Consider the following 88725-nt stretch of genomic DNA (forward strand, 5'->3'; position numbering starts at 1 on the left):
GTGACGGTGAACCTAATGACGAACCGGAACCGGTGGAGTAAAATTCCCCATTAATTTAGTGAAGGACGGACGATGGCCAGACCAAGCAACATAGATAAGTTACCTGAAGATATTCGTGCTGAGTTGCATAGTGAGCTTTTACGAACAAATTTCACCGGTTATGAATGGCTATCATTATGGTTAGCGGATAAGGGGTTCAGCGCATCAAAATCGGCGATTCAACGCTATGCTGTCATGCGCAAAGATGAGATTTTGGGACTGCATCAGGAAAGCAAGTTCCACCAGGCACAATTAATACTAAATGCTCTAAGCGTCGCAACAATGCTCTCTCCTGGTAAAGACCTCGGAAGCTTAAAAGATGATGCAGACGCACTGCTAAAATGGGCGTTGTTTGGTTACTAAATTACTGGGGGCCTGCGTACCCCTTCTTTTTTCATATACTGTAAAAGAATTACATAACATATCTTACGTAATGTCCCATGAAGTACCATAAAGTCCCATTTATCTTGCAGTACCTTATCCATTTATCTCTATTCTGATCAGCTAGGCGTAATTTTTAACACGATTGCTACAACGGCACTGATTGGATGCATTGCCTCTCTGATCGGCTCTTTCATCGCCAATGTCGATCACAAACGTAAGCATATTGCCGTATTGCGCCTACTTGATTTCACTGGGCCAGCCGTCGGGTTGTATGTGATTTTACAGGGCTGCCTGTTGAGTCTCACCGCTTATGTCGGTGGCTATAGTATCTATCTCATCGCCAGCCAGGTACTTAACCGTGCACTGGCCAGTAACCTGACTACGGGCCAAATGCTATGCAAGATTACGTTAGAACACAGTCTGATAGCCATGGCGCTGACGACGGTAGTGGCGATCTTGGTTGCCAGCATCGGAGCTTATCGCGCCATCAATATTGAACCGGCGCAGAGCCTGCGTGAGCTGTGATGTATTCCACTTCATCGACCAAATTACTTGATCATTAGCGGAGACAGTTTGTGACCTATACTCCTTTTTCACTCGTGCCCTTGCTGATGCTTGGCCTGTCCGTGAATATATCCCCGGCATTAGCCACCGCTTGGGATAAAGATGCTTTCAATCCCAAACCTGATGATGAAGATATTATCCTGCCCATGCCTTGCGATGGCTTTTCGTCGAATTGATATTCCCGTTGCTAGCCCCCTCGATGATTTACCGATAACTCTCGGGCAAGATGGCGGAGAATGGGGCGTTATCGAACACAGCTACCCCGCCTTTATCGCTGGAAGCTTTGCTGATTCAAGTAAAGGCAAAGGACGCTATTACCTGATGGCCAAATATGAGCTCACAGCTTTGCAATATCAGACATTGATGGAAGGTAATTGTCCTACACCTTCTCGCAAACTTAGCATACCAGCAACAAGGATGAGTTGGTTTGAGGCGGTGACAGCCGCTGACAAATACAATCAATGGTTGCGCAGCAACGCCCGCGACAAATTACCCAAAGAAGAAGATGAGCCGGGTTTTTTGCGACTGCCGACGGAAGTTGAATGGGAATTTGCTGCCCGTGGCGGACTAAAAGTGAACAGCGCCGAGTTTCGCGATATGCGCTATCCGATGGATGATATCAAGAACTATGAATGGTATGCCGGCGCTCAATCGTCCAACGGAAAAATACAATTGGTGTGGCGTCTTGCTCACAACCCGCTCGGCCTGTATGACATGCTAGGCAATGTGTCCGAAATGATGTTTACTCCGTTTTCTCTTAACAAACTGCACCGCATGCATGGTCAAACCGGGGGGCTTTGTGGTGTGCGGTGGCAATTACCTGTCTAATGAGTCAGATATTCGAAGCGCAATGCGTAAAGAAGTTAATTACTACGACAATGCAGCACCCGCCACCAGTAAAACAACGGGCCTGCGCCTGGTCGTCGTCTCCCGGACAATAACCTCACAGGGCAGGGTTAAACAGCTAGAAAAAAGTTGGGAAACACTCGGCACCAGTAACCCAAATGCTGACCAGAAAAAAGACGAATCGCAAGATACCGCCAAAGCACTGGGGAGCCTTGCTTCTGGCGTTGAGGATACAGCCCTGAAACAAAAGCTCAAAGAGTTGGAGAATCAACTGCGCGCCAGCAATCAACAGCAGCAAGAAGAGCGTGCGCAATCGATCCGTGCCAGCCTTAACTTAGGCTCCTTTTTGTGTACAAAACTGCAAGATGATTGGCGTTTCCTTGACTTCTTGAATCAAAACTATGATGCACTCTGTAAAGACAAAGACGCAAGCGATACAAATTGCGCCAACCGGAAAGCTAAACTCAGTGAGCAAAACTGAACGACTACAGCAACTTACGGGTTATTACGCCAGTAGTCTGGTCGATTCGGCAACCTTATATGGGCAAGATGGACTGAAACATGAGGTTACCGTGTTTGATCAAATGCTCACCCTCAACAAAAGGCTCTCTGGACTCAAGCCCTTACTTGCTGCGCACTGGCGAAATCAACAGAGGTATTTGGCAAACGGCAAGATTGATACCACTGGCTGGCTGGAAAGCTGTAAGCAGGTAACTGGCAGTAATTAAGGACTAAGTCTCTGGCTTGTTTCAAAAAAATACTGCTGACACAGCGCTATGGTGCTGTGTCAGCGTAAACGCATCACCGGATGATTCGCTTCGTTAGGCGCTATAATCTGGGCGTTCACTTAAGGTTGAGCGCAGATGCTTACGGCAACCTGGCAGTTACCTTGATTTCAAAGTGAAAGCCAGACAGCCGAGAGACGCCGACGCCGGTCAGCGCAGGATATGGCGCTTTGCCCCAGAATTCCGGGACCACGCTCCAGATGGTTTCCAAGTTTAATTCAGGATCGACCACAAAAACGGTCACATCCACAACATCCTCAAACGTGCAGCCTGCGGCAAACAACACCGCGTTCAAATTCTCAAATGCCCGCCTTACCTGTGTTTTTAAATCTGGTTCAGGTGAACCATCTTCCCGACTGCCCACCTGCCCTGACACGAATAAAAAGCCATTGGCTCTCACTGCCGGGGAATATCGATTGCGGTTATAGAGATCTTGCCGCCCTTCAGGAAAAACCACATCGCGTATTGTCATAACATACCCCTGAATAACTCGTTTCAAGATGGATAACTTGTGTGTAACCGAAGTCTAGAGGCATAGTGGCGGTGAGATAAACGCGCAAAACGCCGCTTCATTATTTTTAAAATACAAACAATCATAAAGGCATGAGGCAACGAGATGGATCGCTTTGACGCAATGCAGGCTTTTATTCGCGTGGTCGAGTCGGGCAGCTTTACCAAGGCCGCTGCGACGTTACAGATGAATAAGACCACCATTACACAGTTAATCCAGCAACTCGAGACCCGGTTGCGCGTCAAATTACTGAACAGAACCACCAGGAAGGTGCATGTTACCGCCGATGGCGCGGTGTATTACGAGCATGCCGTCCGTTTGCTTGCCGCGATGGATGATGCGGAAACCAGCCTCTCCAATGCCGTTACAACGCCCAGAGGTAAGCTGCGCATTGACGTTCCCAGCCCATTGGCTCGTCTGATTTTGGTACCCGCCTTACCTGAATTTTATGCGCAATATCCCGATATCCAGATTGATCTCGGGGCCAGCGATCGAAAGGTAGACATGGTCAGGGAGAATATAGACTGCGTGATACGCGGAGGCAGTATCTCGGAACGGTCACTTATTGCCCGTCATGTGGGAGATTTGACGATCGGAGCCTATGCCGCGCCGAATTACCTGGCTCGCGCGGGGACACCAATCCACCCCAATCAACTGGAACAATCAGAGCATTATCTGGTCGGCTATCTGAATTCGCAAACCGGGAAGGTTGCGGCACTGGAAGCGACCCGTGACGGCAACACGGTCAGGATTAGCGGACGTTATCAGCTTGCCGTTGATGATGGTAATGCCTATCTTGCCGCTGGCCTGGCAGGACTTGGTATTATTTTGTTGCCCACCTACATGGCAAAGGCGCATGAGCCGCGTGGCGAATTGCACCGACTGTTCGAACAGTGGGCATTTAGTCCAATGCCACTTTATCTGGCGTTTCCCCCAAACCGGTATTTAAGCGTCAAGCTTCGGGTGTTTATCGACTGGGTGATTGAACTTATGGCTCATCATGCGCCAAAGAGTGCCCAGTGATCGGCAAGACGTTAAACATTACTTACTCATTACCCACCCACCTCACCTATACTTTAATCCCCTACGCCACGGTTTCGATGAGGCTTGATTGTGCTGGCAAACATTCTAATTGCCCTTGTTGCAGCGATACATGTTTACATCCTCATTCTGGAAATGTTCTTGTGGAACACCCACGTTGGCCGTAAAGTCTTTAATCTCAAAGCTGATTTTGCTCGCGATACCAAGACAATGGCCGCGAATCAGGGTTTGTACAATGGTTTTTTAGCCGCTGGATTACTCTGGGGATTATGTCTGGGTGAAGCAGGTTTTCAATTTAAGGTCTTTTTCCTTGCCTGCGTTCTGGTTGCCTGGCTATACGGTGTCCTCACCGTGAGCCGGAAAATCCTCTATGTTCAAGCAATTCCCGCATTGATTGCGCTCATCGCGCTGATGAGTGATTGACGCATTTTTAAAAGGATGATGGCATGGATGCATTAACCTATCCCTACACCTTACAGGATTTATTGTCTCTGTATGAGTTTGAACCCCTGCTTGAGTCTCTACACAGGGAGAAGCACTATAACGCGCTGATTGATTGGGCAGAAAAGGAAGTGCTGTTTGGTAATGACTCTGAAACGCTGCTTATTATTGCGTCGTTTTGCCTGGACGTGAAGCTGGATTATGACGAGATAAACGGTTATCTCGATCGCTATCTGTATGAGAATAAGATAAAAAGGCCCAGCGCAAATGCCAGCGCACTGGTCTGGCTGAAGATACAGTTGTGGTATTTGCTGAACACCCAGAACACCAAGGACATAGAAGAGAACTTATATTTGTTTTCTGAGCAATTTTTCGACTTTGGCCCACATTTTTTTCAAAAAACTACACGCTATCTGAACAGCCTCTATTACCAACTGTATGACAGTGGTTGGTGGGATTATCCGCCCAAAGCCGAATCAATGGACGAGCAGGCGCTTTTGCAGTTCGTTAAGGTACGCATACGCCCGTTTTACCGCAAGCTAACCCATAATGAGTGGCTTACGCTTCTCGCACGTTAACCATTGGCCGGTGAGTGTCTGGCGTAAAAAAAACCGCCTTCTCAGTGGGTTCAGTCATCTTGTGATTGATGCGGTTATCAAAATTTTCGTTAAACTGCTTTTTCTGCGCCTCGGTCAGGTTGAGATCTTTAAGCATCCACTCTTCATGCATGCCGGCGCGAGGGCCACCGCGTTCACCTTTCATCATACGAGCTTCATGACCGTGGCCTTTTTGAGCATCGTTCGCATGCGCAATACCCGCCGCGCCAAACGCCAATGTAGATGCCACCAGAATCGCTGTCAGTTTACGCATAGTGCTATCTCTCTCTTTCCAGGTTACTCGTTAACGACGATTGTCGTCTTGACGGTGTTGAGTATAGATAGACAGTGCAACTTCGAGTTAATTAGCGTAAGGGTAAATCTCTGCAAGTTCCGTCTCCACAATTACGTCAAATGTGGAGAATGCGGAGAAACTATGTAAACCCTGCAAGGAAAACGTTAGGGCCCTCTTAGTCTAGGTAACAATGAAAATATAAAATTAATAAAATCAATCAATTATCAAAAAACAAAGTTTTTCGCACTTAAATCGCTTACTATTTAATCTTTGTCTATATGGATTGTATTTCATGAACAAGAAAACGCAGACAGTACCGACATCATTGCCCGCGCAAGCCTATCAGCTTGACGGACAACCCTGTTCCGCACTCTATTCAGCCAATCTGGCAATGAATAAAGTCTATCGAAAACAGCTGGCAGCGCTGTCACTCACCTACCCCCAGTATCTTGTCATGCTGGTGTTGTGGGAGCGCGATGGGATTACGGTATCGGAACTGTGTGAGCAGCTTTATTTGGATTCCGCCACGCTGACGCCGTTGCCCAAACGATTACAGCAATCTGGCCTGGTCAGCAGAACGCGCAGTGCGGAATATGAACGTCAGGTGCTGATTCGGTTGACGGAAGAAGACCGCACATTGCAACAAAAAGCGAGTGCTATACCGGAAAATATGCGGTGTGCAACGCAATGCGATGACAGCACGCTGCAAGCGATGAAGCAGCAGTTAGAATACCTGCGTGCCAGACTGATCGAGAATCTTTGATGGCCGCTAATCTCGACGTTTTATTTCGACCATTTAAATAGCTCACGATTTAATATCTTGATAAAAAATAGCCTATAAGGAGTTACACCATGTCCATTGAAAAAGTACTGTATGTCGCTCACGCAAAAGCCACTGGCGGACGTGATGGCCGCGCCGAATCCTCCGATCAGCAACTGAGCGTTAAATTGACGACACCGCGCGAACTGGGCGGAGCTGGTGGTGAAGGAACTAACCCGGAACAGCTGTTTGCCGCAGGTTACTCTGCCTGTTTCCTTGGCGCGCTGAAGTTTGTCGCCAGCAAAGAAAAAATTGCACTGCCAGCGGCGACCGCCATTGAGGGGGGTGTCGGCATCGGTGCCGCACCAACCGGATTTGCTATTGAAGTGGAATTGAAAATTGATCTGCCGGGGTTGGCGCGTAAAACCGCGCAAGCACTGGTGGAAAAAGCCCATATCGTGTGCCCGTACTCTAATGCCACACGCGGCAATATCGACTTAACCATGACGCTACTGTAAGCCACACAGCGTCATGCAAACGGCAGTCTTCTGCCGTTTGCTCAGCGAGCACCAACACCAGTGGAAAAAACAGGACAAATCAAATCGATCAGGGAAGTGAACGACTAAAGGCGGAGGCATCCTTCGCCAAGGCGTCAATATAGGCGCCAATCATTTTAATGCGCTACACCAGGGGATTTCGTTCCGGCGACGCATCCATAGAGTTTAACTGAATCACTAACTTTTCGATCTGCGCGCACAGCTCCGCTTCCCGCTGTTGGGCCTGCGTGAGCTGCTGCTGCCAGCTTTCACGATCCTGACGCCAGCCTTGCTGCTGCAACCTAACACAACGTTCCAAATCGGTAAGCGCACTTTCCAGCGCCGGTTCCAACTCATCCACCCACATAGCGATTCCTTAGCACTCTGATCCCGCGAATTATAATGATTGTTGGCACGGACAACAAACCTTCTGGCATACTGTCCCGATTATCGAGTCTCGCCACAGGGAATGACACAAATCACATTAAATAAACATTTATTTCACATATCATCCAACACTCGCTACAGTAAACTCATCAGACCAGTCTCTTACGCGGTTTCTGTGGAGAGCACCATGCACGCCTACCCCAAGTTTTTTCGCCCCTCAATTTGGGCTTCACCACGTTAAAAAACCGCGTCATCATGGGTTCTATGCACACCGGTTTGGAAGAGCATCCACAGGGCACTGAACGGTTGGCGGCATTTTACCGAGAACGCGTGCAGGGCGGTGTTGCACCGATTGTTACTGGCGGTATTGCGCCCAACGCCAAAGGTGCCGTGGTCGCTGGCGGAGCGGCGCTTGAATATGAAGGACAGCTACCTCACCATCTCCCAATAACTGCTGCGGTGCATGAAGCGGGAGGGAAAATTGCGCTGCAAATTCTGCATGCCGGGCGCTACAGCTATCAACCCGATCCCGTTGCACCTTCCGCCCTTCAGGCACCGATCAGCCCCTTCCTTCCCAACGCCATGACACATGAGGAGATTTTACACACCATCACTGATTTTGCGCGCTGTGCTGCGCTGGCCCAGCAGGCAGGCTATGACGGTGTGGAAATCATGGGCTCTGAAGGGTATCTGATTAATCAGTTTCTGGTTGAACGCACCAACCAGCGGCATGATGACTGGGGTGGTAACGAACAGAACCGCCGCCGCTTAGCGTTGGAGATTGTGCGTGCAGTGCGCCGTGCGGCCGGGCCACACTTTATTATCATCTATCGCTTGTCCATGCTCGATCTGGTGGAGTCCGGCTCCTCATGGCAAGAGATAGAAACGCTGGCTCAAGAGATGGAAGCCGCTGGTGTCACGTTGCTTAACACCGGTATTGGCTGGCACGAAGCACGCATCCCGACCATCGCAACGCTGGTGCCGCGCGCGGCCTTTGGCTGGGTGACCCAGCGTTTGATGGGCAAGGTAAACATACCGCTTATCACTACCAACCGCATCAACGATCCGGCTCAGGCAGAACAGATGCTGGCACAGGGCTGCACCGATATGGTTTCCATGGCGCGTCCCTTTCTGGCGGATTCACACTTGCTTGAGAAAGCAGAAACGGGCTGCAGCGATGAGATCAATACCTGTATCGGCTGCAATCAGGCCTGTCTCGATCGCATATTTGTCGGCAAGGTAACGTCATGTTTAGTCAACCAGCGCGCCTGCCACGAAACAACGCTCCCGGTAATCGCAACAGACACACCGCAACGAATTGCCGTCGTTGGCGCTGGTCCGGCAGGGCTCGCTTTTGCCATTAACGCGCACAGCGCGGCCATGCAGTTACGCTGTTCGAAGCGGACAGTAACATCGGTGGTCAGTTTAATCTGGCCCGGCAAATTCCCGGCAAACAAGAATTTACAGAGACACTGCGCCATTACCGCCGTATGTTGGTGCTCACTCACGTATTAGTCCGCCTCAACACCAAAGCCACGATCGACGATCTTAAAACCTTTGATACCGTTATCCTGGCGTGTGGCATAACGCCACGCACCCCGGAGATTCCCGGCATTGATCACCGAAGTGTAGTGAGCTACTTACAGGTGCTGCGCGATAAGGTTGCCGTTGGCAAACGGGTGGCGATTATCGGTGCAGAAGGTATCGGTGTTGATGTTGCCCATTATCTTAGCTCCCCCCCCGCAAGCCGATTTCTATACCGAATGGGGTATCGATCGTACTCTCGATACACGGGGCGGCGTATTACCGCTCGCCGCCGGAGCACCCACAGGCGCAGCGCATCAGCATGAAATTGTGCTGCTGCAACGCAAGGCAGGAAAACTGGGTGAGCATCTTGGCAAAACCACCGGATGGATACACCGGGCGCAGCTACTGCGTCACGGCGTAAGTTTTATTGACGATGCTGGGCTGCATATTATTCATGAGGGCCAGGAGAGATGCATCGCCGCCGATACCATCATCGTCTGTGCAGAACAGGATTCACGGCGCGAGTTCTATGCGCCATTGCAGGCCAACTGGTGCGCCGTGCATCTGATTGGCGGTGCGGATGTCGCCGCCGAACTGGATGCCCGGCGGGCCATCGACCAGGCCACCCGGCTGGCGCTAACGCTGTAGCCGATGACTCAAGCCCCGTTCAGCGAGACGATGCCAGCTTCATCGCGCGCAGCACCACAAACTTGTTGTTGCCCGCCAGCTGTTCGCAGTTGCCGAACAGGTGTTTCAGCTTCGGATAGTAGTTGAGGTGGCGATTGCCTACTATACGCAGCTCACCGCCGTGCGCTAAACAGCGACGCGCATCGCTGAACATGTTCCAGGCCAGATGGTCGGTGATGGTCTGCTGCTGGTGGAACGGTGGGTTACACAGCACCGCTTGCAGCGAATCAGGGGCAATGTTGGCCAGCGAATTATTCACTACAAAACTGGCACGCGGCAGGTCTTGCGGACAGTTGATTTCAACATTCATGCGGCTGGAAGCCAGCGCCATATGAGATTCATCAATAAAGCTAACCAGCGCTGAAGGGTTTTGCGCCCGCGCCACCAGCCCGACAATCCCGTTACCGCAGCCTAAATCCACCATCTTGCCTTCAATATCACTCGGCAGGTGCTGCATAAAAAAGCGCGTACCGATGTCCAGGCTACCGCGTGAGAACACGTTGGCATGGTTGTGGATGCGGTAACCACACCCTTCCAGTTCCCACTCAACGGTTGGTGAATACTCACCTACATTGATTTGTGCCACGTCGCAGTGAATCAGGCGTGCCTTTTTCCACGCCAGTGAAGTCCGCGTCGGGCCAATAATTTTTTCAAACAGCTGCAACGTGGAAGTATGAATATCGCGCGCCTTCGCGCCGGCAATAATTCGCGTATTCGGGGCGACGACCGAGCGTAGCATACGAAGCTGATGCTCCAGCATCGCTAAGGTTTTTGGCACATTGATAACCACCAGCGATGGCGCATCAGGTAACGCCATCAGGCTGTCTTGCAACACGACGGACTCCGGCGTAAAGCCGTTGAGCGACAGATTATGCCGCGTCGCCAGTTGGCTCAAATAGCTGTCGCTGTCGCAGAGCGGCTCATACGCCTGTAATCCACAGGCCAGTGCACCGAATGTGTCGTTCAGAATCACAACGGGCCCTGGCGCAAGCTCCATGGTAGCAATCTCGTTCAGCAAAAACGCGTCTGCCGCTTCCCAGGCTTGTAAGGTGGAATTCTCAGACGTTTTCGGATAACGAACCAACGTGAGCGTTCGCGTTTCCAGTTCCAATTGGCTCATCGGCCTCTCCCGCGTCATAAAGGTTGCGCAGTGTACCCCGTAACGTCGCGGAGCAGTAAATGCTTTTCGTCAGTCAGGGCGAATCCAGGCGCGTGACGCCCTGTTGCCGCGGTTTTCCCCCTACGCAGAACCGCGACGCGACGATTGCCTTGCGCCCACATCATGTTGCTCTGTTTTCCTTACGCTCTCGCCAGGAACATCGATCCGTCATGATTCGTTTCTCTATTGTAGGAACCAGTCAAATCACGCGCCAGTTTGTTGATGCTGCACATGAAACCGGTAAGATGAAATTGATCGCCATCTACTCCCGTTCGCAGGAAAAAGCGCAGCAATTTCAAACGGACTATCTGGTTGAACACCGCTTCACCTCTCTGGAGGCGCTCGCCCAGTCCGACCTGATTGATGCGGTTTACATCGCGAGTCCAAATAGCCTGCATGCGGAACAATCCATCCTGTTTCTTGAACATGGCAAACATGTGGTCTGCGAAAAACCGTTGGCATCGAACCATGCCCAGGCGCAGAGAATGATCGCGTGCGCGCAAGCCAATCAGGTCGTGTTGTTTGAAGCTTTCAAAACCGCGAGCTTGCCCAATTACGCCGTGGTGACGCAGGGCCTGGCGCGCATTGGTCGGTTGCGTAAAGTGTTCCTGAATTACTGCCAATATTCTTCCCGTTACCAGCCCTATCTGGCGGGAGAGAATCCCAACACCTTCAATCCGGCGTTTTCTAACGGCTCCATCATGGATATTGGCTACTACTGCCTTGCATTCGCTGTCAGCCTGTGGGGAGTTCCTCACAACGTTCAGGCCAGTGCGGCCATGTTGGAAAGCGGCGTGGACGGGCACGGCAGCGTCTTACTGAATTACGGGGATTTTGACGTGATTATCGCGCATTACAAGGTGAGCAACAGCGCCATCCCCAGTGAAATCCAGGGGGAGGAAGGTTCGCTAGTCATCGACAGGCTGTCGGAATGCCAGCAAGTGAGCCTGGTGCCGCGCAACGGTCAACGAATCGATTTGTCCCAACCGCAGCACATCAACAGCATGCTGTATGAAGTGGAAACCTTTGCCTCACTGGTCGCCCAGAATGATGTCAATCACGCCTTTCTGGCACGCTCACTCACCGTCGCGCGCTTACAAACAGAAATTCGCCGCCAGACTGGCGTGGTGTTCCCCGCCGACAGCAACGTACTTTCTGAGGATCAATAACGGAGCAGGTGGAAAGCGCTCACAAAATTTGACCTGGATCGACTTTTCACCTATCTTTGCTGATGCAAAGGGGAGTAACTTTTCCGCCGATTAATCGTCATTACGAAGTCATGTGTCAAGCTTGCTATAAAGTGAGTAGATATATGCTTCCGGTTATCGGGCAATACCAATGAGCATTCCGCATTGGCGTTGTAAGTGAGACCTTGCCGGAAGGCGAGGGACATTTGCAACGCGAGTGACCAAACGACCTGTGTCTTCCGATACATGTCGTTTTTTTACCTGGCCTGCTACCGCGCCAGATAAAAATGAGGCCTGGCGGTGTTAATTTTTGTTGCAAGGAACCAGTTATGAACTCCATCGGTACGCCGTGGTTGTGGGGCAGCTTCGCTGTCATCGTTATCGCCATGCTGGCGGTAGACCTACTCTATCAAGGGCGCAAGGGTGCCACTACCATGACATTTCGCCAGGCTGCAGCCTGGTCATTGATTTGGGTTACGCTGTCGCTCGCCTTCAACACCGGATTCTGGTGGTATCTGAAAGGCACACTCGGCGTAGAAGTCGCCAACACGCAAGCCCTCGCCTTCCTCACTGGCTATCTGATCGAAAAAGCACTTGCCGTCGATAACGTCTTCGTCTGGCTGATGCTGTTCAGCTATTTCGGCGTGCCCGCGCAATATCAGCGGCGTGTGCTGGTTTATGGCGTGCTGGGTGCCATCATCCTGCGAACGCTGATGGTGTTTGGTGGAAGTTGGCTGGTTACTCAGTTCCAGTGGTTGCTCTACGTATTTGGCGCGTTCTTACTGTTCACGGGCCTGAAAATGGCGTTTTCCAAAGACGATGGTGGCGATCTTGGCGACAAGCCATTAGTGCGTTGGTTACGCGGGCACCTGCGGATGACGGATACCATTGAAAACGAACGCTTCTTCTTGCGACGCAACGGGATTCTGTATGCCACCCCGCTGTTTTTAGTCTTGATTCTGGTTGAGATCAGCGATGTTATCTTTGCTGTTGACAGCATCCCGGCTATTTTTGCGGTTACTACCGACCCGTTCATTGTGCTGACGTCCAACCTGTTCGCCATTCTGGGTCTGCGCGCCATGTATTTCCTGCTGGCTGGCGTGGCGGAGAAGTTCTCGCTGCTCAAGTATGGTCTGGCCATCACTCTGCTGATTAACCTGTGGGTGAATCAGCGCGCCGCTCGCTAAACCGCTTATCGCCTCCGTAAAAGGAGGCGATTTGTGAATGACCCGCCGCACAAATTCGTGTGCCATTGCTTTTTTTTAATGCCTCTTTTCCCTATACTGCTCTGCGCAAACACTTTGTTACAGGTTATGAAAAAAACCCCATTGCATTCTCCAGAGGTTTTCATTCTGCAACGTGCTACCACACAACCCTTGTTAAGTTACGGAACGGGAACACCGTCTATTTTATGAAAAATACATACTCTGCGATTCTCCGCTATATAGTGCGAGGCAGTCTGGTACAGCAAATCGTTGTCGGGTTAGCGTTAGGTATTCTCCTCGCTCTGCTATCCCCCTCTGCGGCCTTGGCCGTCGGCCTGTTCGGTACGCTGTTCGTGGGCGGATTAAAAGCCGTTGCGCCTGTATTGGTGCTGGTTCTGGTGATGGCTTCCATCACCAATCATCAGCAAGGACAGAAAACCAATATCCGCCCCATTCTGGTCCTGTACGGCATCGGCACCTTTTCGGCCGCGCTGGTCGCGGTGGTTCTGGGTTTTTTGTTCCCCACCACCCTCGCCTTGAGCGCGCAGTCTGCCGATATCGTACCGCCCGCCGGCATCGTTGAAGTGCTGAAAGGGTTACTGATGAGCGTGGTCGCCAACCCGATTCATGCGCTGATCAACGCCAACTACATCGGTATTCTGGTGTGGGCAATTGGTTTTGGCATCGCGTTTCGCCACGCCACGCCTTCCACCAAAGCCTTTATCAACGACGCTTCAGATGCGGTTACGCTGCTGGTGCGCACGGTCATTCGCTTTGCACCGCTGGGGATTTTTGGCCTGGTATCCTCAACGTTAGCAGAAACCGGCTTTGACGCGCTGTGGGGCTATGCCCATCTGTTGACCGTTCTGGTCGGCGGCATGCTGTTCGTGATGTTTGCCATCAATCCGCTGATCGTGTTCTGGAAAATTCGCCGCAACCCGTATCCGTTGGTGCTGACTTGCCTGCGCGAAAGCGGTATTACCGCCTTTTTCACGCGCAGTTCGGCAGCCAACATCCAGGTGAACATGGAGCTGTGCCATAAGCTGAATCTGGACGAAGACACCTACTCCGTCGCCATCCCGCTGGGAGCCACCATTAACATGGCGGGCGCGGCAGTAACCATCACCATCCTGACGCTGGCTGCCGCCCATACGCTGGGCATTCATGTCGATATGCTTACCGCACTGCTGCTCAGCGTAGTCGCCGCCATTTGTGCCTGTGGCGCATCGGGGGTTGCCGGAGGATCATTGCTGTTAATCCCGCTGGCGTGCAGCATGTTTGGTATTGCGAATGACGTGGCCATGCAAGTGGTCGCCGTCGGCTTTATCATCGGTGTGATTCAAGACTCGGTGGAAACCGCAGTGAACTCCTCCACGGACGTTATCTTTACGGCGGCGGTGTGTGATGCGGAAGATGCCAAGTTGGCAGAGAAAGAGCGGCTGAACCTGCTGTAACACCTTCTCGTTTCCCTCATCTTCTGTATCAAGGTGAGGGAAAACGGAGCAATAGCGACATTAATGAGATTGCGTTTCTGCCCGGAACGGGTCCAGCCCACGCTTCTGCATGCGCCAAAAACGAATGATGTTGTAGCCATTGAGGATCAAAAATGTGCCTTCAATCAGAGCTATACGTTATGTATTACCCAGCACAGTGTGGCGCACCAAATGACGCAGCGTGTCGTCAACCCACTGGTGTGGAACAATGCCCAGGTGCTGATCGGCGTACCAATGATCGGCAGCAGCTCAACCGCATGCTTAAGACCCTAAAGCCCGAACACCAGCGTCAGGATAATAAAGGCAAACATCACAAAAAGATTGTGGGTGCGCGTAGCAATCACCGTGCGCCCGGCATTCAGCAGTGCACTGGCGCCAGCGGCATTTGCCACCATCAAAAAGAAATGGATACCGATGATGGCGCTGTAGAGGGAAAGTTGTAGTTTGAATTTGCGATCGTCACGGTGAAAAAATACGGTAATCCCCACCAGGAAGGCAATCGCCCCCACTGCCTGAGCAAACCAATAACTCGTCATGATCTGTGCCTTGGGAAAAGGAGTGGTGAAAATAAATAAAACGGCGCCAATAAATGGAACGCCGCTTCATTTTAATTAAAGGCGGGAGATTTTACAACGTTACGCCACTTTTAAATATCGCCAGTTCGCGGAAATCATTGATCTCGTTTTTCGCCAGCTTTTTGCCATCAGCAATTTGCACGATCATGTTCACAAACTGGGTCAGCAGATCGTCCATTTACACCCCATGAATCAGGCGGTCAGCATCAAAGTCGATCCAGTGCGGTTTTTTCTGCGCCAACTCGCTGTTGGTTGCCAGTTTCACCGTAGGTACAAAACCGCCGTAAGGCGTCCCGCGACCGGTACTGAACAATACCATATGGCAGCCCGCGCCCGCCAGCGCGCTGGTAGCCACCGCATCATTACCCGGTGCGCTGAGCAAGTTCAACCCCGGCGTATGCAGGCGCTCGCCATACTTGAGCACGTCCACCACTTTGCTCTGCCCCGCTTTCTGGGTACAGCCCAGTGATTTCTCTTCCAGCGTAGTGATACCACCGGCCTTGTTACCCGGCGAGGGGTTCTCATAAATCGGCTGGTTGTGCTCGATAAAGTACTGTTTGAAGTCATTGACCATGTGGACCGTTTTTTCAAACGTCGCTTCATCGCGGCAGCGGCTCATCAGAATACGCTCTGCGCCAAACATTTCGGGCACTTCCGTCAACACAGTGGTGCCGCCGTTGGCAATCATGTAATCCGAGAAACGCCCCAGTAACGGGTTCGCGGTAATACCAGACAACCCATCCGAGCCGCCGCACTCCAGACCAAACTTGAGCTCGCTCAGTTTGCCCGGAACGCGTTGGTCGTTACGCATCGCTTCATACAACGCATGCAGACGCTCCAGCTCCGCTTCAACTTCATCATCCTGCTGTTGGCAGATCATGAAGGTCACACGTTCTGCGTCATAGTCACCCAACGTAGTGCGGAACGCATCTACCTGGTTGTTTTCACAGCCCAGGCCAATCACCAGCACCGCACCCGCATTGGGGTGGCGCACCATGTTTTGCAGCATGGTACGGGTATTTTCATGGTCTTGCCCCAACTGCGAACAGCCAAACGGATGAGTAAACAGATACACCCCGTCGATGCCTTCCGCATTGTTGGTTTCTTTCAGGAAGCGAGTCTGGATCTGACGCGCGATGCCGTTAACACAGCCTACGGTCGGCAGGATCCACAGTTCATTACGCACCCCGACATAACCGTTTTTCCGACGGTAGATCTGTACTTCACGATCGGCCATCTGCTCTGGCAGTGTCATGAATTCCAGCTGGTATTGATACTCATCCAGATCGCTCAGATTGGTCTTAGCATTCTGGGAGTGAATATGCTGTCCCGGTGCAATCGCCACTAACGCATGGCCGATCGGCAAGCCGTACTTCACGATCATCTCGCCCGGCGCGATGTCATAAAGCGCAAATTTGTGCCCGCGCGCCACCGGCTGCGGCAGCGTCACCGTGACGCCACCCGCGGTTACCGCCTCACCTTGCGCAACATCACGCAACGCAACGACCACATTGTCCAGCGCATGGATTTTGATGATGCTCTGCATCGATAAATCTTCAGCCATTAACAATACCCTTCTACTGCCGCTTCATGCCGCGATCGACGATCGCTTGCAGTTGCTGCGTAACCTGTTCTACCAATCCCGGCACCTGCGTCAGATCCTGTTCCCAGTGATCCGCATCGCTCAGCACAGTGGTAACCAGCGCTTGCAGCGAAGTGGTGCGATCGTTGACGCCGTGCCACATGGTGCTATAGCGCTCCAGCCAGTGCGCATCATCTTGCAGCGGGTAGGCTTCACCGTTGCGATCGCCACGGTAGAACGCGATCAGCGCCGCCAGTGCAAAGGTAAGACGCGCCGGCAATGCCCCTTTCTGCTCACGGTAGGCCAGCAGTTGCGGCAGAATACGGGTGCGGAATTTCGTCATGCCTTCAGGGCAATGGATAACAGCTGGTGCTGAATAAACGGGTTACGGAAACGGCTCAGCACCGCTTGGGCAAAGGATGTCAGCTCATCGTGCGGCAAATCCAGCACCGGAACGATCTCTTCGGCAATGGTTTTTTCCACAAAGCTGCTGATTTGCGCGTCATTCATGGATTCGCCTACGGTATCCAGGCCGGCCAGGAAGGCAACCGGCACTAGCGCGGTGTGCGCACCGTTCAGAATCGCCACTTTGCGCTCTTTGTACGGCTTGATGTCGTCAACGATGCGGATATTCAGGTCCAGCTTGTCGAGGCGCAGCTCTTTAGCCAGCCATTGCGGCCCCTGAATCACAAACAGGTAGAAGTATTCAGCGGTATCCCAGAAGGTATCCTGATAGCCCATTTCCTGTTGCAGCGCTTCCACTTCGGCACGCGGATAGCCCGTCACAATACGGTCAACCAGCGTGGAGCAGAACGTGTTGTTTTCGTTGATCCAGGTGACAAAGGCCTGCGGCAGCTCCCACTGCGCGGCATAGAGCAGCACCAGTTCTTTCAGTGCAACGCCGTTATAATCGATAAGTTCACACGGCAACAGCACCCAGCCTTTGTCGGCAGCGCCGTTGAAGTGGTTAAAGCGCTCGAACAGCAGGCGCGTCAGCTTAGCCGGATAGCTGACCGGCGGCGTATCCATCAAACGATCGTCGGCGTGATAGCTGATGCCCGCTTCGGTGGTGTTGGAGAACACGAAACGGATGTTGGCATCGTGTGCCAGTGCCAGATACTCGTCAAACTGACGGTAAATGTTGATTTCACGGTTAACAGAACGGATCAGGCGCGGCTCACGCACCGCTTCGCCCTGCTCATTCAAACCGCGAATGATCGTGGTGTACAGCTCATCCTGAGTGTCTAATGAAGGCGGAAAATCGGTATCAATCGGACAAACGATCACCACACCCGCATCCAGATCGGTATGTTCGTTTAGCAAATCTAACTGCCAGCCAACGAACGCGCGCAGAAAGTTACCCTCACCGAATTGGATGATACGATCAGGATGTTGACGACCAGGGAAGTCACGACGATTCAATGTTTGCATTAAGAAGCTACCTCAGGACAGGAAGTGCGATCGGGGTCAGGTTGTTACCACCCTGTCACCTTGCCCACGGTCTTATAATTCTATGGCGAAATAGTTTTTAGCGTTATCGAAACAAATGTTTTTCACCATGTCACCCGGCAAATTGATGTCTGCTGGGGCTTCGCCGTCTTCTACCCAGCGGCCGATCATTTGGCACAGGATGCGACGGAAATACTCATAGCGAGTGTAAGACAGGAAGCTGCGGCTATCCGTCAACATGCCCACAAAGCGGCTCAGCAGGCCCAGTTGCGTCATTTGACGCTGCATGCCGTCTTTCTGATCGTTGAACCACCAGCCAGAACCAAACTGCATTTTGCCCGGCATGCCTTCACCCTGGAAGTTACCGACCATGGTGCCCAGCACTTCGTTATCGCGCGGGTTCAGGCAGTACAGAATGGTTTTCGGCAGCAGGTTTTCTTCATTCTGCTTGCTCAGCAGGCGAGACAGTTATTGTGCCAGCGGGCGGTCATTGATGGAGTCGAAACCAACGTCTGGCCCCAGCTGTTTAAACTGACGCAGGTTGTTGTTACGCAGCGCACCAATGTGGTACTGCTGCACCCAAACGCGACGCGCATATTCCGCACCCAGCCATACCAATACGGCAGTTTTGAACCGCGCCACTTCCACATCGCTCAGTGCAGCACCGCCCAAACGACGGGACAGAATGCCATCCAGCGTCGCTTCATCCGCTTCGGCAAACAGCACTACGTCCAGCGCGTGGTCAGAAACTTTACAGCCGTGTGCGGCAAAGTGATCCAGACGTTTGGTCAGTGCGGCCTGCAAATCGCTGAAACGACGAATGTCGGTATCAGACACTTCACCCAGTTTTGCCATGTAATCGTTAAAGGTGGCCAACTCGATGTTGAAAGCCTTGTCAGGACGCCAGCTCGGCAGCACTTTGACGTTGAAGCTGCCATCAGCGGCGATGGCTTTGTGATGACGCAGATCGTCAATCGGGTCGTCGGTGGTACCGACCATTTTCACGTTCATCTGCTGCATGATGCCGCGCGCGGTAAATTCATCACGTTACAGCAGGGCATTGCAGCGATCCCAAATCTCTTTCGCAGTACCCGGCGCTAACAGCGTACCTGTTACACCAAACGGGCGGCGCAGTTCGAGATGCGTCCAGTGGTACAACGGGTTACCAATGGTATGCGGCACGGTTTCTGCCCAGGCGGAGAATTTCTCCCAGTCGCTGGCATCACCAGTACAAAGACGCTACGGCACGCCGTTAGTACGCATAGCACGCCATTTGTAGTGATCACCTTTTAACCAGATGTCATACAAGTTTTTAAAGCGGTAGTTTTCTGCAATCTGTTCAGGCGGCAAGTGGCAATGGTAATCAAAAATAGGCTGGTCAGCCACATAGTCATGATACAAACGACGAGCAAATTCGCTGTCTAACAGAAAATCTTCGCTAAGAAACTGGGCATACTCTTCTTCCTCACCGTGCGCTCAGGCACAACATTGGCCTTTGTTGAAAGATATCACACCAATTATGCTGGATATCTCATATCATTAGTGAGGTCATGATCGCAAAAATTCACATGCCTGGCAAATTGGTCATGACACCGCGCAGCAAGCTCTCAACACAGGCCGATATCGAACAAATTTTAGCTATTACGCATAAATATAATGGTTTTGTGATGCCACTCAACTTTTAAAGTTGTATGACAAATTATTGTGGCGCCGTCTTGAACCGGGATTCAATCTCTATTCCATTCCCAAGAGAAAAAATCCTGGTCCAAATCAAAAGCAGGTTTCAAGAGAGCAAAAGGCGAGCAAGGCGTCCTTATCTATGCGCCTTGCCGCCTTCCTAAAAGTAAGCGCAATGACGCCACAAACATGCTCCGTTACTGAAACCCTGCGATTGCGCCCTTCTGGGAGGTGCGCTGGCCAACCTTGTTGGCTAAACACAACACCGGTTGTTAGCTCAGCTAGCGGCACGGTGTTATTTTTTGACTCGGAGAGAAAACACAAATGCGTAAAATCAAAGGGCTACGTTGGTACATGATTGGGCTGGTGACCATTGGCACCGTGCTCGGTTACCTGACACGTAATGCTATCGCCGTTGCCGCCCCGACGTTGCAAGATCAGTTACATATCACGACACAGCAATACTCCTACATCATTGCTGCCTATTCTGCCTGTTATACCGTTATGCAACCCATCGCCGGTTACGTACTGGACCTGTTGGGTACCAAAGTCGGCTATGCCATGTTCGCCATCCTGTGGGCCATTTTCTGCGCCTGTACCGCAATGGCAAACAGCTGGCAAGGTCTGGCCATTTCACGTGGTCTGGTCGGCATGGCCGAAGCGGCCATGATTCCTGCGGGCTTGAAGGCGAGCAGTGAATGGTTCCCGGCCAAGGAGCGTTCCGTTGCCGTAGGTTACTTCAACGTCGGTTCCTCGATCGGTGCCATGATCGCGCCGCCGTTGGTGGTTTGGGCCATCGTGATGCACAGTTGGGAAATGGCCTTTATCATCACCGGTGCCTTGAGCATGGTGTGGGCTCTGTGCTGGCTGGCATTTTATAAGTATCTGAAAGACCAGAAAAAACTGACTGATGAAGAGCGCGATTACATTCTGAGCGGTCAGGAATCTCAGCATCAGGCTGATAACGGTAAGAAAATGTCCGCCTGGCAGATCGTGCGCAACCGTCAGTTCTGGGGCATCGCGTTACCGCGTTTCCTGGCTGAACCGGCATGGGGCACCATCAACGCCTGGATCCCGCTGTTCATGTTCAAGGTCTATGGCTTTAACCTGAAAGAAATTGCCATGTTCGCCTGGCTGCCGATGCTGTTTGCTGACCTGGGCTGCGTATTGGGTGGTTACATGCCCATGCTGTTCCAGAAATATTTCAAAGTGAACCCGATCGTTTCTCGCAAAATGTTGGTGACGCTGGGTGCGGTGTTGATGATTGGCCCTGGGGTTATCGGCCTGTTCACTAGCCCTTATATTGCCATCGCGCTGCTGTGCGTAGGTGGATTTGCGCACCAGTCACTGTCCGGCGCGCTGATCACGCTCTCTTCTGATGTGTTTGGTCGTAACGAAGTGGCTACCGTCAACGGATTGACCGGCGGCGCAGGCTGGCTGGCGAGCACCCTGTTCGCTCTGGTCGTTGGCGCATTGGCTGACACCATTGGCTTCGGCCCGCTGTTCGCGGTGCTGGCAGCCTTTGATGTGCTGGGTGCCATCCTGATCTGGGTTATTCTGCAAAACCGCCCAGCGGTAGAGATAGAACAAGCCGCAGTGCTTGAGACGGCACAGCAGCATTAATCACTGCCTGTCTCACGGCTAGACCTGCTTTGACGCCCGATAACCCCGGTTATCGGGCGTTTTTATTGCGGGCTGATAATGCATAACTGTGACCTTGATGTTGGTCGGCTTCACGAATAAGTGGTATAACAAATCTTGACGCGATGGTTTTCTCAGCCTTTTTTCGCCCCTGTGGTGAGGTTGCGGTGCAGGAAAGTCGCAGGGAAAGGTTCCCCATTTACGGACCGTCATATATTAAAGAGCAAAGATATGGCACTCACTGAGCCCCGTCGACTATACCAACGGTTAGCCGCAGAACTTAAGCAGCGCATCGAAAGTGGCGCTTATCTTGTTGGTGAGAAGTTACCCGCCGAACGCTACATTTCAGAAGAGATGAACGTCAGCCGCACCGTCGTGCGCGAGGCGATCATCATGCTGGAAGTGGGAGGCTACGTCGAGGTGCGGAAAGGTTCAGGCATTCATGTCATTTCCAATCAGCAAAGCCATCGCGTGCCCAGCGGCGGGGATATCGAGTTTGTCACCGCCGGGCCGTTTGAACTGTTGCAGGCACGCCAGTTAATTGAAAGTAATATTGCCGAATTTGCGGCGACACAGGTGACGCGTCAAGACATTGTCCAGTTGATGGAGATCCAGGAATATGCGCGTCAGGAAGATCGTTTCCGTGATTCCGAGTGGGATCTGAAGTTTCACATTCAGGTGGCACTGACGACACAGAACTCGGCCATGGCCACTATCGTGGAAAAAATGTGGAGCCAGCGTATCCACAACCCCTACTGGCTCAAGCTGCACGAACACATTGACGATCGCTCGATCGAAAGCTGGTGCGAAGAGCACGATCAAATCCTTAAGGCACTGATTCGCAAAGATCCCTACGCCGCCAAGCTAGCGATGTGGCAGCATCTGGAAAACACCAAGCAAATGCTGTTTCGCGCCACCACCGATGACTTTGAATTCAACGTTGACCGCTATATGTTTGCCGAAAATCCCGTCGTGCATCTTGAGCCAATCACTGTGCACAAATCCTGACCACCAGAACAAAAAACCTGCCGCCTCTGTCACTTAATAGAGGCCAAAACGTCTGAAAACACCTGTTTGTGTCAAAAAATGTAAAATCGGCCGCAAAAAACCTTTTCTGTCAAACAGCAGCGATAAATCTCACATTTTCCTGCGATAATTCCCTATCTTAACCTTTAGGCTTTTGTTACAGTTAGAAGCTCTTTTTAACGCTTAATCCGGTATTTTCCGCGTTACTGCCGCCAAAACGCAACAATGCAGGCTCGTCGGGCAAAATGGATTAAGTGGATGAGATATGTGAACATCGGTATGTTCTACTCTAACAGCGCTCACCATGGCGAGCCGGTGTACATAATGACCCTTGCAGTCGGTGTATTTCATCGCCGATGGGCCACGTAGCATGCTGTTGTGTTAGGAATACCGAATGGAATTAATTAAAGAACTTGTTAATGCGCTTTGGCATCAAAATTTCGATATTATCGCTGACCACAAACTGGTTTGGACGCTCTATTTTATTCTGTTCATGATCCTGTTTTTGGAAAATGGTCTGTTACCCGCGGCCTTTCTGCCCGGAGACAGTCTGCTGGTGTTGGTCGGCGTGCTGGTTGCCAAAGGCACGATGAATTATGCATTCACTATCGCATTGCTGACCACCGCCGCCAGCCTTGGCTGCTGGGTGAGCTATATTCAAGGGAAGTGGCTGGGGAATACCCGGGTAGTACAAGGCTGGCTCTCTCATCTCCCCGCACACTATCACCAGCGTGCGCACCTGTTGTTCCATCGTCATGGATTGTCTGCGCTGCTGATTTGCCGATTTCTCGCCTTTGTCCGCACGTTGCTGCCTACCATTGCCGGACTTTCGGGGCTGGACAATACCCGCTTTCAGTTTTTCAACTGGATGAGCGGGCTGCTGTGGGTGTTGATTCTGGTTTCGCTTGGGTTCGCGATAGGCAAGACGCCGGTTTTCATGAAGTATGAAGACGAATTGATGTTTTGCCTGATGATGTTGCCACTGGTGTTATTGTTCGTCGGTCTGTTCGGTTCACTGTTAGTGTTGTGGCGTAAGAAACGCGCCTACAATGTAGAAAAAGGGAACTAACGGGTTATTCGGTTGGCGTTATCTGAAAGCTATCTGGCGCATGATGATTCTGGTGATGCTGCCAATTATCCTGCTGACCCAGTCACCGAGCCGTCAACAGGATGAAACGCTGCTGCACATTTTTCCTCACCATCAGGGCGCACCGCTCCCTGATGGTTTTTACGTTTACCAGCGTCTTAATGAGCGTGGTATTGTCATCAAAAGCATTACCCCCTGCGCCAGACAGCCTGATCGTCAGACTGGCGTCATCGGAGCAGACCTTTGCCGCGCGTGAAGCACTTCTGCCCTCGTTTCCGCAGGCAAAAATCATCACTCAGCAACCGCCTAAACCCGTTTCTTTCTGGCGACAAAAGCTGACGCAAAAGACCGCAACACTTGGATGATGATATGAAAAAAGTAACCGTTTTACGTGGAGTTATTACTGCAAGTCTGGCGTTCGCCGCCATCAGTGCCTATGCCGCTGACGCAAAAGTGCCGCCAGCAGGCACCTGTGCAGCCAAAGCCTATGATATCGAACAGCAGTTGGCACAGGCCCGTAAGCACCGTAACGCAGGCCAGATTCAAGGCCTGGAAACGGCGCTGCGCAATGTGTAAACGTACTGTCGGAATGATGACCTGCGCGTCAAACGCCAGCAAAATCTGGCGGAGAAACAAGCCAAAGTCGCGGAGCGAAAAGCGGAATTACGTGAAAGTCAGCAATACGGCGCCGATGCGGACAAGATTCAAAAACGTCAGGACAAACTCGCCGAAGACCAGAAAGAGTTGCATGCAGCCCGGCAGGAGATCGCCGCTGCCGGTGGGCAATAACCCATCAGATTTCGCTTGTCTTGATCGCACCCAGCCCATGTTCACCGACCAGGGTTGGGCGTGTTCTATGGGATTACTCAGCGCTTACAGCAGCTTATCAGAATTACCTCGTCCCATTCCGCCATTCCAATCGTAAAAGTTGAGCTATAGTTAATACTCCTTATTTATCGAAAAGGAGTTAATCATGTCTAAAGATCAACAATCTGAACTGTTGCGCAACGAGTTGAAATCACTTGCGGATACCTTGGAAGAAGTCTTGAACTCCTCAAGCGATAAATCCAAAGCGGAAAGTGCACTGAAGGACACTCGTTCACGATTGAGTGAAACCGGCGAACGTATCGTTAACCAGACCAAAGAAGCAGCGGATTACGCGGATGACTATGTTCTGCAGAACCCGTGGACCGGCGTGGGTATCGGTGCTGTGGTAGGGGTTGTGCTGGGCGTTCTGCTCGCACGCGGCTGATTCGCTGGGCCAGACGTGGCATTGGCTTGCTGGGAACGCTCAAGTTGCTGCGCAAAACGCTGTCGCCCCGCTAAACATATCGGACCGCACACACATATTCATATTTTCTGAAAAAAAACAGACAATTTAACTCGCTGGAATCCAAACCGTTTCCCCCATAGTATTTGCTCCATACCGGATGTGCAGATGATATCCCCAGAGATATCCTGCTGTAGCGCGGCATACAGACTTGTTGCCAGCCTCCTTTTCCTTGGAGACAAATGATGAAAAATTTAGAAAATACAGCGCTGCTTATCGCTCGCATCTTTATGCCAATCCTGTTCATCGTGGCAGGTTACGGCAAACTGGGCGATGCCTATGCGGGAACCGCGCAATACATGCAGACCATGGGCGTTCCGACATTTCTGCTGCCACTGACCATTCTACTGGAACTGGGCGGCGGACTGGCGGTGCTGTTCGGTCTTCTGACTCGCACCGTAGCCCTTTTCACAGCGGGATTCACACTGCTGACTGCCCTGCTGTTTCACACTAACTTTGCCGAAGGTGTAAACCAGTTGATGTTCCTGAAAAACCTGACCATCGCAGGCGGCTATCTGCTGGCTGTAACGGGCCCGGGCGCTTTCAGCATCGACCGTATTTTGAATAAAAAGTGGTAACACCGTAGTTTGATGCCAACACCAGGCATAACCTCTCGCACCAGCGGCGCAGTACTCTGCACCCTGGTTTTTACATTGATGATGGAGGACCCATGGGACAACTAATCGATGGCGTATGGCACGATACCTGGTATGACACCAGTAAGACAGGCGGTCACTTCAAACGTACCACTGCACAGTTTCGCCACTGGATAACCCCGGATGGCACACCGGGCGTCACGGGCGAAGGAGGCTTCGAGGCCCAAGCCAATCGCTACCACCTCTATGTTTCGCTCGCCTGCCCCTGGGCGCACCGCACCTTGATCATGCGCCAGCTAAAAGGGTTGCAGGAACACATCGGTGTGTCCGTAGTGCATCCCTTGATGCTGGATCATGGCTGGACTTTTGGCATCGATTTTCCTGACACCACCGGTGACTCGCTCTATCAGCACGAATTTCTCTATCAACTCTACCTGCATGCCAACGCCGATTACAGCGGACGCGTTACCGTTCCGGTATTGTGGGACAAAACACGCCATACCATCGTCAGTAATGAATCCGCCGATATTATCCGCATGTTCAATTCGGCGTTTGATGACATTGGTGCAACGCCCGGCGATTACTACCAGGAGCGCTGCGCACACAGATTGATGCGTTAAACGAGTGGATTTACCCCACCATCAATAACGGCGTGTACAAGGCGGGGTTTGCTACCTCGCAGGACGCCTATGATGAAGCGGTCAATGGCGTATTCGAGGCATTGGATTCGCTGGAAGTCCGTCTGGCGCAGCAGCGTTATCTGACAGGCAACGCATTGACTGAAGCGGATATTCGTCTGTGGACCACGTTACTGCGTTTTCGATCCATTTTATTATACCCATTTCAAGTGTGACAAGCGTCGGCTGGCAGACTACCCGAATCTGTTCGGTTTCCTGCGTGATATTTACCAAATCCCTGGCATTGCAGATACCGTCAACATCCCGCATATCCGTCATCATTACTAACGCAGCCACGGTACGATCAATCCGCACGGCATTATCTCCATCGGGCCAGAAAACGACCTGAGCGCACCGCACGGGCGCGACAGGTTTAATCAGCGGACGGATTAATCAGCAAACGACAGGTGCAAGCATCACATCACGCCTGGTTCAGCACTTTGGGCAATTCGCGCAAGAACCAGGATTTTGCTTCGCCCATGCTGTCACGACGCCATGCCATGATGATCTGGCTCTCCATCGAATATTCTGGGCTGACAACCCGCAAGCGCCCTTCAGCAATATCCTGGGCGACCATGGGGTAAGGCATAGTGGCAACGCCCAATCCTGCCAACAGCGCGCGACGTTTATCATCAATAGAACTCACCGTTAAACGCTGCTTCTTATCCAACAGTTGCACGGTCAATACCGGGCGTTCGCGCGCGGTATCCGCCACGGCAATCCCGCGATATTTAATGCGTGTCACATCCGACAGCGGCTCAGGCTCCTGATGAATAGGGTGATCCGGGCTGGCGACGTAAACGTTGTTCATGGTGTACAGCTTGCGCGTATTCACTTCGGAAGAGGCGCGAAAGTGCATATCAGGGGTAATCACGATATCGGCCCGCCCCTGCTCTAAACGCTCCCAGGCATCGGCCAGCACCTCGGTCAGCAATGACACCTGGGTATTGGCTTTCAGAGCCAGCTTATCCAGCAGAGGAAACAGTTTCTCAGTAGGGATCAGCGCTTCAACAACGATAGTGATATGGGTTTCCCAGCCGCGCGCCAGCGCTTCCGCATCGGTGGTCAGTTTATCGGCGGCTTCGAGCAGAATTCTTCCCCGCTCGAGTAACATACGCCCCACATTGGTAAATTTAGTGCGGTGACCTGAGCGATCAAAAAGCACGACGTCGAGCTCTTCTTCCAGCTTCTGCATAGTGTAGCTCAGCGCCGACGACACGCGCCCCAGCTCATCAGCCGCCGCCGCAAAGCTGCCACGGCGATCGATGGCATCCATCACTCGCAGCGCTTCCAGCGTTAATGCCCGTTCTTTTGCCATTTATTCACTCATTCAGGAATTTTGAATATACCCACCAGATTAACTAGCTAACAATCCAACGTCCACACAATTACTATTTGTTTAGTGTAATTTTTGAGGTGCAGAACCATGATCATATGCAGAACAGCGGAACAGTGCGGTCAAGCTGACTACGGCTGGCCGCAAGCGCGCTACACCTTCTCCTTCGGCCATTATTTCGATCCCGAGCTGCTACTTTGCCTCACTGCGCGTGTTGAACCAGGAAGTGCTCAAGCCAGGCTCTGCGTTTCAGCCACGTACCTACCCGCAGGTCGATATTTTAAATATTCTGCCTGCAAGGTGAAGCTGAATATCGCGACAGCAACGGGGGTCATATCCGCGCAAAAGCGGGCGACGTTCTGTTATTGGCCGCGCAGCCTGCGGTAAGCTACAGCGAGCACAGCATCAGCGATACAACGCCGCTGACACGTTTGCAACTGTGGTTCAATGCCTGCCCGTCACGGGAAAACAGCGCACTGCAACGGCTTGCGCTGTGCGATGCTAAAGTCAAACTGCTCGCCTAACCGGAAGGTGAAAATGGCAGCCTGCAACTTCGCCAGCAGGTTTGGGTACACCATTTGCAATTGGACGAAGGCGAACAACACACGTTTACGCTCAACGGCAACCGCGCCTATTTTCAGGTGGTTCACGGTGCGATGGAAGCCATGACGCCGCAAGAGAACGCAACGATGTTACAGTGTGGAGACGGTGCTTTCATTCAGCAGGAAAAACAGCTGACTATCCGCGCCAAAGCCACGCTGCGCGCGCTGCTTATCGATCTGGTTGCCTGAGGCACATTCGACCTACTGATGGATTATCACAGCGCGATCCGCGCCTTACATGGTAAGATGGACAACATGTTCATCATCATGCGGTAGGATCAGGCCAATGGATTCAAGCGACCAAGACAAACTCCTTGCCCAGGCGGAAAGTATTTGCCAACAGCGCAACGTGCGCCTTACGCCACAGCGACTCGAAGTGCTTCGGCTGATGGCCCAGCAACACGGCGCTATCAGTGCTTACGATCTGTTGGATCTGCTGCGCGTCTCAGAACCGCAAGCCAAACCCCCTACCGTATACCGCGCCCTGGATTTTCTGCTAGAGCAAGGGTTTATCCATCGAGTGGAATCGACCAACAGCTATGTCATGTGTCACCACATTGAAGAGCATAGCCATACTTCAGCGCTGTTTATTTGCGATCGCTGCGGGCAAGTTACGGAACGTCAGACGGAAGGCATTGAAGCCATTCTTCAGCAGTTGGCACAAAGCGCCAATTTCACGCTGCGTCACAGCGTGGTCGAGGCACATGGCCTGTGCGAAGCCTGTCAAGAAGTGGCTGATTGCCGTGAACATGGGCACTGTCATCACGACCATACGGTGCCCATCAAAAATTCGAAACCAGGTCGTTGAGCTGAGAGGGCATCACGTCACCGACAAGGCTTTCCCTGAAAGAAACGCCCTGTCGGCTAACGCGGTTTAGCTCCACTCACCGTTGCGGATAACACCGACGGCCAGCCCTTCAATAGTGAAACTCTGCTCACGCAAATCAACCACGATGGGAGAAAATGCCTCATTTTCCGCCAGAAGTTGTACGGTATTACCTTGACGCTTCAATCGCTTAACCGTCACTTCATCTTCAATGCGTGTCACAACGACCTGGCCGTTACGCACCTCTTGCGTTTTATGCACGGCAAGCAAATCACCGTCCAGTATCCCGATATCTTTCATCGACATACCGCTGACGCGCAGCAGAAAGTCTGCGTGCGGTTTGAACATGGACGGATCGACCTGATAGTGGCACTCGATGTGCTCTTGCGCCAGCAGCGGTTCACCCGCAGCAACACGACCAATCAGCGGCAGGCCCACATTTTCATCTTCCATCAGCAGACGAATACCGCGCGATGCACCGGAGACAGTTTCAATCACGCCTTTACGCGCCAGCGCCTTCAAATGCTCTTCCGCCGCGTTGGGTGAGCGGAAACCAAGTTGCTGGGCGATCTCGGCACGCGTTGGCGGCATGCCGGACTGCGCAATATGATCGCGAATCAGATCATAGACCTGCTGCTGTCTGGTTGTTAATGCTTTCATCCCGCTCCCTGGTTGTTTATACAGTTTATCTGTGAGTATATACAGGTCATCGCGGCTTGGGAATGACAGAGAGGCAAATACCCGTGTTTTTATGCGCTTTGCCTCAAAATCATGCTGAAATCACCCCAGCACGAGCGGCCAGAGAATACTCACCCAGACAACGGCGGCAAAGACCAAGGCCACAAACACGGCCGCCGAACCGATATCCTTGGCGCGCCCGGAGAGTTCATGGTGCTTCATCCCCACGCGATCGACAACGACCTCAATCGCGCTGTTGACTAACTCCATCAGCACCACCACGCCAATCAGAAATAGCCGCTCCAGCAGTGACACGGAGAGCCAACACGCAACCAGCACCGCCACGACCAGCAGCATCAGTTCTTGCCGAAATGCGGCTTCGTGCTGCCATGCCTGTTTCAGCCCTTTGAGAGAGTACCCGGTTGCTTTGATAATCCGAGTTACCCCGGTAGCCTTATTCATGTTTTTTCACCCGTTTATCAGAGATTTTTTGCAATTTTCCCGTAACACCGTTGTCTCACACCACAGATCTCCCGTGTACTTTCTGGTATCCTTGCGGCGCATTGCTACTCAAGAGGCTTCTGGTTGTTATGTCCGGCTGGCGTAAAATTTACTATAAATTACTGAATTTACCACTTAAATTGTTAGTGAAAAGCAAGATAATTCCTAACGATCCCGTGGCGGAGTTAGGGCTAGATCCGTCTCGCCCCATCCTTTATGCGCTGCCTTATAACTCACAGGCGGATTTACTGACGCTGCGCGCAAAATGCCAAGCGTTAGAACTGCCCGATCCGCTGGAACCCACTGAAATTGACGGTGTATCACTGCCCAGCCACGTGTTTATTAACGATGGCCCGCGCGTGTTCCGCTATTACACGCCCAAGCAGGAATCCGTCAAACTGTTCCATGATTATCTGGAGCTGCACCGCAACAATCCCTATCTCGATGTACAGATGGTGCCCGTGTCTGTCATGTTTGGCCGCTCTCCGGGCCGAGAAGGACAGCACGGCGCGACGCCGCATCTGCGTCTGTTGAACGGCATTGAGAAATTCTTTGCGATGCTCTGGCTGGGACGCGACAGCTTTGTGCGCTTCTCCAGCATCGTGTCGCTGCGCCATATGGCAACCGAACACGGTACTGACAAAACCATAGCGCACAAACTGGCGCGTGTCGCCCGCATGCATTTTGCCCGTCAGCGTCTGGCCGCCGTTGGCCCACGTTTGCCGGTACGTCAGGAGTTATTCCATAAGCTGCTGGACTCTAAGGCCATCAAGAAAGCCGTTGAAGATGAGGCGCGCAGCAAGAAAATCTCCCATGAAAAAGCTCAGCAAAATGCCATCGCCCTGATGGAAGAGATTGCAGCAGACTTCTCTTATGAGGCCGTGCGGCTTTCCGATCGCATTCTGAGCTGGACCTGGAACCGCCTGTATCAAGGCATCAACGTACATAATGCCGAGCGCGTACGCCAGTTGGCGCAGGATGGCCATGAACTGGTTTATGTGCCTTGCCACCGTAGTCACATGGACTACCTGCTGCTTTCCTATGTGCTGTATCATCAAGGTCTGGTTCCTCCCCATATCGCAGCCGGTATCAACCTGAATTTCTGGCCAGCAGGCCCGATTTTCCGCCGTCTGGGTGCTTTCTTTATTCGCCGTACCTTCAAGGGCAACAAGCTCTACTCCACCATCTTCCGTGAATATCTCGGCGAGCTGTTCTCTCGCGGCTACTCCGTCGAGTACTTTATGGAAGGGGGGCGTTCGCGCACGGGTCGTTTGCTAGAGCCCAAGACCGGCACGCTGGCCATGACCATTCAGGCGATGCTGCGCGGCGGTACCCGCCCCATTACGCTGGTGCCGATTTATGTGGGTTATGAGCATGTGATAGAAGTGGGCACCTATGCGAAAGAACTGCGCGGTGCCACCAAAGAGAAAGAAGGTTTCATGCAGATGGTGCGCGGGTTGCGCAAACTGCGCAATCTGGGGCAAGGCTATGTGAATTTTGGCGAGCCGCTGTCGCTGACGCCTTACCTCAACTACCATGTACCGCAGTGGCGCGAAGCTATCGATCCGATTGAAGCGCAGCGTCCTACTTGGCTCACACCTACCGTGCAGGATATTGCCGATATCATCATGGTGCACATTAACAATGCCGCCGCCGCCAACGCCATGAACCTGTGCTCCACGGCTCTGCTGGCGTCACGTCAGCGCGCACTGACCCGTGAGCAAATGCATGAGCAACTGGACTGCTATTTGCAGTTGCTGCGCAACGTGCCTTACAGCAAAGATGTCACTGCGCCGAAAAAGACTGCGCCAGAACTGCTGGAGCACGCGCTGGCAATGAACAAATTCGAGGTCGAGCAAGACAATATTGGCGAGATCATCATCCTGCCGCGTGAACAGGCTGTGTTGATGACCTATTACCGCAATAACATCCAGCATTTGCTGGTACTGCCATCGATGATCGCCAGCATTGTCATGCACCGAGGAAGGATCACGCCGGATGAGTTAACACGGCAGATGTCATTGATTTACCCGTTAATTCAAGCCGAACTGTTCTTGCATTACAGTAAAGAGGCACTGCCTGCCGTCATTGAAACGTTGACCGCAGAACTGGTGCGTCAGGAACTTATTGTCATCAAGCAAGATGCGCTGGTGTTGAACCCGCTGCGAATTCGCACACTCCAACTGTTGGCTGCCGGCGTGCGGGAGACCCTGCAACGCTACGCGATTACGCTGTCATTACTCGGTGCTAACCCGGAAATGAACCGCGGTACGCTAGAAAAAGAGAGCCGTAATATGGCGCAGCGCCTGTCCGTGCTGCATGGCATCAATGCGCCTGAGTTCTTTGATAAGGCCGTGTTCTCAACGCTGGTTGCCACACTGCGCCAAGAGGGTTACATCAGCGACAGCAGCAGCGTGGATAAGCGCAATACTTTGGAACTCTACCGCATTCTTAGCGATTTGATCACACAGGAAGTTCGGTTGACGATTGAAAGTGCCAGCACACCTGCCAGCGCAGAATCGGAAGATGAAAAGCAGAAAGTAGCGCAAGCGTAGTGTTGCGCTACTGCGCGGTTTATTGCCGCTTTACTCCGGCATCACACGCCATGTGTGATGCCGGGGACCATCACAGCCCCAGCACAATCCCCGCAAACAACACCATTCCCACAAAGTTATTGTTGTGGAACGCACGGAAACAGGCATCACGCTCACACCCGGCGGTCAGCCATTGCTGATAGCCGAACAGAGCAGCCGCCATCAGTACCGTGAGGTAAAATGCCGCCCCCAGTTTCATTTGCAAGCCTAGTACCACCATCAGTGCCAGCATGCTCGCCTGCAACAAGCCGATGATCAAGGTATCAAAACGCCCGAACAGAATAGCGGTGGATTTGATGCCAATCTTGAGGTCATCATCGCGATCGACCATGGCATATTGCGTGTCGTAGGCGACGGTCCAGCAGATGTAAGCTAAAAACATGATCCAGGCGCTTGTGGGCAGGGATTCGCTGACAGCTGCATACGCCATGGGGATTGACCAGCCGAACGCTGCGCCCAACACAAACTGTGGCAGGTGGCTGACGCGTTTCATGAAGGGGTATATCCATGCCAATGCCAACGCTGCCACGGAGAGCCAAATGGTCATACGATTTAATGTCAGCACCATAGCAAACGCCATCAGCACCAGAACAACAAACAGCACTTTTACCGATTGCTCACTCACTAAGCCGCTGGGTAAGGGACGAGATGCGGTGCGTTTTACATGCCCATCAAAATGGCGGTCAGCGTAATCATTGATAACACAGCCTGCCGCGCGCATCAGAAATACGCCCGCAACGAAGACCAACAGCGTCCACGGGCTCGGCACGCCATCGCCCGCCAGCCATAATGCCCATAGGGTTGGCCAGAGCAACAGCAGGGAACCAATCGGCTTATCAATTCGCATTAACCGACAATAAGCACCCCATTTTCCCGCTGTCATACTTCTTTCCAACGTCATTTCTCCTTAACGGTTACCTCGTTCAACGCCTTGAAAATGATATGCGGGCGACGAGGGTAAAAACAATTCTGTCAGCAGTATTGGCTGATTAAACAAACGCAAACGGGATCGCCGAGCCCACAGTTTTTCACAGCGCCCTAGCGGTGTATCACCAAGCGTTGTAAACGCCGACACAGAGGTGTCAAGGGCTGAAGGCGGAATCAAGGTTTCTGCGGCCACCCAGGGCTGTCCATCACCGTAGATTATCACCTCTCGCAACCAATAACGCGCGCTATTCATCACCCAGCATCTCAGTCGCAATGTAACCATTATAGTACGGTACCACCGTCAACTGTGTGCAATGTCGTTCCAGCCGCTGCGTCATCGAACTGGTTTCTTTTAGCCAGGTATCGACAGGGGATGGCAACTCCATCGGCGTTTCTTTTAACCAATCAGTCGCGTGCAACCATGCTATGTTGCGCAGCAGTGTTAGCGCTGCATCGGGCATATCCCTACTCCAATGGTGGCTGGCGGAGCATGATGATGGCAGAGATACCGTTTCGGTATATTGCGCTCTCATCACTCACGTCCGTGGTATCACTCTTGCAATTTGATCGCCGCTTGCACAGAAAAAAGACAAAAACGGGACATAAAAAAACACTATCTGGTGATATACCAGATAGTGTTCATGTAAGCGTAAAAGCATGTTGATGTTACTCATCCGGGCCTCAGCGCGGCGCGCGAGTGCCCGATGTTGATTACATCATACCACCCATACCACCCATACCACCCATACCACCCATACCACCCATACCACCCATACCACCAGCAGCACCTAAGTCGCCTTTATCTTCTTTCCGCAACTCGGTCGCCATACATTCGGTGGTGATCATCAGGCCAGCAATGGATGCGGCATATTGCAGTGCAGAACGAGTCACTTTGGTCGGATCCAGAATACCCATGTCGATCATGTTGCCGTAAACTTCTGTTGCGGCGTTGTAACCGTAATTACCTTCACCTGCTTTCACGTTGTTAGCCACAACGGAAGGTTCTTCACCGGCATTTTCCACGATTTGACGCAGCGGAGCTTCCATCGCACACAGCGCAACACGAATACCCACGTTCTGGTCTTCGTTTTCAGCTTGCAGACTGCGAATGGCATTGGCTACGCGAATCAGCGCTACGCCACCACCAGCAACCACGCCTTCTTCAACGGCAGCACGGGTCGCGTGCAGCGCATCTTCAACACGTGTTTTCTTCTCTTTCATTTCCACTTCGGTGGCTGCGCCGACCTTGATAACTGCAACGCCGCCTGCCAGTTTGGCAACGCGCTCTTGCAGTTTTTCGCGATCGTAATCGGAGGTTGCGTCTTCGATCTGCTGACGAATCTGACCTACACGACCTTTAATAACTTCTTCATCACCCACACCGTCGATGATGATGGTGGTGTCTTTGTTGATCACAACGCGTTTTGCCTGACCCAGATCTTCCAGAGTGGCTTTTTCCAGTTCCAGACCGATCTCTTCAGAGATAACGGTACCCGCAGTCAGGGTAGCGATATCTTGCAGCATGGCTTGACGACGATCGCCAAAGCCCGGTGCTTTCACAGCGGCAACTTTAACGATACCGCGCATGGTGTTCACTACCAGCGTCGCCAGCGCTTCGCCTTCAACATCTTCTGCGATGATCAGCAGCGGTTTGCGTGCTTTGGCAACGGCTTCCAGTACCGGCAGCATTTCACGGATGTTGGAGATCTTTTTGTCAGCCAGCAGGATGAACGGGCTTTCCAGCTCAACAGAACCGGTTTCCGGTTTGTTGATGAAATACGGGGATAGATAACCGCGATCGAACTGCATCCCTTCCACAACGGCCAGTTCATCTTGTAAGCCAGAGCCTTCTTCTACGGTGATAACACCTTCTTTGCCCACTTTCTCCATGGCTTCAGCGATCAGTTTACCCACTGTGTCATCAGAGTTAGCAGAGATGGTACCGACCTGAGCGATGGCTTTGGTGTCAGCGCAAGGGACGGACAGTTTTTTCAGTTCTTCAACCGCAGCGATAACCGCTTTGTCGATACCGCGCTTCAGATCCATCGGGTTCATGCCTGCGGCAACGGCCTTCAGACCTTCGTTTACGATAGCCTGTGCCAGTACGGTTGCCGTGGTGGTGCCGTCGCCCGCTGCGTCGTTCGCTTTGGAGGCCACTTCTTTCACCATCTGAGCGCCCATGTTTTCGAACTTGTCTTCCAGCTCGATTTCACGCGCTACTGACACGCCGTCTTTGGTAATGATCGGAGAACCAAAAGATTTATCCAGAACGACGTTGCGGCCTTTAGGGCCCAAAGTCACTTTTACTGCGTTAGCAAGAACGTTCACACCGCGCAGCATTTTTATGCGCGCGTCATTGCCGAATTTTACGTCTTTAGCTGCCATGGTTTATTTCCCTTAAATTTGTTCGATTCAGATGATTACGCTTCAACAATCGCCAGGATGTCGCTTTCAGACATGATCAGGACTTCTTCGTTGTCGATCTTCTCGGCTTTCACGCCATAGCCATCATTGAAAATGACGATATCGCCAACTTTCACATCCAGCGGTTTTACGTCGCCGTTTTCCAGAATGCGACCATGGCCCACTGCCAGTACTTCACCACGGGTAGATTTAGCCGCAGCAGAACCGGTCAGAACAATACCGCCAGCAGATTTGGACTCGACTTCTTTACGCTTGACGATCACGCGGTCATGCAATGGACGAATTTTCATTGATAGCTCTCCTTTGAGAAAGTCCATATCAGTTTGGGATTAACGCCGGGTACATTCTCATACCCGCCTTGTGAATTTCTAAGTGGGGGCGATTCGCTTCCCTTCAAGGGAGAAAAAGGATTTTTTTTGCGATAGTGATGAAATCCTTATGAGATGAAATAAAAAAAGATATAAAAAATACAGTTAATATCTTTTTTCTCAATCAGTATCATTTGTCTTGATCGTCTTTATGCTCGAGATTTTTGCGATCGTCATCTTTGCGGTAAAACTCACCGTTAAAGGTATTGCCGTTACTGCCGGACGATGTGGTGCCAGCGCTGCGCCAAATGTGCAGATGAGGCATCAGTTTGACCGTCAACCGTTTTTGCACCGAGGGCAACAACAGCAGCAATCCAAGGAAGTCAGTGAAAAAACCGGGAAGCAGAAGCAAAAAGCCCGCCAATACTAGCGATACGCTTTTGACCATTTCCGCCGCAGGGCTCTCTCCCGCCGCGATTTTCTGCTGCATCTGAATAAACGTTTTCACACCCTGATTGCGCACCAGAGAAACGCCAATACAGGAGGTGAAAACCACCAGCAGCAACGTCACCGCAACGCCCAGGACTTCCGCAACGCGGATGAACAGCGAAATCTCAATGTAGGCAAAAAGAAAGAGTAGGAATAGCGGTAACCAGCGCACTGGATTCTCCTGATTTATTTAACTGATTGTTATAAAAAGGACTAATGCGATCGATGCCAGCATGACCCACAGCCTGCCGTCATCTATTGTGCATCCGGCCATCATGAAGACATATCACCTGAGATCCAATATCAACTCTTATAATATAATGAAGTGGTAGCGCAAGCGAGCATTTTCAACCTGTAGGCAGAAAATTTCATTTCGCAATAATCACGAGTGACGACTATCACAATTTATTTACTTTATTAATTACACATCTTCATTGAGTGATCGAAACTACGCTTTTGGGATTCGATACAATATATCATCACCCCAGCGGAGGCAGTTATGGTCAATCGTTCTGCGACTGTTGCCTGTGGTGATACATTTTGTGGTAACACCATCGTGATAATAACTCGTATTTATTGGCACGATTATTTGTTAACACGCTTTTTTGTTAACACCAAGGTGGTTAGCAAAACGCGTTCTCATCAAGTTGCAGGATTCAAGAGAAGGCTCTCATGTCAGAAACATCCGTATTATTGAAGAAGACCTGTTAGGTACCCGTGAAGTTCCCGCCGATGCCTACTATGGCATTCATACCCTGCGGGCAATTGAAAATTTTTACATCAGCAACCAAAAAATCAGCGATATCCCCAAATTCGTGCGTGGCATGGTGATGGTCAAAAAAGCCGCTGCCCTGGCAAACCGCGAGCTGAAAACCATTCCCCGCCCAATTGCCGATACTATTATCCGTGCCTGCGATGAAGTGTTGAACAACTGCAAATGCATGGATCAGTTCCCGGTTGATGTCTATCAGGGCGGCGCTGGCACCTCGGTGAACATGAATACCAACGAAGTGCTGGCTAATATTGGCCTGGAACTGATGGGCCATAACAAAGGTGAATACCAGTACCTCAACCCTAACGATCATCTGAACAAGTGCCAGTCCACCAACGATGCCTATCCCACCGGCTTTCGTATTGCGATGTACAGTTACATCCTGAAACTGGTCGAAGCCATCACTCAGTTGGCGGATGGCTTCGAGCACAAGGCCAAAGAATTTGAAACCATCCTGAAGATGGGACGCACCCAGCTACAGGACGCGGTGCCTATGACGCTGGGCCAGGAATTCCACGCTTTCTCTGTGCTGCTTAACGAAGAGAACAAAAACCTGCTGCGCACCGGCGAGTTGCTGCTGGAAGTGAATCTGGGCGCGACGGCCATCGGCACGCGGTTAAACACACCGGACGGTTACCAGCAGTTGGCGGTACAACGTCTGGCTGAAGTGAGTGGACTGCCGTGCGTGCCGGCCGAGGATTTGATCTAAGCCACCTCCGACTGCGGTGCTTACGTGATGGTACACGGTGCGCTGAAACGTCTGGCGGTGAAGATGTCGAAAATCTGTAACGACCTGCGTCTGCTCTCTTCTGGCCCGCGCGCTGGCCTCAATGAAATCAACTTGCCGGAATTGCAGGCTGGCTCTTCCATCATGCCGGCCAAGGTCAATCCGGTGGTACCGGAAGTGGTCAATCAGGTGTGCTTCAAGGTGATCGGCAACGACACTTGCGTCACTATGGCGTCTGAAGCGGGTCAGTTGCAGCTCAATGTGATGGAACCGGTCATCGGTCAGGCGATGTTCGAGTCTATCCAGATCCTCACCAACGCCTGCTACAACTTGCTGGAAAAATGCGTCAATGGCATCACCGCCAACAAAACCGTTTGTGAAGCTTATGTCTTAAACTCCATCGGTATTGTCACCTACCTCAACCCGTTTATTGGCCACCACAATGGCGACATTGTTGGCAAGATTTGCGCCGAAACCGGTAAGAGCGTGCGTGAAGTGGTGCTGGAGCGTGGCTTGCTGACCGAAAGTGAACTGGATGACATTTTCTCAGTACAAAACCTGATGCACCCAGCCTACAAAGCGAAGCGTTATACCGACGAAAACGCCTAACTCTCCGATTTATTAACCGCAGGCACAGGTTAGCCCTGTGCCTGATGTCCACTTATAAAAAAAGATAATAACAACAATACCATCGCACGACTTTTAACCATCGTTAAGGAGCATTGTATGCTTGTCATGGAACTCTTTGTCGTTCTGCTTGCCATTTATCTAGGATCGCGTCTTGGTAGCATCGGTATCGGATTTGCCGGTGGGTTAAGGGTGCTGGTGCTGACGCTTGGTCTCCATATCAAACCGGGAGCGATCCCGTTTGATGTGATCGAAATCATTATGGCGGTCATTGCTGCCATCGCCGCCATGCAGGTAGCGGGCGGCATGGATTACCTGGTCAGTCTGGCGGAAAAACTGTTACGCCGCCAGCCTAAATATGTCACCTTTCCCGCGCCGTTGGTCACCTACTTTATGACGCTACTGGCGGGCACCGGGCATACCGCATTTTCAACGTTGCCAGTGATTGCGGAAGTGGCGAAAGAGCAGGGGATTCGTCCGTCGCGTCCGCTCCCCATCGCTGTCGTCGCCCCTCATGTTGCGATCACCGCTTCGCCGATTTCTGCGGCAGTAGTTTTTGCCGCCGGTATTCTGGAACCGCATGGTGTCAGCTATCTGTTGCTGTTGGGAATATGCATCCCCACCACGCTCGCTGCCGTGTTGTTAACGGCGGTCGTCACTAACTTTCTGGGTAAAGAGCTGAAAGATGATGAAGTCTATCAGCAGCGGCTTAAGAATGGTGAAGTGTCGGTGCGCGCCGCCAGTGCGTTGGAGATCAAGCCGGGGGGCAAAACTGTCGGTGCTGCTGTTCCTGTTTGGGATTGTTGCCGTTGTGGGCTACGCCACGGCAATCAGCGACACAGTGAAGCTGATTGCTAACCCTGTGCTGCCGCGTAACGAAGCTATTGTGGCGTTCATGCTGACCATCGCTACGCTCATTGAATCGATACCAGCAAAGTACTTTCTGCCAGCACGTTTAAATCCGGTATGAGTGCTTGCGTGTGCGTTGGGGGATACCTTTGTCAAAGCGCACATCAATGATATCCAGAGCACCGCTGGCGCGTTGCTGCAAAACTATCCCTGTATGCTGGCCGTTGTGCTGTTCTTTGTGTCGATGCTGCTCTATTCCCAGGCTGCGACGGCGAAAGCATTACTGCCTGCCGCCCTGGTGCTTGGTGTTTCACCGGTAACGGTGGTGGCCTCTTTTGCTGCGGTATCGGCGCTGTTTGTTCTGCCAACTTACCCCACCTTGCTGGCGGCGGTGGAAATGGATGACACCGGTTCAACCCGCATCGGCAAGTATGTTTTTAACCATGCGTTTCTGGTGCCGGGGGTGTTAACGATTGCATTGTCCGTGGCATTCGGTTTTGTGGTCGGTAATATCGTGCAGTAACGGAAAATGCTTAGCAACCGTTGATGTTGTCACCCTAAAGAGGAGGTATACTGCCCGGCAGCGTATCTCCTTTTTTATTGAACCTGTTTTCCTGAACCCGTTTCCATAAAACAAAGTGACCGCGTGATGAATCTGATAAACCGCACCCTGTACTGCACCGTTTTTTCCAGCCTGCTAATGACCGGAAATCTTCAGGCAGGATACGCTGTCCAGTGCTGCCAGCCAGCTTGGGCAAAATGGTGACTCAATCACAAATTTAACCGGCTTGCTCGGGGGCGGCACGCAGGCATTGAGCGCGGGCAGCATGGGCAATGCCGCGGGTATTTTGCAGTACTGCATCAAGCAGAAGCTGGTATCTGCCACCAATACTGAAAATATCAAAGATAAATTGCTTGATAAGTTGGGGCTGAACAGCGCCGAAAAACAGAAACAAACGGATTACACCCAGGGAATGGCTGGCCTGTTGCAGACCAAGGATGGGCTGGCGCTAAACCTCAACAATATCGGCAGCACACCGTTGGCTGAAAAAGTTAAAACCAAAGCCTGCGATTTGGTGCTTAAGCAAGGAGTCGCCTTCCTTTCCTGATGGTGTGGCCAATTAAGGCCACACTGTTGGGTAGCATCTCGTGATAAAAATCACGCCTTGCGGCAGACGAACGTCTGCCGTTATTGGTAACCAATCACCACTACTTTGACCGTTTCGCTTAAGGACATGGGGGCAATGAAGCCCACGCCATGTGGTAATGCGTGCTGTTGCGTTAGCTTGGCGAGGATGAGCGTTTGCTGCTGTCCTTTCCGAAAACACTGCGTCTTCACCTGCTATGAATGCGTTGAAATATCACAAGGTGGTTCAACAATGGTGCCAACAATATGAATAACGCCGGTGTTGATGGTGTAAGAGGCAATCGCGGTGGGAAGTGAAAAACCTGCCCATGACAGAAGTGCGCCATACAGAAGCCATGCTCTCATGATTATATCTCCAAACAGCCCTACGTATATTTAATAACGGACTCTTTAGAAATAACTTTAAGACATTTATTAAAATATTAAAGATTTGCTAATGAAATATTTTCATTTTGTTTTTTTCATGCAGTATGTTTTGTGGCCTTAGTCGCCGATGAGACGTTTTGCTGTCATTGCCCGGTTCAGGAGCGCTAACGCGCACTGTTCAGAGATAACTGAGTTTGAAGTGTGCCGTTGCCGTGTAGTCGCCGGATTGCAGCGTATCTTCTGCCGTTTTTTCAATCCGTGCTGAAAAAGGGAGGAGATTATATCCAACCTGCAAGGGGATCCACGCTGAGTTGTTGTTGATGGTAATGAGACTATTGTCGTAATAAATCCCAATCGCCACGCCTTTGGCTCCCGAACTGCTATCCAGTGCCAGGCGACCGGGAAGGTGCGTGTCTTCGGTGCCTAAAAACTGAATGGCGACATTTTGAAAGGTGTCGGTATTGCATTCAGTAAAACCTAGGGTGAAGGTGTGCCAGTCCCCATATTGCTGAGTTTGCAGTGTACGTGTGGAGGTTTCACCCATTTCAACAATAATCTCAGTATTATCTTGAAAGTGACAGGGGGAACTAACCACCTGTACATGGAAGGTCACGGTAGCATCAGTCAGGTTGGACGGTACAGCCCCCCATGCCATGACTGACGTCAACGCGGATAGGCATAATGTGGACAGAGGTGCTAGCCGAATAGCGTAGATGTTCATTTTTTCCTCTTGATAAAACGTTGCCGTAAACGTGCAGCATCGGTCAATAATAGTTAAAACGCAGAATGATATTTTTCTCTGTATCACCGATAACCGCGGGGCCAGAGGCATACAAACGCGCGGTGTAAGCGCGTTCTACTACGCCATTTGCTGAGGTGAGCTGGCTGATAAACGGGATAAATTGGTTGAACGTCACATCGCTCGCCGTATATTGTTCTTCAATTTTCAGCGTCGAGCCATTCCCCATATCCATCCCATCAAGCCCGACCAGCGCATTTCCCTGTGCCCCCGTATCGAAATTAACGTTCAAATTAAAGCCTTTTCCGCAATATTCCCCACCATCCGTTGAGGCGTTAATGCGAAATACGGACTGGGCCATGACCCCTGCATTGGCATCATTCCATGACCTTATGGTACCAAAGTCGACGTAACTGTCGGGGGAGACAGTAATGTTCGCGGAGCATTGCATCACTTCAATACCGTGCAAGCCTGAGAGCGTGAGACCGTAGTTACTGTCCGGTTTATTATTGATTCCCCCCACGCCATCAATCTGAAAGACCTTTAGCCCGTCAATCCCGGCGCTGGCGTTAGTGATATTCCCGGTTTTTTCCAGATAGAGTTGTACCGTGACGTTCAGCATGGTGGGATTGGCGGGCGGACTGGTTCCGGACGGCCCCGGATTGACCCAGCTTCCCGTGGAGATGCAGGAAGCGCTAGAACCGCCATTGGTGATAATACCGAGGTCATGGCCGTTATAGATAATCCCGATACCGTCACCAATGACTTTCCCTTCAGGGTTAGGATAAAAGTAAGACATTTCACCGTTAGCCTGTACGATTTTATAGACCCAGCAGGCAAGGTTTCGGGTATAACTTTGCGACGTCCACAGGCGGCTACCTATTGGTAAGGTCGCTGGAATTTTTAATGTCCCGACATCTTCGTAGTCGTTTATCGGACCGGTAGTGGTGCCTAAACGGCACTCGAGTGCATTAGCGTTGAATGAGAATGCACTGAGCAGCAGCAAACCGCCGCTTGAAATAAGTGCACGGAGACGATTGGTCGTTAGAAAAGGCATAGGCCAGTCCTCTATGTGTAGCATTCGAATTAAACGAGGTATCATCAATCACCACGTGACGGGCTGACAACGGTTTTGTGTGCAGGTAAAAGGCAATTCCAGATGACCACCGTAATCATTAACGTAATACAGGAAAAATTGATTCGCCCTGTTGTCCGTTACGTCTACATCAATACTGTCTCTCGGGGAAACCATAAAGGCATTACCCGCCAACAAGCGCGTCGGGTTCTTATGGGTATTTTGGACTGCTGTAAAATATTGCTGACCGTGATGTAATAGGGCGTAGGGTTCTCAATTCTGAGTTGCTTGCCGGACTTGGTAATTCTCAGCTTGTTTTGCCAGATTTCGCCTTTTGCCGGGGTTATCTGTTGCGGGCGGAAAAAACTTTTATTTCCGACTGAATCGCAATTTGCAATACGTTAGCTTTCTCTGGTTTTGGGGGAATTTCTCGCACATTTAAATAAAACAGCGACTCCCTGTCCTTCGGTAACTGTGCCAATTGGCCCGTTTTCACCAGACTGATCAAACTATGCCCTTTGGGCTCGATACGTTGTAATGCCGGAAGCACCAATAATGGCGTAGAAATCTTGTTGCGGTTCTCATCCGTTAACCAGGATTGTGCCAGAAAATGATTCTCTACATTTTGGTTTGAGAGCATTACTGTAGTGGATTGCTCATTCTCGTTAAAAATGACACGCGTGCGATCAAGGTTGATAGCACTGTTAGCGACGGGCGCTGTCAGAACTGTGCTGATAAACAACCCTATGATTCGAAGGGGAAAATAGCTTCATGTTTGTTCTCCAAAAAACGCAAATTAATAGCTGTGCTTGTTTTATTTGCAAGGCAGTAATAGTTGATCTAAATAACTGAGTGTTGCCGGTAGCGTTACCTGGCATTGGGCTTTACCCTCCCAAAAGACGGAGAGTATTTCATTCTCAGAGACGCCAGTGATATAGGCCTGACCTTGATACGATACCATGGCGACATCGCGGCCTTTGCTGTTTTTGATGCGAGAAGCAAAGGGAGGCGATTTGCCATTTTCCAACATAATGCTGGCGAGAATTTTTGCGCCGCTGACTACTATGAATTTTCTGTAGCCAATGGCACCTTCGGTGAGCGTGCCCTGAACCACGTTGGTGGTCGCTTCGATATTTTTAGGCAATTTTTGCACATCGATTCGCGTGGAAACGTCATAATAGCTACTGGTGTTGGCAATGACGGCTAGTCCAGCTCGGTTAGTGGTGACTCGACTTTGGGCAAAAGGCACATCGGGCTGACCATCCGTATCCACCATGATACGGGTTCCGCCATTGTTCCCTTTTGGATGCGCAGCAACACCGTGTTGGGTTGCCGTGACCAATCCGCGCAATGAACCGCTCAGAAAGGTGTACCGATTTTGCTGCCAGGCAGCGCTGACGCTGGCGTCGGTTGTTGAGGCCAGATAGTTGTAATTTCCGCTAAGGTAGGTGTTTTCCTGGTCGTTATAGCGCGTGCTCAGATTCCAGTTACTGTCAGACGCACGGTTATTAGTGTACGTCAGAGTTTGATTGACATAGCTCACGCGTTCTTTGTCCCGTAAGGGAATTGAGAGACTCAGATAAATGCTGTCATCTGTATGCTGGTTATATGTGGTTTTATAGGCAGACAAGTTGGCGGAAATCCCTTTTATGTCTCCGAAATCAAAATATTTATTTAACGAAACGCCATAGCGATCTTGCTCAGAAGCATTCCAAAATGTGCTGTGGGTATACGTCAGGTAGGTGGACATACAGCTCAGCAGTAATTTGTTATTCTCTGCAGAAAAGTTTTTCGATACCGTTATGCTATAGCGCTCTTTTTCACTGTACGGCGTGTTGTCATAATTCAGTGCTGACAATAACTGCGGCATGCTCATAAACGTTCTTTCAGAAAAACGGTATCCGGCAAAGCTCACCTGGCTCTCGATGCTGTCAAATAATTTTGACCAGTTCAGAAAAAAGAGTGTCCCATCAGCCTCGAGGGTGCTTGATCCAGCGTGGCGCGTGACTGTGTGACATCCCCGCCGTGAGTGCACCCAGCAAATAGAGGTTTTCCCCACACCCGCTGCCCAGGATTGATAGCTGTCAGAGAGCAGTGTGTCCCCGTACACTGACCAAGAACTGCTGAGACCCCACGAGGCCTCTGCGGAAGAGAACGCCGGGCCCTCAAAATGGTGATCGTTATTCGACGGTCGCCCGTCTGACAGTTTGTATTGCACATGACCAGGTCGTGTCAGGTAGGGCAGGTTGGCGGCTTCTGTCTGAAAACGTGAAACCGAGCCATCTTCCTCCGTGACTTCAACATTCAGCGTGCCGCTGATACCGCTTCTGAGACTCTGGATCGCGAATGGACCGGCAGGAACGGTAGTTTCATGAATCACGCGTCCATTCTGGGTGACAGTGACTCGGGCGTTGGAACGATCAACACCGCAAATTTCAGGCGCATAGCCACGCATTGCCGGTGGCAACATGTTTTCATTATTTTCTAAGGCAATCCCGGTGAAGCGGTAGCTGTCGAACAGATTACTGCCTGAAAACATTTCGCCCAGCCGCAGGTCCGCGGACATCATCGGCAGTGGACGATATGCGTAGAATTGATCCCAAGAGAACTGATCTCGCTCTGTAGTACGAGATTGCTGCCGGAAATAGCGATAATCAGCGCGATAACGCCAGGCTCCCAGATTGAAACCTGCTGCACCATAGCTGCTCAGATAACGATCTGAGCCCATATTATTGGTATTACGCCGCGCTGTACCGACCAAATTATAGTCCAGCAACACACCATTTATGCCCTCATCCCATTGTTCAGGCGGTGTCCAATTGGTGTCACTGTACCGTAGCCAGGCTTGCGGAATGGTGATATCCAAATCGCCCATTCCGATACGATTAGATATTTTTACGCCGGAAATCGGCGTAAGATCGGCACATTCATCGTTATTCCATAAAACGATCATGCGACTGGCTTCTTTTGTTAAGGCCAGTTTATTAACAATTTCAGGAGTGATGCAGGCTGTCGGTTTGTTATTATTTGGCCCAGATGGTAGAAATTGTACCTTAGTTTGCTGAATTTCGCGGCCATTGATTCTGATGGACAGCAGATATTCTCCCGGAGTGACATAGTCCGGATCGGAAAAGTGGCTCAGGTCAATTTTTTGACGTTCACCCACGTCCAACACGTTAATATTAAATTCTGTTGCATGCAATGCTGAAACGCTCAATGAAAAAATAGAAATGCCAAAACGTAATAGAACACGCTTCTTATCTATGCTAGACAGTGTTTTTAACATAATTGTTAGGCCGGTAGTTTGATAAGACATGCGAAATATCAGTGATAAGAAATTGTGAAGTTGATAATGGAGTAAAACTCACCGACGGTTATCTGGTTCATATTGGCAATAAGTTTTACAGCAAAGCGAAGCGTATTATCACCTTCAATTAATTGAAAGTCGCTGCCTTCACTACCGTAAGGAATGGGCGTGTTTGTTTCTGTCAAAAGTTGTAATGCAATACCAGACGCTTCACCAGAAACAGCCCATAATTGTGGGTTTTGTTGACCGAGAAAAGTAATTTTTGCACTGCTTCCCGATTTATTAATGTCTTTTTCTGCCGCGAGAGAACAGCCTAACAGTTTTATTTCTATCATTCTCTTTGCTGAGAATGATGGGATCAGCGAACTGGTACTGATCTGTCCAAAATCAATGCGTTGATAGATCGATTCATTAGAGAGAAAACAAGGGGGGTGCTGTAATACTTCCCCCAAAAGTTACATCACCTCTTTGCTCATTCCATTCGGCATGGGAATAAACAGGGACGCAAAATAGAATGAAATAAATCACACGGTATAAAAAAACCTGTTCACCCTATTTCTCCACAATGACATTGTTTAAAGCGGCGTCCGTGCCATTGTTTCCCTAATTACGTACCGTTACTGATAAGACACAACAAAGTTTGCTGTACTGGTAAATTCACCGGTAGTGATATCAACTTCTGTGCCTGACTGCGGCGTAGGAAGCTTCCCTACATAGGTAGAGAAAGAGAACGTATTATCACCGTTTGACAGCGGGGAAGCATTGACTGCCGGGGTAGTGCCATCAAACTTGATTTTGCTTCCAGAATATTTAACGGCAATACCTGCGCCAGATGCCGCACCATTCAATGCCAGTAATTCACTGTTGGTGCCCGCTGCGGTACCACCATTCTCCAGAACGGCTTTGCTGATTTCACCAAACTCTACGGTCTGCTGTAAGTCATCCTGATCGACAGGGCACGGCGTATCAATGACTTTCCCCTTGAATGTCACTGTGCCATTATGTGTGTCGGCAGCATTGGCGCTAAGAATAAAAGTCATGGCGATGGCTGATGCCAGTGCGGCTTTAGTTAATTTCATAAATTATTTCCATACCTTGTTAATATGTTTTGGTTTAACAAACACAATAATAAATTACGTTGTGAGAAAAACCGTTTGTGCAGCAAAGCAAAAATGACGGTACAAATAATAGGGTGAGTTCTTTGATAAGTACAACATAATAACTATTTTAGTTAAATATAGATAATATTCTGATTATATAAATTTATTTAGGTTTTTATTCTAATTTATGGGATTTTGGCGCGATTAGGTGTGATTTTGTGTCGTCAGGCTTCTTGAGAGAAAGGGCGCTAAACGTTTTTTATGGAGAGAGTTATGTAAAAATAATTAAAGAACCCTTATCTTATTCATTGTGATTAGATAATTTTACATAGCTAGGGTATGATCTCAGCCAGTAGGATAAATAATCTTTGACAACAATGATGTGGCTCCATATCCTGTAAAAATAGAATTTCCTCTGTTGCTTGTGCCGAATTTAAATCTCCGTTTGATGGAAAAATAGAAGTAATAAATTTTATCTTGAAAAACTAGGCAAGATACTTGTCTGCTATTGCATTATATAATACTAAAAAAATGTCGTTATACAGCCTGATTATCTGCTGATGGCAATGACATTTCATTAAGAGGATTGTCATGATCTATTTTATTAATCAATTAATTATATTCGATTCATACGAACGAATATTGTCATGACAGGCTCGAGAAGATGAGGCGGTATCGCTGAGTATTCCGGTCTCGCGGTTGTTTGAGACATTGATAGCGAATCCAGGCACGTTGCTCAGTCGTGAGTTGTTGATGCGTGAGGCGTTAGAGAAACATGCGCTATCGCCTTCCATTAATAATCTGAACAATTATGTCTCTTTGCTGAGAAAAGTGCTTCGTGAGTTCGATCTTGATGATGCGATTGTTACGGTACCAAAGTCAGGTATTATTTTTAATATTAGTGATGTCAATGTCATTAAAAGCAATATAAAAGATAACGTATTGCCGGAAGCGATTGAAACCGATGAGCCAGCTGGTTCACCCGTCGTACCTAAGCTCACTTTTGTCCAGCGTAAAAAAGGCAAGGGCATTTTTTCGGTGGGGATTAAGTATGCTCACGATTGCTGTGCTATTCCTGGCGTGTTTTAACATGATCGCAGCAAAAGAGACCTATTTCCCTGCCCGAAGTACGTTAAAGCTGGATGGGAAAGAGTGTGTGACTTATGTTAATTATTAAAATTAGAAAAAAATAGCGCTCATGTTCGGCATTCTGGCCTTTTTCTCTTTAGCGTATGCAGCCTTCTTTTTTTGGGGAAACAGAATCCCTAATCCACTGGTATGTCAGGGAAAAGTAAAATCATCGGGCGTTGAAAGGGGTGAGATGGTTCGAAAAGAGTATGATGTGTATATGTATTTGAATGACAAAGAGCGTGCGTTAGTGTTCATCAGTGGTGTTTATGTAGGGAGCGATAATGTGGTTAAAACACTTCATCGAACCCTTAGTTTTGACCCGCAGTGGAATGGTAACCATCTAAAAATACGTAATTTCTCTGTAGATAAACACATTAATGACAACGCACCCGATGATACCATTCCTCTGGTAGGGGGAAAATGATGTTGTTAAATTTGAAATGTTGATGAAAGACGTCTACTTAATCAGTTCGGTGCATTCCAAGTTGGCCTGCCAGCAACGCTAATCTGTTTTTTCCGTTAAACGCGGTGGGCGACAATATTGGCGGTGAACACGCGGATAATGCGGAGTATGAATCGGTTGCTGCAACGTATAGAAAAGTAAAAATGATAAACTTTGTCTGTAACCTTCCGATATTACGTTTGACAGTCTGCTTTCCTCGATGAGGCAAAAAGCTGTTGTTATCGCCGAGAGTAATTACTTCATTTTTCAGGAGAATGTTATGGATGTTTCGCATATTGCAGCGCTGGCTACCAGCCTCAATGACATGCAAACACGTAATGAAGCCAGTACCCTCGTGTTCAAGAAAGCGTTGGATAACCAAGCTTCTGCGGCGCTCGGTTTGATTGATTCGATTCCGCAGTTGCCTGCTAACCCGGCGATAGGTCGTAACATCAATACGACAGCATGAGGCTGTGATACGGCGAAAGTGATTGAAGTCTCACTTCGGTAACTTTAAAAAAGCAGATGTCGATCTCGGCGCCTGCTTTTTTATTCTCTGCGACTCGCTTGTGGAAAACCCGGCGTTCCTCTCCCCTAAGTATTTTCCTCATCGGTAAAAGTTCGGCTATCAGAAGTGTGAACCCAATCATATTTTATTACGGACAAAAAATGAGCCTTGAATGAGTCAGTATTTGACCTTGATGGTGTGTGTGCTAGCGTAGTTTGATGGTTATGCAAAATACACCAGAGACCATATTATGAACTCCAATTTTAAAAACGAAATACAAACGTTTGGGCGCTCCCTATTGCCTATCGCTGTTTTAGCTCCGGTGGGGATGTTGATGGGGATATGCAGCGCGCTGGGGCAAGCATATATGATCGATAAGCTTCCTTATTTTATGAAATGCTTATTGCAAGATGATTCTATCTTCGGTTGGCCTCATCAGCAGCATCGTGTTCCGGAACACCCCACTGTTGTTCGCCATGGGGGTTGCTTATGGCATGTCGAAGAAAGAAAAAGGGATTGCGGTATTCTCTTCCGTGATTGCTTATTTGACATTGCTGATCTCAATGCACGTGCACCTCAAATTAATGGGGCAATTGGTCACAGAGAATATGGCTTTTGTCGGGCAGGGGATGGTGCTTGGTATACACACTCTGAAAATTGAAGCGTTAGGCGGCATTATTGCTGGTCTGTTGGCGGCGAAAGTCACAGACCGATTTTATCGCTTGCAACTTCCCTTGGCATTTGCTTTTTTAGCGGCAAGAAGTCGGTCGCAATCCTCTCGATAGCCTTTACTATCCCGGTGGGGGCTGATTATTCCCTTTATCTGGGATGTCTTCACCTATGGAATGAGAAGCATCTCTACGGTGATGATGGCACCTTATATCGGTGCTGGGATCTATATGACATTAAACCGTTTATTGATCCCGTTTGGTCTGCACCATGTGTTGAGTTCGACCGTGCGTTTTACCGAAGCAGGGGGCACCTATCTGATTGATGGTCAAACCTATGTTGGTATCTTGTCCGCCATGAACAAAATCTTGTTTGAGTTAGGGCCGAACCACCCGGCATGGAATGAATTCATGCCAACCTTGTGCAGCTATATAGCATCGTCGCAGATATTGACCACGTTGTTCCGCGTTCCGGCGATCGGCCTAGCGATGTATCATATGGCTTATTTCAAGAACAAGAAATTTGCCAAGGGGATGATCCTGACCGTTGTGCTCACGGCGTTTCTGGGTAATATCACCGAGCCGCTCGAGTTTTCCTTCCTGTTTATCGCTCCAAAACTTTTTATTATCTATGCCATTATGTGCGGCTTGCTGACCCATACCGCTGCAAATGCTGGAAGTGTCGATTGGGTATATTCGCGGCACCATCTTTGATTTCGGTATCTTTGGGTTGATGTATGAAAACACCCAGTGGGTAAACCTTATTTTGTTGGGGGCCGTTAACTTCATTGTGTTTTATGGCGTCTTCCGCTATGCGATTGGCAAATTTGATATCAAGACGCCAGGCCGTGAGAATGAAACGGCGGACAGTGCGTTGCTGAATAACAAAGAGTACGACAAGGTTGCAGAATTAGTGATCCAGGGATTGGGCGGTAAGCAAAATATCAAACGCGTTGAAAATTGTGTGTCGCGACTGCGTATCGATCTTGGCGATCAGAAATTGATGAACCTGGAATTACTGAAAGAGGCGGGCTCTTTGGGCACCTTTATTCCTTCCAGCAATCACATTCACGTTGTGTTCGGACCGCATGTCGAATTTGTCCGCAATGCGGTAGACGATCACCTCGCCGGCATCACACAACGTTAAGGAGAAGACGTATGCGCGCTTTATGATTCTAAAAGTAAAACCATTGACCATCAGGGAATGAAAGACCTGTTAACGCATGAAGCCAGAGTCCAGTCGTGGCTGGATGTAGAGGCGGCTTTGGCGTTGGTCCAGGCGAAAGTGGGGATGATCCCCGCTGCGGCGGCAGAGAACATTGCCGCTAACTGCCAGTTGGAACGCATCGATCTCGCCGAGATTGATCGCCTGATGCGCCAGATTGGTCATGGGTTTGTACCCGTGATCAAGGTACTGGTTAAGGCGTGTGATGCTGAGAGTGGTAAGTACGTGCACTATGGTGTGACAACCAAGAATATTCAGCAGACGGCGCACTTGTTTATCGTAAAAAAATTCCACCAGAAGCTGATGACGTTTGTGGATTCTACGTTGGTGAATTTGGCTAACCTGGCAAAGGCACATAAAAACACCCTGATGGCGGGGCGTACCCATGGCAAGCACGCTTTGCCGATCACTTATGGTTATAAGGTGTCGGTATGGATTTACGAACTGCTGGCTGCGGTGGATCGCATGCAAGAGGCGGAGAAAAGGGTGTTTACCGTGGTGATGGGCGGTGCGGTAGGCGCTTTCCATGCCACTGGCGAACCGGGCAAAACCGGGCAGGACTTGGTCGCCGAACAGCTTGGCATGCATTCAATGCTGGTGCCTTCCCGTAATGCCAGGGTGTTCCGCGCTGAGTACATCAGCAACCTGTACCTGTTGGCAACGACGCTGCATAAAATTGCCGAAGAGGTTTACCAAACCTCGAGTGAAGAATTTGGTGAAGTGTCTGAAGCGTTTACCAAAGGCTCGGTAGGCAGCAGAACCATGCCGCAGAAGGTGAATCCCAAGTTGGCGAAAGGGATTATTGCCAATGCGCAGAAATTATACTCGGTACTGACGGCAACCCTGTATGTTTGCCCACGTCCTTTCGAAGCAGACAGCTCGGCCTATTTTATTTTTGATGCCAGCCTGCAAGAAAGTATTGAGTTAATGGCGGAAATTATCCTGCGTGGGGAAGAACTGACGCGAACGCTGGTCATTAATAGTGAACGCATGCATGACAACGTCATGCTGACACACGGATTAATCAACAGCGAAAAAATCATGATGAAACTGGTGGATAAACTGGGCAAAGATCCGGCGCACGAACTGGTTTATAACATGGCGATGCGCAGCACCCATGAACATCTCGAATACAGTCAGGTGTTAAGCAATGACCCGGTAATAGCGAACCATTTTACGGCGCAAGAAATTGCAGATTTGCTCGATCCGGCCGCATATACCGGGCTGTGCGCCGTACTGGCCGATGAGCTTGCTGAGCGGGTACTGAAGAGGAATCATGAATGATGTCGGCTCTGGTGTGATTAAATCCAACCGGATTGTTTTTCCCGACGGCATTAAAGCGGGTTACCTCCTGATACAGGAGGGAAAAATTTGTGGCTTTGAACCTCACTACACCTCTCACTATATCGATTACAGCGAGCAGATCATCATGCCCGGTTTCGTCGATATCCACGTGCACGGCTGGGGGAGGGGGTCTTTTGCTTACAAGGGAAATCAATCCTCCCTCAAATGGATGAGCCACGATCTGGTTAAAGCGGGCGTGACCGCTTATTTGCCCACGTCCGGTACGATGCCAAATGATTTCCTTGAAGCCTCATTAGTGGCTGCCGCCGATTTTATCGCTACGGCAACTGCTGCTGACGGGGCTGAAGCCATAGGTATTCATATGGAAGGGCCTTATATCAGCGAGAAGCATCTGGGAATGCAACGGGCTGATTGTTTGCAGCGCCCCAGCATCGCCAGTTTCGAGCGTTTCAATCAGCTTGCCGGCCATCATACTCGCCTGATGACATTAGCGCCCGAACTGGAAGTGGCGCTGGAGGTTATCCGACATTTGCGCACGCAGGGCATTACGGTATCCGCAGGGCACACGGATGCCACTTTTGCCGAAATCACGGCGGCAATAGAGGCAGGATTAAACCATTTTACCCATGCTTACAGCGGGATGCGTGGCTTCCACCACCGCGAGTTGGGTGTGGTTGGTGCACTAATGTATTACCAGGATACCTACGCGGAAGTGGAGAAACAAAGCGGGATCACGATTAAGCCAGAAGCTTTCGATTTACTTTACCGATTAAAACGCGATCGGCGCATGGTATTGATGAGCTACTGTATGGGCTACGTGGACTTTCCAGAAGGCTATAAGTTTTATCACTATCTGCGCAAAGAGACATTTCATATCAAGCAAGGACAATTGGAAATCGCTGCCGACGGGGGGGATACGCGTAAAGTTTGTCCGTGCGATTATGAAGCGGTAAAACACCTGGAAATGAACTTCCTGGACTCTGTGAAAAATATTGTTGGTCGCCTCGATCACGGATTGGTCTCGGTGGCGAAAATTGCTTGTGAAAACCCCGCATTTCTTGCTGGCGCCGCAGATCGTAAAGGGGCGCTGTCCCCCGGCAAGGATGCCGATATCCTGGTGCTTGATGATGATCTGAACCTGTTGGAGGTCTACTGTCTGGGGCTGCGTCAGAAACAGCTGTTTGAAGAGTAATCCTGCTCACCAGAGGGGTATCCTCGCGCCGGTTGAATTCGGGCGACGTTACTTGCCACCTTGGCCCGGACAGTGTGTGTATGCTCCATTTTTTGCGCGCTGTCCGTGCTATGTCAAATAAAGAAGTCAGGGTATTTTTGCTCCAGCAACGCACGGAGTTGCGGGCGATCCAACCAGTCAATGTCTTGAATAAAAGCCTCAGTAGGAATTTTCTTCTTTGCTAGCGATAGCCCGCATTCGCTCAACAGTGAGATATCATCGCGGCTCAGGTAAAAATTCACCTTGATGTAAGGCAGTTGATAATACTTCAGGTAGCTGGATATTTTGTTGGTGAAGGTGATGAGTAAATCGAAGGGCAGTTGTTTGAGCGTGTGTAGTTCATTGATATTGACGCATCCAATAATGTCTATATGAAAGTGTGATTTCAGCACTTCCTTAAAATAACCGACCTTACTTTCCGATGAGTTAGTAACAATGATCACGCGTTTTCTGTCCTCACTGTGGATGCGATTTTGCAATTCGTATTTTTTGAGTATCAGCACCAACGTGGATAAATGCACCGGTGAAAATCGGTTGTGATAATGATCGGCAATCGAACCCGTTGCTTGTACAACACCTTGATAGAGTGAGGCATAACGGGTCTGAACCTCATGCAATTTTTTTGTCATCAAAAAAAGATTAAATTTGTTTTGTATGATGGTTGAGTAGATGAACTGATACACTTCAGCAAAAAAAGGGAAGATATTGTATATGTTTGCCCTCAGCAGTGGCTTCAGAGATTTACATAATTGCCTGACCTGTGAAATCAACGTGGCATCATAAATAGCAAAAGGCCGCCAAGTGTAGGTCAATGAAGAGATCAGCAGGTCCAGAAATCGATCCTCGTGTTCACGGTTGAGCAATGTAAAATTGAATGACTGAATAAAACTGAGGTCATCACTGTGGGTAATGACATGCCCACACCGCATACGGTGTAAGGCAATGCTCATGTACACCAGGAAGTATTTTTTACTGTTATAGCCTAGCGTAACATGCGGGGTCAGTTGCCTTTGGTAGAGATCGGCCGCGGAGGCAATCTCATCCTTACACTCTGTAAGAAATTGCACAACAATGGATTTATTGATGGGTTTATTGGCCTTGTGCGGTATCAACACGTTGTCATCGCCAATTTCAACAGTTTTAAGGATTGTCAGGCAGATGGTAATGTGTAGCAGAATTTCATCGCCTTCCAGATGCGAGCCCTGACGGGGAATAGCGGTAATAGAGGGATGATTTGCCTGTAAAAATGCGCATAATGCCTGATTATCATTTTTTAAGGTGGTTGAACTTATATTGAGTTTTCGGTAATACTCGCTTTTATTCACCACGTCGTGCAGGCACAGTGCCACACTCAGATTTTTGATACGCTCTTCGGCGGTGGTGATATAACGGTTAAACGGAATACTGGTCAGAAAATCGATATATTGGCGATAAGTGATCGCTGTGACTATCAATTTCCCATCTATATGCAGATGATATTCAGGCTCAAGGCACTCGTTGATGCTTTTAAGAGAACGTTTCAACGTTGATGTTGTTTTGCCAAATTTTGACATAACATCGTCAATAGATACTGGGCTGTGTTCCTGAACATATTTTAGCAACGACAGGTCAAAACTGTTCACTGGGCGTTCTCAATTTCAAGTCAGTATCAGGAATTTGAGCGTACAATAAATAGCTAGGCGTGTCTGTGAGCTGTGTGAGTTAATTTCGCGTTGGCGATGATGTGGCAACCATAATGAATGGTTACCACATTTTTTGGCATGTGCCGTATGCCTATGACTGAATGGCAACCACCATGTCAAGTTCAACCGGGGCTCCGCGAGGGAGTTCTGCCACCCCCACTGAGGTTCGCGTGTGTTGTCCCCTCGCCCCAAGGCGTTCAACCAGGCGATCGGAGACGCCATTCATTATCTGAGACTGCTGGGTAAAGCCGGGGGCGGAAGCAATATATCCTACAACTTTCAATACCTGCACAATCTTGTCATCGCCACCGAGCGTGTGCGATATCGCCTCCAGACACAGGTCTGCGCAGAAAGCCGCTGCCTCTTGTGCCATAGAGAGATCCACCTCAGCACCCACTTTCCCCGTGCAGAGCAGTTCATCACCCCGACGAGGCAATTGACCGCTAACGTAAGCAATACCGTTGTGAATCATCACCGGTAGGTAGTTTCCACCCGGTTTATTTAAGCTATGTGGCGTTTTTGCTGACATTATTTTCTGCCTTGTGCCTGTGGTTGAAAAGAACGCTACGGGTGGAATGGAGATTGTCCATCGAAAGCTTCATCCTGAATTTATCCAAAGGGTACTATGGTTATTCTGAGATGGGAATAAAGGTCATCCTCGGAGACACAAAAACAGGTGAAAGTCATAAAATTAATACAAAAAGTAACTATTATATTTTGCTGGGATTAATCTGTACCAATAATCGTGGTTTTAAAAAAGTAAAAATAATCATTATTGGTTTGTTATGTTGTTTACTTGGTTTTTATCGATGTATTGTTTGTTATTGTATTTATATTTGGTGTTTTTTTTCTGATTTTGATGTGGATTAGGTATGTGGGCTTATGACTAAACTGTACTATTTATTCGTCGTTTTTTGCGCGCTATAATCCCTTTCCGAACCATTACCTATTAATTGTTATCTCAGCTATGCGAAACATTCCGGCTGCCACGCTGTCCGCCGGAACGGCATTTTATTGTTTTAATTTATCGCTTATTTATTCCGGCTCGAAAGCGGAATAACCGCATGGTGTGATTTTTCATACCACGCAAGGAGTCTACCATGTTTGATGTTGTCGAACTGTCTCGGTTGCAATTCGCCTTGACGGCTATGTATCACTTTTTATTCGTCCCGCTAACATTAGGGCTGTCCTTTTTGTTGGCCATTATGAACACCACTTATGTGTTAACCGGTAAGCAAATCTATAAGGACATGACTAAATTTTGGGGCAAGTTGTTTGCCATCAATTTTGCCTTGTGGGTTGCTACCGGACTGACACTGGAGTTCCAGTTTGGTACTAACTGGCCCTATTACTCCCACTACGTAGGCGATATTTTTGGTGCGCCTTTGGCGATGGAAGGGCTGATGGCCTTCTTCCTCGAGTCCACCCTCATCGGTCTGTTCTTTTTTTGGTTGGGATCGGTTGAGTAAAGTTCAGCATGTGCTGGTGACCTGGTTTGTCGCACTGGGTTCCAATTTTTCAGCGTTGTGGATCCTGGTCGCCAACGGATGAATGCAAAATCCGGTGGCGGCAGCGTTTAATTATGAAACCATACGCATGGAAATGCTGAGTTTTTCCGAGCTGGTGTTGAACCCTGTCGCTCAGGTGAAATTTGTGCACACCGTGGCGGCTGGCTACACCGCAGGCGCGATGTTTGTGTTGGGGATCAGTTCCTATTATCTGCTCAAAGGCCGTGATATTCTCTTTGCCAAGCGCTCGTTTGCCATTGCGGCCAGCTTTGGACTGGCTTCTGTGCTGTCGGTCATTGTTCTCGGGGATGAGTCCGGTTATGTGATGGGCGATGTGCAGAAAACCAAGCTGGCTGCCATCGAAGCAGAATGGGAAACCCAGCCTGCGCCCGCGTCTTTCACGCTGTTTGCCATTCCTAATCGGGAGACAATGCAGAACGATTTCGCTATCCATCTTCCTTATATTCTGGGGTTGATCGCGACCCGTTCACTCGATAAACCAGTTGTCGGTATCAAAGATCTGATGGCAGAACATGAAATCCGCATCCGTAATGGCATGATGGCCTACGGGTTGCTGGAGGCGCTGCGTGCAGGTAACACCGACCCTGCTGTTCGAGCCCGCTTTGATACGGCCAAACACGACCTTGGCTATGGCATGTTGCTCAAACGCTATACCGATGACGTCGCCAATGCCAGCGAAAGCCAGATTCAGCAAGCTGTCAACGATTCCATCCCCCGCGTCGCACCGCTGTATATCGCTTTTAGAGTGATGGTGGGCTGTGGTGTGCTGATGCTTGCCATTTTCGGATTGTCATTCTGGCGTGTGATCCGTGGTCGCATCGGGCAGGGGCGAGGCTTGCACCGCATGGCCCTCTACGCCATACCATTGCCGTGGATCGCGATTGAATCCGGCTGGTTCGTTGCTGAGTACGGCCGCCAGCCGTGGGCGGTTGGTGAAGTGTTACCTACCGCAGTGGCCAATTCATCTCTTGAAGCCCACGACATTCTGCTGTCGATGGGGCTGATTTGTGGGTTGTATACGCCGTTTCTAGTGGCAGAAACCTACCTGATGTTCAAGTTTGCCCGATTGGGACCCAGTAGCTTAAAAACGGGCCGCTACCATTTTGAACAACCGCTGCCGCCATCACCTGCCACACAAACTAAAGGTTAACAGGAGCTTCAATCATGCTGGATTACGAAACATTGCGCCTGATTTGGCGGGGATTGATCGGTCTTTTGTTTATCGGCTTCGCCATTACCGACGGTTTCGACATGGGGTGGGTATTTTGCTGCGCATCCTGGGCAAAAACGATATTGAGCGGCGAGTAATGATTAACGTCATTGCCCCACACTGGGATGGTAACCAGGTCTGGTTGATTACCGGTGCTGGGGCACTGTTTGCCGCCTGGCCGATGGTGTATGCCGCCGCTTTTTCCGGGTTCTATTTTGCGATGATTCTGGTGCTGGCAGCGCTGTTCTTTCGCCAGATTGGTTTTGATTATCGTTCCAAGCTTGAAAACGCCCGTTGGCGTGGGCTGTGGGACTGGGGAATTTTTATTGGCAGCTTCGTCCCTGCGCTGGTGTTCGGTATCGCCTTTGGCAATCTATTATAAGGGGTACCGTTGAACGTGGATAAGTATTTACGGCTAACTTATCACGGTGGCTTTTTCGATCTCCTTAACCCTTTTGGCGTGTTGGTAGGGTTGGTGAGCGTAGCGATGCTTATCACGCACGGTGCAATTTATCTGCAACTGCGTACCACGCAGACACTTCAGGTTCGCGCGCAAAAAACCACGCAGGTTGCCAGCGTGCTGACCAGTATCGCATTCTTACTGGCTGGTGTTTGGGTCATCATGGGCATTGATGGTTACGTTATTACCTCTGCGTTAGATGAAGCCGCCCCTTCTGATCCGTTGCGTAAAGTGGTGGTTCAGCAAGCAGGGGCCTGGTTAATCAACTTTAATACGCACCCCGTGCTGTGGTTAATCCCGGTACTGGGCGTGATTCTGCCTTGGTTGACCATGCTGCTGTCACGCGTAAACCGCTGTGGTTGGGGTTTCCTCACCTCATCATTGACGATTGCCAGTGTGATCCTGACGGCAGGAATCACACTGTTTCCCTTCGTGATACCTTCAAGTATTGCGCCTAATGTCAGCCTGACGATTTGGGATGCCACTTCGAGTCAACTGACGCTTCAGGTTATGACGATTTTGGCCTGCATTTTTGTTCCTGCCATTCTGCTCTACACCAGTTGGTGTTATTACAAGATGTTCGGGCGGATTGATGCGCGTTATATCGAAGAAAATAAGCATTCTGCTTACTGATATTTTAAGGAGAGTAAGTATGTGGTATTTCGCCTGGATACTTGGCACGATGCTGGCCTGTTCATTTTCGCTAATTACTGCGCTGGCGGTAGAACATCAGGACGGAGTAAACGGCACCCTATGAACATATGATGCAGAGACAGATTTGTGGCTGCTGAAATAATTCCATCGTTATGTTTATTGGCGAGGTAAACGATAAATCTACTCAAACACAATTTAGTCGCGACGCTGTGCGAGCAGATTTATAGGATTACTCATTACAGTTTATATTTTCACACTGTGCCTGGCTTTGATTTGCTGCTGAATGAGTGATGCTAATGTTTTTACGCTTTGTTCGCAGCGCTCATCCCATTCATAGGAAACATTCAATCGGAAATGGCGATCGTATTTGTCACCGGTCGTGAACATTTTTCCGGGCGCGATACTGATCCCTTTCTCTAACGCTTGCCAGTAAAGCGCAGTGCTGCTGAGACCGGGAGGTAATTCTAGCCAAAGGAAATAGCCACCGCGGGAAGGGAAAATAGTAACGTCATAAGGGAGATGTTGCTGGAGCGATTGGATCGCCGCATTTTTACGTTGTTCTAATGTCTTGCGAAGACGGCGCAGGTGACTGTCATAGCTGCTTGTCGCAAGGTATTCTGCGATAGCTAACTGCATGGGGGCACTGGCAGACAGCGTGCCCATCAGTTGTAAGCGCTGGATACTTTTGGCATGGTGACCGGCCGCTACCCAACCGATTCGGAACCATGCCATCAGGTTCTTGGAAAATGAAGAACAGTGCAGGATCAAACCTTTGTTGTCTAATGCCTTCGCGGGTAACGGCCGCTGTAAGCCAGAGTACAGTTCACCATAAACATCATCTTCAACCAATCCCACGCCATATTTTTCCAGCATTGCCACTAGCCGCTGTTTATTTTCCCATGACAGTGTGCAGCCGAGTGGGTTATGAAAGTTGGTCATCAGCCAACAGGCTTTGATGGGATAGTCATTCAACGCCTGGTGCAGCGCATCAAGATCTATGCCGTGTTGTGGATCGGTAGCTATTGCAATCGCCTTAAGCTTAAAACGTTCAATGGCCTGTAACGCACCGTAAAAGGTAGGCGATTCGATAGCGACATAATCTTCCGGCTCCGTCAGCGCCTGAAGGCTCAAATTGAGTGACTCCATCGCGCCGGCGGTAATAACGATTTCATCGGGTGAAACGGCAATATACCTTGCAATGCGTAGCGCTGAGCAATGTGTTTTCTTAGCTGCTCGTTGCCTGGGGGGAGATTATCCAGGGCATTTCGTGGCTGCATGCGGCGCGTTACTGAGACCAAAGAGCGGGTTAATTGTCGTTGAGGGAAAAGATGCGGATCAGGGAATGCTGAGCCAAAAGGAACGACTGAGGGAGCCTTGCTGGCTTGAAGCACATCAAAAATAAACGCATTCACGTCAACATCCTCCGTCAATTCCACACGTGCCTGCGTATTTGAATAGGGGGTGCTATCAAGCGGTGCTGCGGCTAACTGCGGCGCGGCGTAGTACCCGGACTGTGGACGCGATATAAGCAGCCCTTGGCTTTCTAATAATTGATAGACTCGTAACACCGTCATCAGACTCATGCCAGAGTGAATTGACTTTTCTCGCAGCGACGGGAGTTTGTCACCCGGTTGCCAGATCCCTTCTTGAAGTTGCTTTCGCATCTGGCGAGCCAATTGCTCGAACTTGGCCATAGCACACCTGTTTTTTGCCGTGATGGATAATTGGATGAGAGCGTATCACCACATGGGGGTTAACGGTTAGTGCGGGGAGCCGTGGAATAGCCACCCAGTAGATGGAATGAATGGCATGCACTTTCTACTGGGTGGCAGATATTTTGGTGATTCATACGCTACGCGTTATATTGCGGCGTTTCTAAGATAAGCGAGAGAAAAAACATCTTAAAAACCCACCTCACCCTTTGTGCATTGGATTTTTGTGATTCCGTTTTTTACTTCCTGTGCAACATGTTCATTGCTTAACAGTTTATTCACTGTGTCATGTGAAATTTGACGGTTGGTAAACCATTCGCCGTTATAGCAAACACGTAAGTCCAGCACGTCTATATCTTCGAAGCGATATTTGGGATTGATATCTATCGATAGCGCTACTGACATGACGAGCATAAACCCCGTGAAGCCAATCAGGTAGGGCAGGCCAAAATAAGTCGCATACAATAAAATCAAGGCGACAGGCACGTAGCTGATCAGCATCGCGGAGAACAGATAAGGGTGAGAGCGCATAAACTTTAGGCTAAAACGTATTTTATTATCACGCCCCTCTTCCTGGTTAATGCGTTCAATCTCTTCAGTCAGAAGACGTTTTACTTCATCCATCATCAACACCGTTACGCTTAGGGATATTTTTCTGATTCAACAAGAATCTGACAATCTTTTTTCAATTACAACACAGTTGTACCACAGAGAATAGATACAGTTTTCTCCGTATTGGCTATAACAGTTTGTTCAGTCGGGAGCCTATCTTTCGTCAGGAGAGGGGCCACGTTCAAGAAAGGTAGAAAGTGCAATATAGCTGCGCAATGAACGAACGCCTTCCAGACTCTGAATTTCCATCAGGAAATTTTCCAGAGATTCGGTGTCGGCCGCGCGCACCTTTATTAAAACGCATCCATCCCCCGCGACAGTATGCAGTTCTTCAACTTCACGTCGGCTGGTGAACTGAAGAAGGGCGCGGGTCGCTTTATAGCTGCTGGTATCAATAACAAGGAACGTTAACAGCGTTCGGCCCAGCTTGCAGCTATCCAGTACCGCAACGGTTGCCTTGATAACTCCGTTACGTTTCAAACGCTTTACGCGATCGTGTACCGCCGGTGCCGAAAGATTCACGATTTCGCTCAGTTCGCTGTAACTGCGCCCTGAATCTTCAGCCAGCGCGCCTAATATTTTTCGGTCAATTGCATCGAGTTCTGCCGGTTTATGTCGTGTCTGCCGAATACCATCTTTTTCTTTATCAAATGCATCCATAAGGGTTTACTTCCTGAATAAAGTATCGAATATACTCGATTTTACCTAATGATATTCAATCAACAAGTACATGCTGGAGTTTCAATGCCTATAGCTATTTTAGCCCTCGCCGTCGGCGCATTCGGGATCGGTCTTACTGAATTTGTTATTGCGGGTATCCTCCCTCAAATTGCCGCTGATTTTGGCGTCAATATCCCTACTGCTGGGCTAATGGCCACATCCTACGCATTGGGTGTTTTCGTCGGTGCACCACTTTTGACGGTTTTGGGGGGCAAGGGTGCCGCGTAAAACGATGCTGATAGCACTGGGATTTATATTCACCATCGGTAACATTATTACCGCCATCGCACCGACACTGGCGCTGGCGATTGCTGGCCGTATCATCACGTCCTTCAATCATGGTGCTTTTTTGGTATCGGATCGATTATTGCGGCCTCGCTGGTTGCACCGGGGCGTCAGGCAAGCGCTATTGCTTTTATGTTTTCGGGATTGACGTTGGCCAACCTGCTGGGCGTACCTCTCGGTACCTGGCTCGCGCAACTTTTTGGATGGCGGCTAGTTTTCTGGGTGATTGCCGCGATTGGTCTGTTTACGATAGCCAGAGTTGCTTTGCTGGTTCCGCACATTGAGAAAGGGAAAGCTGTGGCTCTACGCGCAGAACTACGCGCTTTTATCGATCCTCAGGTATTACTTGTCATGGGCATCACAGTTTTTGGTCCGGCCGCGTTTTTCATCTCTATCACCTACATCGCCCCGATGATGATCGAAAAAGCCGGTTTTTCAGCCAGCGGGGTTGCTTGGCTGATGGTGCTTTTTGGCTTCGGACTTGCCGTGGGGAACTGGATGGGAGGACGTTTCGCCGATCGCTCACTTTTTGGCACACTTTTCGTCACCCTTGCAGCACAAGGCGCGGTGCTTTTCGTCTTTTGGGCCGGTGTTGAGAATCATGTGGTTGCCGGTATCTCAATCTTCCTTATAGCCGCTTTTGGTTTCGCAACGGTTTCGCCCATTCAGAAACTGGTTATGGATCGCGCCAGCCATGCCGGTGCCCCAACAATGACGGCATCGGTAAACATCGGCATGTTCAATCTGGGAAATGCGCTGGGCGCCTGGGTGGGGGGGGGGGGGGAGCCACTATAGCTGCCGGTTTTGGCCTGGCGTCACCGAACTGGGCTGGTGCCATTCTCTCCTTTATCGCGCTGGGGCTCGCTTTTCTGGCATGGCAAAGTGCCCGCAAAGAGTATGCACTGCAAGTGCATGCCGAATAGGTGATCCTTACCATTGATACGATATTTGAGATACCCGTTGCGTGAACCGTTGGGATTGACGAGTAAATAGAGACCGTGTGAATTGGAGGCTTTTAAAAGTTCAGTGGGATGCTTTTACGTGGTGTATTTTTAGATCGTTAAGAGCGATTTGGGGCACACTCCATTATCGAACCAACCTGACCCGAAATCTGACCACCGAATTCACCCGGTATAAAGGAAAAGTAAGCACGCATCGGGAAAGGATTCTTGCATTATTTTATTGAATCAAAAAGCAGATGCCGAGGGCATCTGCTTTTTGAATTTGGCTCCTGTGACTGGGATTGTTAGCAGCACGCACGCTGATACTTTCTTGGTGATTCATCTGCGGTTGAACTGCATCCTGCGACCACAGACCGGACGTCATCAAGGCACTAGAGGCCATTGCCAAGAATCTGTGGTCGCAGCTTCCATCTTTCGTGTCAAAACCTATCAGGCGCAACGTCTAATGTTGTTCAGTCGCCGGTTGATGCTATGTACGGTGCATGCTTATGGCGAATGTGATTAACGGACTGGTCAGAAACGATAAACGTAACCGAGAGCGAACGTGTTCTGGTTAGGCTTGTCTACCAGTGGGCTATCTTTGACGGCACTGCCGAAGCGTGTAGCACCGACATCCAAAAACACCGCGTGATGGCTAGAAGGTATGTAGTCGATGCGAAGCCCAATCTGCATATTCGTAGTCGCTTTTCCCTCGAAGAAGATGCGGTTGGTTTGGACCTCGGGCGTCTTCACACCGTAGTAGTCGACGTATTTATCATCGACCCATTCTGCAGCAATACGTGGTGTGAAGCCGAATTTGCCAGCGGTGAAGCGTCGATCAATTTGTAACTGGGCGCGTGTTCCTTTGCTATTGCCCATAGCATCAGTGAGGACTTCCCACGTGACATTGGCTAATTCCGTTTTCCAAATTACTGCACCACCAGCCAAGATACTGGCCTTACGTTCATCCATGCCGTTCAGGTACGGGGAGTCCTTTGCTTTGTAACCATCACCCGTCCAGCGTGCACGCAGGCGGAACGAAAGTGAATCGGTTGAGAGCAGCTTGACGTCGAAGGTGGGGATGGATGCGCTTATCCACTTGTTTTCGTACGATACAATCGGTAGAGGATACACTTCGCGATCAAAATTACGGTATGGTTTGTCGACAACGGCGGCTCCGATTCCCAGTGACCATTTACCCCCGGTTTCCTCGGCCTGATTGCTTTGTGCGAATGCTATTGATGACCATGTGATGGAGATTGCCATTGCAGCGATCATTCTCATACCGGAAGATCCCAATGGGCGGCGGCGAGAGAGATTTTGTTGATTCATAGGTTAGCCCTTTCTATGGTTGATTGGTGGAAACGCGTTGCTATTTGCCGTTTAAACTCGATGACAGAAGGGATGAGTCGGGCTGTCAGCGGCGTGAAGTGCTGCTTGAAGTGGCGTTCGGAAGACCGACGATCTGCCATGCAAACCAGGCTGAATAGGGAATTGGTGACTATCACGGTGGTGGTCAAAATGGAGGCGCGATGTACTCATTTCTGGGCCTTGGAGATTCGGCCAAGATTTGATACTCTATTGCCAGCGTAATGTGCGCGGCGGCCGGATGAACGAAGGCTGTGTATCTGGGGGGAGGGCGTGATGCAGAATCGAATTTTCCAGTCTCGTGGCGCCTCGAAATGATGCGCCTATGAGGCTGGATACTACGCAGGAGTATTTAGCAGATTTTTAGAGTTTTTAAGAATTCGTTATGAGACAGGGTGCAGAGGAAAAATATTGTTGTGGCCTCTCTTACTGCTATTAATGTGCCCATCAAACCTGCTTTAGAGAGCCTATAGCTGTCGTACCAGGAAATACGATGCGTACTTTAAACCTCGATCTTCCAAGCCGGTTCCTGTCTGGAGCGTAGCATGGTGAGATTCGGTAATACGTGCGACAAGTGAAAGACCGATGCCGCTCTGCCGCGCACAGATGTGTCCGTGACACGGTGAAAACATTCGAAGATGGCTTTGTGCTCATTATTCGGAACACCTGGACCATCGTCAGACACCTCTAGAAACACTACGGGTGGTTGTCCAGATGGAGAAGATGCCTCGTAACCACAGCGCACGAGCACGTTGCCTCCTTCAGTGGTGTAGCGCATGGAATTGTGCAATAGGTTGCGCAACAGTATACCAATCTCATCGATGTCACACTGTATCGTGCAGGTGGGTACATCCAGGAACAGAGAATGCTTGTTCTGGGGGGCGTAGACCTCAAACTCTTGTGCAACATGTTGAACGAGTTGGCTCAGGTCAGCCAGTACGTGTTTAGGGGACTTAGCCGTTGCATTGATACGTGCTAAATCGAGCATCTGTTCGGATAATCGAGTACTGCGCTGTGCGACCATAAGCAACTTCTTAAGAGCGACATCTTTGTCATGGGGATCTGTTGCACGTAAGGCAATTTCGGCTTGAGTCTGTAGGGCTGACAGCGGGGTGCGCAGTTCGTGAGCGGCATCTTCGATAAAGCGGCGTTCTCCTTCAATAGCTTCGTCGAGTTGCTTGAGCACATGGTTGAAAGAGTCTACCAAGGTATGCAATTCACGTGGTAGGCGATCAAGTGGCAAAGGCGTGAGATCGAAGCCGCGGCGATGGCGTATGGCCTGTCCAAGTGCGCGCACTGGCCTTAGCGCTATGAGTGTCACAATCCACATAATGAGTCCGGCTATCACGAGTAGTACTGTGGCGAGGATCAACGCATGGACCACTTCATCACGCATGTCCGAATCCACCACGCTTTGCAAGGTGCCAACCTGTACGGTCACACGACCTGTGCTATCCGAGGCAGAGTACACTCTCCACATCTCTCCTTCCACGAGGGTTGAGGTCGCACCATCGATAAAGTTGGGTTGGAGCGGAGACCTGGGAGCACCTGGAGTACTCGCGATCATGCGACTGCGATCGACCCATATCTGGAAAACAAGCGGTACCCTCTCAATGCCTTGTCCGCCTTGTAGTTTAAGGCCCGGCCTTCCAGTACCGTCGTAATCACTATCAGCATGGATCGTCACTAGCAATTGGGTCGTAATGGCTGCTAGTTTCTCATCCCACGTGCTGGCGCGGTTTAATGAAAGTTGTGTGAGTACAACGACGACTACGATTGCCCAGTACACGGCGGTAACCGAGATGATCACTAAGAGCAACTGAGCATTGTAGGATCGTGATTTCATACTGTGGGCTGTCCGATGACATAGCCAAGCCAGTGGACAGTCCGGATCAGGTCGTCACCTAACTTGCGGCGTAGCTGGTGGATGAATACGGCGATGGTATTGCTCCCTACGTTGCTGGTAGTACCATAGACGATGTTGTGCAGATAGTCGCGTGTGATCACATGTCCAGGGCGTTCTATCAGCCCAAGTAGAGTGCGGTACTCGTTTGCGCTAAGGACAATTTCACTCCCAGCTTTTGTGACGACTCGCCGGCTGCGGTCGATGCATACGTCGCCACAAGTAAATACTGGCACAACACGGCCTTGGCTACGACGAATGACTGAACGTACACGAGCCCAGAGTTCATCGAACTGGAATGGTTTAACGAGGTAGTCGTCGGCGCCCGCGTCCAGACCTGCAATACGATCACTCAGCTTACCGCGCGCAGTGAGTATTAAAACGGGGGTGGGATCGTAGCGCCCACGCATTGTGCGCAGCACGGATAGTCCTGAATCGCCAGGAAGACCTATATCGAGTAAGACCGCTGCGTAGGCATGATCCACGATTGCACCACGTGCAGCTTTAGCATCAAAAACATGGTCAATGTGCCATCCGCTCAAACGTGCGCCATCACAAATAGACTCACCCAGCATCTGGTCATCTTCAACGAGAAGAAGGTTCATATCATGTCAGTCCATATCCGCGTATCGCTTTTTGATCAATCATAACGTAATGACTTTAATAATTTTTTAAGAGTCTGATAAACCACTCACCTGACGGGACAACACGTCTACACGTCGACCCCTTCAATGATTTCTTTCGATATCTCACTAAGAATATTTTAAAACCATCAAGAAATCACTTTGACACTTATTGTGAAAAATGTCACTTTGTTCGTGTGTTGTAATCACTACTCCTGATGGTTTTCCGTGAAACAATCGACCCTGTCTCGGAAAACGTTTATTGCACTATGACGATGGTGCAAACAAAGAGAGTGCCATTGTGCCCTGACAGGCCTGTTTAGACATTTTCAAAACAACTGGAAAAGATATGTCTCTGAAACTGACCCCAGACGACGTTGAAGCACGTCAAATCTAGATAATACTTGCGGCGAGATGGTGTTTTCTCAACTTTGGTTTTGCCAAAATATCTCTTGATGACATAGCAAAGCGCGCGGGTATTTCGCGAACACTGGTTTATAAGACATTTAAAAACAAGGAAGAAATATTTAAGGCTGTTTTCCGGCACTGGCTGATGGCGCACTTACCGGAGGCTGAGGCAGCGGCTTCCCGTGCAGGGGATACTTATGAACGGCTTTGCTACGTCTGTCGTGTTGTCGCTGTTGACCCGTGGAGTGAGATGTATGGTGCTCCTATGTCAGGTGAATTTTTTGATGCCTGCGACCGCATCGATCCTGAGATAACAGTACAGCATCGTCGCACAGCGATTCAGTGTGTATCCACCATTCTCAATGACCCGGCTGCAGCAGATGTTTTCATTTTGGCGCTTGATGGGTTGCTGGCTGACAACCCAACACCTGAGTTGTTGATTCAACGAATGAAGTTGCTCTCACGGCGCTTTGCATAACATCTGAATGTAAATAACACGGTGGATAATTGATATGAACTTTGCAGAAAAAAAGGTCATTCTCATCACGGGTGCTTCCGATGGTATCGGTAAATAAACCGCAACGACTCTGGCTAAACAAGGCCATAAAATTATTATTCACGGCCGTAATAAGCAAAAAACTGAAGCTGCGCTAGATGAGATAAAACGTAATTCTGGTAATTCAGATGTGGTTATGTTCTTGGGGGATTTCTTATCCCTGGCCGGAGTAAAGATGTTTGCCGAAGAGATTAAAAGCAAATTTACCCATCTTGATGTACTCATTAATAATGCGGGGGCTCAATTTACAGAGCAGCGTGAGGAGACCAAGGAAGGCCATGAAAAAACGATGACCTGCCCCTATGCTGTTAACGACACTCCTCATCGATTTGCTTAAAAATAGCAAATCAGCGCGTGTTATTACTGTTTCATCGGACAGCCACAGGATGTCAGGTGAGCCTGATTTACATGATATAGAGCTGGTGCAGCGCTACAGCATGGCCAAAGCGTATGCCTTATCCAAATTATATGTTATCTGGATAATGAATCATTTTATAAAAGAAACGCGAAACGCGGGCATTAATAACATCACATTCAATTGTGTTCATCCGGGCTCGACACAATCCAGTCTGGGCCGTGAAGCTGTCACATCCTGGAAATGGAAAATTATCTATTTTGTATGGCAAATCATGATGATCCCCATTGATAAAGCCGCGAGAAGTAGCATTTATGCAGCGACTGCGCCTGAATTAGTAGGGGTAAGTGGCAAATACTTTGGTCCTAAAGGTGAAGAGCAACCCAGCGCAAAATATTACTCAACTGAAAATGAAATACAGGTATGGGAATATGCCAAGGAAGTCATAAAAGAATATTGTTAATGATCCCTCCGTCATGAAAACCCTGCAGCCTGCAGATAGAAAGGCCATAACACCATTATTAACGCATTGATGCCTGTTTATCTCTGCGCCCTTAGAGACGTGCTCTTAATGGAGAAAGTGTGAAAACGTTACTTGGTATTGGTATTCCTGCCGTACTCCTGATTCTGGCAGCACTGTCCATCTGGTATGTTGAAACCATGCTTATGGCACTGTTTGGCATCAGGAGAACGCTTATATTCAGATTGATGTTTGCCGGAATGTATGTGGTGGCGCTTGCCGCACTGATTGTCGGTGACAAATCGGCTAATGAAATAATGGGCCGGTTTTACTGGACTGGCGGGGTGCTATGGATTTTCTTGGTGTACCTGACCCTGGGGTTTATTGCGTCGGATCTGATCATGACCATGGTGAAAATTCCATTGGTATGGGGATACGGTGTGTCTCTGGGAGCTGTCGTGATTGTCACGCTCTGGGGCGTGCTTGCTGCACGTGATTTTGTGGTGAGCGAGACAGAAATTGGTCTTAATCAACTTAAGGCCCCCGTCACCATCATGCATATTTCAGACGTACATCTTGGTCACCATCGTGGTCGGGATTATCTGCAAAGGATCGTGCAAGCAACCAATGTGCGTCATCCAGACCTGGTCATTATTAATGGTGACCTACTTGATGCAAAGATAGCACTGAATGAAAAGGTGCTGGATCCCTTAACGGGGTTTAATGCCCCTGTCTATTTTACCGGCAGAAATCATGAAAAATATGTGAACCAAAACCGTTCAGAAGTGCTGGTATCGGCAATGGGCGTGCATGTTCTCCGTAATGAAAGTGTCAAAATCCACGGCATTGAACTCGTCGGCCTGCGGTACATGAAAGCGGATGATAAGACTGTAGATTTGCATCCATCCGATGATAAAGAGACGATCAAATCGGCGTTGGAGGAGATGACCTTGGATCCCACTCTACCCAGTGTGTTTGTTCACCACAGCCCAGCGGGCGTTAACTATATGTCAGAGAAGGGAGCCAGCCTAGCCAGCCTGGTTTTGTCGGGGCATACGCACGCTGGTCAGGTATTTCCTGGGACGATACTTTCTCGTTTGTTCTTTGACTTCAATAGTGGTCTTAAAAAGTTCGATGATACGCAAGTTCTGGTCTCTCAGGGAGCCGGTACTTTTCTGACGCCAATGCGTAGTGGTAGTCGTAACGAAATAAACTTGCTCCGGCTTGTTCCGCTTAACTAGAGGCGTTTTGTGTTAGTAGTCCGCTGAACGGGTGTAAGCATGCTATCTAACAGGATTTAAGCCGTTTGGAGCATTACACGGAATCAGGGACTATTTCTGTTTCGCTGTCGTGTTATAAAAAAGCAGCACCCGCGCTAACAGGTGCTGCTTATGCTTTATATGTCAGTTTCTCTCATGACTGAGTTAGACGGGGTGACTGCGGGTTTTTTGCTCTGGATATAAGGTGGCACATAGGATCCCTTACATGCCTCCAAATAATCCGACCACCGTTGCATCATCGCTTTACGGGCATCCAGATATTGCGCATTGTGGATGTAAGCCTCCCGTACGCTATTGCGTTCTTGGTGGCTCATCTGTCGTTCAAACGCATCCTGCGCTCACAGTCCAGATTCCATCAGCGCACTACAGGCCATTGCACGGAATCCGTGCCCGCAGATTTTATCTTTTGTGTCGTAACCCATCAGGCGTAAAGTCTTGTTGACCGTGTTTTCGCACATTGGCTTATACGGATTATGATCACCGGGAAATATTAGTTCCTGATGCCCGGAGATTTCCCGTATCTGTTGCAGAATAGCGATGGACTGACGAGAAAGGGGAACGATATGCGGTGTGCGCATTCATTTACGGATGCCACCACGCTGTTGACGAGCAGCGACCAGATACGTGAACCGCCTGGATTAACCAGCAGGTACAAACCGTGAGAATCGGAAACATTGAAGGGTTTTGCGGATGGTTTTCATTTGCGGATTTTTGAGTCGTTAAGAGCCATTTGGGGGCCACTACATTATTGAACCAACCTGACCCCAAATCTTACCACCAAATTCGCCCGATGCGGAGGGAAAAGTAAGAACGCATCGGGAACGGTTTTCACGCTAACCTGTTGACCCTAAAACATATAGGGATTTGTAAGGATGCATAAGAACAAGAATTTGGCTCCTCTGACTGGACTCGAACCAGTGACATACGGATTAACAGTCCGCCGTTCTACCGACTGAACTACAGAGGAATCGATGAGTGCGGTGGATAATAGCGATAGAGTATGGGCTTGTCAAAGGGTGTGATGCACAATCTTTACCGATTGCCGATCTAATAGTCAATTCTTCGAATTATCAGGGTGTTGATAAGTGATTTTATCATGATGTGTACGGCTTATCCTCAGGCCGTCAATCAGGGGTTGCACCCTGATATGGCAGAGTTTGCCTTATGCTGGTGCATTGGCTTGCCGCTTTCCTGGCTACACTTTGCTGCACCTTGCAATGGCGATAAAGCAAAAAAGTAGGCCAACCATTTCTTTTCCTTATTTTACGGGCAACAGTGCTCACAAAATGAGTATGAGAATCGCAATGTTGAACAAAGTGGCGCGCTTCTTGCTACCTCAAAAGGGTAACTACTCAGGAGGCGAAAATGAATCTAAGGCGGCTCAAATATTTTGTTAAAATCGTTGATATTGGTAGCCTGACACAGGCTGCCGAGTTGTTACACATTGCACAGCCAGCATTAAGCCAGCAGGTGGCGACGCTGGAAAGTGAATTGGAAAAGCAACTGTTTGTTCGTAGTCGACGTGGTGTTACGCCGACTGAAGCAGGGAAAATTCTTTACTCACACGCACAAACTATCCTGCACCAATGTGAGCAGGCGAAAACCGCCGTCAATAGTGTGCGGCAGGCAGTTAATATCTGAACGTGCAACACCAGCCATCGTTATGATGGCTGGTCATCTCTCTTTATCACTGACAATCATTGGATTCCATTGTAAGTAATCCACGCTCCTTTCGTATTATTTGCCAGCTCGCGCGCTAACTGAATAATGTTTTTATTCTGGTGCTGGTAGAAGATGCAATTCTAGTGTTACATTAATCTCAGTTCCTGTTTTCTCCACAGGCGCATATCACTTTATACTCGGTTGCTCACAGGTGTATTATTTTTGATGAAGGAGTTCAAATGAATACTCTTCTTTCTCAATTACTCATCAAACTGGCGCAAAAGGAGGCAGATGAGAAGCGGCTTCAGACTCGCGTTGCATCTCTTGAAATGCTGGTATCTGCGGTTATTTCCACACTGGATGATCATAAATTGATCAAATTGAAGGGTGAGATTGATCTCCTTGTAAGGAGAGAAACGATGCCTGTCGGTGAAAGAGACGATGTGTATCTGCTTCTGAAAAATATCAGTGGAATGGCATCTATCCATTCGCCCGAGTGATTGAACGGCTCTATAGCGTCATTTATTCGCTAAATGAAAGACTGTTTCACATTTTATCTTTAATTATGTCTAGAATTATTAACTCTGTCTTGATTGATGTGTAACCCGTGTAAGGAACGCATTAAAAACTAAAGACGCCAATAATAAGCGTCTTTAGTATGACTGCCTGCAATGATTTATAGGGGATTAAGCGCTCTGTTTTCTCTTCAGCAAGAACTGATAAGCAATTGCAAGAAGAACAAACCAAAGCGGTGTCACCATTAGTGCCTGTAATGTGTCTGGCTGCAATGTTAACAGAACAATCACACCCGCAAAAAAGGCCAGACAAACCCAGCACATGACAATACCTAACGGCATTTTGTAGGTTGAATTAGCATGCAACTGGGGCCGCGTTTTCCGGTATTTAAGATAAGAGCACAGGATGATGCTCCAGATAAACATAAATAGAATGGCGGAAACCGTTGTTACCAGCGTAAACACTGTCATCACATTTGGAATCAGGTAAATCAACACAACACCACTCAGCAGACAGATGCAAGAGAACAGCAATCCTGTCGCAGGGACTGCACGTTTTGACAGATGAGCAAATGCCTCTGGCGCATCGCCCTGTTTTGCCAACCCGAACAGCATCCGACTGGTAGAAAATACGCCGCTATTGGCGGAAGAAGCTACTGAAGTGAGTACGACAAAATTGATCACACTGGCGGCGACTGGGAATCCGACCAGCGCAAACATCTCTACGAAGGGGCTGCGATCGGCGGCAATTGCGTTCCACGGCGTAACGGACATGATCATGATCAGCGAAAAGACGTAAAACATGATAATGCGGATAGGTATGGCATTAATGGCTCGGGGCAGCACTACCTGAGGATTTTTGGTTTCTGCGGCGGTGGTACCGACCAGTTCGATCCCTACGAATGCAAAGACCGCTATCTGGAACCCGGCAAAAAATCCGCTTATCCCTTTCGGGAACATACCACCGTGATCCCACAGGTTAGTGAAAGAAGCGACTGAACCTGATGGGGAAGGGAAGTGTATGAAGACCAACACCGCACCGAGGATAATCAGCGCGACAATTGCCACGATCTTGACCATGGCAAACCAGGACTCCATTTCTCCGAACAGTTTGACCGTCGCGAGATTGAGTGTGAGCAACAGCAGCACGCACAATAAAGAAGACACCCACTGCGAAAGTTCGGGAAACCAGAACTGAGTGTAGGCGCTGATGGCGACCACATCGGCGATGCCTGTCACTACCCAGCAGAACCAGTAGGTCCATCCGGTAAAAAAGCCAGCCCAAGGCCCCAGTAGGTCAGCGGCAAAATTGCTGAAGGATTTGTATTCCAGATTGGAGAGCAGTAATTCGCCCATCGCACGCATAACGAAGAACAGCATAAACCCGATGATCATATAGACAAAGATGATCGAAGGGCCTGCCAGGCTGATGGTTTTACCCGACCCCATAAATAAACCGGTGCCGATAGCGCCACCGATAGCAATAAGCTGTATATGCCGATTGGTCAGGTTGCGCCTTAGGCCTTCATCATGGCCTGAGGTAAGGTCATCGACCTCTTTGACGTTATCTACCATGTGTTAAATTTCCTGTTTTTGTCGGTGATGTTGTGTTGAGCTCTTGAATGGCTCTCTGATAATAGCGATAGGTATAAATAGATCCTGTTAAACCAACCTGGCAATGTCGCGCATGATACCGAGGACGTGGCATATAGAAGGTGAACATTCGCACGTTTTACGTCTGTGTATTTTCTGTTCGAACAAGGCTGGCATACTAGAAATTGAGATGACGGATATAAACGCGGGCAAGACTAACAAAATCGGCTTTTGCCGACAATCGGATTTTCATAGTTGGAAGCGAAAAGAAAAAAATCGAATTAACCGTTTGACAGCGGCAGGCAACGGGAGAATAATCCACGGCGTTGGGTCGTTAGCTCAGTTGGTAGAGCAGTTGACTCTTAATCAATTGGTCGCAGGTTCGAACCCTGCACGACCCACCAACATTTCATACTGTTTTATTCCTCGTTATTTTATTTGCCATTTATAATAAGTGATTTTCATCGGGACGTTATTTATTGGATTATTCATATCCATGGATTGACATGCCTACCTCTTATTTACGTGCCGTGTATTTTTTTGCCTGATTAAATAATCTTCCAGCTGTTGAGTTATAATTTCTATACTGTGATAGCAATAATGATTGCGTGAAATGCGTTGTTTCTGTCGCGACGTGGATCACTGACGAGTACCTCGCGCATCCTGTTCGATGTATACCTGCTATACTTTTCGCACTACGGTTTGCACGTTGTTAAGCGCGTTTGGCCTTGATGCGTAGCGTAGCGCTCCAGATATGTCATGCAACAACTTCATTCAATCAGGAGGGGTTCATGGGGATAGAAAAACTCTTGGCAGTGGTTGAAACAAGCTATCAGGATCCGAATGCCGTAATCCCTCTTTCGGCACTCAGTCAGGTAATCCATGAGATTATCTGTAGCGAGCAGTCGTCGTAGTACAAAATTAATGGGTGTTACAGTGAGTTAAAGTCGCTGGTAGATGAAATCAAGCAACTTTCCCGAAAACGCCTGTTCGATAAGGTTTATGTTCTGGATTTGACGCACTATAAATCGATGGAACACGCGCTGTTGCTCAAGTTGCAAACGCTGATGAGTGAACGTCAGACGTGACACTGAGACGGTGTGCCGAGAGATAAACGGCCAGAAGGATCTGGCCTCCAGACTTAACCGCCTGTTGTTATTGGCGATAAACGTGTTTAATCTGTTTCAGCGTGGTGGAAAAGACTTCTGCTTGCGAGGGATCGTCGATTTGAGCGATCTGTTTTTCCATATTGATGATCACTTTTCCGGCATAAGCCTGACCGATGGCTTTTAGCAGGAGCGTAATCATTGTTTTTAAACAGGTTACTTCATCTGCCAGTGTTTCAACGGATTTGCCAGTAGAAAAATCTACGTTGCTCATGCGCTCTCCTTAACAAGCATAATATTATGGAACGCCTTATTCTGCGCTGAGCATGATGGCTCATTTTCTCGCAGTGGGGCATTAGAATGCGCGTGAGTATAACAACAGTGCGTTACGCGGTGGTGTCGGATTGATTAAGCCAGGGAGGTAATGATGTTTTTCTGTTCGTAACGCAACTTTTTTATCTTTTTAACTAGCAAGGCTCGCATTATGTATTGTGAATGTTGCGAGTGATACCTTTCATTTCAATTGTATCTGTCATCTTATCGACATCTAGTTGAGAATAAGGAATGACAGCGCGATAAAAAAATGTAAAGGCTGTTTAAATTAACACATGTGCAATTTTTTATTGCCATGTATATAAAGAGTCCAATACCAAGCCAATGAACACGGCGTGCTCAATCCACTGAATAACGAATAAAACCACTCTCTTACCGCGGTAACATCAAATTTATGTGGCATGGCTGTGACTGATGTGTATCATGATGTTTTAGGTATTTTGTTGCTCTGATTCAGCGACACTGGGTTATTGTTGCTATATACGTCGATATACCGTCATACTTCACGTTGCACGCGCGGTCGCTACGTTTGTTGCTCCCAATCACTGACTTTAGAAAGTGTCAGGATTAATGAACTTTGTTTCTGACGTTCACCTTTCGGCCAAGTGCAGAGGTGCTCGAATGTGTAACAAACGTTTTTTCTCGTTTGTTGCTGCCCTGCAGCGTGAATTATTTAGCATGTAAGTGTGAAATGTCGCTGTTTTATAATTTTCTCAAAAAATTGTCGCTTCCATCTGCGGTTGCGTGGTGTTCAGCGCTACACCCTTTTCGGAGAATAATTTTTGATTAGCGTTTTTCTTGTAGGTGACCATGAACTGGTGCGAACAGGGATAAGGCACATTCTCGACGACACCAAAGGGTTAAAGGTGGTTGGCGAGGCGCACTGTGGTGAAGATGCGGTTAAGTGGTGCCGTCAGCATCCCTTTGATGTCGTCTTGATGGATATGAACATGCCTGGGATCGGTGGGCTGGAAGCCACGCGCAAGATAGCGCGTTTTGCGCCTGTAATTAAAATTATCATGCTAACCATTTACACCGAGAATCCATTACCTGCTAAAGTCATGCAAGCTGGTGCTGCGGGTTACCTCAGCAAGGGGGCTGCGCCGCAGGAAGTGATTTGTGCCATTCGCGCGGTGCATGCGGGCAGTCATTATATTGCTTCCGATATTACACAACGTATGGCATTGAGTCAATTGGCTCCGCACACCGAAACCCCGCTGGCGTGTTTGTCTGAACGTGAATTACAAATTATGATGATGATCACTCAGGGGCAAAAGGTCACAGAAATTTCCGAACGGTTAAACCTGAGTCCGAAAACCGTAAACAGTTACCGTTACCGCATGTTTAGCAAACTGAATGTGAGTGGTGATGTTGAGTTGACACATTTGGCTATCCGCCACGGATTGTTTAACGCGGAGCCGTCCATGAGCAGTGAATAACAGGCAGTGAGCGAAGGTTAAGCAGTGAGTGAACATTTCGATTCCCCCGCGTTTTTAAAAACTGTCACCAGCCAGCCTGGTGTATACCGTATGTACGATGAGAGCAACACGGTCATCTATGTCGGGAAAGCAAAAGATCTAAAAAAGCGCCTCGCAAGCTATTTTCGCAGCAACGTTGCCAGCCGTAAGACGGAAGCGCTGGTGAAGGCTATTCATCAGATTGATGTCACCATCACCCATACAGAAACCGAAGCGCTGCTGCTTGAACACAACTACATCAAGCTCTATCAGCCGCGCTATAACGTATTGCTGCGTGATGATAAATCGTATCCGATGATCTTTCTCAGTGGCGATACTCACCCGCGATTAGCCGTCCATCGCGGTGCCAAGCACGCCAAAGGGGAATATTTTGGCCCCTTTCCAAACGGCAATGCCGTGCGTGAAACGCTGGTATTGCTGCAAAAGCTTTTTCCTATTCGCCAGTGCGAAAACAGTGTGTATCGAAACCGCTCGCGGCCATGTCTTCAGTATCAGATTGGGCGCTGCCTTGGCCCCTGTGTCGCGGGGTTGGTCAGTGAAGAAGGCTACCGTCAGCAGGTAGAATATGTGCGGCTTTTTCTTTCAGGAAAAGATCAGCAGGTGCTCAATCAACTGGTCGCGCGTATGGAATCGGCCAGCCGTCAGTTGGATTTCGAAGAAGCGGCACGTATACGCTATCAGATTCAGGCGGTGCGTCGCGTCACCGAAAAACAATTTGTTTCGGGTGATGGCGAAGATCTGGACGTGATTGGCGTTTCCTTCGATGCCGGTATGGCCTGTGTGCATGTGCTCTTTATTCGTCAAGGCAAAGTGCTGGGGAGCCGCAGCTATTTCCCCAAAGTACCGGCCGGAACCGAGCTGGCGGAAGTGGTACAGACGTTTGTCGGACAGTTCTATCTGCAAGGCAGTTTGTCGCGCACGCTGCCGAGCGAAATATTGTTGGATTTTGCGTTGCCAGAGAAAGAGGTATTGGCGGAATCACTGTCTGATGTCGCGGGGCGACGTATTCATATCCAAACCAAACCGCGCGGCGATCGTGCTCGTTATTTGAAACTGGCGCGCACCAATGCCGCCACTGCATTGGTAACCAAGCTCTCGCAGCAATCCACTATCCACCAGCGTTTAAAGGCGTTGGCTGAGGTGCTTCATCTGGAAAACATCGCGCGTATGGAGTGTTTTGATATCAGTCATACCATGGGGGAGCAGACAGTGGCGTCCTGCGTGGTGTTTGATGCCAATGGTCCGCTGCGTTCGGAGTATCGTCGTTACAACATCAGTGGCATCACGCCAGGGGATGACTACGCGGCCATGAATCAGGTTCTGAAACGTCGCTATGGTAAAGCCTTGGAAGAGAGCAAAATTCCCGACGTGATTGTTATTGATGGCGGAAAGGGCCAATTGGGGCAGGCGCTCGCGGTGTTCGATGAGCTGGAAGTGCCGTGGGATAAACGCAAACCGCTGCTGCTCGGCGTCGCCAAGGGGACAGAGCGCAAGGCGGGGTTAGAAACGCTGTTTTTCGAAGCGACCGGGGAAGGGATCGCCTTACCGGCGGATTCGCCAGCGCTGCACGTTATTCAGCATATTCGCGATGATTCACACGACCACGCTATCGCCGGGCACCGAAAGAAGCGGGCAAAAGTAAAAAACACCAGTTCGCTGGAACTGATTGAAGGGGTTGGGCCAAAACGTCGGCAAATGTTGCTGAAATACTTGGGTGGAATGCAGCCACTTTTAAATGCCAGCATTGATGATATTGCGAATGTGCCAGGAATTTCGCATGCATTGGCAGAAAAAATCTTTCATGCATTGAAACACTAGGGACAATGTAGCAACATATCCACCAACCGATACCAGCCAAAGTAGCCAATCCCTATGCAATTGAACATACCAACATTGCTAACTCTGTTTCGCGTTGTCCTTATTCCATTCTTTGTACTGGCATTTTATCTCCCTTTTAATTGGGCACCGCTGCTGTGCGCCTTTATTTTTGTGGTCGCGGCGGTTACCGACTGGTTTGATGGTTTTTTGGCGCGCCGTTTGAAGCAAACCACGCGCTTTGGTGCCTTTCTCGATCCGGTGGCTGACAAGGTGATGGTTGCGGTAGCATTAGTACTGGTGGCAGAGCATTACCATGCGTGGTGGATAACTTTGCCAGCCGCCACGATGATTGCGCGCGAAATCATTATTTCCGCTCTGCGCGAATGGATGGCTGAGATTGGCAAACGCAGTCACGTTGCGGTGTCTTGGGTCGGAAAGGTGAAAACAACGGCGCAAATGCTGGCGCTAGTCGGTCTACTCTGGCGCCCTGAGCGTATGGTCGAAGGCGCTGGCATTATCGCGCTCTACATTGCCGCCGTGTTAACCTTTTGGTCCATGTTCCAGTATTTGAGTGCCGCGTGGCGTGATTTGCTGGATTCCTGACCTCTGCGTCGTAAAAAACAGCAATTGATGAGCGGTAAGGAATAATTTTATTGACTGGTCAGAGTGGGTCAGTAAAATGCTCGCCATGGACAGGTTGGTGACCAACGCTAACCGGGTAGCAGTATATATTGATCTTATATAGTGTTACGATGGCCAGTGTTTATAGCATGATGCGGGAATAGCTCAGTTGGTAGAGCACGACCTTGCCAAGGTCGGGGTCGCGAGTTCGAGTCTCGTTTCCCGCTCCAACATTTAAAGAACCGAAAGGTTCTTTTTTTGTTCTTGCCTTATCACAGCACCGTTTATCCCATTATTCTTGCATACCCCTTTTGGGGAATCTTCCTAAGTGCTCGCTTTTTGCATCCGAATAAATCCTGATCGTTGTCATCCTTGTTAGCTATCCCACCCTTATTCTAGCCATCGTGGTTTCGTGGGTCTTTCTTTATAAAACGGCAAAAGGAATTGACACGATGGATAAGAACTGGCGGTTCCCCTGCGGCACATCTGCCGGCAAACAAACTAATGGTGAGGATGCCGTGGCTCGAGAGTGGCGTGACTTTATTAAAGCTGGATTGGTAGCCACCGCCGCTGTGGTGTTACCCAGTTTTGCCACTGGCGCTATTGGCGCAACTCAGCCTCGGATAAAAAACGTGCTTATCATCAATGCACATCAGACTTATTCTGGCCTCAGCGAAGGAGCGCTGAACCGAGAATACGTCGCGTTGATTAAGAATGAAATGGTTAAAAAGGGATACCACATTCAGCAGACTTATATTGAAAATGGCTACAACATTAATGAAGAGGTCCAAAAACACCTTTGGGCAGATATTATTATCACTCAGTCACCAGTGTTCTGGTTTGGTACGCCCTGGCTCTACAAGAAATATGTTGATGAGGTCTTCACGGCAGGCATGAGCCAGCAAAGTTTTTTGATTGATGATGGGCGTATACCGAATGACCCGAGTAAACAATATGGATCGGGCGGCAAGTTGCACGGTAAAAAATTCCTGCTTTCGCTGACCATGAATACGCCTAAAGAGGCGTTTGATGATCCGGTTCAACGACTCTATGCCGGACGTTCCTTGGAAGACCTGTTCTCCTCAACGACCTCTGTCTATAAATTCTGTGGTTTTGCTATATTGCCGGTGTTCGGTTCATTCGATGTGATTAAAGCGCCTCAGATAGCAGAAGATAAAGCTCGGCTTACACGCTATCTGGCGGAGTTGTAGCTAACGTGCAGGAGGGATGCGCGTGAGGCTCTCTTACGAGAGCCTTTACTTTTTTGATCAGGCGGAGAATAGAGAAGGGTGGACGTGTTGGTGTTTATCCAGCCCGAGACGTTGCAGAATGTCTTGTCGCAGCAGGTATTTTTTGATTTTTCCTGATGCGGTGCGTGGCAAGCTCTCGACGATCACCAGATGCTCGGGGTACTTGTACTTTGCCACACGTTTACGGCTGAAAAAGGCAATCACGTCTTCAAGTGTCAGCGTATGGTAGGGGACTTTAAGCACCACATAAGCGCATGAACGTTCACCTAAACGTTCATCGGGCATGGCGACCCCCCCGCATCGCGGATGCGCGGGTGCTGCATCAGAATATCCTCGACCTCACGGCTGCTGATATTCTCGCCTCCGCGCACGATGATATCTTTCTTGCGCCCGGTGATTTTGATGTAGCCGTCGGCATCCATGTGGCACAGGTCACCACTGTAATACCAGCCATTTTCATCCAACACGCGCGCTGTCAGTTCCGGTTCATCCAGATAACCCATAAACACATTCGGACCACGCGAGGCTTCTTCACCTTCTTCACCATACTCAACGGTGTTGCGTGCTTTGTCGATCACTTTGATTTCAACGCCTGGTGCAGCCTGCCCGTCAGTATTGACGATCCTGGATGTGGGATCGTCCAACTTCACTACGGCGTGCGGTGAGCTTTCCGTTGAACCGTACACGCTGAGCAGTTTGATGCCCATCTGCATACAATCACGAGTGATCTTTTTGGGGATCGTGGTGCCGCCGCACAGGAAAAAGCGTAGCGATGATAAATCGTAAGGTTTTTGCTGTACGCAGCACAGCAGATCGTAGACAAACGGCGTTGCACCCAGCACGCAGGTACAGTGCCCCTGCTGTAGCAGCTCCAGACAGTCCGTTGGGTTGAAGATGTCCAGTAATACGCTACGTGCACCGATGATAAAGGTGGCGGTGACACCGTGTAAAAAGCCGGTGGCATGACCCAACGGCGCGGGCATCAAAATGGTGTCTAGCCAGGTCAGGTTCAGTCGTGCACAGTAGGCGCGTTCGCTGGCTAGAATATTGTTGTGTGTCAGCATTACCCCTTTAGGCACCCCCTCCGTACCGGAGGTAAAAAGTACGGCGGCCAAGGCATCGCCGTGCACGCGGATAGGCGTCTCTAGTGGGGCGAATTCTTGCAACAGTTGACTGAGTGCCAGCGTAGTGGGATTGGCGGGAGTCAGCTTATCCACGGCTACCATTTGTTGCAGGTGAGGCAACTGCTCAGACAACGAGATAGCTCTGTCGATAGGTTGGGTATTCTTGAACAACGTGGGGGCGAACAGCACTTTTGCCTGGCATTTATTGAGGATCCATATCAACTCGGTTTCACGGTAGGCCGGGAGTAGCGGTACGGACACCGCGCCCACATTCAGACAGGCTAGATAGATAACCGTAAACTCGCACCATCCCGGGAGCTGAAAAGCGACGCGATCGTCGGGTTCGATTCCGCAGGTAAGTAAAAAACGAGCAAGACAGCTTGCTGTGCGGTCTAGTGCCGCATAAGTGTAAGAGGTCCCCTGATTATCAATCACGGCAACCTTGTCCGGCATGGCGCTTTGTGTTTGGTGCCAATAGTCAGCGAGTGAAGCGTCTCCCCAAAATCCTTGCTGACGGTATAACGCCCGGTGTTCAGCGTTAAATGCTATTGAAACGGTCATTTTTTTGTCTCAGTGTTTAACGGCTACTCGCGCGGCCGTCTATCACTTATACGGAGGGATCAACCAAAGCGGAATTCAATACCGAACGTACCCTGCGGGTATTCCCATTGTTCCAGAATGGGTTCTCCACAAAATACCCGGCAGGTACCGCATTCCAGACAACCAGCAGAGTCGAAGTGAATATTCCCTGCCTCATCTTGCTTGTAGAGTCCTGCCGGACAGGCTTTGAGTAATTTACGAAACTCGGCCATATCAGGGTTGTCGGTCAGAATGATATGTGTATGGCCTTCATCCACCTGGAACTTGTTGACGCCCAGTTTGACGTCTACGTTGACGCTGCTGTCGTTACTCATAGCGCTTTTGCTCCTTTGATGCCATCTTTCAACAGGTTTATCAGACCGACCTGTTTGGCGCGCTTCATGATTTTTGCTCGCACCGGCACGTTCGGGCCGCCATCAATAATGAACAGATCGCTCATGATATCGGCCACCATGCGTGGGTTTTCCATCATGGCGGGCACTTTGCGATAATGGTGCATATCGCGCAGCACAAAGCTTTGTTCCAACGTACGTTTGTATTCCATCAGGCTGCTGGATGAGAAGTCCTGGCGCTGCTTTGCGGCAATCGCGGCGTTGGTTGCTGCCTGTGCAGAGGCGATGGCCAGGCCCATGCCGCGCACGGTGTAGCCCAGATTGAGGCACAGACCAGCTGCATCGCCGACAATCATCACGCCGTCATCCACCAGACTGGGCACCATTTCAAGCCCGCCTTCCGGCACCATGTGTGCCGAGTATTCCAGTAACTCTCCTCCCTGAATCAATGGGCGGATTGTCGGGTTTTGTTTAAAATCTTCCAGCATTTGCGGCACACTTTTGCTGGCGTGAGCGATATCGCCTAAACCGCAGACTAACCCAAGTGAGATTGAGTCTTTGTTGGTGTAGAGAAAACCTCCGCCCATCAATCCGTTGGAGGGCGAACCGGCAAACAACCAGGCAGCACCTTCTCCCGGTGCCAGGTTAAACCGATCTTCGATTTGCGATGCAGGCAGGGCAATCAACTCTTTCACGCCGACCGCATAGTGATGAGGCGACGTGGGCGGGACCATACCGACGGAGCGGCCCAGCAGCGAGTTCACGCCGTCAGCAAGGATCACCACGTTCGCCCCCAGCGCATCTTCTCCTGCTTGCACGCCGGTGACTCTGTTACCTTCGCGCAACAAGGCATCGACGCGTACGCCGGTCATATTTTTACTGTCTGCGCTGTTGCCGCGTTCGATGACTAATACATCAAGCCCGGCTTGTGCCATGACATAACCGGCGACGCAGCCCGCAACCACGGCACCGACGACGATGGCATCAAATTTTTCTTCCGACATGGTTACTGCTCCCTATCCCGCCACAGTGGCGTGGAGGGATACGTGCTGTTAACTAAAAGACCAACAAATGAAGGATTACCGGGTCAACTGCTCAACCCGCGCCGGGACCACTTTGTAGATATCGCCGACCAAACCGTAGTCGGCGTATTTGAAGATCGGCGCATTCTTGTCTTTGTTAATGGCGACGATGGTTTTTGCCCCGTTGCCGCCTACCATGTGCTGGATTTGGCCGGAGATCCCTAATGTCAGGTAGAGATCGGATTTCAGCAGCACGCCAGAGACACCGATATAGCGTTCGCGCTCCATCCAGTGTTCCCCTTCAGCAATCGGGCGTGAGCAGCCGACTTCCGCACCCAATACCGTTGCCAGGTGTTGAACCATGCGTAAATCTTCCTGCGACACCAATCCACGGCCCACGCCAACAACGCGTTTGGCCTTGCTCAAGTCGACGCTACTCAACGATTTAGTGCGGCGTTCAACACACAGGATTTCCTGACGCGGTGCAACATAGTTAGCCTGATAAACCGGGCAATCAGACGGTGTCGTGAAGGTCTCGGGTTCGACGGCGTTCGGTGCCAGCGTAACAATGGCAATCGGGGTATTAATTTTCTCTTTGCCAAACGCCAGGCCACCGTACATGCGATGTTCGGCATACAACGCATGCTCTTCTATGGTCAGGGTGGTGACGTCATTGACGACAGCGGCATCAAGCAGCACGCTTAAGCGGGCTGCCAGCGCCTTACCACGTTTAGTCGCTGCCAACAGAATCAGCGTGGTGGGATAATCCGTCGTTGCCGGTTTTTCGATCAGAGATGCCAGCGTTTCGGCGTAGTTTTCGATACGCTGCTGCGCCGTTTTGCCCAGCATGTAGAGTCCCTGAGCGCCGAGTGGTTTAACGGCAGCAGCCTGCGTGTCATCTTGCACAACTGTGTAAACCAGCTGTCCCCACTGGCGTGCGCCCGTCATTAATTCGCTGTAGCGCTCAACGTTATCGCTGAACACCAACACATTGGTTAATTGACTCATGATGATATTCTCCGGGTTAGTTCAGCGCTTTTTTCAGGTGTTCGGCCTGTTCGGCGATCGCTTCCGGCGAATCGCTTTCCAGAACGATGTGCTTACGCTCCGCCTGCGGTGGTACGTGGATCTGTGTCAGTTCGGTGTGGGGCTCGGTGCGTTGCCAACTGATATCGTCGGCTTTCCATTGCGTTACCGGTTTTTTCCCCACCCCCAGAATGGCCTTCATTGATGGGATCTTTGGTGCATTAATATCCGATGTCACGCAAAGCACGGCAGGCAGTGGCAACTCAAGGATTTCCACTTCCTCTTCCAGCGTGCGCTCCACGCGCACCCGGTTATTCAGCAGTTCGATCTGACTTACGGCATTGACGGTAGGCAGTTACAACATTTCTCCGACTAGCAGCCCAACCTGTTGCGCATAGAGATCGCAAGAACCTTCGCCGAACAGCAGCAGATCGAAGCCAATCTTGCGGGCCGCAGCCGCTAACACCTGTGCGGTGTCTTTGGGGAGCGCATTGTCTAACTGTGCGTCCTGTACCAGGAACAGTTCATTCGGTCCGCGCGACAGTACATCTTTGCGCACTTTGGTGTTGTCCAGCAGGCTGCCGCCAACGCTCAGCGCTGCGACGTGCCCATCAGCGCCAGCCAACTGGGTTGCGGCCTCAATGGCGTTTAAATAAAACTGGCTGATTTTTGCATCAGCGTGGTCGAAATTGAGCGTGCGTTGGGCGGTAACCACAATGTCTTGCTCTTCGGGCACCAACTTGAAGCAGGTTATTATTTTCATGGCGTCTCCTATTGGTCGCTCGCAGGCGGTGCATCGAAAAATAATATCGATGTGCCTCAGAGAGATATAAAAATTTGATGAAAATAGTGTGCGGGGGATAGGAGTAAAAAACGACATGATAATATGTTTTAGTTACCAACAATCTTGCAAAAAAATTGTGCGCAACGGCAGATAAATGTATTTCATGATCTATTGCTTATGTGACGCCGCCTTTAAACATTACGCTGAAATCGGCTACCACGTATTCATGCTGAAAACGCTGGGTGAAAATAAGTTGTGACGCGCATCATAAATGTGAGGCTTTTTTTTAATTGGAATTATTAACACGCTCATTGAATAAAGAAAATATCAGTGGATTGTGAACGTGATGTTTTGTGTATGTAGGCAATGCGTATTTTAAATGAGAAAAAACACACAGTGTAATGCGTTAAAAAAGTGCGCTTTTCAGGCTAAACAATCTGGTGGTGTAATCTTGCATGATATGCAAACAATCTTGTTTTGCGCAGTTAAAAACGTGATGTACAGTACAGGTCGTTGCGCTACTTTACCCCTAAATAATTGGCTCACACCTTACTGTTCTCCGTGGAGGTTGTCATGTATCAGCGCTGGTTTGACAATAATACCGATACCTTGTTTGAAAAGGGAATGACGCCCAAATTGTCCCGTTTTGTGATCAGCGATGACCCAAACTGGGAGTCTGGTCACCATGTGCATGACGCAGAAACGGAGCTGATCTACGTGAAAAGTGGCGTAGCCCGGCTTATCATCGATTCGTCCAATTATGTTGCACAGACCGGGGATATTGTAGTGGTCGAGCGTGGCCTATTGCATGCTGTCGCCTCTGATAATGCGTCCCCGGCAACCACCTACACATGTGCCGTTTACGGATTTAAATTCCGCGACAGGGATGAGAATCAGATCATGCAGGCCAATTCCTGCCCGGTGGTTTCAGTGGTGAAAGGGAAAGAGGTAATAAAAAGTATATTTCACGAACTGGGGGTGGTTTTACCACAGCAAAAAACCTTTTATCCTCACCGGTCTACGATGCTTTCGGTTATGCCTTGACGGCGTTGTTTTATGAAAATTTTAAAAACGCCTACCGTTCTGAATCCGGTTATATTCGCAAGGAGGTGTTGGTGAAAGATATTTTTGTTTATCTCAATAACAATTATCGGGAAAAGATAACCTTGGATCAGCTCGCTAAAAAGTTCCGTGCCAGAGTCAGCTACATTTGCCATGAATTTATTAAGGAATACCATATCTCTCCTATCAACTATGTGATTAAACGCCGGATCACCGAAGCAAAACTTTCGCTGACCAACACCGAGTTCAGTTTAAACGAGATTGCCATCCGCGTGGGGTATGACAATGTTGATCATTTTGCCAAATTATTCATGCGCCGTGTTGGCTGCTCACCGAGCGAATACCGTAAGCAGTTTAAAAATAGTCTGAATGGATTGGAGTATATAACGGAGTTTGGTGAGAGCTCATAATTGCTGCTGTGATGCGAATATCCGGTTGAGGCTCCCGTGTGAACGGGAGTCTCAACCTGTCAGTTATTTACTTTGGTAATCTTTCAGAATCTGCCGTCCGGCAATATAAATCATGATTTCATCAGTACCGCCGCCAATCCTTTCGCAGCGCACGTCACGCCAGAAACGGGATACGCGTGCGTCATCCGTGTAGCCCAACCCGCCCATGATTTGAATGGCGTCATCGATCACTTCCAGTGCGGTGCGTGCGCAATAAAGTTTGCACAATGCAGCACTGGTGCGTAATGACAGTTCCTGATCCGCCTGCCAGGCACATTTCAGCACCATATTACGCATGTTCTCGATTTTTATGGCCATCAGCGCCAGCTTCTCCTTGATCATCTGGTTATGACCAATCGGTTTGCCAAAAGCGATACGCTGGTTGGCATAACGTGCGGCATCTTCGAAGGCACACTCAGCAAAACCGGTACTGCGCGCGGCATTGATCAGGCGTTCCATTTCGAAATTGTACACCACGTTCAGGAATCCCATGCCTTCTTCACCCACCATGTCGCTCTCTTAGACTTCGACGTTATCGAGATAGACTTCGCAGGTGGTCAGCATATGCCAGCCGATTTTGTGTAACTGGTTGATTTTAATGCCAGGCTTATTGGATTCCACCCACCACAGGGTAAAGGTTTTTTTCGGGTCTTGCGGTTCGGGATCGCGTGCCAGCACCAGCATATAAGGGTATTCTTTAGCACCGGTGATAAAGGTTTTTTGCCTGTTGAGATACACCTTACCGTTTTTACGCGTGTAGCTGGTGGTCGCGCTGCTGTTGTCCAAGCCTGCACCCGGTTCAGTCAGGGCCAGTGAATAGGCAGGATCGCCGGTCGCCAGTGTACTCTCAGCGGTTTTGCGTAGTTGCTCGGCAGAACCAAAAAGACGCATGCTGTGGATGCACTGGCCGTTAGTGATCAGGAAGGCCGGTGCGCCATTTTTAGACACTTCCATCAGTGCCAGCATTTGGGTGACATAGTCCGCCGGAATACCGCCAAATTCTTCCGGTACGCCCAGCAGGGAAATGCCATTATCTGCCAACGCCCGCATAAACTCTTTCGGATAGGTACCGGTCTGATCGCAGGTTTTGAAGTACTCTTCCGGGAAATCACTGGTGATCAATTCCCGAATACTGGCAAGCAGCAGTTCTTGCTCTTCGGTTAAGGCAAAGTCCATCGTTTTTACCCCTGTTATTGTTCAGCGTC

At 49.7% G+C, this 88725-nt stretch carries 73 protein-coding genes, 3 tRNA genes and 25 pseudogenes; 55 read left to right on the forward strand and 46 right to left on the reverse strand.

Annotation, left to right across the window (positions count from 1 at the left end; translation table 11 throughout):
* The first annotated feature begins 72 nt into the window (after positions 1 to 72).
* From JZM30_RS22695 to JZM30_RS22720, 6 genes are all read left to right on the forward strand, one after another.
* A complete protein-coding gene (locus JZM30_RS22695) occupies positions 73 to 402 on the forward strand; it encodes a phage protein Gp27 family protein (RefSeq protein ID WP_252321423.1) in 330 nt (109 codons plus the stop codon).
* Between the two features lie 162 nt (positions 403 to 564).
* Positions 565 to 948: an FtsX-like permease family protein gene (locus tag JZM30_RS22700; protein WP_308167213.1), complete on the forward strand. Its 384-nt coding sequence runs from the start codon at positions 565 to 567 to the stop codon at positions 946 to 948.
* 50 nt (positions 949 to 998) lie between these two features.
* On the forward strand, positions 999 to 1163 hold the full coding sequence (locus JZM30_RS22705; RefSeq protein WP_252321425.1) for a hypothetical protein: 165 nt from the start codon (positions 999 to 1001) through the stop codon (positions 1161 to 1163).
* A complete protein-coding gene (locus tag JZM30_RS22710; protein WP_252321426.1) occupies positions 1144 to 1815 on the forward strand; it encodes an SUMF1/EgtB/PvdO family nonheme iron enzyme in 672 nt (223 codons plus the stop codon). The genes JZM30_RS22705 and JZM30_RS22710 overlap by 20 nt, the downstream gene beginning before the upstream one ends.
* Positions 1816 to 1837: 22 nt before the next feature.
* Positions 1838 to 2314: a hypothetical protein gene (locus JZM30_RS22715; protein ID WP_252321427.1), complete on the forward strand. Its 477-nt coding sequence runs from the start codon at positions 1838 to 1840 to the stop codon at positions 2312 to 2314.
* Positions 2301 to 2561 (forward strand): hypothetical protein, encoded by a 261-nt coding sequence (locus JZM30_RS22720; protein WP_252321428.1) that lies wholly within the window; start codon positions 2301 to 2303, stop codon positions 2559 to 2561. The genes JZM30_RS22715 and JZM30_RS22720 overlap by 14 nt, the downstream gene beginning before the upstream one ends.
* Positions 2562 to 2700: 139 nt before the next feature.
* Here the strand turns inward: JZM30_RS22720 and JZM30_RS22725 are convergent, their stop codons facing one another.
* Positions 2701 to 3090: a Rid family hydrolase gene (locus JZM30_RS22725; protein WP_252321429.1), complete on the reverse strand. Its 390-nt coding sequence runs from the start codon at positions 3088 to 3090 to the stop codon at positions 2701 to 2703.
* A 144-nt stretch (positions 3091 to 3234) separates the two neighbouring features.
* Here JZM30_RS22725 and JZM30_RS22730 point away from each other — a divergent pair, with 144 nt between their 5' ends.
* The 3 genes from JZM30_RS22730 (at position 3235) to JZM30_RS22740 (ending at position 5189) form a co-directional block, all read left to right on the forward strand.
* Positions 3235 to 4152, forward strand: coding sequence for a LysR family transcriptional regulator (locus JZM30_RS22730; RefSeq protein WP_252321430.1), 918 nt, complete (start codon positions 3235 to 3237; stop codon positions 4150 to 4152).
* A gap of 90 nt (positions 4153 to 4242) precedes the next feature.
* Complete coding sequence (locus tag JZM30_RS22735; RefSeq protein ID WP_252321431.1) at positions 4243 to 4593, forward strand: DUF1304 domain-containing protein; 351 nt, start codon at positions 4243 to 4245, stop codon at positions 4591 to 4593.
* Between the two features lie 23 nt (positions 4594 to 4616).
* Positions 4617 to 5189: a hypothetical protein gene (locus JZM30_RS22740; RefSeq protein ID WP_252321432.1), complete on the forward strand. Its 573-nt coding sequence runs from the start codon at positions 4617 to 4619 to the stop codon at positions 5187 to 5189.
* Here the strand turns inward: JZM30_RS22740 and JZM30_RS22745 are convergent.
* Positions 5170 to 5481, reverse strand: a complete 312-nt coding sequence (locus JZM30_RS22745; RefSeq protein ID WP_252321433.1) for a hypothetical protein — start codon at positions 5479 to 5481, stop codon at positions 5170 to 5172. The genes JZM30_RS22740 and JZM30_RS22745 overlap by 20 nt on opposite strands.
* A 313-nt stretch (positions 5482 to 5794) precedes the next feature.
* Here JZM30_RS22745 and JZM30_RS22750 point away from each other — a divergent pair, with 313 nt between their 5' ends.
* A complete protein-coding gene (locus JZM30_RS22750) occupies positions 5795 to 6265 on the forward strand; it encodes a MarR family winged helix-turn-helix transcriptional regulator (protein ID WP_252321434.1) in 471 nt (156 codons plus the stop codon).
* Positions 6266 to 6354: 89 nt separating this feature from the next.
* Complete coding sequence (locus tag JZM30_RS22755; RefSeq protein ID WP_252321435.1) at positions 6355 to 6780, forward strand: organic hydroperoxide resistance protein; 426 nt, start codon at positions 6355 to 6357, stop codon at positions 6778 to 6780.
* 163 nt (positions 6781 to 6943) lie between these two features.
* Here JZM30_RS22755 and JZM30_RS22760 read toward each other — a convergent pair whose 3' ends face one another.
* Positions 6944 to 7165, reverse strand: a complete 222-nt coding sequence (locus JZM30_RS22760) for a hypothetical protein (protein WP_308167209.1) — start codon at positions 7163 to 7165, stop codon at positions 6944 to 6946.
* A gap of 242 nt (positions 7166 to 7407) precedes the next feature.
* Here JZM30_RS22760 and JZM30_RS22765 point away from each other — a divergent pair.
* Positions 7408 to 9360: pseudogene (locus tag JZM30_RS22765) on the forward strand (2,4-dienoyl-CoA reductase FMN-binding domain-containing protein).
* 19 nt (positions 9361 to 9379) lie between these two features.
* On the opposite strand, the gene rlmG reads toward JZM30_RS22765, so the two are convergent.
* Positions 9380 to 10519, reverse strand: coding sequence for a 23S rRNA (guanine(1835)-N(2))-methyltransferase RlmG (rlmG, locus tag JZM30_RS22770; RefSeq protein WP_252321436.1), 1140 nt, complete (start codon positions 10517 to 10519; stop codon positions 9380 to 9382).
* A gap of 209 nt (positions 10520 to 10728) precedes the next feature.
* On the opposite strand from rlmG, the gene JZM30_RS22775 reads away from it, so the two are divergent.
* The 3 genes from JZM30_RS22775 (at position 10729) to sstT (ending at position 14404) form a co-directional block, all read left to right on the forward strand.
* Positions 10729 to 11727 carry a Gfo/Idh/MocA family protein gene (locus tag JZM30_RS22775; RefSeq protein ID WP_252321484.1) on the forward strand — a complete coding sequence of 333 codons (999 nt, stop codon included), beginning with the start codon at positions 10729 to 10731 and terminating at the stop codon, positions 11725 to 11727.
* Between the two features lie 347 nt (positions 11728 to 12074).
* Positions 12075 to 12932 carry a TerC family protein gene (locus JZM30_RS22780; RefSeq protein WP_252321437.1) on the forward strand — a complete coding sequence of 286 codons (858 nt, stop codon included), beginning with the start codon at positions 12075 to 12077 and terminating at the stop codon, positions 12930 to 12932.
* Positions 12933 to 13156: 224 nt separating this feature from the next.
* Positions 13157 to 14404 (forward strand): serine/threonine transporter SstT, encoded by a 1248-nt coding sequence (gene sstT, locus JZM30_RS22785; protein WP_252321438.1) that lies wholly within the window; start codon positions 13157 to 13159, stop codon positions 14402 to 14404.
* A gap of 60 nt (positions 14405 to 14464) precedes the next feature.
* On the opposite strand, the pseudogene JZM30_RS22790 reads toward sstT, so the two are convergent.
* The 4 pseudogenes from JZM30_RS22790 to uxaC all read right to left on the reverse strand — a co-directional run.
* A pseudogene (locus tag JZM30_RS22790) lies at positions 14465 to 14979 on the reverse strand (YgjV family protein).
* A 91-nt stretch (positions 14980 to 15070) separates the two neighbouring features.
* A pseudogene (locus JZM30_RS22795) lies at positions 15071 to 16564 on the reverse strand (UxaA family hydrolase).
* A 17-nt stretch (positions 16565 to 16581) separates the two neighbouring features.
* Positions 16582 to 18031 (reverse strand): annotated as a pseudogene (locus JZM30_RS22800) (tagaturonate reductase).
* A gap of 72 nt (positions 18032 to 18103) precedes the next feature.
* Positions 18104 to 19495: pseudogene (gene uxaC / locus JZM30_RS22805) on the reverse strand (glucuronate isomerase); the annotation flags it as partial.
* 555 nt (positions 19496 to 20050) lie between these two features.
* Between uxaC and JZM30_RS22810 the strand changes: the two are divergent.
* From JZM30_RS22810 to JZM30_RS22845, 8 genes and pseudogenes are all read left to right on the forward strand, one after another.
* Entirely contained in the window at positions 20051 to 21349 is a 1299-nt protein-coding gene (locus JZM30_RS22810; protein ID WP_252321439.1) for an MFS transporter, read from the forward strand.
* A 249-nt stretch (positions 21350 to 21598) separates the two neighbouring features.
* Positions 21599 to 22375, forward strand: coding sequence for a transcriptional regulator ExuR (exuR, locus tag JZM30_RS22815; protein WP_252321440.1), 777 nt, complete (start codon positions 21599 to 21601; stop codon positions 22373 to 22375).
* Between the two features lie 412 nt (positions 22376 to 22787).
* Complete coding sequence (locus JZM30_RS22820; protein WP_252321441.1) at positions 22788 to 23462, forward strand: DedA family protein; 675 nt, start codon at positions 22788 to 22790, stop codon at positions 23460 to 23462.
* A 40-nt stretch (positions 23463 to 23502) separates the two neighbouring features.
* Positions 23503 to 23736 carry a hypothetical protein gene (locus JZM30_RS22825; RefSeq protein WP_308167210.1) on the forward strand — a complete coding sequence of 78 codons (234 nt, stop codon included), beginning with the start codon at positions 23503 to 23505 and terminating at the stop codon, positions 23734 to 23736.
* Between the two features lie 113 nt (positions 23737 to 23849).
* Positions 23850 to 24269, forward strand: a pseudogene (locus JZM30_RS22830) (DUF1090 domain-containing protein).
* Between the two features lie 184 nt (positions 24270 to 24453).
* A complete protein-coding gene (locus JZM30_RS22835; RefSeq protein WP_252321442.1) occupies positions 24454 to 24732 on the forward strand; it encodes an ElaB/YgaM/YqjD family protein in 279 nt (92 codons plus the stop codon).
* A 263-nt stretch (positions 24733 to 24995) separates the two neighbouring features.
* Positions 24996 to 25388: a DoxX family protein gene (locus JZM30_RS22840; RefSeq protein WP_252321485.1), complete on the forward strand. Its 393-nt coding sequence runs from the start codon at positions 24996 to 24998 to the stop codon at positions 25386 to 25388.
* Between the two features lie 92 nt (positions 25389 to 25480).
* Positions 25481 to 26476 (forward strand): annotated as a pseudogene (locus JZM30_RS22845) (glutathione S-transferase family protein).
* A gap of 28 nt (positions 26477 to 26504) precedes the next feature.
* Here JZM30_RS22845 and JZM30_RS22850 read toward each other — a convergent pair.
* Complete coding sequence (locus JZM30_RS22850) at positions 26505 to 27401, reverse strand: LysR family transcriptional regulator (RefSeq protein WP_252321443.1); 897 nt, start codon at positions 27399 to 27401, stop codon at positions 26505 to 26507.
* 108 nt (positions 27402 to 27509) lie between these two features.
* Here JZM30_RS22850 and JZM30_RS22855 point away from each other — a divergent pair.
* Positions 27510 to 28210, forward strand: a pseudogene (locus JZM30_RS22855) (pirin family protein).
* Between the two features lie 97 nt (positions 28211 to 28307).
* Positions 28308 to 28829: a zinc uptake transcriptional repressor Zur gene (gene zur, locus JZM30_RS22860; protein ID WP_252321444.1), complete on the forward strand. Its 522-nt coding sequence runs from the start codon at positions 28308 to 28310 to the stop codon at positions 28827 to 28829.
* A gap of 66 nt (positions 28830 to 28895) precedes the next feature.
* On the opposite strand, the gene lexA is transcribed toward zur, so the two are convergent.
* Together lexA and JZM30_RS22870 are read right to left on the reverse strand one after the other, a co-directional pair.
* Entirely contained in the window at positions 28896 to 29507 is a 612-nt protein-coding gene (gene lexA, locus JZM30_RS22865) for a transcriptional repressor LexA (protein WP_252321445.1), read from the reverse strand.
* A 120-nt stretch (positions 29508 to 29627) separates the two neighbouring features.
* Positions 29628 to 29987, reverse strand: a complete 360-nt coding sequence (locus tag JZM30_RS22870; protein WP_252321446.1) for a diacylglycerol kinase — start codon at positions 29985 to 29987, stop codon at positions 29628 to 29630.
* A 128-nt stretch (positions 29988 to 30115) separates the two neighbouring features.
* On the opposite strand from JZM30_RS22870, the gene plsB reads away from it, so the two are divergent.
* A complete protein-coding gene (gene plsB / locus JZM30_RS22875; RefSeq protein WP_252321447.1) occupies positions 30116 to 32581 on the forward strand; it encodes a glycerol-3-phosphate 1-O-acyltransferase PlsB in 2466 nt (821 codons plus the stop codon).
* Between the two features lie 70 nt (positions 32582 to 32651).
* Here the strand turns inward: plsB and ubiA are convergent, their stop codons facing one another.
* The 6 genes from ubiA to JZM30_RS22905 form a co-directional block, all read right to left on the reverse strand.
* The gene (ubiA, locus tag JZM30_RS22880; protein WP_438801543.1) at positions 32652 to 33521 is read right to left on the reverse strand and encodes a 4-hydroxybenzoate octaprenyltransferase; all 870 of its coding nucleotides are present in this window, start codon (positions 33519 to 33521) and stop codon (positions 32652 to 32654) included.
* A gap of 6 nt (positions 33522 to 33527) precedes the next feature.
* On the reverse strand, positions 33528 to 33830 hold the full coding sequence (locus JZM30_RS22885; protein WP_308167211.1) for a chorismate lyase: 303 nt from the start codon (positions 33828 to 33830) through the stop codon (positions 33528 to 33530).
* Positions 33793 to 34008: a chorismate lyase gene (locus tag JZM30_RS22890; protein ID WP_252321448.1), complete on the reverse strand. Its 216-nt coding sequence runs from the start codon at positions 34006 to 34008 to the stop codon at positions 33793 to 33795. The genes JZM30_RS22885 and JZM30_RS22890 overlap by 38 nt, the downstream gene beginning before the upstream one ends.
* 250 nt (positions 34009 to 34258) lie before the next feature.
* Positions 34259 to 35932: a chaperonin GroEL gene (gene groL / locus JZM30_RS22895; RefSeq protein ID WP_252321449.1), complete on the reverse strand. Its 1674-nt coding sequence runs from the start codon at positions 35930 to 35932 to the stop codon at positions 34259 to 34261.
* Positions 35933 to 35967: 35 nt separating this feature from the next.
* On the reverse strand, positions 35968 to 36261 hold the full coding sequence (locus JZM30_RS22900; protein ID WP_195312573.1) for a co-chaperone GroES: 294 nt from the start codon (positions 36259 to 36261) through the stop codon (positions 35968 to 35970).
* 208 nt (positions 36262 to 36469) lie between these two features.
* Positions 36470 to 36940 carry an FxsA family protein gene (locus JZM30_RS22905; protein ID WP_252321450.1) on the reverse strand — a complete coding sequence of 157 codons (471 nt, stop codon included), beginning with the start codon at positions 36938 to 36940 and terminating at the stop codon, positions 36470 to 36472.
* Between the two features lie 475 nt (positions 36941 to 37415).
* Between JZM30_RS22905 and aspA the strand changes: the two are divergent.
* From aspA to JZM30_RS22925, 4 genes and pseudogenes are all read left to right on the forward strand, one after another.
* Positions 37416 to 38876: pseudogene (aspA, locus tag JZM30_RS22910) on the forward strand (aspartate ammonia-lyase).
* Between the two features lie 117 nt (positions 38877 to 38993).
* Positions 38994 to 39752 carry an anaerobic C4-dicarboxylate transporter family protein gene (locus tag JZM30_RS22915; protein WP_252321451.1) on the forward strand — a complete coding sequence of 253 codons (759 nt, stop codon included), beginning with the start codon at positions 38994 to 38996 and terminating at the stop codon, positions 39750 to 39752.
* A pseudogene (locus JZM30_RS22920) lies at positions 39706 to 40266 on the forward strand (anaerobic C4-dicarboxylate transporter family protein). The gene JZM30_RS22915 and the pseudogene JZM30_RS22920 overlap by 47 nt, the downstream one beginning before the upstream one ends.
* A 196-nt stretch (positions 40267 to 40462) precedes the next feature.
* Positions 40463 to 40852 (forward strand): annotated as a pseudogene (locus tag JZM30_RS22925) (YjjA family protein); the annotation flags it as partial.
* 233 nt (positions 40853 to 41085) lie between these two features.
* Here JZM30_RS22925 and JZM30_RS22930 read toward each other — a convergent pair.
* The 9 genes from JZM30_RS22930 to JZM30_RS22965 all read right to left on the reverse strand — a co-directional run bounded on the left by JZM30_RS22930 (position 41086) and on the right by JZM30_RS22965 (position 47456).
* Complete coding sequence (locus tag JZM30_RS22930) at positions 41086 to 41235, reverse strand: hypothetical protein (protein WP_252321452.1); 150 nt, start codon at positions 41233 to 41235, stop codon at positions 41086 to 41088.
* A 199-nt stretch (positions 41236 to 41434) separates the two neighbouring features.
* Positions 41435 to 41977: a fimbrial protein gene (locus tag JZM30_RS22935; RefSeq protein WP_252321453.1), complete on the reverse strand. Its 543-nt coding sequence runs from the start codon at positions 41975 to 41977 to the stop codon at positions 41435 to 41437.
* A gap of 43 nt (positions 41978 to 42020) precedes the next feature.
* A complete protein-coding gene (locus JZM30_RS22940) occupies positions 42021 to 43052 on the reverse strand; it encodes a hypothetical protein (RefSeq protein WP_252321454.1) in 1032 nt (343 codons plus the stop codon).
* A 48-nt stretch (positions 43053 to 43100) separates the two neighbouring features.
* Positions 43101 to 43247 carry a hypothetical protein gene (locus JZM30_RS22945; RefSeq protein ID WP_252321488.1) on the reverse strand — a complete coding sequence of 49 codons (147 nt, stop codon included), beginning with the start codon at positions 43245 to 43247 and terminating at the stop codon, positions 43101 to 43103.
* Entirely contained in the window at positions 43217 to 43468 is a 252-nt protein-coding gene (locus tag JZM30_RS25045) for a fimbrial biogenesis chaperone (RefSeq protein WP_498038021.1), read from the reverse strand. The genes JZM30_RS22945 and JZM30_RS25045 overlap by 31 nt, the downstream gene beginning before the upstream one ends.
* Complete coding sequence (locus tag JZM30_RS22950) at positions 43414 to 43812, reverse strand: fimbrial biogenesis chaperone (protein WP_252321455.1); 399 nt, start codon at positions 43810 to 43812, stop codon at positions 43414 to 43416. The genes JZM30_RS25045 and JZM30_RS22950 overlap by 55 nt, the downstream gene beginning before the upstream one ends.
* Before the next feature lie 72 nt (positions 43813 to 43884).
* Positions 43885 to 46386, reverse strand: a complete 2502-nt coding sequence (locus tag JZM30_RS22955; protein WP_438801544.1) for a fimbria/pilus outer membrane usher protein — start codon at positions 46384 to 46386, stop codon at positions 43885 to 43887.
* 8 nt (positions 46387 to 46394) lie between these two features.
* Positions 46395 to 46829, reverse strand: a complete 435-nt coding sequence (locus JZM30_RS22960; RefSeq protein WP_252321457.1) for a fimbrial protein — start codon at positions 46827 to 46829, stop codon at positions 46395 to 46397.
* 165 nt (positions 46830 to 46994) lie between these two features.
* Entirely contained in the window at positions 46995 to 47456 is a 462-nt protein-coding gene (locus JZM30_RS22965; RefSeq protein ID WP_252321458.1) for a fimbrial protein, read from the reverse strand.
* A gap of 720 nt (positions 47457 to 48176) precedes the next feature.
* On the opposite strand from JZM30_RS22965, the gene JZM30_RS22970 reads away from it, so the two are divergent.
* From JZM30_RS22970 to JZM30_RS23000, 7 genes and pseudogenes are all read left to right on the forward strand, one after another.
* On the forward strand, positions 48177 to 48566 hold the full coding sequence (locus JZM30_RS22970) for a winged helix-turn-helix domain-containing protein (RefSeq protein WP_252321459.1): 390 nt from the start codon (positions 48177 to 48179) through the stop codon (positions 48564 to 48566).
* A 109-nt stretch (positions 48567 to 48675) separates the two neighbouring features.
* On the forward strand, positions 48676 to 49032 hold the full coding sequence (locus tag JZM30_RS22975; RefSeq protein ID WP_252321460.1) for a FidL: 357 nt from the start codon (positions 48676 to 48678) through the stop codon (positions 49030 to 49032).
* A 298-nt stretch (positions 49033 to 49330) separates the two neighbouring features.
* Positions 49331 to 49519, forward strand: coding sequence for a YjfB family protein (locus JZM30_RS22980; RefSeq protein ID WP_252321461.1), 189 nt, complete (start codon positions 49331 to 49333; stop codon positions 49517 to 49519).
* 515 nt (positions 49520 to 50034) lie between these two features.
* Positions 50035 to 50940 (forward strand): annotated as a pseudogene (locus tag JZM30_RS22985) (PTS transporter subunit EIIC).
* Entirely contained in the window at positions 50897 to 51373 is a 477-nt protein-coding gene (locus tag JZM30_RS22990; protein ID WP_252321462.1) for a glucose PTS transporter subunit EIIB, read from the forward strand. The pseudogene JZM30_RS22985 and the gene JZM30_RS22990 overlap by 44 nt, the downstream one beginning before the upstream one ends.
* Positions 51374 to 51430: 57 nt before the next feature.
* The gene (locus JZM30_RS22995) at positions 51431 to 52735 is read left to right on the forward strand and encodes a class-II fumarase/aspartase family protein (RefSeq protein ID WP_252321463.1); all 1305 of its coding nucleotides are present in this window, start codon (positions 51431 to 51433) and stop codon (positions 52733 to 52735) included.
* Complete coding sequence (locus tag JZM30_RS23000) at positions 52728 to 53948, forward strand: N-acetylglucosamine-6-phosphate deacetylase (RefSeq protein WP_252321464.1); 1221 nt, start codon at positions 52728 to 52730, stop codon at positions 53946 to 53948. The genes JZM30_RS22995 and JZM30_RS23000 overlap by 8 nt, the downstream gene beginning before the upstream one ends.
* Before the next feature lie 113 nt (positions 53949 to 54061).
* Here the strand turns inward: JZM30_RS23000 and JZM30_RS23005 are convergent, their stop codons facing one another.
* Together JZM30_RS23005 and JZM30_RS23010 are read right to left on the reverse strand one after the other, a co-directional pair.
* Positions 54062 to 55609, reverse strand: a complete 1548-nt coding sequence (locus tag JZM30_RS23005) for a helix-turn-helix domain-containing protein (protein WP_252321465.1) — start codon at positions 55607 to 55609, stop codon at positions 54062 to 54064.
* A gap of 151 nt (positions 55610 to 55760) precedes the next feature.
* Complete coding sequence (locus JZM30_RS23010) at positions 55761 to 56198, reverse strand: RidA family protein (RefSeq protein ID WP_252321466.1); 438 nt, start codon at positions 56196 to 56198, stop codon at positions 55761 to 55763.
* Positions 56199 to 56769: 571 nt separating this feature from the next.
* Between JZM30_RS23010 and cydA the strand changes: the two are divergent.
* The 3 genes and pseudogenes from cydA to cydX all read left to right on the forward strand — a co-directional run bounded on the left by cydA (position 56770) and on the right by cydX (position 59625).
* Positions 56770 to 58348, forward strand: a pseudogene (cydA, locus tag JZM30_RS23015) (cytochrome ubiquinol oxidase subunit I).
* A gap of 14 nt (positions 58349 to 58362) precedes the next feature.
* Positions 58363 to 59501 (forward strand): annotated as a pseudogene (gene cydB, locus JZM30_RS23020) (cytochrome d ubiquinol oxidase subunit II).
* A 19-nt stretch (positions 59502 to 59520) separates the two neighbouring features.
* Positions 59521 to 59625, forward strand: a complete 105-nt coding sequence (gene cydX / locus JZM30_RS23025) for a cytochrome bd-I oxidase subunit CydX (RefSeq protein ID WP_252321467.1) — start codon at positions 59521 to 59523, stop codon at positions 59623 to 59625.
* 140 nt (positions 59626 to 59765) lie between these two features.
* Here the strand turns inward: cydX and JZM30_RS23030 are convergent.
* The 3 genes and pseudogenes from JZM30_RS23030 to JZM30_RS23040 form a co-directional block, all read right to left on the reverse strand.
* A pseudogene (locus tag JZM30_RS23030) lies at positions 59766 to 61216 on the reverse strand (aminotransferase-like domain-containing protein).
* Between the two features lie 207 nt (positions 61217 to 61423).
* The gene (locus JZM30_RS23035; RefSeq protein WP_308167212.1) at positions 61424 to 61861 is read right to left on the reverse strand and encodes a YlaC family protein; all 438 of its coding nucleotides are present in this window, start codon (positions 61859 to 61861) and stop codon (positions 61424 to 61426) included.
* A 138-nt stretch (positions 61862 to 61999) separates the two neighbouring features.
* Positions 62000 to 62506 (reverse strand): Lrp/AsnC family transcriptional regulator, encoded by a 507-nt coding sequence (locus JZM30_RS23040; RefSeq protein ID WP_252321468.1) that lies wholly within the window; start codon positions 62504 to 62506, stop codon positions 62000 to 62002.
* An 84-nt stretch (positions 62507 to 62590) separates the two neighbouring features.
* On the opposite strand from JZM30_RS23040, the pseudogene JZM30_RS23045 reads away from it, so the two are divergent.
* Positions 62591 to 63774 (forward strand): annotated as a pseudogene (locus JZM30_RS23045) (MFS transporter).
* On the opposite strand, the pseudogene JZM30_RS23050 reads toward JZM30_RS23045, so the two are convergent.
* The 5 genes and pseudogenes from JZM30_RS23050 to JZM30_RS23070 form a co-directional block, all read right to left on the reverse strand.
* Positions 63763 to 63922 (reverse strand): annotated as a pseudogene (locus JZM30_RS23050) (Arm DNA-binding domain-containing protein); the annotation flags it as partial. The pseudogenes JZM30_RS23045 and JZM30_RS23050 overlap by 12 nt on opposite strands.
* 177 nt (positions 63923 to 64099) lie before the next feature.
* Positions 64100 to 64252, reverse strand: a pseudogene (locus JZM30_RS23055) (integrase); the annotation flags it as partial.
* A 74-nt stretch (positions 64253 to 64326) separates the two neighbouring features.
* Entirely contained in the window at positions 64327 to 65124 is a 798-nt protein-coding gene (locus JZM30_RS23060; protein WP_252321469.1) for a MipA/OmpV family protein, read from the reverse strand.
* A 538-nt stretch (positions 65125 to 65662) separates the two neighbouring features.
* Complete coding sequence (locus JZM30_RS23065) at positions 65663 to 66571, reverse strand: sensor histidine kinase (protein WP_252321490.1); 909 nt, start codon at positions 66569 to 66571, stop codon at positions 65663 to 65665.
* A 431-nt stretch (positions 66572 to 67002) separates the two neighbouring features.
* Positions 67003 to 67668 (reverse strand): response regulator transcription factor, encoded by a 666-nt coding sequence (locus JZM30_RS23070; protein WP_252321470.1) that lies wholly within the window; start codon positions 67666 to 67668, stop codon positions 67003 to 67005.
* 418 nt (positions 67669 to 68086) lie between these two features.
* Between JZM30_RS23070 and JZM30_RS24495 the strand changes: the two are divergent.
* From JZM30_RS24495 to JZM30_RS24140, 5 genes and pseudogenes are all read left to right on the forward strand, one after another.
* Positions 68087 to 68212, forward strand: a pseudogene (locus JZM30_RS24495) (TetR/AcrR family transcriptional regulator); the annotation flags it as partial.
* Positions 68213 to 68239: 27 nt separating this feature from the next.
* Positions 68240 to 68572 (forward strand): hypothetical protein, encoded by a 333-nt coding sequence (locus tag JZM30_RS23075; protein WP_252321471.1) that lies wholly within the window; start codon positions 68240 to 68242, stop codon positions 68570 to 68572.
* A gap of 109 nt (positions 68573 to 68681) precedes the next feature.
* The gene (locus JZM30_RS23080; protein WP_286673731.1) at positions 68682 to 68987 is read left to right on the forward strand and encodes an SDR family NAD(P)-dependent oxidoreductase; all 306 of its coding nucleotides are present in this window, start codon (positions 68682 to 68684) and stop codon (positions 68985 to 68987) included.
* On the forward strand, positions 68953 to 69468 hold the full coding sequence (locus JZM30_RS23085) for a Rossmann-fold NAD(P)-binding domain-containing protein (protein WP_252321472.1): 516 nt from the start codon (positions 68953 to 68955) through the stop codon (positions 69466 to 69468). The genes JZM30_RS23080 and JZM30_RS23085 overlap by 35 nt, the downstream gene beginning before the upstream one ends.
* A gap of 119 nt (positions 69469 to 69587) precedes the next feature.
* Positions 69588 to 70706: a metallophosphoesterase gene (locus tag JZM30_RS24140; protein ID WP_252321473.1), complete on the forward strand. Its 1119-nt coding sequence runs from the start codon at positions 69588 to 69590 to the stop codon at positions 70704 to 70706.
* A gap of 155 nt (positions 70707 to 70861) precedes the next feature.
* On the opposite strand, the pseudogene JZM30_RS23095 reads toward JZM30_RS24140, so the two are convergent.
* Positions 70862 to 71323, reverse strand: a pseudogene (locus tag JZM30_RS23095) (tyrosine-type recombinase/integrase); the annotation flags it as partial.
* 313 nt (positions 71324 to 71636) lie between these two features.
* Positions 71637 to 71712 (reverse strand) — tRNA-Asn (locus tag JZM30_RS23100).
* A 398-nt stretch (positions 71713 to 72110) separates the two neighbouring features.
* Here JZM30_RS23100 and JZM30_RS23105 point away from each other — a divergent pair.
* A pseudogene (locus JZM30_RS23105) lies at positions 72111 to 72377 on the forward strand (LysR family transcriptional regulator); the annotation flags it as partial.
* Between the two features lie 269 nt (positions 72378 to 72646).
* The gene (locus JZM30_RS23110) at positions 72647 to 72907 is read left to right on the forward strand and encodes a sigma-S stabilization anti-adapter protein IraP (RefSeq protein ID WP_252321474.1); all 261 of its coding nucleotides are present in this window, start codon (positions 72647 to 72649) and stop codon (positions 72905 to 72907) included.
* A 186-nt stretch (positions 72908 to 73093) separates the two neighbouring features.
* Here the strand turns inward: JZM30_RS23110 and cycA are convergent, their stop codons facing one another.
* Positions 73094 to 74497 carry a D-serine/D-alanine/glycine transporter gene (cycA, locus tag JZM30_RS23115; protein WP_252321475.1) on the reverse strand — a complete coding sequence of 468 codons (1404 nt, stop codon included), beginning with the start codon at positions 74495 to 74497 and terminating at the stop codon, positions 73094 to 73096.
* A gap of 346 nt (positions 74498 to 74843) precedes the next feature.
* Between cycA and JZM30_RS23120 the strand changes: the two genes are divergently transcribed.
* Positions 74844 to 74919: transfer RNA gene (locus JZM30_RS23120), tRNA-Lys, on the forward strand.
* 751 nt (positions 74920 to 75670) lie between these two features.
* Here the strand turns inward: JZM30_RS23120 and JZM30_RS23125 are convergent.
* Positions 75671 to 75895: a DUF2594 family protein gene (locus tag JZM30_RS23125; RefSeq protein ID WP_252321476.1), complete on the reverse strand. Its 225-nt coding sequence runs from the start codon at positions 75893 to 75895 to the stop codon at positions 75671 to 75673.
* Positions 75896 to 76736: 841 nt separating this feature from the next.
* Between JZM30_RS23125 and uvrY the strand changes: the two genes are divergently transcribed.
* The 5 genes from uvrY (at position 76737) to JZM30_RS23150 (ending at position 81082) form a co-directional block, all read left to right on the forward strand.
* Entirely contained in the window at positions 76737 to 77393 is a 657-nt protein-coding gene (gene uvrY / locus JZM30_RS23130) for a UvrY/SirA/GacA family response regulator transcription factor (RefSeq protein ID WP_252321477.1), read from the forward strand.
* Between the two features lie 24 nt (positions 77394 to 77417).
* Positions 77418 to 79250, forward strand: a complete 1833-nt coding sequence (uvrC, locus tag JZM30_RS23135; RefSeq protein WP_252321478.1) for an excinuclease ABC subunit UvrC — start codon at positions 77418 to 77420, stop codon at positions 79248 to 79250.
* A 54-nt stretch (positions 79251 to 79304) separates the two neighbouring features.
* Positions 79305 to 79853 carry a CDP-diacylglycerol--glycerol-3-phosphate 3-phosphatidyltransferase gene (gene pgsA / locus JZM30_RS23140; protein WP_252321479.1) on the forward strand — a complete coding sequence of 183 codons (549 nt, stop codon included), beginning with the start codon at positions 79305 to 79307 and terminating at the stop codon, positions 79851 to 79853.
* Positions 79854 to 80025: 172 nt separating this feature from the next.
* Positions 80026 to 80101: transfer RNA gene (locus JZM30_RS23145), tRNA-Gly, on the forward strand.
* Between the two features lie 222 nt (positions 80102 to 80323).
* A complete protein-coding gene (locus JZM30_RS23150; RefSeq protein WP_252321480.1) occupies positions 80324 to 81082 on the forward strand; it encodes an NAD(P)H-dependent oxidoreductase in 759 nt (252 codons plus the stop codon).
* 57 nt (positions 81083 to 81139) lie between these two features.
* Here JZM30_RS23150 and fadK read toward each other — a convergent pair.
* The 5 genes and pseudogenes from fadK to JZM30_RS23175 form a co-directional block, all read right to left on the reverse strand.
* A pseudogene (gene fadK / locus JZM30_RS23155) lies at positions 81140 to 82806 on the reverse strand (medium-chain fatty-acid--CoA ligase).
* Between the two features lie 59 nt (positions 82807 to 82865).
* A complete protein-coding gene (locus JZM30_RS23160; protein ID WP_252321481.1) occupies positions 82866 to 83159 on the reverse strand; it encodes a ferredoxin family protein in 294 nt (97 codons plus the stop codon).
* Positions 83156 to 84181, reverse strand: coding sequence for an FAD-dependent oxidoreductase (locus tag JZM30_RS23165; RefSeq protein ID WP_252321482.1), 1026 nt, complete (start codon positions 84179 to 84181; stop codon positions 83156 to 83158). Before JZM30_RS23165 ends, JZM30_RS23160 begins: the two co-directional genes overlap by 4 nt.
* Before the next feature lie 75 nt (positions 84182 to 84256).
* Positions 84257 to 85207, reverse strand: coding sequence for an electron transfer flavoprotein subunit alpha (locus JZM30_RS23170; protein WP_252321483.1), 951 nt, complete (start codon positions 85205 to 85207; stop codon positions 84257 to 84259).
* A 16-nt stretch (positions 85208 to 85223) separates the two neighbouring features.
* Positions 85224 to 85988: pseudogene (locus tag JZM30_RS23175) on the reverse strand (electron transfer flavoprotein).
* 594 nt (positions 85989 to 86582) lie between these two features.
* Here JZM30_RS23175 and JZM30_RS23180 point away from each other — a divergent pair.
* Positions 86583 to 87481, forward strand: a pseudogene (locus JZM30_RS23180) (AraC family transcriptional regulator).
* 63 nt (positions 87482 to 87544) lie between these two features.
* Here JZM30_RS23180 and JZM30_RS23185 read toward each other — a convergent pair.
* A pseudogene (locus JZM30_RS23185) lies at positions 87545 to 88696 on the reverse strand (acyl-CoA dehydrogenase).
* Between the last annotated feature and the right edge of the window lie 29 nt (positions 88697 to 88725).

It is taken from the genome of Candidatus Symbiopectobacterium endolongispinus, assembly GCF_018777385.1.
GTDB classification, from domain to species: Bacteria; Pseudomonadota; Gammaproteobacteria; order Enterobacterales; family Enterobacteriaceae; genus Symbiopectobacterium; species Symbiopectobacterium endolongispinus.

Excerpts from the sequence above, each read along its gene's own strand:
- JZM30_RS22695 (WP_252321423.1), top strand. The coding sequence starts at position 73 with ATGGCCAGACCAAGCAACATAGATAAGTTACCTGAAGATATTCGTGCT.
- JZM30_RS22710 (WP_252321426.1), top strand. The coding sequence starts at position 1,144 with ATGGCTTTTCGTCGAATTGATATTCCCGTTGCTAGCCCCCTCGATGAT.
- JZM30_RS22715 (WP_252321427.1), top strand. The coding sequence starts at position 1,838 with ATGCGTAAAGAAGTTAATTACTACGACAATGCAGCACCCGCCACCAGT.
- JZM30_RS22725 (WP_252321429.1), bottom strand. The coding sequence starts at position 3,090 with ATGACAATACGCGATGTGGTTTTTCCTGAAGGGCGGCAAGATCTCTAT.
- JZM30_RS22730 (WP_252321430.1), top strand. The coding sequence starts at position 3,235 with ATGGATCGCTTTGACGCAATGCAGGCTTTTATTCGCGTGGTCGAGTCG.
- JZM30_RS22740 (WP_252321432.1), top strand. The coding sequence starts at position 4,617 with ATGGATGCATTAACCTATCCCTACACCTTACAGGATTTATTGTCTCTG.
- JZM30_RS22745 (WP_252321433.1), bottom strand. The coding sequence starts at position 5,481 with ATGCGTAAACTGACAGCGATTCTGGTGGCATCTACATTGGCGTTTGGC.
- JZM30_RS22750 (WP_252321434.1), top strand. The coding sequence starts at position 5,795 with ATGAACAAGAAAACGCAGACAGTACCGACATCATTGCCCGCGCAAGCC.
- JZM30_RS22755 (WP_252321435.1), top strand. The coding sequence starts at position 6,355 with ATGTCCATTGAAAAAGTACTGTATGTCGCTCACGCAAAAGCCACTGGC.
- JZM30_RS22760 (WP_308167209.1), bottom strand. The coding sequence starts at position 7,165 with ATGTGGGTGGATGAGTTGGAACCGGCGCTGGAAAGTGCGCTTACCGAT.
- rlmG (WP_252321436.1), bottom strand. The coding sequence starts at position 10,519 with ATGAGCCAATTGGAACTGGAAACGCGAACGCTCACGTTGGTTCGTTAT.
- JZM30_RS22775 (WP_252321484.1), top strand. The coding sequence starts at position 10,729 with ATGATTCGTTTCTCTATTGTAGGAACCAGTCAAATCACGCGCCAGTTT.
- JZM30_RS22780 (WP_252321437.1), top strand. The coding sequence starts at position 12,075 with ATGAACTCCATCGGTACGCCGTGGTTGTGGGGCAGCTTCGCTGTCATC.
- sstT (WP_252321438.1), top strand. The coding sequence starts at position 13,157 with ATGAAAAATACATACTCTGCGATTCTCCGCTATATAGTGCGAGGCAGT.
- JZM30_RS22810 (WP_252321439.1), top strand. The coding sequence starts at position 20,051 with ATGCGTAAAATCAAAGGGCTACGTTGGTACATGATTGGGCTGGTGACC.
- exuR (WP_252321440.1), top strand. The coding sequence starts at position 21,599 with ATGGCACTCACTGAGCCCCGTCGACTATACCAACGGTTAGCCGCAGAA.
- JZM30_RS22820 (WP_252321441.1), top strand. The coding sequence starts at position 22,788 with ATGGAATTAATTAAAGAACTTGTTAATGCGCTTTGGCATCAAAATTTC.
- JZM30_RS22825 (WP_308167210.1), top strand. The coding sequence starts at position 23,503 with ATGATGATTCTGGTGATGCTGCCAATTATCCTGCTGACCCAGTCACCG.
- JZM30_RS22835 (WP_252321442.1), top strand. The coding sequence starts at position 24,454 with ATGTCTAAAGATCAACAATCTGAACTGTTGCGCAACGAGTTGAAATCA.
- JZM30_RS22840 (WP_252321485.1), top strand. The coding sequence starts at position 24,996 with ATGAAAAATTTAGAAAATACAGCGCTGCTTATCGCTCGCATCTTTATG.
- JZM30_RS22850 (WP_252321443.1), bottom strand. The coding sequence starts at position 27,401 with ATGGCAAAAGAACGGGCATTAACGCTGGAAGCGCTGCGAGTGATGGAT.
- zur (WP_252321444.1), top strand. The coding sequence starts at position 28,308 with ATGGATTCAAGCGACCAAGACAAACTCCTTGCCCAGGCGGAAAGTATT.
- lexA (WP_252321445.1), bottom strand. The coding sequence starts at position 29,507 with ATGAAAGCATTAACAACCAGACAGCAGCAGGTCTATGATCTGATTCGC.
- JZM30_RS22870 (WP_252321446.1), bottom strand. The coding sequence starts at position 29,987 with ATGAATAAGGCTACCGGGGTAACTCGGATTATCAAAGCAACCGGGTAC.
- plsB (WP_252321447.1), top strand. The coding sequence starts at position 30,116 with ATGTCCGGCTGGCGTAAAATTTACTATAAATTACTGAATTTACCACTT.
- ubiA (WP_438801543.1), bottom strand. The coding sequence starts at position 33,521 with ATGACGTTGGAAAGAAGTATGACAGCGGGAAAATGGGGTGCTTATTGT.
- JZM30_RS22885 (WP_308167211.1), bottom strand. The coding sequence starts at position 33,830 with ATGGTTACATTGCGACTGAGATGCTGGGTGATGAATAGCGCGCGTTAT.
- JZM30_RS22890 (WP_252321448.1), bottom strand. The coding sequence starts at position 34,008 with ATGCCCGATGCAGCGCTAACACTGCTGCGCAACATAGCATGGTTGCAC.
- groL (WP_252321449.1), bottom strand. The coding sequence starts at position 35,932 with ATGGCAGCTAAAGACGTAAAATTCGGCAATGACGCGCGCATAAAAATG.
- JZM30_RS22900 (WP_195312573.1), bottom strand. The coding sequence starts at position 36,261 with ATGAAAATTCGTCCATTGCATGACCGCGTGATCGTCAAGCGTAAAGAA.
- JZM30_RS22915 (WP_252321451.1), top strand. The coding sequence starts at position 38,994 with ATGCTTGTCATGGAACTCTTTGTCGTTCTGCTTGCCATTTATCTAGGA.
- JZM30_RS22930 (WP_252321452.1), bottom strand. The coding sequence starts at position 41,235 with ATGAGAGCATGGCTTCTGTATGGCGCACTTCTGTCATGGGCAGGTTTT.
- JZM30_RS22935 (WP_252321453.1), bottom strand. The coding sequence starts at position 41,977 with ATGAACATCTACGCTATTCGGCTAGCACCTCTGTCCACATTATGCCTA.
- JZM30_RS22940 (WP_252321454.1), bottom strand. The coding sequence starts at position 43,052 with ATGCCTTTTCTAACGACCAATCGTCTCCGTGCACTTATTTCAAGCGGC.
- JZM30_RS22945 (WP_252321488.1), bottom strand. The coding sequence starts at position 43,247 with ATGGTTTCCCCGAGAGACAGTATTGATGTAGACGTAACGGACAACAGG.
- JZM30_RS22955 (WP_438801544.1), bottom strand. The coding sequence starts at position 46,386 with ATGTCTTATCAAACTACCGGCCTAACAATTATGTTAAAAACACTGTCT.
- JZM30_RS22965 (WP_252321458.1), bottom strand. The coding sequence starts at position 47,456 with ATGAAATTAACTAAAGCCGCACTGGCATCAGCCATCGCCATGACTTTT.
- JZM30_RS22975 (WP_252321460.1), top strand. The coding sequence starts at position 48,676 with ATGTTCGGCATTCTGGCCTTTTTCTCTTTAGCGTATGCAGCCTTCTTT.
- JZM30_RS22980 (WP_252321461.1), top strand. The coding sequence starts at position 49,331 with ATGGATGTTTCGCATATTGCAGCGCTGGCTACCAGCCTCAATGACATG.
- JZM30_RS22990 (WP_252321462.1), top strand. The coding sequence starts at position 50,897 with ATGCTGGAAGTGTCGATTGGGTATATTCGCGGCACCATCTTTGATTTC.
- JZM30_RS22995 (WP_252321463.1), top strand. The coding sequence starts at position 51,431 with ATGAAAGACCTGTTAACGCATGAAGCCAGAGTCCAGTCGTGGCTGGAT.
- JZM30_RS23000 (WP_252321464.1), top strand. The coding sequence starts at position 52,728 with ATGAATGATGTCGGCTCTGGTGTGATTAAATCCAACCGGATTGTTTTT.
- JZM30_RS23010 (WP_252321466.1), bottom strand. The coding sequence starts at position 56,198 with ATGTCAGCAAAAACGCCACATAGCTTAAATAAACCGGGTGGAAACTAC.
- cydX (WP_252321467.1), top strand. The coding sequence starts at position 59,521 with ATGTGGTATTTCGCCTGGATACTTGGCACGATGCTGGCCTGTTCATTT.
- JZM30_RS23035 (WP_308167212.1), bottom strand. The coding sequence starts at position 61,861 with ATGATGGATGAAGTAAAACGTCTTCTGACTGAAGAGATTGAACGCATT.
- JZM30_RS23040 (WP_252321468.1), bottom strand. The coding sequence starts at position 62,506 with ATGGATGCATTTGATAAAGAAAAAGATGGTATTCGGCAGACACGACAT.
- JZM30_RS23060 (WP_252321469.1), bottom strand. The coding sequence starts at position 65,124 with ATGAATCAACAAAATCTCTCTCGCCGCCGCCCATTGGGATCTTCCGGT.
- JZM30_RS23070 (WP_252321470.1), bottom strand. The coding sequence starts at position 67,668 with ATGAACCTTCTTCTCGTTGAAGATGACCAGATGCTGGGTGAGTCTATT.
- JZM30_RS23075 (WP_252321471.1), top strand. The coding sequence starts at position 68,240 with ATGGCGCACTTACCGGAGGCTGAGGCAGCGGCTTCCCGTGCAGGGGAT.
- JZM30_RS23085 (WP_252321472.1), top strand. The coding sequence starts at position 68,953 with ATGCTGTTAACGACACTCCTCATCGATTTGCTTAAAAATAGCAAATCA.
- JZM30_RS23110 (WP_252321474.1), top strand. The coding sequence starts at position 72,647 with ATGAATACTCTTCTTTCTCAATTACTCATCAAACTGGCGCAAAAGGAG.
- cycA (WP_252321475.1), bottom strand. The coding sequence starts at position 74,497 with ATGGTAGATAACGTCAAAGAGGTCGATGACCTTACCTCAGGCCATGAT.
- JZM30_RS23125 (WP_252321476.1), bottom strand. The coding sequence starts at position 75,895 with ATGAGCAACGTAGATTTTTCTACTGGCAAATCCGTTGAAACACTGGCA.
- pgsA (WP_252321479.1), top strand. The coding sequence starts at position 79,305 with ATGCAATTGAACATACCAACATTGCTAACTCTGTTTCGCGTTGTCCTT.
- JZM30_RS23150 (WP_252321480.1), top strand. The coding sequence starts at position 80,324 with ATGGATAAGAACTGGCGGTTCCCCTGCGGCACATCTGCCGGCAAACAA.
- JZM30_RS23160 (WP_252321481.1), bottom strand. The coding sequence starts at position 83,159 with ATGAGTAACGACAGCAGCGTCAACGTAGACGTCAAACTGGGCGTCAAC.
- JZM30_RS23165 (WP_252321482.1), bottom strand. The coding sequence starts at position 84,181 with ATGTCGGAAGAAAAATTTGATGCCATCGTCGTCGGTGCCGTGGTTGCG.
- JZM30_RS23170 (WP_252321483.1), bottom strand. The coding sequence starts at position 85,207 with ATGAGTCAATTAACCAATGTGTTGGTGTTCAGCGATAACGTTGAGCGC.